Here is a 115,343-nt window from a genome sequence, read left to right as displayed (position 1 = left end):
TTACTCAAAATACAGCCGATGAAGGAATTCAGATCTATGGTGGAATGGGATTCTCAGAAGATACTCCGATGGAATCTGCATGGAGAGATGCAAGAATTGGAAGAATCTATGAAGGTACCAACGAAATCAACAGACTTTTGGCTGTAGGAATGCTTATTAAAAGAGCAATGAAGGGTGAATTGGACCTTTTATCTCCTGCAATGGCAATCAGCAAAGAATTGATGGGTATCCCTTCATTTGAAGTTCCTGATTATTCAGAATTCATGAGTGAGGAAAAAGCAATTATCGCCAATCTTAAGAAAGTATTCTTAATGGTTTCCGGAGCTGCTCTACAGAAATATATGATGGATATTGAGAAACAACAGCATTTATTATTGAATGCTTCTGAAATCCTTAACCAGATCTACATGGCAGAATCTGCAGTTTTAAGAGCTGAAAAACATTTCTCTGCTGATTCTGTGGAAGCTGCAATGGCTCAATTAAATCTTTACAAAGCTATTGACAAAATCATTTCTGCGGCAAAAGAAGGAATTGTTTCTTTCGCAGAAGGTGACGAACAGAGAATGATGCTTTCTGGATTAAGAAGATTCACAAAATATACTAATCAGCCGAATGTAGTGGCTTTAACTGAAAAAGTTGCGGCTCATTACATTGAAAAAGGAGCTTATTAGTCTTTAATAACATAAATTTGATTCAAAACGCCTCAAAATGAGGCGTTTTTTATATATTTAAATGATAAAAACTAAACATGAAATTAAAATTATATTTTATCATTACTATTTTACTACCCGTTATTGCATTGTCACAGCGCAGACAGAATGATACTTTAGCCTGCAATGGTATTCTTGAAGATCGTGTTTTAAATAAAATATTGACTGCCTATCATTCAAAACCAGAGAAACCTAAAAAAGTATTTGTGGATCGCAGAATAGTCATTTGTGGTACTGAAGCAATGCGGGAGATTGAAGAAAGGAGATGTAATGATGCCCACATGATTTTGAAAAAATATCCCTTTCTAATCGATGAAATAAAGAACTTGGCCCATGATTATCCTGGTTATTTAAAGATGGATTTATTTTGGATGGAAAAGGAAAAAAATGAAAGTGACGAAAGCCTGCAAATATATAGAGATACAGAGTTTGAAAAATGGAAGTCCAAAGGAAACCACTCTTATTACTCTATGGCTATTATTTCTGACAAAAAGAATGATCATCATGAAAATATATTACTTACGATTTTATTTCCCAAAAAGATCATTACAAAAAAGTATCAGCTATCATTAAAAGATGAATGGACATTTAAAAAACTTTAAGTATCAATAATTTTTGCTAATTTTATTATAAGTAAAAACGACAAAACGCAAAACATCATATGAAGACATTATTTCCCCTACTCCTAATATCTGCTGCTCTGACAGCACAAAAAAGAGATAAATTAATACCTTTTCCTAAAGCAGATACTGCAAAAATCCAGAATAAAGATTTGTTTAAAAATTTTGGAATGGCTTTTACTCAGCAGCAGAAAGGATTGTATAAAATACTGGTAAAAAAGCCTGGTGATACAATTGCATATCTTGCCTTAAAAGAACCTTCAAAGGACTATTCACAATACAAAATTTTAAACGCCATTACTCCAGACAAAATTCAGGCGAGTCAAAAAAAACTAATACCATCAAAATAATTACAACACCAAACTCAAAAACTATTATCATGGGAAAATTCATTATCTCGAAAAGAGTAAACGGAGACTTTCAGTTTAACCTTAAAGCCGGAAACGGACAGGTTATTTTAACCAGCCAGGGATACAGTACAAAACCATCCTGCGAAAACGGAATAGGGTCTGTAAAAAACAATGCACAGGAAGATTCAAAGTTTGAAAGAAATACCGCCAATGACGGCAGGTGCTATTTTAATCTTAAAGCTGGAAACGGACAGATCATAGGCACCAGCCAGATGTACGAATCTGATAACGGCATGGAAAACGGAATAGAATCTGTAAAAAACAATGCTCCACATGCTCACATAGAGGATGACGCCAATTTGTAAAATCATCTGAAAATAATTTTACTAAAAATGCTTTATTTTTTAAGGCATTTTTTATTTTTGTATTCTATTTTTCATTAGAAATGACAAAAGAAGAATTACTGAATAGAGCAATCAAAATTGCCGATAAGGCTCATAAAGGACAAACCGACAAATACCATGCTCCCTACATCGGCCACGTAATGCGGGTGATGAATTATGGTAAAACACTGGATGAAAAGATCGTAGGTGTTCTCCACGATGTTGTAGAGGACCATCCGCTGGAATTCAGCCTGGATTATTTAAGATCTGAAGGGTTTCCTGAATACATTATTTTCGCCATCAGCTGCCTTACAAAGTTTGATCCGGAAGAAGATTACGATGACTTCATTAAAAGAACGGAAAGATCTCTTCTCTCTGTTGCCGTAAAACTGAATGACCTGCGTGATAATATGGACCTTAGAAGAGTAAACAGAGAGCTTACTCCGAAGGATATCAAAAGATTTAACAAATACCTGAAAGCCTATCGTTATCTGATAGAGAAATATTAATAAAAAACACATGACTAATAACCTGCCCAAAATTTCATCAGCTTATCAATCTAAGCTGGTCTCTGCTATTGTATCTGTTTCAGTTTTTTTCCTGATCTATCTCGTACTCATACTTGCTTCTCTTCTAATGGTATTTTTATTGGGGTATGGCGCAGTAAAAATGTTAAGCGTTTCTATCAACTATTTTACATTGTTTGGGGCGGCAGGATTACTAAGTGTGGGAGTTTTTGTCTTTATCTTTCTCATTAAATTTATTTTCAGAAAAAACCACTACAGTACGCGTCATTTGCTGGAAGTTAACAGATCTCATCAGCCTGAACTGTTTGCTATTATTGATGAAATTGTAGCAGAAACAAATGTGAAAGCTCCCCAAAAAGTTTTCCTTTCTCCGGATGTAAATGCCAGTGTAAGCTATAATTCTATTTTCTGGAGTATGTTTCTGCCGGTAAAGAAAAATCTAACAATTGGCGTTGGCCTCATAAACTCTACAAGTGTAGGAGAATTAAGAACAATTCTGGCTCACGAATTTGGGCATTTCTCTCAAAAAAGCATGAAAGTCGGCGGTTATGTGAACCAGGCTGAAAAAATAATTTTTGAAACGGTTTACAATAATAAAGATTATGAAAACTTCATCTTGGAATTTTCAGGAGGGAATGCCATTTTTAAAATTTTTGGCCTCATTTCAGTCAGTTTCATCAATGCATTTCAGTCTGTTCTTAAAAGTATCTCCAGTTTTCTTTTCAAAAATCATGCTTCCCTGCAAAGAGAAATGGAATACCACGCAGATGCTATTTCCACTTATATTACTAACCCTGAAGAGCAGTCTTCCTCTTTATTAAGGCTGGAATTAAGCGATCTGGCTTTCAACCATTCTTTTAATTTCTATGTTGAAAGTCATCAAAAATACCTTCCAAAAGATCTGTATAAAAACCAGATTTCTTTAATGAAGATTTTATCTGAAAGGAATAATCATCCTTACATAAACGGGCTTCCCAAAATAGATGCTGAAGATCTTACCCGTTATAATAAATCCAGAATAGAAATTGAAGATCAGTGGACTTCGCATCCTGATATTTTAAAAAGAATCGAAAGGATTAAAACAAACGAAACCAGGAATACAGCTGCAGACCACAGATATGCAAAAGAGATCATCAGCGGATATGATAAAATCTGCGAAATCATGACCTCAAAATACCTTACGTTACGCACTGTAAAAAACGTAGGAGAAGTAATAGAGGATGAAACTTTCATCAGGCTTTATCTGGATAATACTATCTATCAGAACTTCAGTGCGAATTTCAATGGATATTATGAAAGACATCATCCAATTATAGAAAATATTGAATCTATAATTTCCGAAGCTGCCTTTCATCATGATACAGATCTTTTCAGTGACAAAAAAGTATCTTTAGTGTACGAAAAATCAGGAATAGAGAGTGATATTCAGACATTGCAATATCTCGTTTCGTATCCGAAAGAAATAAAAACATTCAGATTTAATGGCAGCTTATACAAAGCAAAAGATGCTGCAACCCTTATTCCAAAACTGGAAAACGAACTGAAAAGGGTAAAAGAAGAACTTCTGGAAAATGATAAAGCGATTTTTAAGCACTACTACAGTATTTCCAATGAAGATATTAAGAAAGAGCTCCTTAGCAAGTACAAGAAATTTGCGGTAATTGATAAGGAATTTGATGATTTTCAAAAAAATCTTAATGACTTCACAGTATACCTTCAGTTTATGGCAGTTACTTTACCTTTTGAAGAAATCCGTAAACACAGAGCCAAGCTGTTGAAAGCAGAAGAACCTTTTAAATTAAAGACTAAAGAACTGATCGAAAAATCAGCTTATAAAGAAGCTTTAAAGACTGAAGATAAAAACATTTTACAAGAATTTGTAAACTCTGAGTACATTTATTTCAACAAAGACAAATACCTTGAGCATGAAGTAAATGCCATCTCATTAGTGATTGAAAAATATCAGACATTACTGAATGATCATTATCTTAATTCTAAGCTTGAGCTGTTAACTTTTCAGTCAGGATTAAATAAGGATTAATCCGCACCCGGGAAGTCGTAAGTCTTCGTGTGATGGTCTGTTCCGTCGATATTGATGTTTAAAGCAAGGTAAACGAAATGTAAGTTTTTGTTTCCTTTCGCTTCAAATTCACGCTGCCACAGATATCCGCTCACGATTCCAAAATAATCATCGATCTGATAGCCGAAACCGCCATAGACTCTGTTTCTGGCAAAAGTAGGCTTCATCGGAGTTACAAAGAAAACTTCATCGTAGGCATTCGCAAAAACAGTTCCTTTCTTGATGGTTTTCGCATTTAAAGGAACACTTACATTCAGACGGTATCTGTAACGCATTCTTTGAGAGGTCAGATCTGTTTTGGGCTCGTAGAACCAGCTCTTTTCAGCTCGGAAACGGTTTTCAAATTTTACGATACCTTTTTTAATATCGATAACGTCCTGAAGCCATACCCTGAACTCCTCTCTGCTTAAGCTGTGCTCTTTATAGTTGACGTATCTTCCTAGTCCTACAAAAGGTTTGTGATTTTTGGTAAGATTATACCCTAAGCCCCCTTTTATCTCATAATAATCAGGGTAGGTATAATCTTCGTTACCACGCAGCTGTCCTTCGGCATACAGGAAAAATTTCGGATGAAACTTGTAGGTCAGAGTCACTGCATTGAAGCTGGAGATGTGCTCCTGTGCTTTAAAAAAAGAAATTCCAAGTAGTAAACCTAATCCTAAAAGACGTTTCATAAAAAATTTTTGCAAATGTATATTTTTTAACAATTTGTTAATATTAACTTTCATTAATATTAAATTAACACCTACTTAATATTAATTGTATAAGAAAACCCAATGTGGAACCACCTTTGCGGCATTGCTACCCCAAATGCTTCCGTATATTGTGTGTTGGTAATATTGTTAATCAACACATACACCGAATAGTCTTTTTTAGCAAAGCTCAGTTTCTCATCTAAGAGATTATAGGTTCCCAGATTTACTCTTTCATTATACCTATAAACAAGCTCATTGGTAAAGTATTTCAGGAATTTCACCTCTAATTTAGAAACAAGCTGGTGTCTCAGATTGTCCAGAATATATCTTGAAACCAGGCCATTCTTTTCTTCATATTTGCTGTCAATATAAGTATATCCAACCGTATATTTTAACCAGTCCATCGGTCTGTGACTCCACTCTGCTTCAATCCCTTTGGTTCTGATATCTCCTACATTTTCTGCAAACCAGATTTTATCATTGATATCTTTTTTCACCCAGTCAATAGAATTGCTGGAGTTTCTTAAAAACCCACTGATTTTAGCTAAAATCTTACTATTCTGATATTGATATCCAACCTCGGATGAAACGGCATTTTCAGGGCGTAAATCTGGATTTCCCTGCTCCGTTTTACTCATATAATAAAGATCCGTAAAAGTCGGGATGCGGTGTACTTTAGCGATATTTCCATATACTTTATGATTAGGATTGAAGTTATATCCTACATCAAGCCCAGGATAGAAGAAGTTTCCTTCTTTAGAATAATTAGCCCATGAAATTCCCGGAGTAATATTCAGTTTTTTATCCAGTAATGAAAAATGATGTTCAAAGAAAACCTGAGATACGAAACGGTTTCTGTTTCCCAAATTACTGCTGGCTAAAAACTCTTTTCTCAGCTCTACTCCTACTCCCGTTGTTCCTAATCCCCATTGGTAGCTGGAATTCACTTCACCTCCTACGTTATTCCCGATATGCATATTCCTGTAAATATCAGGATTCCATCTGTCAAAAAGATACATATCCTGTCCTCTTCTCCAATATACATTTGAATTAAGTTTCAGTTTTCCAAAAGTCTGCTGATGAGCCACACTGACGATAGAAGCCTGCGTTTCCTCATACTGTTTTGTAGCTGTACTGGAAGCATAAAATCCATTGGCCCCAAATTTTTTTTCTGAGAAACCCGCCTGTACTCTTACATCTCCGTTTTTAATATTCAGTTTCCCCTGATAGAAAACATTTCTGATCTCGTAATCAGTATTGAACATATACCCCTCTGAAGAAGCAGAATTCGCCTGAAGGGAATTGGTGAATTTTTCATTTCCTATCTGCGCGTTGAATCCAAGACCATAGGTGCTGTAATCCCCTCCGTCAGCACTTATTTTTACTCTTTTTCCGGGAGTTGTCTTGGTAATAATATTGATCACCCCGGCATAAGCATTCTGTCCAAAACGTCTGGCAGCCGGTCCTTTTATGATTTCTATTCTTTCTACGTCATCCAGATCTACCGGAATATTCATATTATTATGTCCGGTCTGGGAGTCGTTCATTCTGATACCATTCAGAAGCAGCAGAACCTGTTCAAAAGAGCTTCCACGGAAACTGATATCACTCTGCACCCCATTGGCACCTCTCCTTCTGATATCCATTCCCGGTACCTGCTGAAGAATTTCGTCTATACTTTTAGCCGGAGAATTCACAATATCTTCCCTCGTGATAACACTGATATTCTGATTGGCGCTTTTATAAGGTGTAGAAATGAATTTTCCCTGAAATTCGATGATTTCAATATCCGTTGTCTTTTCCTGTGCACTTACCCAAAGTAGAGATCCCAGAAAAAAAACACTTCCTATCTTTTTGATCATAATCGGTTCCGTAGTTTTCTTTAATAACAGGTTCCAAAAGTAAGGGAGTTCAGCAAGACAGACAAATGATACTTGTCATAAAAAAAGATGCAGCATAATGCTGCATCTGTGTGAGGGAGTAGTTCTATCTTTTTCTCATTAAATGTGTAACTAGATCTCTGAATAATTTTCTCATTTCTCTATTACATATTTATGAATACAATTTTAAATAATTTTAAAACATAAAACAATACTTAAATAAAAAAATATAACGTGTTTTACAAAACTCTATAAAACACTGTAAAATAAATAGTAAAACAAAAATAATTCCACAAAACACATGTCATTTCTCTATTTCCAACGCATACTATTTCCATTTTATCCGTCTAGTTTAAGCTTCATTATAATAATTTTTAACAATAAGATATAGATAAAATTTTCAGTAAAAATTCGTAATTTTGTGGGTCTTAATTTTACGATGGAAAGATTCTTTTTCAACTGTATTTCTCACATCATTCTTACAAAATGCTGTCATAGAAGACCGGATGAATTCAGGAATAGATATAAGAGTTCAATTGATGACCGCTCCGGAGTATTCTGAGGCAAAACACCATTATACTGGCAGTCCTTACTACTGCACAGTTACTTTATGAATAAACAAAATATGGCTAAAACAGCAGAAATAGACATAAAAAAACAGATCTTTGTTAAGAATGCACATCTTAACAATCTGAAACATATAGATGTCCTGATCCCGAAAAACAAACTGATTGTGATTACAGGAGTTTCAGGAAGCGGTAAATCGTCTTTGGCTTTTGATACGATCTATGCGGAAGGACAGAGAAGATATGTTGAAAGTTTGAGTTCTTATGCACGTCAGTTTTTGGGTAAATTAGAAAAACCAAAAGTAGATGACATTAAAGGGCTTGCCCCATCTATTGCCATCCAGCAGAAGGTAATCTCTTCCAATCCTCGTTCTACCGTAGGAACTTCTACGGAGATCTATGATTATATGAAGCTTTTATTTGCAAGGATCGGGAAAACTTTTTCTCCGGTTTCCGGTGAAGAAGTAAAAAAAGATTCGGTTTCTGATGTTATAGATTTCATTAAAGCCTCCCAAAAAGAGACTTCTTTCCTATTAACGGCACCTTTGGAATATGATGCTGACAATTTTAAAGAAACTTTGAATATTTTAAAACTGGCAGGTTTCACAAGACTTGAGATCAGTGGAAATGTAGCCGGAATCGAAGATCTGGAAAGCTTTGGATTTGCTCCGGAAAAAGGAATGCAGATCAATCTTGTGATTGACCGTTTTTCTTATGAAGAAGATGAAAGCTTTTTACAAAGACTCGCGGATTCTATTCAGATGGCATTCTATGAAGGACGCGGCTATTGCTCATTAAAAAATACCGATACTGAAAAAGTAAAAGAATTCTCCAATAAATTCGAACTGGATGGAATGGAATTCCTTGAGCCGAATGTTCACTTTTTCAGCTTTAATAACCCGTACGGAGCATGTCCTGCATGTGAAGGATATGGAAAAGTAATCGGAATTGACGAAGATCTTGTTGTTCCCAACAAAACTTTATCCATCTATGAAGATGCTGTCGTATGCTGGAGAGGTGAAACCATGAGTGAATGGAAAAAAGACTTCATCAAAAAAGCAGGCGACTTCCCTATTCATAAGCCTTATCACCAATTAACAAAAGAACAGAAAAACTTCCTTTGGAAAGGTGATGGAAAAAGTAATTTCCCATGCATCAACAATTTCTTCAAAATGCTTGAAGAAAACCTCTATAAAATCCAGTATAGAGTAATGCTTTCCCGCTACAGAGGAAAAACGCTTTGTCCTACCTGTGAAGGGTTAAGACTTCGTGAGGAAACAACCTGGGTAAAAGTAGACGGACACAATATCCAATCGATGATTGAACTTCCTTTGGATGAACTGGCTCCGGTAATTAATGGATTAAAGCTTTCAGAACACGATAAAGAGGTTGCAAAACGATTATTATATGAAATCACAACCCGCCTGGAATTTTTATTAAAAGTAGGGTTAGGATATTTAACATTAAACAGGACATCCAATACCCTTTCTGGAGGAGAAAGTCAGAGAATCAACCTGGCAACAAGCTTAGGAAGTTCTTTGGTAGGTTCTATTTACATCCTTGACGAGCCTTCTATCGGACTCCATTCAAAAGATACTGAAAACCTGATCGAAGTATTGAAAAATCTTCGTGATCTTGGTAATACCGTGATTGTTGTAGAACATGATGAAGATGTCATGAGAGCTGCTGACTATATCATTGATATTGGCCCTGAAGCCGGTTATCTTGGTGGAGAGCTGGTATTTGCAGGAGATTATAAAGATCTGAAAAAAGCCAACACCCTTACTTCAGAATATCTTACCGGAAGACTGGAAATAGAAGTTCCGAAGAAGCGAAGAAAAGCAAAAGAATGGATCTACATCAAAGGAGCCCGTCAGAACAACCTTAAAAATATAGACGTAGACGTTCCTTTGGAAAGTCTGGTCGTGATTTCGGGAGTTTCCGGAAGTGGAAAATCTACTTTGATGAAGGAAATTTTGACCAACGATATTCAGATCCAATTAGGAATGGGGGGTAAAAAAGGAGATTATGATTCTGTTGAATTCCCGAAAAAACTGATCAAAAACATTGAACTGATCGACCAGAATCCAATTGGAAAATCATCCCGTTCAAACCCTGTAACCTATCTGAAAGCTTACGACGATATTCGTGATCTTTTTGCCAAGCAGAAAGTAGCAAAAATGATGGGTTACAAGCCTAAACATTTCTCTTTCAACGTAGATGGCGGAAGATGTGACGAATGTAAAGGAGAAGGCGTGATCAATGTTTCTATGCAGTTCATGGCAGACATCGAGCTGGAGTGTGAAGTTTGTAAAGGCACCCGATTCAAGAATGAGATCCTGGAGGTAAGATTTGATGAGAAAAACATCTCTGACATCCTTCACATGACGGTAGATGAAGCATTGGAATTCTTTAAAGACAATAATGAAACGAAGATCGTAACAAAACTGAAGCCTCTACAGGAAGTAGGTCTGGGCTATCTGCAGCTGGGACAAAGCTCTTCTACTCTTTCCGGCGGTGAGGCACAGCGTGTAAAACTGGCTTCATTCCTTGTAAAAGGAGTTACCACGGATAAAACATTATTTATCTTTGATGAACCTTCCACAGGACTTCACTTCCATGATATTCAGAAATTATTGAAATCATTACAAGCCCTGATTGATCTTGGGCATTCGGTAATTGTTATTGAGCACCAGCCTGATATCATCAAATGTGCCGATTATATTATTGATATCGGTCCGGAAGCAGGAAAACACGGTGGAGAAATTGTATTTACAGGAACACCTGAAGATCTGGCAAAAAATAAAAAGTCTTATACCGCAAAATACATCAAGGAAAAGCTTGAACAATAAATTAAAAGCGACTGTTTTAGAAACGGTCGCTTTTTTTATAATCAGGATTTTTGAACTTATTTTACGATAGATTCTCTTATCTTTATATGATCATTTCAAAATTATTTTTATGCCTTGGAATCCTGAATTATACGATCAGTACAAAGATGTACGTTACAAACCTTTTTACGATTTAGCCGCATTAATTAAGCCTGAGAACAATATAAAAGCTATTGACCTCGGCTGTGGTACTGGTGAACAGACTTCTATTTTAACAGAAAAACTGACAGGTTCTACATTTTTAGGAATCGATTCATCAGCGGAGATGCTTGAAAAATCGAAGAAGTATGAAAACGAGAATCTACACTTTCAGCTTCAGACTATTGAAGAAACGGCACAGTCTGATCAAAAATGGGATCTTGTTTTCAGTAATGCAGCGCTTCAATGGGCGGATGATCACGAAACTTTATTCCCTAAAATCATTGGAATGCTATCTCCTGCAGGGCAGTTAGCGATCCAGATGCCCGTTCAGAAAGAAAATATCCTGAATCAGATTCTAACGGAAATGGCAGATGAAGAACCTTATGTGTCACAGTTAAATCATTTCAACCGTGATTCCCCGGTGCTTTCAATGGATGATTATGCACAGATACTGTTTGACAACGGAATTCAGGACATTGAAATATTCCAGAAGGTCTATCCTATCATTGCAGATGATCACGAGGCTTTATATGAATTTATTTCAGGAACGGCATTGTTGCCTTATTTAGAGCGTTTGGAAGGAGAACAAAAAGAAAGTTTTATTACCGAATTTAAATCCCGCATAGCCCAAAGGTTTACAAAATATCCGGCTATCTATGCATTTAAGCGAATACTCATGTATGGTCGCAAAAAATAAAGAATATTTTATATTATTAAAGAAGCTGCCACATCATGTGGCAGCTTCTTCATTAAATGACTGAAATATATCCCAATTTTCTAGTCTTTCAGATTGTATAAAAACGGACTTTTCTGAATGTATTCAGAATGATCAATTTGAGAAAGTAAAAACGCTGCGAGATCTGCAGCACTTATATTTTCACCTTTACAGTCAGTGAGACATGCTTCAGTGGCAAATCTTTCTTCTGTAAGGTGAATCAATGGTAATCTTACCAGAGTCCAGTCCAGATTGCTTTCAAGAAGAAGTTCGTATTCTTTTTGTTTATCTTCAGTCGTTTCAGGATAGTTTTCATACATCCAGTCTGTAGCCATTTTTACCCTTTCATTTTTTTGATCAGATGATGTATTTACACTCAAACCTGTAGTTACGATATAGCGTTTTATTCCAAAGCAATTCATAGCCTTAATGATATTTTCCGCAGCATCACTGAATATAGATTTCTCCCCTTTTGGCTGTCCTAATGTACTTATTACCAAATCACACCCTTCGATTAAAGAATAAATAGATACTTTATCTCTTGCATCACCCTTTATTATTTCAATTAAGGGATTTTGGATGGTGAAATTTTCAGGATTTCTTACTAACATTTTTAAGGAATATCCTTTCTTAAGAAGATTTTGTACCAGATACTGACCAGATTTTCCTGTTCCGCCGATGATGGCAATTTTATAGGTATTCATAATGATTTTTTAAATATTAAGCATCAATAATCAGCAGCTTTTCATTTGCTTATGACTATTAATAAGACAAATAACGGATTGTCTTTGCTTTAGTTTTAATATAATAAAAGTATTGGGCTCAGAAAATTGAACCTAAGATTTTCAGGTTTACAGTAATACCTGAATAATAGTAATATGTATTACGAGATTTTAATGATATAAAATTAATTATTTTTTTGATTCATAAACAAAAAGCCGAATTTTATTTCAAGCACAATAAATCACATTAATGAGTATTATATTTTTTCATACATTCGTAATTAACCAATTCAAAATCAATTGTTATGAAAAATTTAAAAAAATTAAAGAGAAATCATTTACTATTAATAAACGGAGGTGATTTTCCTTATGCAGACTGCGATGCTGAGGGAAGATGTCCAGCAGTTTCAGGATCATATTATTGCTCCGGAGGAATCTGCTACAGATCTACAGGTGGCGGAACTCCGGGAGGAAACTGCCATGAACCAATGCGTGACTGCATGGAATGGGAAACCGGATGCGGATGTGTATACTCATAAAAATAACTGATTGAATCAATTGAAGAGCGGTTTTCTATCGCTCTTTTTTTATTATTTTTATCAAAATTTTCAGTAAAAAATAGTTTCCTGTGACCTAATTATTCTTTCATGCAGTATAAAAAAAATCTTTTCATTTTTCCCATCTTTCTGTTTTTGATCAATTGTTCACTCCATAAAAATACGGACCACGTCACTGATTATGAAGTAAAACTGGATACTCTCACCCTATTTGATCAGAGCCGACACCGCAAGATTCCCGTTGCCTTTTACATCCCTAAGACCAATAAAAAGATTCCGAACCAACAGGTTGTTATCTTCAATCATGGATATGGTTTCAATAAAGGCGGAGATTATTTTGTATATTCTTATTTAACAGAAAAGCTGGCTTCTAAAGGATATTTTACAGTAAGCATTCAGCATGAGCTTACCACCGATAGTCTGTTACCGGTAGAAGGTAATTTACAGATGGTAAGAAGACCTTTCTGGCAGAATGGTTCAGATAATATTCTGTTTGTACTTCATGAACTTAAGAAGACAAACCCGGAACTCGATTATAAACATCTTACATTAATAGGTCATTCCAATGGTGGTGACATGGCAGCATTATTCGTTAATCAGCATCCTAACCTGGTATATAAACTGATCACAATGGATAACCGGAGAATGTTCCTGCCGAGAACTTCTGTTCCTAAAATTTATACATTACGCTCCAATGATTATCCGGCAGATGAAGGAGTATTGCCCGGTGAAGAGGAACAGAAAAAGTATCATATCACTGTGCAGCAGACCTCAATCAATCACGGTCATATGGACAATAAAGGAAATAATGAAGAGAAAAAAGTCTTACATGATTTTGTTTTAAAATATCTCTCTGAGCAATAGTTTTGCAGAAGCCCACAAGTTATCCACAAAAAATTGTGGATAACTTGTGAATTTTAACATTAAATTCATATTTCGTATTAAAATTATTACTACATTTACTATGTAATAAACATCGAAGTGGAAACTTTATTTGCTTTTCTTACTACTATTGAAATTGCAATTAAATTTGAAATAAAAATTTAAGCACAGCATTGTCGGCTGTGCTTTTTTATTGTTGTCTAATTAAAAAAATGAGATGTATTTATCTACTGAATCTGCCCCTAAAGGGCAGATTCTTTTATGTAAATACTCTTTTCAATCTGCAGTTAAACCCTATCCCTTCTATTGATATATTGATCATTACTATGTTTAAGAATAATTTGTAATTTTAATATTTAAAAAGGCCTCATAGTTCAATGGATAGAATAGAAGTTTCCTAAACTTTAGATCCAAGTTCGATTCTTGGTGAGGTCATTTTAGATTGATATTGTTTAGGTTCCCCCTCATCAATACCATGAATAATACTCATCTCAATGCTTTGGTGCCGAAAAACTATAAAAACTCAATACTTTTACCTGGAAATATCTGCAAAAACCAACCTCATAGATTATGCTGAATGACTACAAAAAATACGAATTGTTTGGAAAGACTTTAATACAAAAAATTGATCTGGCAACACCATTTAGGTTTGATTTCCCGGTTTCCGAGCAAGCCTGTTTTCTGTATGTTCTCAATGGAGAATTTCAATATAAAATAGATGATCAGGAGCTTGATATTTCTACCCATTATTCTCTGTTTCTCAACTGTATCAGCTCTGGAAAGCATATTCAAAATTCCAGGTCAGAGGATAATTGTCAGATCGTGATCGTTACCTTCTACCCGGATATACTGAAAAGAATCTACGATAGAGAAATACCATTATTACTTCAGAAGCCTGTCAATATAGTTTCGAATAAATCAAGTGAGAAAATAAATAACGATTTTCTTATTCAAAAATATGTAGAAGGATTGCTTTTTTATTTTGAAAATCCTTCACTCATTAATGAAGATATCTTAATTCTTAAATTAAAAGAAATCATGCTATTGCTGGCTCAATCACAGAATGCAAAGGCAATTCAGCAGATCTTGTCACAACTTTTCTCCCCAACGGCCTACTCTTTTAAGCAGATCATTGAAGCCAACTTATTTTCACAGCTAACCATTGAACAGCTTGCAGAACAAAGCAATCTAAGTATATCATCCTTTAAAAGGGAATTCACAAAGTTATATAATGACACGCCTGCCAATTATATCAGAAACAAAAAATTAGAGAAAGCTGCCGAGTTACTCTTAATATCAGATGAACGCATTACAGATATAGCATTGGATTGCGGATTCAATGATCTGGCAACTTTCACAAAAAATTTTAGCGATAAATACCATGTTTCTCCCTCTGGCTATCGCCAGAAACAGAAAGAAAAATAATCAACGAACACTTTTATTCATAGCACAAGCATTTCTTACTCAAATAAGGAATGCTTTTTTTTTGGACCAAATTGTCAAATACTTGAACTAAATCACAAAATTATTTCTGTGTTTCTATCGCAAATTTGTACCATCAGTTTCAGGGAATAACTTCTCTTCAGACTTTCATAAAGAAGGCAAAAAGAAATAGACCTGCTGCTGAAACTGAATGAGTACAAATAGTAAAATAATATAAATATGAGTCTGTCAAGTTTAGGAATTTTTCATACCATTATCGGTATACTTGCCATTATTGGCGCCATCACAGGATTTATTAGATATGGTAAAATCAATCTGGATCAGCGATCCGGGAAAGTCTACTTTTATGCAACTCTCATTACATCACTTTCAGCATTAGGCATCTCAAAACATGGGGGTTTCAATGCAGGACATGTGTTCTCGTTATTCATAATCGTTTTGATTTCTATCGCCCACTTCCTTTTTTCCTATAAAAAGAGCGCCAGTAAAGCAAGGTATTTTGAGAATTTTCTGTTGTCATTTAGCTTTTTTCTCTCCCTTGTTCCGACCATTAACGAAACTTTTACAAGGGTTCCAATAGGGCATCCATTAGCTAAAGACATCAAAGATCCGATAATCGGGCAGACCCTTTTGATCATCTTTGTGCTTTTTATAGCGGGATCTGTTTTTCAGTTTATTAAGCAGAAAAAAGCTAATGTTGAGATCTCTCAGCTTTAGTAAAAAATAATTTGATCTATTTAAAGTTTTCCATAAAAAAACCTCCTGAATCATCAGGAGGTTATACTGTAATTTGTTAGAAATATGAAATTTTCTATGGTTCAAATATAGCAAGCGTCTGAGCTGTGAAGTATGATCTGAATCATATCGCTATGAAAAACTGTAATTGAGCTTTTAAATTCAGCGCCTTTTCTCAGGTATAATCATCCACTCTCTCCGAAATCTGACCTTTTTTGAAACATAGCGGTCTCTTATATATCCTTAAAGCTTTATTATTTCTTACTGATTAATAAGACGTTCAGATCCTTTTACCTGGTGTAAAACTGAAAAATAGGTGTTACTTTTTATTCACTATTCAATTTTTATCAAATTAAATTGTACTTTTGTTTTCTATTATGCAAAAATTTCTCAGAGTCTTTTTTGTTTTCTCCTTACTTCTGATATTCGTTTCTAACGTCAGCGGTGTAAATACATGCCTAGATCATGCTCACCACTCCAAAAGTAAAGTGACCTATAAAAAAGGTTCCAAAGAAGAGAAAATTCCTACTTTTTCCCAGGATGACGAATGTCAGTGTGCCCTTCATATGCACATGAACAATATCCTTCTTCCTGAACCTTTGGACATGGATTTTGCAATCAATACTACAAATGACAACGAAATGCCACAGCCAAAAGCTATTTCATACCGTTGTCTTCTCGACTTTTTCAGCTCCAGAGCTCCACCCGCTGCATTTTTCACGGTAGCTTAATCTACGCTGCCTTTATTTCTCCATACAGATTCTATAATCTGTACTGTTATTCCGTGGATACTTAGCTCTTCACACCGCTGAAACTATCCTTTTATTAATGGGGCCTATTGTATTGCCCATTCAACTCTATTCATGATTACCAATAATTTTTATTATTCGGGAATAATTCAATGTATTCCTTCTAATTCTGTGAAGCTTTTCAGTCTAAGTTTCATTACAGCATCTTCATTTTTTTATGCTCAATCCCGCCCTGCAGATTCTTTATCTACAGTGGTACAAACCGTTGAAATTATCGGAAGGAAGTCTAAAGGTTATACCTCCGATTATTCTTTTGCAGCTACTAAGATTGCGATGAAAAATAAGGACCTTCCCTTAACGCTTAATACGGTTACCAAAGAACTGATCACCGACCGCCAGGCCTTTCAGCTTGGTGATGTCATGAAAAATGTAAACGGAGTTTCTCCTTCCAGCTATTACAATCAATACAATATCCGGGGAATCAGCCAGAATGAAGAAGGGCAGATTATCAATGGGATGCGGACAAGACAGTATTATTTCTTGCAGCCTATGACCTCCAATATAGAGCGTGTAGAAGTTTTCAAAGGTCCGGCAAGTATTACCATGTCCAGTGTTGATCCTGGAGGTACAATTAATATGGTGACCAAAAAGCCATTATCAACTCCCAGTCATGAGATCAGTTTATCCGGGGGCAGCTTTGATACATACCGTATCACAACAGATCTTACAGGTCCTTTAAATAAGAGTAAAACCCTACTGTACCGTTTTAACGGAGCGTATCAGAATGCTCATTCTTTCAGGGATCATGTCAAAAACAGCGGTATTTTAATCTCTCCTTCCCTCACCTTTGTTCCCAACGAGAAAACATCTGTGAATGTAGAAATGATTTTCAATGATCTTTATGGAACCCTGGACCGGGGACAGCCTATTTTCGGGGCTGTTGCAGGGAAAACTGATCTGAACAGTACTCCCAGAACATTAAATCTTGGCTCTCCCAATGATTTTTTTAAAACCAGGGAACTTATTTTAATGGGAAGTTTGGCGCATCATTTTAACAAAAATATCAGCTTCAATGCATCTTATATGAAGCAATACTGGAGAGAAAATCTTCAGGAACACAGAACAACCAATTCTTTTGTTCCCGATATAGATAATAAACCCTTTTCCAGTCTTGCAATGATGCAGTTTGTTCAAAGAAAACAAAATTGGGCAACCGATAATGTGAATGCTTATTTTAATTTCAATTTTAAAACCGGCTCTGTTCAGCATCAGGCTTTAATAGGCTATGACAGTCAGAGATGGGAAAAACGTCAAGGAGGTCAGCAGAATGCAGCAAGAGGTTTTCTTTTAAAGAACGGCTCTGTAGCTTCTTCGTACAATCCTGCAAAGGCTTCCGACTATCAAACTACCAATTATAATGGAACCATAATTCCTAAACCCAACGTCACTCCATTTGATTTGAATCCGGGAGCAGAAAATTATCAGGGTGCTGATTTTAATACGCTTAATGTCATCACTCCTTTGCCTTCTGCTCTTACAACAACTCATGCTGCTTATATTCAACATCTTTTTACCTGGAAAAAGTTTAAAATACTATCAGGCATACGTCAGGAATGGTTTCAGGACACCACCAATTTTAATGAGTCTAATGAATCTTCTTTCCAAAACAACAAACTTCTGTACAGGTTCGGTATTACGTACAGCTTGACGGATAATATCAATGTATACGGAACTTATCTTACCGGTTATCAGCCGCAATCCAATACGGTAACTTTAATGCCCAATACATCCAGTCTTACAGGTTCTGCAGCAAGATTTAAGCCTCTGACTTCTGACCTTAAAGAATTGGGAATCAAAGCTCAGCTTTTCGGCAGGATATCATTGAATCTCGCCGTTTATGAGATTAACCAGAGGAATATTTTAATCAATGCCAATAATCCTTCGGAACCTGATGAGCTTATACAGCGGGGTGCCGACCGAAGCCGTGGATTCGAGGCCGATTTTTCCGGACACATTCTTCCACAATGGCATATTTACGGAGGTTACAGTTATATTGATGCTAAAGTATTGGATGACTCCAACCCTGATCTTGTGGGAAAAAGGAAAGAAAATACGTCTAAAAACGCTGTCAATATCTGGACACGTTACAATTTTTCAACCATTGATTTGATAAAAGACTTTGGAATAGGTGCAGGAATGCTCTACCAAAGTTCAAAAGTTCCGTGGTTTACGAGAAGTTTTGAGCTTCCGGCATATACTACAATAGATGCTGCATTGTATTACACTCCTGCAAAATCTGTTCAGCTGGCTTTTAACCTTAATAATATCACCAATAAAGCCTACTGGATCGGAGCTCAGAATTACCTAAGGCTGTTTCCGGGAACACCAAGAAATTATTTACTAACTGCTACTTATAAATTTTAAATTATGGCTATTTCAAACTTACAACTGATTGTGAGAAAGACCTGGCAGGATTTGTTTAAAGGAAAACAGAACCTGCTCATCACTGTCGCTGTACTCCTCTTCTGTATGCTGAGCATCGGCATAGGATTCTCAAAATATGAGGATTCTTTTTCAAAAATAAAAGAATATCGGAAAGAAGTCCGGGAAAACTGGGAACACAGACCGGATAAACATCCGCACCGTATGGCTCATTATGGTTATCTCGTTTTCAGAATTGGCCATCCTTTGAATATTTTTGATAACGGGCTGGATGATTATCTTGGAAATGTCATATTCCTGGAAGCACATAAACAGAATACAGCCAATCTTTCGGAAGCAGGAAGCTCTGGTACTTTGGTCAGATTCGGGGCTTTCAGCAGTGCGTTTATTTTACAGAGTATCGTCCCTCTGATTATTCTTTTTTTAGGATTTGGATTAATTGTACAGGAGCGTGAGAATGCCACATTAAAAATTATCAGCGTGCAGGGCGCTTCAGGCCGGGATATTATCTGGGGGAAAGTTCTGGGACTCTGGTTGTTTTCATTATGTTTCCTGATTCCTGTAATTCCTGTCGTTTTCGTGGCAGCGTTGATGTCAGAAACAACAGATACTGCTGATATTTTGATACGATTGTTGTTCTTATTACCAGCTTATATGATCTATTACTTCTTTATCAGCACTTTGACAGTGGTGATTTCTGCGAACAGCAGAAGTACATCTTCAGCGTTGATCAGTCTTATCGGATTCTGGCTTCTTTTCATTATTGTTCTCCCTAAAGGTGTTCAGTTTGCTGCCCAGAATTTATATCCTGCTCCTTCGCGTATTGCTTTTGAAACCAACCTGGAAAAGGATATTCTAAAATCGGGAGACAGCCACAATCCTGATGATCCTCATTTCAAAAAGATCAAAGATTCTTTACTGGCTCATTATAAAGTAAGTACAACCAATGAACTTCCTTTCAACTATGGCGGGTTTGTAATGAAAGAAGGGGAAAAAATAAGTTCTCAAATTTATATCAGACATCAAAAAGAACTGCAGTCTGTTTACAATAAACAACAAAATCTAACTGATATTTCCGGATTGATCAATCCTGCCATTGCTATTAAAAACTTTTCAATGATTGCAACAGGCACCGATTTTTTCTCCTACATCCAATTTCAGAAACAGGCTGAAAAGTACCGTTACCAGATGGCTCAGCATTTAAATGATCTTCAGATTGAGCATATCAGCAATATAAAACCTGAAAAAGGCGGACCTCCTGCCATTATTGATAAAGACAACTGGAAGAAATTCCCGGATTTCAACTACCAATACACCTCTGTTTTCTACAGTCTGAAAGAACAGTTGATACCCGCTGTAGCTTTAGTCTTCTGGCTGGCTATAAGCATTATTGCGATCGAATTAAGTGGAAGAAAATTAAAATTAATCTAAATGAACCGTTATTTATATACCCAATTTTACCGCAACAAAGCATATATCATTGCCTTGTTATTTTTGTTCATGGCCGGGCTTATGGCCATTTATACAGGGAAAAAATTTCTGGACCGAAACGAAGATATTATCTCCAAAAGCGGGGCATATCAGAAAGAAAGTATTGAAAGGAATACAAAGTTTCATAAAGATGATCTTGGTTTAGTTCTTTATTATATCAAATTCAATCTGGTGAATGAAACTCCCAAACTGGCTGCTTTAAATATCGGTATGCGTGATTTGAACCCATCGATCCAGGGAGTAACCATCCGGAATCTGGAAGAACAGCGTTACAATTCTGATTTTTATAATCCTGCCAATGCAGCTGTCGGAAACTTTGATTTCAGTTTTGTTCTTGTTTTCCTTTTTCCATTGGTCATTGTGGCATTCTGCTATAATCTGATTTCTGAGGAAGAAGAAAGAGGAACATGGAAGCTCCTCTCGGTTCAAAGCGGTAATCTAAAAAAGCTGCTGGATCATAAGATGCTTATTCGGTTCTTTGCTATAACGGCTGTGTATCTGGCGTTAATGATTATTGCTTCGGTTTGGATACAAATTCCTTTAGATCTGTATTATATGGTTTTTGGCATCAGCGGATGGCTTTATATATTGTTCTGGTTTGCTTTGTGCAGATGGATTATTTCTTTCCGGAAATCTTCGGCTCAGAATGCATTGATCCTTCTTATTGTATGGGTGAGCATCAATTTTATTATTCCGATGAGCAGTAATATCCTGATTCAAAAGATCTACCCTGTTCACGAATCCCTTAAAGCGGTCATGGAACAAAGAGAAGGTTATCACAACAAATGGGATGAGGCTAAACTTCCTACGATGGAAAAGTTTTACAAAGTATATCCTCAATACAGAATTTTCACGGTGGAAGAAAATGATACATTCACCTGGACATGGTATTATGCCATGCAGCATATGGGAGATCTTGAATCTTCGAAATCATCTGAGCAGTATACTGAAAAAATGCAGAAAAGAAACCAGGCAGCCCTCTATTTGGGTTACCTCCTTCCCAATCTCCATACCCAGCTCGTAGAAAGTCATCTGGCAAAAACTGACATGAAAAATCATTTGCAGTATGCTTCTTCACTCAGAAAGTTTCATGAAGAAAAACGATTATTCTTCTACCCTCTTATTTTCTCGGGAAAGAATGCCGAATCTATAGACTGGCCACAGCAAACCATACAGGTTTTCAGTTCTTCTGAACATGTAAAGCTCCTTCAGATATTTCTGCCCTACCTCATCTTTATTGCTTTATTCCTTATCCTTTCACAAAACAAATACAGAAAACTATGCTAAAAACAATCAACTTACATAAAAAATACAACGATTTTACCGCCCTTCACGCTCTTAACCTGGAAGTAAAGAAAGGAGAAATATTTGCTCTTCTCGGACAAAATGGTGCGGGTAAAAGTACAACGATCAATATTCTTCTGGGACTTATTAAAGCGACTTCCGGAGATGCTTTCATCAATGATATTTCTGTACAGAATGAACCTCAAAAAATTAAAAAGCATTTGGCTTATATTCCTGAAACGGTTCTTCTATACCCTCATCTTACAGGAATTGAAAATCTCGATTTTTTCTCAAAAATTGCAGGATTTAATTATCAGAAAGAAGAATTATCCGCATTACTTCAGCGTACCGGCTTGCAGGAAACCGCTCATCAAAAAGCATTAGGGGGATATTCCAAAGGAATGCGCCAAAAAGTAGGAATTGCCATTGCCCTCGCCAAAGATGCCAAAGTACTTCTTCTTGATGAACCTACCAGCGGACTGGATCCTATTGCTACAGCAGAATTTACAGAAATTGTGCGTCAGCTGGGCAAAGAAGGGAGAACTGTTTTAATGGCTACCCACGATATTTTCAATGCGGTAAGTGTTGCCACCAATATCGGGATCATGAAGCAGGGAGAGCTTGTACAGAACTTACCTTCCAAAGCCTTTACAGCACAGGAATTACAGGAGTTGTACCTGAAAACAATATGATGTTTCGTTTACTTTAATAAGTAACTTTTCATATATTATCAATTTGGTTGATGCCCGGTGACTTTTATGGTCATTGGGCATTTTTTGATCCCCTATTATTTATGCCAATCCTTTTTTATATTCTGCTAAAGCTCTTTCCCGGGCGTAGGCATGTTCTACGATCGGAGCCGGATATGCTGAAGTATTCCATTCTGGAAGCCATTTTTTAATATAAAGAAACTCTTTATCAAACTTTTCGACCTGAGCAGTAGGATTGAAAACCCTGAAATAAGGAGCTGCATCACAACCGCTGCCTGCCGCCCACTGCCAGTTTCCATTGTTGGCAGACAAATCATAGTCATTCAGTTTTGAGGCAAAATAGGCTTCTCCCCATCGCCAGTCGATCAGTAAATGCTTACATAAGAAGCTCGCCACAATCATTCTCACACGATTGTGCATATACCCTGTCTGATTAAGTTCCCTCATTCCGGCATCTACAATGGGATATCCTGTAGTTCCTTCACACCAGTGTTTGAATTCATCTTCATTATTCCTCCAATTGATATTGTCATACTGTCTTTTGAAAGATTGATGAACGACCTGAGGAAAATGATATAAAATCTGCATAAAAAATTCGCGCCAGATCAATTCCGAAAGCCATGTCGCATTATGCTTCAATGCAAAAGCCACACATTGTCTGATGCTGATCGTTCCAAAGCGTAAAGCAATTCCCAGTTGTGTGGTATGCTGTAAGGCCGGATAATCACGGCATTGATCATAATCATCTATAATTGAAGCTTCCAGAACAGGTTCTATAAAATTAAATTCTGTTTTTGTGAACCCGATTTCCTTTAATGTGAGGATATCAGCATGTTTTTGCGGAAAGAAATTGTTAAGATTCAATTCTACAGACTTATACTGTTCAGAAGTTAATGCTTCCCGCCATTTTTTTGCAAAAGGGGTGTAAACGGTATAGAGAGAACCATCTTTTTTAACGATCTGATCTTTATCAAAAATGACCTGGTCTTTATACGCTTTAAAAGGAATATTCTTTTCTGTGAAAAAGTAATAGACCTCCTTATCTCTTTCAATAGCCTGGGGTTCATAATCCCGGTTACAGAAAACACCTTGAATATCATATTCTTCTGATAATTTTCTGAATATGTCTATGGGTTTACCATAATAAGTATTGACTGCTGAATGGTATTTTTTTAATTCAGTATTGATACCTGTCAAAGCCTGATGAATATAGTCTACTCTTCGGTCTTCCTTATCTTCCAGCTTTCCGAGAATATCGCTATCAAATATAAAAACGGGCAATACCTGAGCTTTAGATTGAAGGGCGTGATGCAGACCGACATTGTCTTCCAGCCTCAAATCACGTCTGAACCAGAAAAGGGTGATTGTTTTTTTCATAGAGTTTGTTTCAATTCCATTGGTCATTCCTGTTTTAGAAATGCTTTCATAACTAAGGATAAATATACAGATTTTACCCTATAAATAATTTTAGCAATTTGTATTTTTTGGCTTTATCATTACAATTTGTATGATAATATGAATTAAAATTTTCCGACATTTACCCGGAATTTAAATCAATAGAAACTCACAGCAATGGAAGAATTTGAAGTACCGGTAACTTATAAGGGTAAAGAACTGCTTTTCAACGGAAAGCTTGCTACATTCTCTCATGGATATAAGCTTTATGTAGATGTGGATGGCACTGAAGTGGTTATTGAGCGTGATGACCATGGTGACCTAAGAGCGCTGTTACCAGATTTGGCTTCGGAAAAAACTATAGATAAAGGGCTTATTGAAGCGATTATTGAGGTTTTTAAAGAACTTCAGGTTTTATAATTCGTGCATTGAATAGGCTTGAATAAAAAAGACTCACAAAACTTCTTTTCATTCAATCATAGTTTTAATTTCCTGTATTCACCCGGAGTTACTCCCCTATGCTTTTTAAAAAGTTTCGACAGATGACTTTCATCGCTGAATTGGAGCTCATAGGCAATTTCACTCAATCGAATACTGCTGTATTTCAAATACGTTTCTACAAGCTTTAGTCTATAATCCAACAAATAATCCTGATAGGAAATTCCGGTCTGCTGTTTAAAATACTCTCCGAAATAATTCCCTGAAATCCCAAAATGATCAGCAATAACCTGAATTCCGGTTTTTTCACGGTCTTTTATATGCTGTTGAATATAAGCAATGATCTTCATGATGGAAAAAGCTTTCCGGTTTTCCTGAAGATCAGATGTTTCACTTTGAATGATATTTCGGGCAATAAGATTAAGCAGAATTGACATACAGTTGCGGATAATAAGATAATCTTCAGCCTTGTTTTTGAATTCATTGGCGATCTGCAGGATAAGGGTTTCTGCAAACTGTTCATCATTTTTATTCCGGAAAACACAGCCTGCCCGGGCATGGTAATTATTACTGATGTATTGCAATTTATATAGATTCTCACAGCTTTCAATACGATCTGCCTCCAGACGGATTTTATCAATAAACTCAATCGGACATTGGATACTGATAAGCTGAGCCGCTTCACTTTTAAATTGATAAACCTCCTGCTGCGGAATAATGAACAGTTTACCCTGCGTAAAATTGATATTGCGGTCATCATACCTCAGCGTACCATTTCCTTTGACAATATAAACGAATAAAAGAAACGTCTTTGTTTTAAATGTGATTTCTTCCTCTTTCAGTTTTATTTCCTTTACATCGATTTCTTCAAGATGTATTCCTTTCATTACACACTGGTTTTTCCTCCAAAAGTACAATTTTAACAGAATACTAACGGGGTATTTTTGTATAAAAAAATTATGAACGCATATCCAAAACGATGGCAGGCTCTCAATTTTCTTATTGCAGGGGCATTTCTTTCTCCTCTGGATTATTTTATTGTCAATATGGCTTTACCTTCTATCAAAAAAGCATTCAGAGCCAGTGATCATCAGCTGCAGATGGTAATTGCCATTTATGGATTTACTTATGCTGCACTTGTGGTGTGTGGCGGAAGGCTTGGGGATATTTACGGGCGTAAAAAGGTATTCATATCAGGATTATATATTTTTCTGTTTTCATCTCTTGCCTGTGCTTTTTCTCCTGATGTTATATGGCTGATTATTTTCAGGCTTTTTCAGGGGGTTGGCGCATCACTGCTTGCTCCGCAGGTATTGGCTTCTATAAAGGACCTTTTCAGCAGTCAGGAGCAACCTAAGGCTGTAAGTCTTTTCAGTTCCGTATTTGGTCTTGCTTCTGTGATTGGACAATTGCTTGGCGGGCTTCTTCTAAGTATGCATTGGGGCCCTTTTTCATGGGAGATGGTATTCCTAGTGAATGTACCGATTACAATTATCTGCCTATTGGGCATCCATTTTACCATGGACGATAGTCATAAGAAAGAACAGGTAAGTATAGATTTTATAGGTGCTTTGCTATTAATCACCGCTTTGTTGATGCTTATTTGTCCTCTTATTTTCGGACAGAAATTTGAATGGGCCTGGTGGATTTTCGGGATTTTTTTTGCTGGAATCTTACTGTTAATCATATTCTTACAATACGAGAAGAAACAACTGCAAAAAAATCGTCCCGTCCTTATAGATCCGGCACTGTTACAGCAGAAACCTTTTGCATTAAGCCTTCTGATTATTTTCTTTTACAATTTCACAGCGGGTTTATTCATTTGCTATCCTTACTATCTGCAGCAGTTTCTCCATCAAAACTCAATGGAGACAGGCCTCGCCATAGTCCCTTACGGACTTGCCTTTTTTCTGGCCCCTCTTATTACCTCGAGGATAAAGCTCACAGCTCCCAAAATGATCTACATAGGATTGGGATTGTTGATGGCAGGCTTTGTGATGAGTGCAGTAGCTTTTTATTTTCAGCAAAAACCATCTTTTATCACCCATACTACCCTGTTTATTGCCGGATTCGGGCATGGTACCATTATGCCTGTGATGATGCGCACCGCAATTTCTTTGGTTTCCAGAGATAAAGCAGGGCAAGCTTCAGGGTTGGTAAGTATAGGCATTCAGATTGGAAGTGTCACAGGAGGAGCTGTTATTGGGACTTTATTCTTTAATCTGATTCAAGTTTTGGGATTCACAGAAGCATTTGTTGCCGCTGTAGGGATGATTGGTGCTTTTCAACTCATCGGAATATGGGCAGGGAGCAGATTAAGAAAAATCATGAATTAAAAAATAGTTGACAATCAAAAAATAATATACATTTAAATATGAGCAATACAGAAAAAATCATTCAGGAAATAGAAGGTTTTCATGAGAATATTGAAAAATGGTTCCAGGGAAAAACAGAAAATCAGGAAGATCTTTATCAAGAATTATTGTCCGGATTTTCACCGGAATTCAAAATGATCAATGGAAATGGAGATACTGTGACCTTATCTATGCTTTCAGAGTGGCTTCCGGGTGTATTTGGGAAATTTCCGGAACGCAGTATTCAGGTCGAGAATATAGCAGTGAATCATACTGATCATCATGGACTTGCTGCTTATATTGAAACTCAGATTACAGGAGAAACGACAACCCGAAGAAAATCATCTGTTGTCTTTCTGCTGAATGAAGAAAAGGCCCTCTGGCTTCATCTTATAGAGAACTGGATATAACCTGGATTTCTCTTAAAAGCAAACAGCCCGTTTTATTTTCGGGCTGTTACAAAAAACTGTTTTTCAACAGCTTAAAATGATAGTATACTAATTATTTTCAGGAAGAAATATCAGCTTATTCCGACCATGGGGAGTGTAAAATACAGTCGCAGAAATTTTTTCTTTTAAAATTCGGGATCATGAAAGCGCAGACATCGGCTTTTATATTTCCAAAAGTAGTGTCTGTTTTATGCTCAAAACCACCGAAAAATGTAGGAATAATGTTCTTTTTAAAATCATTTCTCGGAAAAGCTTTTATGATCTCCTCCCGATGTTCTGTACTCAGGTTTTCATATCCTTCTCCCATCACGTCCAGTCCTACTCCTGAATACATTAAGGCTACTTCATTCTCTTTATGTTCTGCAATTCCAATGGTGGTGTGAAGTGCAATGGTATCCCATACCAATTGTAATTTATCCTGAGCAATACCATGACCTTTTAAAAAGTCCCTTGCTGCATTGGCTCCATCTACTTCAAATCTCAGTTCCGGACTGCTGTAATGGGAAACCAGCCCCAGATCATGGAATACGGATGCAACGTATAACAATTCGGAGTCGTGAGCCTTATTTTCACGTTTGGCGTTCAGTGAGGAAAAGAGGAAAACACGAAGGGAGTGGTTATAAATAAATTCTGTTCCGTGTTCCAATAGAAGTTCTGTTGCTTCTGTTGCAATTTTACTGTCCGGAATGATAATCCCGGCTACTTCTTTCATACGATTTACTGACATAGCTTTATCTAATTTTATCCAAAGGTATTCTGATTACAGACCTCTGGGAATATCAATAAATACCGATGACATGTCAAAATTTCGCAGCGTTTAAACTCCGATATGAATAAAATGACTGCGATAGCTTACAGGCGATATTTCTGTATTTTTCTTAAAGAAGTGGCTGAATTGCTCTGATGTACCGAAATTAAGCTGATAGGCAATCTCTTTTACAGAATGGGAACTGAATTGGAGTAATCTTTTGGCTTCTGCAATGATTTGTCCATTGATGATTTCCTTTGCGCTTTTATTACTGCACCGCTTACACAGTTCGCTCAGTCTTCTGGGGGTAATATTCAACTTTAATGAATAGTCATTTACTGCATGCAGGCTATGATACTGACTGCTTAACAGTTCCATGAATTTGCGGTAAATGATGTAATCCTGACTGTCGAAAGTTTCCTCTTTCACAATTTTCACATTCGCCAGTTTAATCATAATGATTTTTAAATAGGCAGCCAGCACATCCATCTGATTGGTATAAGAGGGAGTTTTGTATTCCGTCAGTAAATTTTTAAGCAACAGTAAAAATTCATCTATTTCAGCCTGCTCCGGTTCTAGCTTCTGATTGGCCGATGCATTATTAAACAATACAGCTTTACAATTACTTGCACTGGAAGGCACTCTTTCCCAGAAACAATCTCCAAAGGAAATATGATAACCACGGATAGCCGGATCATTTTCAAACTTGCAGATCTGGCCTTTAGACAACAGAAAAATTTCCTGACCTGCTATATCAAAAGAGTGATGATCAACGGTCAGTACACCTCTACCACTCTCTATTATTACAATATGATGATAATTGAGTCTTACAAAATGTCCAGAATAAGGAACATCATCATCCAGCCGTTTTACGGAAAAAGAATTGTCGATAGCAGATTCGGTTAAAATTCTTGAGGCCGGTTTCATAGAAACGAATTTTGAATAAAGATAACAAGATTTTAAAGACGGTATTTTGAAATGCAATATTAATCTTCCATCATACACTGAAACATGTCAAAAACTGCCTAACAGATATCAAAATTACCCTAAAAAAGAGATTAGCTTTTCTTACTGAATACTTTCATCTGCCCGGCCATAATTGCCAGTAAAATTCCAAAGCAGGCAAAAAGACCGTATGAATACCGGAGGTCAAAACTTTCAGCAATGTACCCGATAAGAGGCGGCCCCATTAGAAATCCTAAAAATGAAATACTGGACACAAACAATAACGCTATACTTGGAGCCACTGTACTTACTTTCCCTACGGTACTGTAAACAGACGGCACACTCAAAGAACTTCCAAGACCAATAATCATAAAAGCGATAATACAAATCCATAGCTCCGGGAAGAAAACACTTAGAAAAAGACCTCCACTCATCAGTAAACCACAACATTGCAGAACAATCTTTTTTCCATATTTTTCAATGATTTTATTCCCAACAAAACGACCTAAAGTCATCATTAAAATAAAGCTTGTATACCCCAGTATTACAAGATTTTCAGGTGCTTTAACTATCGTTTGAAAATACACCCCGCTCCAGTCGAACATAGCCCCTTCAATAGCCATGCTCAGAAATCCTATGATGCCCAATCCAAACAATGTAGGATTTACAGATTTAAAAATTGACCGGGTCTGTGGCTCTGCTTTGTGGATAATATTGGTCAGGTTTCTTTTACTGTAGAACCAAAGTATTCCTACCAGAATAAAAATAGCAACAAAATGGTAAAAAGTACCTACATGAAGGTTAATCATCAATAAACCAATAACAGCTCCTGTAAGCCCCGCAAAGCACCAGGCTCCATGATATGATGAAAGAAGAGTTCTTTTCGTAATAGATTCTATTTCAATAGCCTGTGTGTTGATCGCTATATTGCAAAGATTTCCGGAAACACCAAAAAAGAACAGAACAATAGCTAAAGTCCAGTAAGAAGGTGCTAAACCAATTAATAAAAGAAAAAAAGGATACAATAGAAAGCACCTTTTAATCACCCAGCTGCTTCCATAAATACTGATCAGTTTTCCCGCTAAAACCATCGTCGAAAGCTGCCCTATCGGCATCAGAAGCAACAGTGTTCCTAACTCTGCTTCATTAATCGAAAGTGCATTTTTGATGATAGGAATCCGGCTGGCCCAGGAAGAAAAAACAAGCCCATGGGCAAAGAAAAGTAAAAAACAGGCTGTCGGCATTTTGGCATTAAAAGATTCTCTCTCGTTCATTATAACAGGGTGATAAAATTCCTTTTGCAAAGTTAGGCACGCCCACCCATTAAAATCTAGTCCGTTTTTGTCATTTTTATGTTCCATTTTAACCAATAGATCAGAAAACAGACGTTACCATATCAGAAAATCGCCGATTATTATTTTCTGTCAACAAAAAAATACCCGGTATTTGAACCGGGTGTATGATATCTAATTGAATGATTGTCTGTAACTCAGAGGTGTTTTGTCTGTTTTCTTTTTAAACAGTTTATTGAAAGACTGCGGATGTTCAAACCCTAACGCATAAGCAACTTCGGATACCGAGAATCCTGTTGTGGTAAGATATTCTTTAGCTTTCTCAATCAGTTTTTCATGAATATGCTGTTGAGCATTCAGTCCCGTCAGATTACGGAGCATATCGCTCAGATAATGGGGAGAAAGATTGAGCGTGGAAGCCAGAAATTCTACTGTAGGAAGGCCTTTATTTAACGTTTCCTGTTTATTGAAATAATCTTCCAGCACCGTATCCATTTTGGTCAATAAATCATTATTCACTGCTTTTCTTGTAATAAACTGTCTCTTGTAAAAGCGATTGCTATAGTTGAGAAGAACATCAATGTAGGAAACAATGACATCCTGGCTCACTTCATCAATAGCGGTATTCAGTTCATTTTCAATATTGTTCAGCAGTCCTGTTACGGTAGCTTTTTCCTGATCAGACAAATGCAAAGCCTCATTGGTATCATAAGAAAAGAAACCGAAGTTCTTGATATTCTTTGCCAATGGATAGCTTCTGATAAAATCCGGATGTACCAGTAAAGTATATCCGCAGTATTCTGCGTTCTCATCGGTGGAAAGAACCTGCCCAGGCGATGTGAACATCATTCCTCCTTCATTGAAATCATAATACCCTTGTCCATAACCCATTTTCCCAACGGTAGAATACTTATAAGAGATTTTATAAAAATTCATAATAAAACTTCTCCTCAGCATATCCTTATTGATGCTCATCTTTGTATTATCCACAAGGCTTACCAATGGATGAAGCGGTTTGGGAAGCTGCAGCATGTCATGAAGTTCCGATATGGATGAAATCTTCAAAGGAATGTTATCTTTCTTTTCCATGATATAAAATTATAAATTATTTGATGGAAAAGACAGTATAAATGTCATTTACTTTATACTGCCTTCCAAAAACCTGACTAAATAAACTGTTTCCCAAACTGCTCTCTGAATGCCTCATCACCTAATTCAAGGCGCTGTGCATAGATCGCTTTAGCATCTTCTCCGGCTACATATCTCAGCTGTTTTTTGCCGTCTGTAGCAGCCTCAAATACGACTTCTGCAATCTCTTCAGGTGTAGAAGCAGCTTCCATCATTCCCTCCATTTTAGAAAACAGAGAATTGGTCATGTCTTCATAAGCAGGACTGGATGCTGAATCCAGAGAACGACTTACAAAATCCGTCTTGATTCCTCCGGGAGAAACGGTTTTAATATCAATTCCCAACGTATTAAGTTCAAAAGCTAAACTTTCGCTCCATCCTTCAAGCGCCCATTTGGTAGCATGATAAGTAGAACCTAATGGGAAGGCAACCAGTCCTCCAATAGACGTTGTAGAAATAAACATTCCTTTTTTCTGTTCTCTGAAGTAAGGAATAAACGCCTGTGTAACGCGTATAACCCCTAATAAATTCGTGTCCAGCTGTTTTACGATCTGATCGTCAGAAAGCGCTTCCAAAGGTCCTATTAAGCCATATCCTGCGTTATTGTACACCACATCAATGGCTCCAATTTCCAGCGCCTGCTTTACGGTAGACTGTATCTGTTCCGGATTGGTAACATCCAGCGGAAGAACAGTTACATTTTCCAAAGCAGCAAGGTCAGCTGCCGCTTCAGGGTTTCTCATGGTAGCGATTACTTTCCATCCTTTGTTTTGAAATAATTGGGCAGTTGCTTTTCCTAATCCTGTAGAAGCACCTGTTATAAAAATTGTTTTCATTTTTCTTGGTTTAAAATTACAGGACAAAGTTCAGCATTGAAAGAATCATAAGAGTTGCCAAAATGCAGTAAGCTGTAGCCAAAACGGATTCCAAAATAGATTTGTTTTTTGTAAGTTTGCTTTATCAATTCTTATGGCAGAATATATTCTTGAAAACATCAATATCAGTACACTTTCTGTATATGATCTCTTGAAACATACTTCAGACAGCACATTTATCGGAATCAGGGATTTTCGTGAGATCTACCCTGTTGCTCTTGAAAATAATACAGGAATATTTACCAAACAATCTTCACTGCAGGATTTTCCCATTGTCACGATCAGCAGAATCGGCAGTTCACTACTCTGCTCCTGTACCTGTGACAACCCGAAAAACCAGCTTTGTTCCCATCAGGCAGAAATTATCCACTGTATTATCGAGGATAAAAATTACCGCCTTTTTTTTGATGAGACCCTCCGCAAAAAGACACTTGTTCCTAAGGCCAAAGGATATGGTCTGGAAAATGAACCAGATCTCGACCTCTATTTTCAGCTGGAATATATGAATGGCAGCATTGAAATACTTCCAAAGATCAAGGAAATGCTGCCTGTAGATGATATGTTGCTTACAAGAGATCTTCTTCCACAGCATCCGTCTAAACTGGATGAACTGGCAGTATTGGAAACAGGCAAAAAACAGATATTGGTTATCGGCAAACACCGGTATTATAACCACCTGACTTTTTCTCTGATGGAAGCCGAAACAACGCAAACCGGGAAAATAAAAAATCCTGTGACTTCTGTAGATGCCATGCAACTGATATGGAAAGCAGAAAAGCCTGCGGACATCAAATTTTACACCGCGATTACCTCTTTTCAGAATAATTATAATGAGGATTACAATCCTGCAGAACTGGAAGCTTTAAAGCTCATTGTGCAAAATCCTCTGGAACTGGAAGTCTTTTATCACGACCGCGAAATTGCAGAAACCGTTTCCGCAAAGTCACTTTCTTATGTTGAATTAAATACTTTAGATGCCGAAGTGCAATTATCTGTATTTAAGAAAGATCCGTTCTATGAAATAACGGGTGAGTTACAGTTTAATGACATTTCTGTTCCTTTTAAAAATATTGTTCTTAGAAATGAGTATTTTGTTTATAACCGAAACACTTTCAGCTTTGTAGATCATCCTGACATGCTCAGAATCATTAGGTTTTTTAAGGCTAATAATGAGATTTTACTCGTTCATTCTTCAAAATACGAAGCATTTATGCAGAACATTCTCTCTGCTATTGAAGAACGTATTCATATTAATTACAGCTACATACAGCCTGCAACAAAAGTACAGCTTGAAGACAAAAATTATAAGACTGAAAAAGTCGTTTATCTTCGTCAGCAGGAAAATTATATAGGAATTACGCCCGTTATGAAATACGGAGACGTTGAAGTTCCTGTCTATTCCCGAAAGCAGCTTTTTGATACGGATCAGAATGGAAACCCATTTAAAATAGAAAGAAATGAATCTGCAGAAGCCCGTTTTACGTCCCTCATCATGCAGCAGCATTCTGATTTTGAAGAGCAGATGGACGGATACCAGTATTTTTATCTTCACAGAGATAAGTTCCTGGATAACAATTGGTTTCTTGAAGCATTTGAGATCTGGAGAAACGAAGGGATCACCATCCTGGGTTTTAATGAATTAAAAAACAATAAATTAAGTTCTCACCGGGCCAAGATCAACATTCAGATTACCAGCGGACTGGATTGGTTTAATGCTAAGCTAAAGGTGGCATTTGGACCCAAAGAAGCCTCTTTAAAACAGCTTCACCGGGCCATTCGCAATAAAAGTAAATTTGTTCAGCTGGATGACGGCAGCCTGGGGATTCTCCCTGAAGAATGGATGGAAAAGATAGCGGGTTACTTCCAGTCAGGTGAAATTGACGAAGAGCTTCTGAAAATTCCTAAAATCAATTTTACTGAGGTTTCTTCGCTATTTGAAAAAGAAGTCCTGAGTAAAGAAGTTCAGGATGAAATAACGTCTTATTCGACTCAATTTTCGACAGGAAAAGCGATTCCCAAGGTCAATATTCCTGCGGAGCTGAAAGCTGAGCTGCGGGATTATCAGCATGACGGACTGAACTGGCTCAATTTTCTTGATGGTTTCAACTTCGGAGGATGTCTGGCAGATGATATGGGGCTTGGAAAAACAATTCAGATCATTGCTTTCATTCTGTCACAAAGGGAGAAACGGGGACATACCACCAATCTTATTGTGGTTCCCACTTCCCTGCTTTTCAACTGGCAGGATGAGATCAGAAGATTTGCACCTTCTATAAAAGTTGGGCTGCATTATGGTGCAGACCGCCCAAAGACAACGGCTCATATGCCTGATTACGAAGTAGTCCTTACGACGTATGGAATGATCCTTTCTGACATTCGATTTCTGAAAAATTTTAATTTCAATTATATTTTTCTGGATGAATCACAGACCATTAAAAACCCAAATTCCGAGAGATACAAAGCAGCACGCCTCCTTCAATCGAGAAACAGAATTGTTCTGACAGGAACTCCTGTTGAGAACAGCACTTTTGACCTTTACAGCCAGCTTTCATTTGCCTGCCCGGGACTATTGGGAAGCAAACAGTATTTTAAAGATATTTATGCCATTCCTATTGATAAGTTCGAGTACAGTAAAAGTGCAATGGAGCTTCAGCAAAAGATAAAGCCCTTCATCCTCAGAAGAACGAAGAAACAGGTGGCCAAAGAGCTTCCGGAAAAAACAGAAACGGTCATCTATTGTGAGATGAATGCGGAACAGCGCAGAATATACGATGCTTATGAAAAGGAACTTCGTGAATTTATCGCTGCCAATGATGACGATGATCTGAATAAAAACAGCATGCACGTCCTTACGGGGCTTACAAGGCTCAGACAGATCTGTAATTCTCCTGTTCTGATGAAAGAGGGATATTCCGGTGAAAATGCCGTTAAAATCGAAATTCTGATGGAACAGATCCTTGGGAAATCGAAAGACCATAAAATTCTTGTTTTCTCACAGTTTGTGGGAATGCTGGATCTTATAAAGACAGAACTGGAACATCATAATATTCAGTTTGAATATCTGACGGGACAGACTAAAGACAGAGGAGAAAAGGTGGCGAATTTTCAGAAAAATGAAAATATCCGGGTATTCCTGATTAGTTTAAAAGCTGGCGGTGTAGGTCTCAACCTAACCCAGGCCGATTATATTTATCTTGTGGATCCATGGTGGAATCCTGCTGCTGAAAATCAAGCCATTGACCGCAGTTACCGTATCGGACAAACCAAAAATGTAATTGCTGTCCGAATGATATGTTCTAATACTGTGGAGGAAAAAATCCTTACACTTCAAAAAAAGAAAAAACAGCTGGCCGAAAATCTGCTTACAACCGATGGGAAAAAATTCCAGGGATTATCCAGGCAGGATCTTATGAATTTGCTGGGATCCGGTGCCTAAAAACATCCCCGCTGCAATCCATGTATTTTCCTCACGGCATTAAACCTTTTTAGTTAAAACCTTTTAAATAAAGAGTTTCCTGTGATTTCTAAAAATAAAAAAACCGACAGGTAAAGGACCTGTCGATAAAAACAAAAATTGATATGGATATGATTTAGATATGATGTGTCTATTTTTTAATAATCTTTTCTGTAATGAGTTTTTGATCTTTTGTAAGAATTTTTATCAGATATGTTCCGGATATTAAGCTCTCCATATGTACGGTCATCGAATTACCTTCCAGCATTTTTTGTCCTGACATATTATAAATTTCATATTTCTCCAATCCTTCCTTCATCTTGATGGTTACGGTATTTGTTGTAGGATTTGGATATATTTTAACGGTAGCTGATGCCTCTTTAGAAACTTCAATTGTTGAAAGGCTTTCCGGTTGAATCTTAAGTGTATAATCCTCTACCTGCCCGATAAACCACCCTGAAAGACATGGAAGATTCTCCAAAGTTCCCATCCAGGAACTGGATTCATAAGCTTTTACCAGCCTGAAACGAGTGTCTCCCAACTGTGCACCTGCCGGAATGGTAATGTTAGCTGTCGTAACTCCCGATTCCGTACTAGAAACCGGATTGGAATTGTCCAGATATCCCAGGTCAATTTTTTCATCAGCATCAAACTGATTATTATGGTTAAAATCAATATAGGCGTACGCTGATACGGTATTCTGTCCATGGGTACCTCCTGTAACCGTTATAGGATAGCTATTTCCACGGTTGACCGTAAAGACAGTCGCTGTAAAATTTTCAAGAACATCCGAGTTTCCATCAATAGCACTGCTTCTAACAGTTCCGGCAAATTCTACCTTGCTTATTTCACTTACTGTAAGGCTGGTCACATTCTCTGCTCCACAGTAAGGGGCTGGGAAACTTACCGTATTCCCTATAATATTCACGGTATAATCTTCTGTTTGTCCTGCTCTTAAACTGGAATCACAAGCTGAGCTGATTGAGTTAGCCGCTGCAGGATTGGAGTAAGCCTGAACATTTGTATTTTTAAGAACCCTCATCCTTGTGCTTCCACTGGCAGCATTGGCTGGAACGGTTATCGTATTGCTGATTGTAAAAGCATTGGCTGGATTAGCGGCTGCCAGTCTTCCGATATAGAAGCTTTCCCCGGCATCATCAAAATTACCGTTCTTATTAAAATCTATAAAAACAACTACATCGCTCGGAAATGTACTGGAAGGACCTTTTATCGATATCGGATAAGAGTTCCCGGACTGCAGATCGGTAGATATTGACGTGAAATTTTCATAAATCTGTGCATTCCCTGACTGAACCGGTGACGAATTATTAATCGTTCCTAAAGTAACATTACTGATCATATTGCTGTCTGCTCCATACTGAAACGCGGGCATACAATACTGTAATTGGGCGTTCATCAGTGAGCAAAGTACAATACCAGAAAGAGTAGTTATTTTTTTCATTTTTCTTGTTTAAATTTCTTGATACAAATTTATATTTATTTAGAATTAATAAAAATAACAACGTAATGATATTTATCAGTTTATCAAAAATAGGCGTTTTATACCTTATTATTACGCATGGAATAATTCAAATTACTCATGGATAATCAATTTGTTATATAAAAAAATACCTTCCCCGAAATTGTACTCGCAGGAAAGGTATTTTATATTTTAAAATAAGAAATAAAGGGAATTTTACATCTTTTATCCTATATTTTCAATAAGAATTGCTGAGGCTCCCCCGCCCCCGTTGCAGATGGCAGCAATACCGTATCTCCCTTTTTCCTGATGCAAGACGTTGACCAGTGTTGTGATAATCCTTGCTCCTGAAGCACCAATGGGGTGTCCTAATGCAACAGCTCCGCCATACACATTTACCTTGTTTAAATCATATTCAAGAATTTTCTGATTGGACAGAATGACTGAAGAATAGGCTTCATTGATTTCGAAAAAATCGATATCAGATAAGCTAAGACCAGTTTGTTTCAGAAGCTTTTGAATGGCTACAGAAGGTGAAGTCGTAAACCATTCCGGGGACTGGGCTGCATCTGCATAAGCGATTATCCTTGCCAATGGCTTAAGATGATGATGTTCTATAGCCTCTGAAGATCCTAATACTATTGCAGAAGCTCCGTCATTCAAATTACTGGAATTAGCGGCTGTCAATGTTCCATCTGCTTCAAATGCGGGTTTCAGAAGAGAAATTTTCTCAGGGATAAGTTTATCAATATCTTCATCTTTATCCACGATCGTAGTTCCCTTTTTTGTTTCAAAGGATACATGGATCAGCTCATTGCTGAATCTCCCGTTTTTTGCGGCTTCCTGAGCTCTCTGATAGGAAAGCAATGCATAGTCATCAAGTTCCTGTCTGGTGAGCCCATACTTTTTCACTCCCAGTTCGGCAGCACTTCCCATATGGAAGTCATTATATACATCCCAAAGGCCATCTTTAATGAGGCCATCCGTAAGACTGGTATCTCCCAGCTTTGTTCCCTGACGGAGTTTCGTATAGTGCGGAACATTGCTCATACTTTCCATTCCGCCCGTCATAACGATATTCTCCAGCCCCAGCTGAATCTGCTGAGCGCCAATGATTGCAGCTTTCATTCCGGAAGCACAGACTTTATTAATCGTTGTTGCATCTTTATCCACAGGGATTCCTGCAAAAACAGCTGCCTGCCTTGCCGGTGACTGGCCCAATCCAGCACTTAAAACATTTCCCATATACACACTGTCTACATACTCAGGAGCAAGCCCAATACTTTCATATGTGTTCTGTATTGCTATAGCACCCAATTGAGTTGCTGTAAATCCGGAAAGGCTGCCCATAAACCCACCAACAGGGGTTCTTTTGGCTGCCACTATAAATACTTCTTTCATAAGATATTATTTTACAATATACCGATTGGTATTATTTTTATTAAAAAAATTCCCTCTTTTATTGATCAGGAGGGATATACAAAGATAGCGAAATATACCGATTGGTATATTAATGATATTAAAAAAGTCTTACTTTCTACAGTAAGACTTTAATTTTTTAAGTTCTGCTCAGTTGATCCAGTTTTTTCAACAGCGTGGGTATTCTATAATCTCCATGCATCTGTTCTACTTTTAGCTTAACTTCATCTACATCAAACCCTCTGGCCGTTACAAAAAGCGGTGTTTTACTTTCCCCACGGAAAACACTTCTCCGCTGTGAATCGGGAGTTGTAAAATCGTTCTTTGCAATCCCAATAATAGGACACTTTTCTTCCAGTGCTTCATAAAGATGTCCACCTAAGCCAATTTTGCCATTGTTGTCAAGCGTAACATATCCGTCAACAATGATAATGTCTTCCGGCTTTAATGCTATTTTATTTAACAGGCTCAAAATGCACGGCAGTTCTCTTTTGTAAAAAGCTCCACTTTCATATTCTGAAGTCACAGGAGTTTCTTCTATAAACGTCTCTACTTCTTTTTCAGAAGTCCAGTTTTCAAATGCAATACACACTGTATTAGCATAATCCTCGTAATAATAGGTATCAAATGCGTAAATCATAATTTCTTTTCCTTAAAAACTCACCAAAATGCCATAAAATCCCGGACGGATCGTGTACAAAACACTCTTTTCCCCAATCCATCGTTCTCACAGGAGTAAGTCTTACATTTTCATATGTATCTGTAAGCCCTAAAGACAAAAGCTCCTTCCAGAATTCCTCTGTATTGGCAACTTCCATAAAAATCATGGTATTGTCAACCCATTCTTTTGCATAATAATCCTGAAGATAAAATCCTATTTCCTGCCGTATAAAAAGGGACAGCTTAGGCTCAAGCACAACTTCTTCAAACCCAAGATCTTTATAAAAGTTTCTGCTGATTTTAAAATTTCGTGCACCAATAAACGGTCTGATTGATTTTAGCGGCGATTTCATGAGGTCTTTATTTTTCCAATTTTCATAAGTCATTTCAAACTTAACCTCTCCATTTCCATGGGTTCCTGCTTCCTTCCAACCGGATTTCCTGTAGAAATTTTCTGCCCTTGTTCCCGGCGAAGTACCAAGCCAGACATAGTCTTTATTCTGTTCAAAATACCAGTCGAGCATCACATCATGAAGTTTTCTTCCAATTCGCTGATTTTCAAAATCAGGATGTACAAACAATGCCCATATATTATTGTCTTTAAGGTCTGCTATAGAAAAACCTACAACCCGACCTTCCACTTCACTTACCCATCCTTTTCCTCTTTGAAACAAAAATTCTTCACAATCTTTATCAGTAACCAATCCCGGATCTGAGAGGGTGTTTTCCTTCACAGCATTTCTTACAATCTGTATTTGTGGAATGTCTTCTGGTTTTGCTTCTCTGATAATTATATTCATGGTAATTGTTTTGTTGATAAGCTTAAGGGCCTGAAATATTTTTCTTACCCCTTGTCAAGGTTTAAAACCTTGACAAGGGGTAAGAAACAATCCAAAATAAAACTTGTTATTATTTCTTATCAACAACAATTCTCTCTTCTCTGTTGGCAATATCCCAGGCGGTTGTGAAAATAAGCTGGGTTCTTTTCTGCAATAGCTGATAATCTATCTTTTCAGGATCATCACCTGGTTTATGATAGTCTTCATGAATACCGTCAAAGAAGAATGCTACAGGAATATTATGTTTGGCAAAATTATAGTGATCTGAACGGTAATACAGCTGCTCAGGGTCATTCAAATCATCATATTTGTAATTAAGTTCCAGGTTATTGGTTCTCTTATTTGCTGCTTCATTGATCACTTTAAGCTGAGAACTTAACATTTCCGAACCAATCACATAGACGTATTGTTTTCCTCTGTTAGCAGGATCATCCCGTCCTATCATGTCAATATTAAGGTCAACAACAGTATTGGCTAATGGAAAAACAGGATTTTCTGAGTAATATTCTGAACCAAACAGACCGTGTTCTTCTCCTGTAACATGCAAGAACAGAATGGATCTTTTAGGTCCTTTCCCTGCTTTTTTAGCTTCCTGGAATGCTTTGGCAATTTCCATGACAGCAACAGTTCCGCTTCCGTCATCATCGGCTCCGTTGTATACCACACCATTTTTTGTTCCCACATGATCATAATGTGCTGAAATGACTACAATTTCTTCTGGCTTTTCACTTCCTTCGATAAAAGCCAGAATATTTTCAGAATCAGGAAGGTTTCCACCGCCTCTTTTCTTCATAAATTCTGACGGAACTTTCTGATAATAGGAACCTAATGCTTTAGGCCCTGAAATTCCGAGGCTTTTATAGTAATTGATCATATACTCACCCGCTTTTTTCTGTCCTTTGCTTCCCGTATCTCTTCCTTCCATATCATCTGCAGCAATCACGTAGAGATTCTTTTTTAAAGCTTCAGCGCTTATCACTTTGTATGCATTGTTAAATGCATTACTATGTTTTGTGGAAACAGGATGTGAAGCATTCCCATCAGATATGTTTGCCGTTCCACAACTGGTTACTACAGCCATGGCAAATAGCGGAATAAGTATTTTTTTCATAAAGAATAAATTTCTTAAAAATAACAAATTTTATTGAATCCGAATGGAAGAAATAAACAGGATAAGAGAATACAAATTACTACACAAATTTAACAATACGTCAATTTTAAATTCAATACGGTATTGAATTTTTATTATATTTGATTAAAATACAAAATAGGTGGATAAAATTTACGGATTTACTCATTATTCCTTTTTTACAGAAATGTCCGAACTGGCTGCCAGACACGGAAGCTTTGATCTTTCTCTGGGACTTCCCGACTTTGATATTGACGAACGTCTGAAAATCTTTTTAAAAGAAGCCTCTGAAAAAGACACTTATCATTACGAACCTCTTGCCGGTAATCCCCTTCTGATTGAAAGCATCATCCGCTTCAATGCAAAACGGAATCATCAAATCACTATTACTTCTGGTGAAGTTACCATTGTTCCCTGTGCAACCTTTGCTTTATATACTTCCCTCAAATCTATTATTAATCAACATGATGAAGTCATCATTATTCAACCGTCCTACTACACGTATGGACCTGCTGTTGTCATGAATGGCGGAATCCCTGTCTATTACGATCTTGAAGGTGATTTTACGATCGACTGGGACTTATTTAAAAACTGTATTTCGGAGAAAACCAAAGCTATTATTGTCAATTCTCCCCAGAACCCAACGGGAAAAGTATGGAAAAAAGAAGACTGGAGCCAGTTGTACGAACTGATTAAAGAGCGTGAAATCTATTTGATTTCCGAAGAAATATATGACACCTATTGCTATGATGAAACGGAACATTACAGTTCCTTTATTCATCCAGGGCTCAGAGAAAAGACATTCTGTATTTTTTCTTTTGGTAAAATGTTTCATACTTCCGGATGGAAGGTCAGCTATATGCTTGCTTCTGAAGCATTAACTGAAAAATTTCAATGCCATCAGCAATATATTTCTTACAGTGCCAATGCTCCTGCGCAATATGCTATCGCAAAGTATCTGGATGTATTTGACCCGGCTATCAATAAAGAAATAATGCAGAATAAAAGAGATATTTTTAATCAGCTGATCCGGGAAACTCCCCTGCAGGTAGAGCAACAGGCGGAAGGAAGTGTTTTTCAGATTGTCAATTTCCGCAATGTTTCTAAAACAATGACCGATGTAGAATTTTCAAAATGGCTTACGATTGAGAAAAAAGTTTCCTGCCTTCCTCTTTCTGCTTTTTATAATTCAAGAGATAATTCTGATTATATCAGGTTTAGCTTTGCAAAAAAAGATGAACTGATTATTCAGGCAATGGAACATTTGAAAAGGAATCTTTGATTTTTTCCACATTAGTTTTCCCGCGGATTGCACAGATTTTCACAGATAACTGCAGGTATTTTATTTGCCTGAGTTTTATTTTTAAGAATACCCCATAAAAAAAGCACCGCCAGAGCGATGCTTTTCTATTATTTTAACATTGATTCTAAAGAGCCAGAACTCTTACGTCAATTCTTCTGTTTTTTGCTTTACACTCGTCCGTATCATTCGCTTCGCATACCGGATGTTGGGATCCATATCCTTCAGCTTCTATTCTGTCTGCTGAAATTCCTAATTCAAGAAGTTTCAATTTTGCAGTTTGCGCTCTTAAATTGGATAACTTGATATTACTATCCTCATTACCACTATTGTCTGTATATCCGCCTAATTTAATTTTTAAATCCGGATAGGCATTTAAAATTTCAGCCAACGTATTCACCTGAAGTACGGATTCTGCTTTCAGATCACTTGAACCTGTTTCAAAATAAAGGTTTTCAATTGTGTACCATTTATTCGGGTCTAATGCAGATTTGTCTTTTTGCTTCACCACATTATAAAGCTGATAAAGCTGACTTCCATCTCCAATGGCAATCGTTTTTCCTCCATCCAGCTTTATTTTCTGAATATTCCCTGTTTCATATACAAAGTCTCCGCTTTCATTAAGGTGTCCTTTAATTTCTCCCGGAACAGCAGTAATGATTTTCGTATCTCCATTAACACCCGTTGCAGCATTGGAAATCCCTGTAAGGCTTTCAATTTTTGCTTTTCTGTTCGCTTCAATTTTATCTTTATGTAAAACGGCTAAAGTCGGCGCAATAACCAATGAAACGATTGACATTAATTTGATCAAAATATTCATAGATGGCCCAGATGTATCTTTAAAAGGATCTCCAACCGTATCTCCTGTTACAGATGCTTTATGAGGCTCTGAACCTTTGTAATACGTCTGTCCATTGATATCCACTCCTTTTTCAAATGATTTTTTAGCATTATCCCACGCTCCTCCTGCATTATTCTGGAACATTCCCATCAAAACTCCACATACGGTAGCTCCTGCAAGGAAACCTCCCAATACTTCAGGTCCGAAAATAAATCCCATCAATAATGGAGAAACAATGGCTATAGCACCAGGAAGCATCATTTTTCTGATAGAAGCATCGGTAGAGATCGCAACACATTTTTCATATTCTGGCTGTGCTTTCCCTTCCAGTATTCCCGGAATTTCACGGAATTGTCTTCTTACTTCCTCCACCATTGCCATCGCTGCCTGTCCAACTGCTGTAATGGCTAACGATGAAAAGATAAACGGAATCATCCCACCGACAAATAATCCGGCAAGAACATCTGCTCTGTAAATATCAATTCCATCAATGCCTGCAATCCCTACAAAAGCCGCAAATAATGCTAATGCCGTCAAAGCTGCTGAAGCAATTGCAAATCCTTTTCCTGTAGCTGCAGTTGTATTTCCTACAGCATCCAGAATATCTGTTTTTTCACGTACTTCTTTTGGAAGTTCACTCATTTCAGCAATTCCTCCGGCATTATCTGCAATCGGTCCGAAAGCATCAATAGCGAGCTGCATGGCAGTAGTTGCCATCATTCCGGCAGCTGCAATGGCGACTCCGTACAGTCCGGCACATAAATAAGATCCGTAAATACCACCTGCCAATACAAGAATTGGAAGAAGTGTGGATTCCATACCAACAGCCAAGCCGCCGATAATATTTGTTGCATGGCCTGTAGAAGACTGCCTCACAATGCTGGAAACGGGTCTCTTGCCCATAGCTGTATAGTATTCTGTGATGATACTCATCAGGGTTCCTACTACCAATCCTACCATTATGGCTCCAAATACTCCCATTTTAGTAAATTCGTGGCCTCTAAGAACCATTTTTTCAGGAAGGATATAAGTCACCAGAAAATAAGAGGCAATGGCAGTAATTACAATGCTTCCCCAGTTTCCAAGGTTTAATGCATTTTGTACACTGGAAGTAGATGAACCTTCATTATCATTAATTTTAACAAATAAAGTTCCGATCATCGAAAATATAATTCCTGTTCCTGCTATCAGCATCGGTAAAAGGATTGGGGCAAAGCCTCCGAAAGCATCCTCTGAAATAGTTTCCCGGCCTAAGACCATGGTGGCTAAAACTGTTGCAACATAAGATCCAAAAAGGTCAGCTCCCATTCCTGCCACATCTCCTACATTATCACCTACATTATCTGCAATTGTTGCCGGATTTCGGGGATCGTCTTCCGGGATTCCGGCTTCCACTTTTCCTACAAGGTCGGCACCTACATCTGCCGCTTTTGTATATATACCACCACCCACTCTTGCAAAAAGTGCTATAGACTCAGCTCCCAGAGAAAATCCGGTAAGAATTTCGATGGTTTTTTCCATTTCCAAAGAATCTACTGTGGCCTCGGGAGCAAAGATCTGCTTAATGATGATGAATAGGGTTCCTAAGCCTAAAACAGCCAGCCCGGCAACCCCCATTCCCATTACAGAACCTCCTGTAAAAGATACTTTAAGAGCTTTTGAAAGTGAGGTCCTTGCTGCTTCTGCAGTCCTCACATTGGCTTTGGTAGCGATTTTCATTCCGATAAAACCTGCTAATGCGGAGAATATAGCTCCTACAGCAAAGGCAATTCCGATACTCCAGTGTGAGTTGGCATTGCTCGACCCCATCACCGCCAGTAATATGGCGACCACTACAACAAAGTACGTTAAGATTTTGTATTCAGCTTTTAGAAAAGCCATTGCACCGTCTGCAATATGGCCGCTGATTATTTTCATTTTTTCATTTCCGGCATTCTGTTTACTTACCCAGTTGCTCTGAAGAAATGTATAAAGCAAAGCTACGACACCAAAAATTGGCACTAACATAAATAGATCCATAGTTTAATATTTTTTTGGTAATAGAAAATTAAATATAATAAATAATTACCATCAAAGCATTAAAAACTTTAACAGTATGATGTTTATCATCAAAAAAAATGTAAATATGACAACGAAATAATGATGCTCAGAAGCTGTAAAAAAACGAGACTGAATAAAGGTTTAAGAGAAGTTCATGGAATAGAAAATCTTTGAATAAATTAAACCGTTAAGATTTAATAAGCGAATAAGAAAGTTAAGAAGAGCTTCCCATTGAAACGGTTCTTTTAGCCAACAAAAAAGGATAAACAAAAATTTGTTTATCCTTTTTTTATTTAAAATCCGAGTATTTTATCCTCCGAATTTTTCTGCATAATCTTTTTGAGAAGCGATGATCACTTTTCTAGCGTGCTCAGCTCCATATACCTCATGAATTCTGCATTTTGCAGGCTCATCCGGTAAGTTCTTATATGTTAAGAAATAGTGCATCAATCTTTTAACTTCTGCCTCCGGAAGCTCAGAAATATCTCTGAAATGTCCGAAAGCGTGGTCACCGATCATTACTGCGACGATTTTATCATCAGCCTCACCTCCATCGATCATTTTGAATCCACCGATTGGAATAGCTTCCATTAATAATCCTCCGGAATGAATATTGTGAGAGCTTAATACACAAATATCAAGTGGATCGTGATCTCCTTCCGTCACATCATCAGCTCCAGCTTCTACAGCCAGTTTCATAACTTCAGTGTGGCAATATGTTCTTGGAACAAACCCATATAAAGCGGGAATAATATTAGAAAATTTCTGAGGTCTGTCTACCTTTAAAAATCCTGTTTCTTTATCTACTTCATATTTAATTGTATCTGAAGGAACGATTTCCACGAATACGTTTACAACATTTGGCGCATCTTCTCCTGCAGAAACCCCATGCCATGGATGTGCTTTAAAATTTGGAATCATTATTTATCTGTTATTTTTTAAGTTATTATTAAAATTTCTTTTCTTAAATCTTCTATTGTTTCAACAATATAGTCATTGCTTTCCATATAGTTCATGATGAAAATCGTTTTGAACTCATCCAGCTGAACCTCTCCTTTCAATCCGTCATAGGTTTTGTGAAGAAGCTCTATAATTGCATTTTTAGAGTCTACGATATTCTTCCATGAATTTTTGGTGATGTATAACTGTTGTGAGGAGTTATATTCAAATTCTTCATTAATGGTCTTTTCTGTAAGGAAAATAAACTCATGAACGGCCAACTCACTGTCAAATCTCTGGATAAGGTTTGACGGTTTCATTCTGTCCAGAAACAGGGTCATCCTTTCGTAGGAATGGGCCTTATTCTCTGAATTTGATTTCACGGTGAGTAATTTGATTTCCTGGTTTTTAAGGGTGATGTACGAGTGTACAAATTGTCTGAGCAAAACCAGAAAAGGAATTGCAATAATCAATGCAAATGCATACGGTAAATATCCTGAAAGACTCGTCATAATTTTAGACTGCAAAATTACTAATTATTTTCCGTCTTCTAAAGAGTTTTTAAAGATATCCACTTTAGAATTCTGGATATAGATCAATGCGAGGATAATGATGAGATAAAAGCCCAGCATCATCCTGTTGGCCAAAGACGGAAAAACCAAAAATCTCAGCATCACCGTTCCATATATAATTGCAAAAAACAATAGCTGAGCCTGTGTTTTTTTATTTCGAATGGAAAAATTATTAGCCAGAATGACCGCTATAAAAATCAACAGGATCGGAAAGTATGAAGCGTTGAATTCCAGCATCATTTTGCTTTTAATAAAATGAATATAATCTGAAAACAAAAACGGATCAGGATGCGAAACAGGATAAATCTGAACTTGAGTAAACTGATTCATAAATAGCGTAGACCAGGAAACCTGATTGAAAACCTGTATTAAAAAGAAAGAAAGGAACAGATACCCATATGATATAAACAATGGAACTGTTTTAACCTGAAGTTTGTTTCTGTAAAGGTAAATAAAGCCATACAGACATGAATAAAAGATAAAATATTCCGGTCTTGTCAGAATACATAACATGGCAAATATACCTGCAAGAAAGAAATTCCTTCTCACTAAAAATACATAGAAGCTTAAAAGAAGCAACAGACATGATAAAGAATCTGCCGAAACATGCCTTGCTGACTCCGGAAGAGGCTTGAACAGGGAAATTAAAATCGTGATGATGAAAGCAAAAGTATAATTTTTCAGAATTTTTATCAAAAAGCTGAAAATCAGAATAAGAATCAGTGCGTAAGAAATACTTGAGATTAAAGAGTTTGAGGCAGAAGCACTGAAACCAAGTTTGAAGAATGACCAGTTGACAAAGTTATAGAAAGGTTTTACCACAAAAAGCTGCAGTTCTTCTTCATAGGCTTTAGGGTTTTCTGATAATATTTTGTAATATGTGCTTTCCCCTTTTGCTACCTCTTCCACCATAGGATCTACAGGTCCTAATCCCGCAAAATCGGGGTTCTTTTCCCTCAGTTCATCATATACTTTCTGATGAATCTCTTCAATTTTCATATCGGGGTATTCTGTTTTATAAATCAGCCCCATATAAGCTTCCATATCCGTATTGTAATACTGGTGGGTATACAGATAGTATGACATGAAGCAGACATAGATTGAAAATATAAAAACAAGAATATTTCCCTTTTTTTTCATACAGTGATATTATAAGAATACAAATGTAAAGAAACTATCTTTTAAACCCGTATTCTTATAAAAAGCTTTTATGATAAGGGGTTACCCTAAAGTTCAAACAGAGCCGGTCTTTGGGTTACTTCATGATAGCATACGCTGTTTTCATCAAAGAAATGATACACAAGACTTTTTCTCGTTCTGTTTTTATCAGTGTGAGGTTCCCCACCGTGAAGGATATTGGCATGCCAGATTAATAGATCTCCTTTTTTCGCTTTAAAAACTTCTTTTTTTAATCCCAGTTCTTTTACTTTATCTTCAAGGAAAGTTTCATAAGCTCTGTAGCTTTTCTTCCCGATTTTTAAAGCAGTTCCTTCGTTATCATAATCTGAATTCAGGAAGTAAGGCAGTTTATGGCTTTTGGGAATATAATGCAGGGCACCGTTCGTTTCATCCACATCTTCCAGTGCAATCCAAACTCCCAACAATCCACCCAAAGGATAAGTGGTCATGTGAATACTGTCTGAATGGGTTTTCTGCTGGCTTCCATTGATGAAGTTGATACTTTGAAAAAGTTTAGATTTCCCGTTCAGCAAAACAGATAAAAAGTCTAACAATTCCTTGTCACTTCCAATATTTCTAATAATTTCCGAATGATGAATGGCAAACATCAGTTTTCCTCCGTAAATAAACTTCAGTGTTCCATCTTCCATCAGCTTATCAATTTCCATATTGATTTGATCTGCCGTTTCAGGAGTAATAAAATTCCTCAGAATCAAATATCCGTTATCATCATATTGAAGGGTACTTTCTTTATTTTCTTCTGATAGCTTTTTAAAAAAGGGAGTTTCCGTAAGTTTTGTATAGTCTACCGTTCTTGTACTGGCAGGAAGATGAGCAAAATCTTTACTCGAAATACTTGAAAAATAGTTCTTATCGATTCCGTATTTTTTATACAGCGGAATATTATGCTTTAACTTATTCTTTTTAAAAAAGTTATAGAGCATATATGATAATTTGTACTGACGAATCTGTTGTAACATAACGGTTTTTACTAGTATTTTATAAAGTTACAGAATATTACTTAATTAGAACCAATCTAAACAATGCTTTTCATCATAAAAAAGACTTTCCTTTCATGATAAGGTCACCCAATTTTTTAAAAAGATTTTTCTTTGAATTTTCAATAATGCCGTAAGGTCTTAATTCCGGACGGAATCCTCTGAAAAACTCTTCAATATTCGGTAATTCTCCTCCTTCAAAATCAAAGATATGATTTTCGATATTTTCTTTAATCAGATGGTCAATCAATACCGAGGCTCCTGATAATTTCACATAATCTTTATCATTAAAATTACCCAAAAGTGCTACCATATTGCAGTCTGTGTAGGTGGCAATTACGTTTACAATCCTACTTTGATAGTAAAAAGCGGTGAACTTCAGATAATCTAACTTGTGAAAACTTTCGAAAATCCTCATAAATTCAGACAGGTCATTCTCTTTGCTGAGTCCTATCGTGTTGGCTTCGATAAAAGCCTTTGCGTTGTCATAAGAAATGGTTTGGATTTCTGATTCTTTTAAAACTTCTTCATCCAGCCGAAGCTTTCTTTTTCTTTTAGGAGAATATCTGGCACGTACAGTTTCATAAGAATCAGGATACAATAAAAAATTCTTTTTGATTCTGATTTTAGTACGAAGCTTATTGACATCATTAAAAGGATACGCTCTGATCATGTAGTTCTTTTCCAGAAATGCTAAAAAAGCTTCATTAAGATCTACATCATCTTTGTCTGAAAAAACACCGAGCTGCTGACAAAGTTTTGGGTTGTGTACAATTTTCACTCCATACTTTCTTACAAAAGGTACAGGCATTACTGCTTTGTAATCTTTATAAACCAGGATTTCCCATGGCATCGTCGAAGTAGTATCTAAAAAGTCTTTTGTAGCAGAATATTTTCTTTGTTCGGAGTTTTCTAAACATTGAGCATATTTTACAAAATCAATTTCATGGTATTTCAATCTTCTAATCATAATAATCCTGCGTCAGAGAAACTAAAATAGGAATCCTGCGTGACAATAATATGGTCTAAAAGCTGGATACTCAATGTCTGTCCTGCTTCTTTTATTTTTTGTGTAATACTGATATCTTCCCTGCTTGGTTTCAAGCTTCCGGAAGGATGATTGTGTGCAATGATAATCCCTGTTGAAAAGTGATCCAGCGCTGCTTTGTAAAGAATTCTCACATCTACAATAGATTGGCTGATGCCTCCCTGGGTGAGTTGAGAAACATGTATCACTTTATTGTTGTTATTTAGAAAAATAGCCCAGAATTCTTCCGTTCTCAAATCAGAAAGCTGATTTCTAAGAATAATATAAGCATCACTGCTATTCCCAATGATCGTCTTTTCCGGAATTTCCTGTACAGCTTTTCTTCTTCCTATCTCTAGAGCCGAAATGATCGAAATGGCTTTTGTCTCTCCAATTCCTTTGAATTTTATCAGATCTTTAACAGAAAGCAGACTCAGCTGATGCCAGTTGTTGTTCACAGACATTAAAATTTTCCGTGCCAGCTCTACCGCATTCTCTTCTCTATTTCCACTTCCCATAATAATAGCCAGCAACTCAGAATCAGAAAGTGAGCTTTTGCCTTTTTGCAAAAACTTTTCTCTGGGTCTGTCATCTTCAGCAAGAAGTTTTATAGCCATGGAAATATATTATAGATTAATAGAAAGCATATAAAATCACAGGTTTCGTAGACTGATCAATATATTTTGCGGTTTCTTTAAAGGCATTTACAGAAAGCATCGGACATCCTAAGCTTAAACATGCCGGAGTCTGAGATTCAGTATCGGGAATGCATCCATAAGAATGAAGTACAATCGCTCTCTGCATGGCATTGCTATTGGTAGAATCCAGCCCTTTTAAGCGATAGGCTTTTCCAAACTTTCCTACATAACTTTCTCCTATGGCATATTTTCCGAGAGATGACTGGTAAGAGCCTTCTGTATTACTGAATTTTAAAGCATCTGAACGTGGAATAACAGAACCTGAACCGTGGGAAACAACAGCCTGCTGGACAATTGTATTTTTTTTCAGGTTATAAATGAAATACCTGTACTTTCCGGAAGGCATTTTAAAATTAATAAAAACAGCTAGTTCCTGATTATACTCTTTTCCTTTAATATAATTTTTAACCTCTGAAATTCTTTCCTGAGGCACGTTCATTGGACTCAATTGTTGAGATTCAACTTTTGAACAGGAAATAAAAATTAAAAAAAGAAAAATAAAGTGTTTCATTATTGGGGGTCTGTATACTCCTATTCTATGATCATCCCGTCTTTCATAACGAGTTTACGGTCTGTTATTTCTGCAAGATTCGGGTTGTGGGTAACAATCACAAAGGTTTGGTTGTATTTGTCTCTCAGATCGAAAAACAATCTGTGAAGATCATCCGCATTCTTAGAGTCCAGGTTTCCTGTAGGCTCATCTGCAAAAATAATTTTTGGTGAATTGATTAAAGCCCTAGCCACTGCAACCCTCTGCGCTTCTCCACCTGAAAGCTGATTGGGTTTATGCTGCAGTCTTTGTTCTATTTTTAAATCTTCAAATAAAGCATACGCCTTTTCAAGTGCTTCTTTTTCATTGGCTCCAGCAATTCTTGTCGGAAGCAGTACATTTTCCAGTGCGGTAAACTCCGGAAGAAGCTGATGAAACTGAAATACAAAGCCAATATTCTGATTTCTAAATTTCGATAACTGCTTGTCATTCATGTTAATAAATGACTCTCCTGCTATTTCAATTTCAGTATCATATTTATTTGATTGGCTTGGATGATCCAAAGTTCCTAAAATTTGAAGCAATGTAGATTTACCTGCTCCAGATTCTCCTACAATAGAAACCACCTCACCCATTTTGATATGAATATCAACTCCTTTCAGTACTTCTAAATTCCCATAAGATTTATGGATATTTCTTGCTTTAATCATGATTCAAAAATAGTAATTTGATTTTGAAATTCCATCAAAAAATGCGGTGATAATTTTCAATTCTCAAATTGATATCACAATAAAACCTTCCTTACAATTTGGAAAGTAAATCAAATTTAATGGATTTTGTAAATTTTGTTCTTAATGATTATAAGAATTAGACATCAGTAGTATAATCTACAACCTTATAGCTCTTATTCTTATTTTTCGAACCAACAAGATTTATGAAATATTTTAGATATTGTTCCGGGTATTGGTATTTCAAATTCCCAATAAACAAAAAAACCTCCCGATTTGGGAGGTTCTATTATTTTCATTTCAGAAAATTACAGTAACAATGTTAATGGACTTTCTAAATAAGTTCTTAATGTCTGTAAGAATTGAGCACCTGTAGCGCCATCTACCACTCTGTGGTCACATGCCAATGAAAGTTTCATGGTGTTTCCAACTACGATCTGACCATCTTTAACGATTGGTTTTTCGATAATTGCTCCTACTGAAAGGATTGCAGAGTTTGGCTGGTTGATGATACTTGTAAATGTCTCGATTCCGAACATTCCTAAGTTAGAAATAGAGAATGTAGATCCTTCCATTTCATTAGCCTTAAGACCTTTACTTTTTGCTCTTGAAGCCATATCTTTTACGGATGCAGAAATCTGAGTGTACGTCATCTGATCTGTATTTTTCAATACAGGAACTACCAATCCGTCAGGAATAGCTACTGCTACACCAATGTTGATATTTCCTCTGTGGATGATCTTATCACCAGCCCAGCTTGAATTTACCTGAGGGTGTTTTCTTAAAGCAATTGCAGTCGCTTTAATGATCATATCATTGAAAGAGATCTTAGTATCAGGTAAAGAATTGATTTCTTTTCTTGCCTCAATTGCTTTATCCATGTTAATCTCAACCATCAGATAGTAGTGAGGTGCAGAGAATTTACTTTCAGCAAGACGTTTTGCGATAATATTTCTCACCTGAGAGTTTTGAGTCTCTGTATCTTCACCTTGTACGAAGTTTACTGCAACAGGAGCAGCGCTTGCTGCAGGAGCTGAAGCAGCTGGTTTCGCAGCTGGCTGATAGTTTTCAATATCTTTTTTAACGATTCTTCCGTTTTCACCAGAACCCTGAACACTGTTGATGTCAACTCCTTTATCCTGAGCCATTTTCTTAGCCAGTGGAGAGATTGCCACTCTGTCAGAAGATGAAGCGTCAGCAGCCGGAGCAGCTTTTTCTTCTGTTTTCGCTTCTGCTTTTTGTTCAGCTGGTTTTTCAGTTGACTGAGCAGCAGCTTTTGGAGCACCTACAGCAGAAATATCAGTTCCTGCAGGGCCAATAATGGCTAATATAGAATCAACAGGAGCAGCTCCTCCTTCTTCTACACCTTGCTTCAATAATACTCCATTGAATTCAGATTCGAAATCCTGTACTGCTTTATCTGTTTCGATCTCAGCAAGAAGGTCACCTTCTTTTACTGTATCGCCTACATTTTTATGCCATTTAGCTACCTTACCTTCTGTCATTGTATCAGAAAGTCTAGGCATTGTAATAACTTCTACTCCAGCCGGAACTTCTGCCGCAGCAGATTCAGTTACAGGAGCCTCAGCTTTAGGTTGTTCTTCGGATTTTTTTTCTTCAGAACCTGCACTTGGAGCAGCAGCTCCGCCTGTCAATCCTGAAATATCTTCTCCTTCATTACCGATAATTGCTAAAACAGAGTCTACAGCAGCAGCACCTCCTTCTTCTACACCTACGTATAAAAGGGTACCTTCTATCTCAGATTCGAAATCCTGAACTGCTTTGTCAGTTTCAATTTCAGCTAAAATATCTCCTTCTTTTACTTTATCTCCAACTTTTTTATGCCATTTTGCCACTTTACCTTCCGTCATAGTGTCGGATAGGCGGGGCATCGTAATTACTTCTGCCATAATTTTCTAATATGATAATTTGTTAATGTGATGACGTGAGAATTAAAAAATTTAATTCATTTTCAAATTCTCAAATTATCTAATTATTAATTTTCTAATTTGTCTAGGAATGGATAGTTTTCCTGAGCGTATACATATTCATAGATCTTATCAACCTCTGGATAAGGAGAGTTTTCCATAAATTCGATACATTCGTCAACGAAGTCTCTTGATTTATTATCCGTAGCTTCCAATTCTTCTTCTGTAGCCCATCCGTTTTCTAAAATTCTGTGCTTTACAAGCTCGATTGGGTCATCATTTTTATGAATAGCTACCTCTTCTTTAGATCTGTATGGCTCAGCATCAGACATAGAGTGTCCTCTGTAACGGTAAGTTCTTGCTTCAATGAAAGTAGGACCGTCTCCTCTTCTTGCTCTTTCAATAGCTTCATAAGCAGCTTCTGCTACTTTTTCAGGATCCATTGCATCTACAGCAAGGCAAGGCATTTCGTATCCTAATCCTAATTTATAGATATCTTCGTGGTTGGCAGTTCTTTTTACAGAAGTTCCCATTGCATATTGGTTGTTTTCTACAACAAATACTACAGGCAGCTTCCAGTTCATAGCCATGTTGAATGTCTCATGTAAAGAACCTTGTCTTGCAGCACCATCTCCAAAGAAACAGATGTTCACTGCTTTTCTGTCAAAATATTTATCTGCGAAAGCAATACCTGCTCCTAAAGGAATTTGTCCTCCAACGATACCGTGTCCTCCATAAAAACGGTGTTCTTTACTGAAAATGTGCATAGATCCACCCATACCTCCGGATGTTCCTGTAGCTTTACCGCAAAGTTCAGCCATGATTCTTTTAGGATCCACTCCCATCGCCATTGGATGAATGTGGCATCTGTAAGCAGTAATCATACTATCCTTTGTTAGATCCATTGCATGTGTGAATCCAGCAGGGATAGCTTCCTGACCATTATACAAATGTAAAAAACCTCTGATCTTTTGTTTTAGGTAAAGAGAACGGCATTTGTCTTCAAACCTTCTCCACATTGTCATATCTTCATACCACTTCAGGTATACCTCTTTAGAAAATTCTTTCATGTGTTAGCTCTTGCTTTTTTATGATGAAATAGTTGAGCAAAATTATGAAAAAAACTTCGTTTTTATTCTATAGATAGATAACTTTTCGTTTTTTCTGTAAAATCTATTTGCGCACTGAATGGATTATTCTTAATTTTCGAGCCTTGGATCTACTCATGAAGCACCGTCCTATCTGTTATTTCTCTACTCCCATATATAAGGAACCAGCCTATCTATGTGCCTTTTTTGAAATAGTAAAAGGGGCAGAAATATCAGAAATTCATGGCTCTTTACCCCTCCACTTCTTTCTCCTTTAATTATTGTTAACATAACTTTTGGTCATTTCGACAGCTTCTTTTCAGAGGAAACTCTATACACCCCGAGTTTCTGTCTTTAGTATTATTAATGAATTTAATATAAAAATTAAAAAAGACCCTCCTTAAGATCAATACACTTATAAACAATCACTTAAACAACTCTCACATTCTTCCTATTGATGGATATTCATTTGATTTTTGAGCTTATAGTAGTATATTTGGTTTTTAAACTAAAATATGGAAGAAAAGCAGTCTTCATTACTACACAAGATTTCAAAAGTCATCTCTGATTTTTTCAATCCTTTGGTCTCTCTGATCATTTTTTTTGTATACATGAGCATCAGAGAATACACCCTTAAAGATTCTTTACTTTATTTCCTTCCAGTATTATCAATGATCATTATTCCCGTTGTCATATGGCTTGTGTGGAATGTGAAGACGGGAAGATATACCAATATGGATGTATCCAACCGGGTTCAAAGGAAAACTCTTTATATATTTATTGCAGTCTGTGTAATTGCGTATCTTATTTTCAATTACATCAGAAACGGATCTATTGATCTTATCATGCTGTTTATTTTAATCCTTCTTTTTGCTCTTCAGATCAGCAATCTTTATATCAAAAGCTCGATGCATACTGCATTCAACATATTTGTAGCTGCCTTATTTTTCTCATTGGGCTGGAAAATGGGACTTGCGTGGCTGGGAATCGCTATTTTGGTTGGTGTTACCCGGGTTATTTTAAAAAGACACACCGTAAAAGAAGTATTTATGGGCGCTGGAATAGCTTTTATGGTATCTTTTATCTATCTTTATTGCAATATTCAATTTCAACATTAGAATACTCTATGAAAATAAATCATCTTACCGCCGCAGAGGAAAACTTTATGAAGCTGTTTTGGAAAATGGAATCTTTCTATCTGAAGGATGTTATGGAGCAGCATCCGGAACCGAAACCACACCAGAACACGGTTTCCACTTATTTGAAAATATTAGTTGAAAAAGGCTATCTATCAACAGTAAAAGAAGGAAGGATCTTCAAATATACCGTTCTTGTTCCTTTGACAGAGTATAAGAAATTTCTATTGAAAGAACTTTCACGCAACTTTTTTAATGATTCAGGAAAAGAAATTCTGGAACTTCTATTAAGTGAAAAATTGATCTCTCAGGAAGACATGAAGGGACATTTTGATCTTAAAATTGAAATAAAACCAGCCAAAATTGAAGAACCTAAATTTGAAATTGCTGAAGAAATTTTAAGTCCAAAAAAAGAGAAAAAGACCAAAGTAAAAGAGAAAGATAAGGACAAAAAGAAAAAAAAGAAAAAGGATTAACCTAAATTCCAAAAACACCAAATCATGAAAACAAAATTCCAGGCAACGGTAAGCCGGGCCAATGAAGTCATTTTCCGATATCCAATAATTCTGGTAATGGCTTTATTAGCTTCTATTGGTGCTATTTGTATTGCGGAAAGTACCTTTGATGAAACTACCGTTTACACCAGATTTACTATTTGTGCCTGTCTCGGAATTTCCCTGATGTTTGCATTGAAAATGTTATCTCAGAGAATTGGGAAAGAATTACTGTTACATGCATCAGGTATTGCTTTTCTTATAGGATTCTATTGTATTCTCCCTGATAAAAAGAATAATTTTACAGAAGTTTACGTTTATATCATTGCCATCACATCTCTTCTCTTCCACTTATTGGTTTCTTTCGTTCCGTTTCTGGAGAAAGATAGGGAACTTAGATTTTGGCAGTACAATAAAAATCTCTTTGTTAATTTCTTTCTTACGGTTGTATTTACAGGCGTTTTGACCGGCGGAGTTGAGCTGGCGATCGTAGCTGTTGATAATCTTTTTGATTTTCATTTTCACCACAGGGCCTATACGGATACATTCTTTGTTCTGGCTATTTTTGGAAGCAGTTTTATCTTTCTCTTATTTAATGATAAAGGGTTAAATAATCTCGAAAAAGATGGAACTTATCCTGTTGTTTTAAAGTTTTTCACTCAGTTTATTCTTATTCCGTTACTGCTTATATATGCAGCTATTCTTTACTTCTATTCTGCTAAAATATTAATCAACTGGCAACTTCCAAGAGGCTGGGTTTCTTACCTTATTCTAGCCTACAGTACCGTTGGCATCCTGGCACTGCTGCTTGTACATCCACTAAAAGAGGAGAATGCGAAATCCTGGGTTAGAATATTTTCAAAGGCATTTTACTATACCATTGCTCCTTTGATCATCCTTCTTTTCACTGCTATTTTTACAAGAATTTTAGAATACGGGTATACAGAACCAAGGTATTTTGTACTGATGCTTGCTCTATGGCTGTTGAGTATTGTTATTTACTTTATTTTTAATAGAAAAGCTACTATAAAATTCATTCCGGTCAGTTTATTTCTGTTTGGAGCTTTTGCTTTAATTTTTCCTTATTTCAATGCCTTCAGTGTAGCTCAAAGAAGTCAGAAAACAGAACTGATGAATATTTTAAATAAAAATCAGTTAATCAGTGGCAACAAAATTAATTTCAATAAGAAAATAACCGATACAGTACGGACTGAAATTGCTGATAAATTTGAATTTCTAGCCGAAAGAAAGCAAGGGAAATTTTTATCAAATCTTCTGGATCAAAAAGCTCAGACTGAATTATCAGATAATATTGAAAAGGGGGCATTTTATGGTATAAAATATGATATCCAGAACAAATTTTCAGATGTAAATATCACTTCAAAAAACAAACCGTACGAAGTGAATAGAATTGTTCTCGTTTCTGAAAAACAGGTCATGGAAATTGCAAACTATCAGTATTTATTATCCTTCCCACGCTACGGCAGAGATCCGCAAAAGCTGAACGAAGATCAGTTTGGAATCATCGATCAACTAACAGAGAAATCATCATTAAAACTAACGTTAAATGCCAAGGAAGAAATCGATTTTGGACCCCAAATCATCAAATTATTTGAAGTCAATAAAAATAAAACCGGAACTGTAAAAGTCCCTGATATCGCCATGGAGTCTGATCTGGGAAAATACCATATTAAGCTTATTTTTAATGAAATCACACGGGAGAAATATTCCGATGATAATCTTGCCAGCATTTATTACGACAATGCTTATCTTCTTATAAGATTAAAATAATATATCATAAAAAAGACTGCCACACGGACAGTCTTTTTTTATTCTTTTTTTAGAAATATCAGTTTCTCTTATCTCTGAGTTCCTGAACTCCAGACTGGAGAATAGTTTCCATAGATTACTAAATTTCCATCATCCTGTACAGTAAGTTTAGCACCTCCTCTTCTGGAAGTATTAGAACTCCATACAGATTTGTTGTAAGAATCATAAATTACAAGATTTCCATCACTCTGGAATTCTGCTCTGCTTCCTTTGTTATCTGTACCTGTTCCCCAGATCGGATCACCATTATTGTTTGACAAAACAAGATTCCCATCATTTTGGAAAATCAGATAATAGTTACGGTTAGAAGAGAAAAGTTTTTCACCTTTTCTGAATCTGTGTCCGGCATCTACAGAACCGTTACCACGTCCATAGTCATTATTGTTTCCACTTCCGTTTTTTGAAGCCCACAAAGCATTAGACCCATTGTAAACGACAAGATTACCGTCATCTTGAATCGTCAATTTATCAGCTCTTCTTCCGTTGGTACTGGTACTGAAAGCAACTCCGTTTCCTGGTGTATACACTACAAGATTCCCATCTTCCTGAAAAATTGCTTTCACTCCTCTGTTGGCCGTTTTTGAATCCCAGATTGAAGCACCCGCTCTATTGTATAAAACCAGGTTACCATCATTTTGGAAAATCAGATAATATCGGTTGTTATTCGCCCAATATTTTCTGTTTTGTTCTATTGTCTGCCCAGTGTAAATGTTTTGTGCATTGATTAATAATCCACCAAACACCATCATTAATGCTAATAAATGTTTTTTCATTATAATTATTTTTCGATTGATTGATAATTTTCTAAAATTATGCCAAAACACCTCAATATTTCAATCCTAACTCTAATTATATGATTGACTGGAAATTAAATTCCACAAAAAAAGCGGCTTAAAAGCCGCTTCATATTTTTACCAACGATTTCCGCCTCCGCTACGGTTGTTGTTACCACCGCCATAGCCTCCGCCTCTATTGTTGTTACCTCCACCGTAACCTCCGCCTCTGTTGTTGTCGAAGCTTCTTCTTGGTTTTTCTTCTCTTGGCTTAGCTTCAGATACGTTTAGAGCTTTTCCGTTGAATTCTTTCTGGTTAAGAGCTTCAATAGCCTGCTGTCCTTCTTCATCACCCATCTCTACAAAACCGAAACCTCTGGAACGACCAGTTTCTCTGTCTGTAACGATTTTAGCTGATGATACATCACCAAATTCTGCGAATAGATCGTGCAACTCATACTCTTTAGTTGCGTAATTGATGTTTGAAACAAAAATGTTCATTTTAAAATAAATTAAAAAATTAATAAAAATTTGGTATATAAAAGAAAAGCAACATAAATTAATGAACAAATATTGATTCCAAATATAAACGTATGCAAGATACAATTAAAATAATCAAATCCAAGCTTTTTTTACATATTTCTCACATTATGTTGAATCGAAGCGGTAAAAAGCCACCAAAAACAACAATAACAAACTGATTATCAATTAAATAAACTCAAAAATAGGTTTAGTTAAAATTATTTAATATTTCAAATAGAATCATAAGAAATATAAACAGCATACTACCAATTACATCAATACTTTTATTGAATCGGTCGAAAACTGCCCGGTTTATCAAGCACCAGCACCTCTCTCAAAAAAACAAGACGATTATCGATCTTCACTGTGAGAAACTCATAAAATCCGTATCAATATTCATCAGGCGATATCATTTTTGAATGTTATGTTATTAAATATGATATTTCAGATTATGAAAAACACAAAGAAAGTGAAAAATTCTTTTCCAACAATCAGACACACCTCCCAATCCCAAAATAAGGATTTGAAATTTATCATAATAAGAAGAGGAAAATAGCTCTGTTTACAATAGAAAGCAATGAATGTCAAACATTACTAAATGATACTTTTACTGCAAAAATAAAAGCCATGTGTTCCAAAAGAAAATGATTGAGAAAATGAATCATCCTTTTCAGATCAATAAATGCTATTCTTTTGAAAAGATCAGCTTTTAACACTAAATTTGTACTGCAAATTAAAAAGACATGAACTACCATACCAGAAAATGGGTAAAACCCGAAGATCTAAACCCAAACCATTCACTTTTCGGAGGAAGACTCCTCCAATGGATCGATGAAGAAGCAGCCCTTTATGCTATTATCCAGTTGGAAAACACAAAAGTGGTAACGAAATTTATCTCTGAAATTAACTTTGTCAGCTCTGCCAAACAGGGAGACATTATAGAAATAGGAATTGAAGCTACCCATTTCGGATCTTCCTCTATTGCTTTAAGGTGTGATGTACGAAACAAAATGACCCATCAAACCATTATTACCGTAGATAAAATTGTAATGGTAAACCTTGATGCAGAAGGCAACCCTGCTCCTCATGGCAAAACCCAGATCGAATTTGTAAAAGACAGGTTAAACGGAAACCTATGAAAATTTTCATAAAAAATATGGTCTGCAACAGATGCATTGCGGCAGTGGAAAACATTTTCCGTAATGCAGATGTAAAGATAAACGCTGCCGTATTAGGTGAAATAGAAACCGATTCTGAAATCTCCCCTGATACAATGCAGATCATAGAAAAACAACTGTTGGATACAGGTTTTGAAAGAATCATGGATTCTGCTCATCAACTTGTTGAAAAAATTAAAAATCTAATCATTGTAAAGGTTAGCGAGCTTGATATTTCTGAAGATTTTCTGCTTTCAGAATTTTTAAGTTCAAAACTTCATAAGGATTACAGCGCTCTTTCAAAAACGTTTTCACAAAATGAAAATATTACGTTAGAACAGTTCTTCATCCTTCAGAAAATTGAAAAGGTAAAAGAACTTCTTCTATATAATGAATTCAATCTTACCGAAATTGCAGGAAAGCTTGGCTACAAAAGTGTTCAGCATCTCTCTTCCCAATTCCGGAATGTAACAGGCTTTACTCCTACTGAGTTCAAAAAACTGAAAGAACACAACCGCAAAGCACTTGACAATCTCTAATATGCTTGAGAGTTTGAGTACGGGGAATTTTCCATGTAATTAAAGCATAAACATTTTACTCCCCCACCCTAATACACTCAAACTCTCCCACCCTCCAACCTCTCCCTCTCCTAATTTTATAACTATTATCCTTAAATTTATAACAGCCTTAGAATTCCATTTTGGAAATTTGTACTATAAATTTAAGAATCATGGACCAACAGTATAAAATACTCGGAATGACCTGTTCCGGCTGCCAGAAAAAGATATCCAATCAACTGAACAGTATTGATGGTATTAAAGCCGATGTAAATCTGGAAAACAATACCGCAACAATCACTTCTGATCATGAAGTGAAACTTTCAGTTTTAAATGATGCTTTGGCAGAAATAGGAAAATACAGACTTGAAGATCCCAATAATCCTGAGAAAGCTTTTGTAAAACCTCAGGACCGGGTATCTCCGTCTTCAGTATACTATTGTCCAATGGAATGCGAAGGAGATAAAGTCTATTTCAAACAGGGTGAAAGATGTCCTGTCTGCAAAATGTACCTCGTACCTATTGAAGAAAAACTGGCCAAAGATCCTAATCATAAACCAACCTATTCAGCCACCAATCTTCCTGAAAACTTTAAAGACAGTATCGGAAAACAGTATTGCCCAATGTTTTGCGAGGGTGATACAGTATATGATGAAAAAGGAGAATGCCCGGTTTGCCATATGGACCTGGAGCCAATCACTGAAGAGCTTGCCCAAAAAGCAGTCTCACATCAACATCACTCTCATTCCCATTCTCATCATGAGCATCACGGCCATCATCATGAAGCTCCAAAAGTGACCGATGAAATGGCCGGCAAGTACTATTGCCCTATGTATTGTGAAGGGGATAAAACCTATGATTCTAATGTAGGATGCCCCGTGTGCGGAATGGACCTTGTAAAATATCCGGAAAAGAAAGTGGCAAAATACACCTGTCCGATGCACCCGGAAATCATCCGTGACGAACCGGGAGACTGCCCGATCTGTGGAATGGATCTCGTAAGAATGCCTGACAGCAGTAATGATGATGAAGACGAAACCTATACTATATTAAAGAGAAAGTTCATTGCTTCATTAGCATTTACCATTCCTGTTTTTATCCTTTCAATGGGAGGAATGTTTATCAATTTCCCTTTCTCACATCAGGTCCAGGGGTTTATTGAGCTTGCTCTGACTCTTCCGGTGATGTTTTATTCCGGCTGGTTCTTATTAAAAAGAGGATGGGTTTCTTTTAAAACATGGAATCTCAATATGTTCAGCCTTATCGCTTTGGGCGTAGCGGCAGCATTTATTTTCAGTATTGCAGCTTTAATTTTCCCTGATATTATTCCGCATGAGATCCGTGGCCATAATCATGAAATTCCGTTGTATTTTGAGGCCGTCTGTGTGATTTTAACCCTTGTTATTCTAGGCCAGCTAATGGAAGCTGCAGCCCATAAAAAAACAGGAAATGCCATCAAAGAATTAATGAACCTTTCACCCGATGAAGCCAATCTTATGGTAAACGGTGAAGAAAAAAGAGTTCTGCTTTCTCAGGTAAAAATAGGAGACTTATTAAAGGTAAAACCCGGTGAAAAAATTCCGGTAGACGGAAAAATTACAGAAGGAAATTCTATAGTAGATGAAAGTATGATCACCGGAGAGCCTATCCCTATTGAAAAAAGTGTAGATGACAAGGTCTCTTCGGGAACGATAAACGGTAATCAGGTATTCATCATGAAAGCGGAAAAAGTAGGTGACGAAACATTGCTTTCACAGATCATTAAAATGGTGAATGAAGCCAGTCGAAGCAAAGCGCCTATCCAGAAGCTGACAGATAAAGTTTCAAAAGTATTTGTTCCTGTGGTCATCCTTATTGCTGTGCTTACTTTTATTCTATGGCAGTTCTTCGGACCGGAAGGAAAAAGAAGCTTATTTGCTTTCGTGAACGCTGTTGCGGTCTTAATCGTCGCATGTCCTTGTGCCCTTGGACTGGCAACTCCAATGTCATTAATGGTAGGAATCGGGAAAGGTGCTAAAAACGGAATCCTGATCAAAAATGCTGAAGCTCTTGAGCAAATGCATAAAGTCAACGTATTAATCACTGATAAAACAGGAACTTTAACAGAAGGAAAACCTTCCGTAGAATATATTGAAACGGTAGATCATGAAGATAAGAATCAGATTTTAAAACTGGCTTTTTCTTTGAATCAAAATTCCGAACATCCACTTTCCAATGCCGTTATAAAGAGAGCAAAAGAAGAAAATATAAACGCTGAAAAAGTAGATCAGTTTGAAAATATTTCCGGAAAAGGAATAAAAGGAAACATTAATGGTAAAACCACCTATTTAGGAAATGAAAACCTGTTGACGACCCATCAGATCCAGATTCCGGAGACTTTAAAACAAAAAGCAATAGAAGTACAGTCAAAAGCCCATACGATTTCTTATATCGCTAAGGATCAGCAGGTGCTTGGCTTCATAAGCTTTACAGATAAAATCAAAGAAAGCTCTAAAAAAGCAGTGAAACAGCTGATGAGCGAAGGTATCGATGTAATCATGATGACTGGTGATAACGAGCATACCGCCAAAGCCGTAGCTGATGAATTAGGAATCAAACATTTCAAAGCCAATTGTCTTCCTGAGGATAAACTGAATGAAGTAAAAAAACTACAGCAGCAAGGAAAAATCGTTGCCATGACCGGAGACGGGATCAACGACTCTCCTGCCCTAGCCCAATCCAATGTCGGAATTGCAATGGGAACAGGAACGGACGTAGCGATTGAAAGTGCCGAAATCACTTTATTACAAGGTGATATTCTAGGAGTAGCAAAAGCAAAGCTTCTCAGTGAAAAACTTCTCAAAAATATTAAAGAGAACTTATTCTTCGCATTTATCTATAATGTGTTGGGAGTTCCTGTAGCGGCAGGATTATTGTATCCATTCTTTGGAATTCTCTTATCACCAATGATAGCTGCTGCGGCGATGAGCGTCAGCTCTTTATCTGTGATTCTGAATTCTTTGAGATTAAACTCAGTGGATTTGAATATAAAATAACAGCATGAAAAAAGGAAGTCTTTACATAGGATGTTCAGGATTTTATAATAACGACTGGAAAGGGTCTTTATACCCTGAAAATATACCTAGTAAAGACTTTCTTTCTTTATATTCAAAAACTTTCAACGCGGTAGAGATCAATTCTACCTTCTACAGGAAACCTACAGCAAAAACACTTCTGAAATGGTATGATGAAACCCCTGATGAATTCAGGTTCTTTATTAAAATTCCAAAATCCATCACTCACGAAAACCGACTTGAAAATTCTAAAGAAGAAATCGCAGTATTCTGCCATCATATTCAAAGCAATCTGAAAGAGAAGCTATCCGGATTTCTATACCAATTTCCCCCTTCCTTTAAAAACACCCCAGAAAATACAGAACGTATTATTAATAGTATGGATCATGCTTTTCTGAATGTGATTGAATTCCGTCACCGCTCATGGTGGCAAAAAGAAGTTTTTGATCTTTTAAAAGCCCATCATATTGTTTTTTCCGGCGTCAGTTTTCCGGGTGATCTTCCTGAAGATATCATCATCAATCATCCCCAAACACTCTATTACAGACTTCACGGAAAACCCATCCTTTACAAATCAGAATACAGCGAAAACTTTATGAATGAGCTCGCTGAAAAAATTAAGAATCATAAGCAGACCCTTTTTATATTTTTCAATAATACATGGGGAACCGCTGCCATTCGAAATGCCTTGTATTTAAAAAGTATTTTAGAATAGAACCGGTTATCTTCTTTTCCAGTTTTCTAATATTTGTTAAAATAAAAATAATTCCCCATCCTATGAAAATATTTTTAATTCAACATAAATAGAGAAAGACTATTGGTTTGATATTTATAAATGTTAAAATTTAAAGAAAAGAAAAACATATGTTCCCAATTAGGATTTAAAAGGAAAATCGCCTTATAATAAAGTTCTTAAAATAAGCTTAAAAAGAAAAATAAGTGTACAGCATGGCATATAATTTGTTAACTTTCAACTGTTATTTTTAACGATTTTTAACAATTTAAAATTCCATTATCTTTATGAAAAAAATTTTTGCAGGAAAGTCAAAAAATGCGACTTTTCTCGGGGTGTTTGCATTGGTGAGTGCAACTTCAGTTTTATTGAACAGCTGTAATTTCAAGAATGAGGTGAATGACCCCGTCGTCAATTCACAAGAACATCCTGCCGCAGAAATAGTTCCTAAAATGGATGATGAAAATGTAGACCCGGATAAAAGAGTGATCTACCTTACCTTCGATGATGGTCCCAATCAGGGAACCGAAAATCTTTTAAAAATCCTTGACAAAAGAAATGTTTGTGCAACTGCCTTTCTGGTGGGGAAACATGCCTATGGAAGCAAGAAACAGAAAGATGACTTACTGCTTCTGAAGCAAAACCCACTGATAGAGCTGGCGAATCACAGTTTTACTCATGCCCACAACAAGTACACCGATTTTTATAAAAATGCTGACGCTGTAGTTCATGATTTTGATATCGCCAAAGATAGCCTGAAGCTTTCAGATAAAATAGCAAGAACTCCGGGAAGAAATATCTGGAGACTCAATAATATCAACGTAACCGATATCAAAAGCTCCACTGCCTCAGCAGACGGTCTTAAAAAAGCAGGTTATAAAGTGATCGGCTGGGATCTTGAATGGAGACCTTCCCAAAAAATGACTTTAAAGGGAAGTCATGAAGCAATGATCAAGAAAGTGGACAGTATTTTCTTTAACGACCTTGAAAAAACGTCAAGACATCTTGTTTTCCTTACCCACGACCAATATCTCAGAGATGCAGATTCTATCAATGAGCTGGATATGTTTATTGAAAAATTACAGAAAAGCAACAGGTTTGTTTTCAGAAAAATTTCTCAGTATCCTAAGATCAATGAAGTTTTGAATTAACAAAGAGATTAGATTCAACAGATTACAGATTAAAATATCTGGCCGGAACATCCAGACTCCACGACATTAAACTTTAAACCCCTGAGCTTTGAACCTTCGGGGAATTTTCGGAAATTTGCACCTATGAGTATTAAAGAAAATTACATCGCTATAAAAGATCAACTGCCATCCGGCGTTCAGCTGGTTGCCGTTTCGAAAACACATCCGGCTTCTGCCGTTCAGGAAGTGTATGATCTGGGACAAAAGGTTTTTGGAGAAAATAAGGTGCAGGAACTGATGGAGAAGTCCCCTCTTCTTCCTGATGACATCCAATGGCACCTGATCGGTCATTTGCAGACCAATAAAGTCAAGTACATTGCTTCTTTTATAGATACCATACAAAGTGTGGATTCTGAAAAATTATTGGCAGAAATCAACAAGGAATCTGGAAAACACAACAGAGTTATTAAAGTTCTTTTACAGGTGAAAATTGCGGCTGAGGAAAGTAAATTCGGCCTTGAAATTTCAGAAGCTAAAGATCTGTTTCAACAATATATTGAAGGTAAATTTCCCCATATTGAAATTACCGGCTTAATGGGAATGGCAACATTCACGGATGATGAACAGCAGGTAAGAAATGAGTTTTTAATACTGAAGGGTCTTTTTGATGAATTAAATCAACTAAAAACATTAAATATCTTATCAATGGGAATGAGTGATGATTTCCCGGTAGCCATTGAGTGCGGGGCTAATTCTGTGAGGGTTGGATCTGCCATTTTTGGCAGACGAGACTACTCAAAATAGAATATTTAGGTATGGTTTTTGCTAATAATTGAAACAAAAAATTTAAATTTGCAACTATGCAAAAAATCCTTATAGTAGAAGACGAAAAAGCAATCTCAGGAGTACTTCATAGTATTCTTTCGGATGAACTAACCGATTATGAATTTGTTATCGCAGAAGACGGCCTTGAAGGTTACAAACAGCTAGAAAAAGAAGATTTCGCATTGGTGATTTCTGATATCAAAATGCCTAAACTTTCAGGAACTGAACTTTTGAAGCAAAGTCTCGCATTAAAACCAGAAACTACTTTTATCATGATCTCAGGCCACGCAGATATTGATTCTGCTGTTTCCTGTTTGAAAGAGGGCGCATACGATTTTATCTCCAAGCCAATTGATATCAACAGATTGATCACGAGTGTGAAAAATGCATTGGTTAAGGAAACTTTGAAGAAAGAAAACAAAAATCTTCAGACCGAAAATAAAACCTTAAAGAAGAAAGTCAACAAAAAATACCAGATGATCGGTAACTCTCCTGCTCTTCAAAAGATCCAGGATATGATCGAAAAGGTAGCGGTATCTGACGCCAGAGTTCTGATCACAGGACCCAATGGTGCCGGAAAAGAATTGGTTGCTCATGCTATCCACAATCAAAGTGAGCGTGCAAGAGGCCCGATGATAGAGGTAAACTGTGCTGCAATTCCGTCTGAGCTTATTGAATCTGAACTTTTCGGCCACGTAAAAGGATCTTTTACAGGTGCTATTAAAGATAAACAAGGAAAATTTGAGCAGGCTAATGGCGGTACCATCTTCCTTGACGAGATTGGAGATATGAGCCTTATTGCTCAGGCAAAGGTATTGAGAGCTCTTCAGGAAAGCAAAGTTTCTCCTGTGGGAAGTGATAAAGAAATCAAAGTTGATGTAAGAGTAATTGCAGCAACGAACAAGAATATGCAGAAGGAAATTGAAGAAGGAAAATTCAGAGAAGACCTTTACCACAGACTTTCTGTTATTGAAATCTATGTTCCACCATTGGATGAAAGAAAAGAAGATATCAAATTATTGGTTGACCATTTTTCAGGTATGATTGCTGATGAGCATGGTACTGCTATGAAAAAGTTTGATGATAAAGCTATTGATGCTTTAAAAGTGCTTTCATGGACTGGAAATATCAGAGAATTAAGAAATGTCGTTGAGAGGTTAATTATTCTTGGTGGAAACACTGTTTCTGAAAGTGACGTTGCAAGTTTTGTAAGGAAATAATAGCTTCTATTATTTACAATATTATAAAAATTTGCAGTGTCTCACTGCAAATTTTTTTTTGCCCCTATTTAATTTATAAACTATATGAATCTTAAAATATTATGAACTTTTTAAACAAAAACTATACGAAAGAATGCCTGACTTTGGCTCTGCCTGTAATGCTTACTCAGGTGGGGCAAGTTTCGGTAAACTTATTTGATAATATTATTGTCGGACAACTGTTGGGTGCTGATGCACTGGCATCCGTTTCATTGGGGAATGCTGTATTTTTCTCCATATTTGTATTAGCCCTGGGCTTTTCATTCGCGATTCCTCCATTGGTTTCAGAAGCACACTCAAAAGAAGATCACGCAACCATCAATTCTGTATTTAGCCACGGATTTATCATCAATATGTCTGTTGGGGTTATCCTGATGGTCATTTTACTGATGGGGATGCCACTCCTCAATCACTCCGGACAGCCTGCCAAGATCATTCCAGACACGGTAAGCTTCCTGAGTATAATGGTGGTCAGCATGATCCCAATTATGGCATTTCAGACCCTTCGTGAAGTTTCTGAAGGGCTATCTTATACTATTGGCGTTACCAAGGCAACTATTATTGCCAATATCATCAATATTGCCTTAAACTATGTTTTCATCAAAGGACTTTGGGGAATTCCGGCAATGGGGGTACAGGGATCCGCACTCGCAACCTTGATTTCCAGAATTTTCATGGTGGTTTTCCTTTATTTTGTTTTGGTAAAAGAAGAAAGAACAAGACGTTATATCAAAGATTTCTCTTTAAAAATTCAGGATTTTTCAAAACAGATGTTTGATAAAATGGTAAGACTTGGATTACCTACAGCTTTACAGATGTTTTTTGAAGTAACCGCGTTTGCAGGGGCAGCATTTATCTGTGGATTGATTTCTGCTCATGATATTGCGTCTCACCAGATCGCATTAAGTATGGCATCATTTACCTTCAACTTATGTGTAGGGTTCAGTGTTGCCTCAACCGTAATGATCGGTAGAAAACTGGGTGAGCAGAACTTTGTTGAACTGAGAAAAGTAGGAATCAACAACCTGAAAATTGCTTTTATCTTCATGTGTATCTGTGGATTGGTATTTATTTTGGGCAGAAATATACTCCCTACCTTCTTTACGAAAAAAGAAGAAGTGGAAGTGATTACCCTGGCTTCAAAACTGATGATTATCGCCGCTTTATTCCAGCTTTCTGACGGAGTACAGGTAACAGCCTTAGGAATGCTGAGAGGATTGCAGGATGTGAAAATCCCATCAATCTATACTTTCATTGCTTATTGGGTGATCACCATTCCTTTAGGATATTTCTTATGTGTAACCCTTAAAATGGGAGCATTTGGAATGTGGATCGCACTCGGACTAGGATTGACGGTATCAGCTGTTTTCCTGGTAAAACGATTCTTGAATATGTCTGCTAAAAGAATTAAGCAGAACTCATAAAATAAAAATATAAGTAAATATTGACGCAGAGTTTTTTAGCTCTGCGTTTTTTATTGAATTTTATTACTTTTAATTTAGTAACTATGAAAATAAAAAATAACTGATGGAATTAAGTACAGAACAACTTCGGAGCCATTCAATCAGTTTTGATATGGCTGTATCAAGGCTGCAGATTATTATCAAAGGGCTGAACGATGCCTTGGCATATCTGAGATGTGAAGAACAAGGTATTGATTGGTGGGGAACTATCAATGAAAAATATGAATATGAATCAATATACAATCTAGCCATTTTAGCTTTTGAACACTATTTAGAAACAATTTTAACGGATTTTAAAATTTTTGATGAAGAAGACAACTCTCAACTCTACTACTCAGAACCCAATATTTCACTAATTTTCATCCTGGCAAAGTATATAAAAAACGAACTGGAGTTCCCACAAAAAGCTTTAAACCATTACAATTTAAATATTCATGATTATCCTGTATACAATGGTATTATTGCATTAAATCCCCAAAAAGATCTTGAGGACATTATTAAACAAATGCAAAATTGGAGGAATAAAATTATTAATATATATTATCAGAAATCAGAACAAAATAGCTCTACAGAGTAAAAATTAAAGATGTTTCAAAGTTGAACCAGCCTCTTTTATATCCTCTCGCAGATCTTAAGGATGTCACCGATTTTCCTAAAATTTGCCCAATTAATCTATCCTCTTTCCTAAAATCTTCAGGCTTCTTTCCACACCATCCAGAACAGCTACGTTAGGAAGACTTCCCCAATCTTCAAAACCAAAGTTTCTGAAAAGTTTCAAGCTCGGCTCATTATGAAGAAAAATAAGTGCTACAAGGTTTTTCACTCCAAATTCCCCTGCATTATCAATACAATACTGAAGAATGGTTTTACCGTATCCTTTTCCTCTACAATTTTCATCCAGATAAATACTTACCTCTACCGTACCATTATATGCTGCTCTTTCATGGAATGAACTGAAGCTTACCCATCCAATGATTTGATCCTGGTCATCTTCAACCACCCAAAGTGGTCTTGTCTGAGGATTGTGCTCATCAAACCATTTTAATTTGCTTTCTACAGAGACTTCTTCCATATCTGCAGTCACCATTCTTGAGGCAATTGTTGAATTATAGATGGCTACGATTTTGTTTAAATCAGCCAATTCAGCATTTCTGAATTTTAATTTTTCCATGAATATTGGATTCAACTTATTTTAATGCAAAAATACTAAATTTTAAAAACACCCCTTTAAAATTTTACTATTTCATTCTAATTTTAATATTAAAAACAAATATACCCCTAAGATCAATCACACTTTAACTAAAAACAGGGTTAAAATAAAATTTTATTTGTTGAAAATCGCGAAGGCGCAATGATTTAACCTTTTTGGTATTTTTTAAGACGCAAAGATTTTATCTTCGATAAAATTGAATATTGTTAATTTTTACTGCTCGCTGATTATACAAATCAAGCAAATTATGATAAAAAGATCCGCAAAATCTCCTGAATCTGCGAGGAAAAATTAATCTCCTTTTATTTGCTGAAAATCTTCGATTTTATTGCGCCTTAAAAACAGTATAAAAAAACTCTTTGCGTCTTTGCTTTTTATGAAACACTTTATTTCAAATCCTTTAAGATTCTATTCAAGCTTCTTACTGTAATTCCCAGATAAGCAGCCATATCCTCTTTAGAAATCTGAATTCCTTGTTTGGACTGCATATTCAGTAATTGTGTTAAAGTATGTTCTACCGTATATAGCTGTTGATAGGATGCCCTGCTGGAAGTATTGATAATCCGTTCTGCGAATGAATCCAGTAATAAATGATTCAGGGCAAGATCATTTTTAATCAAAGATTTAAAATAAGAAATATTCGTTTCATATACGGTTACTTCAGATACTGCTTTCACCCCGCATAAACAGCTGATATTTTTAATCAACTCTACTTCTCCAAGGATTTCACCGTTTCCCAGAAATTCGACAATATATTCCTTTCCGTTTTCTTCGGTAAAATAACATTTGGCTATTCCTTCTTTGATCAACATAACCTTTGACAGCGGCTGATCCTGTATCAATATATTTTCATCCTGGGAAAAAGACTTTACGATGATCTCTTCTCCAACTTTCTTCTTATGATAAAGTTCTTCAAAATAGCTTGAAAATGCCTGATTTGTTCGTAACATATGGATTCGGGACAAATGTCCTTTGCTTATTTATTTTTTATCCTGAATTTTGAAGATAGAAAATTACAAAACAAAAATGAATAATCATATTACAACGATTGCCTTTGATGCAGATGATACTCTTTGGATCAATGAGCCTTATTTTCAGGAAGCAGAAAAAGAATTCTGTATATTGCTTGAAGACTATCTGCCACAGCATTCTGTATCACAGGAATTGTTTAAAACAGAAATGCAGAATCTTCATTTATACGGTTACGGAGTAAAAGGATTCATGCTTTGTATGGTTGAAACCATCGGCAGGGTTTCCAACAATACAGCTTCCCTAGAACTGGTAAACAAAGCGATCCAACTTGGTCAGGACCTTCTTCAAAAACCCATCGAATTGTTGGATGGGGTTACAGAAACTCTTGAAAGCTTAAAGGGAAAATACAGACTGGTTGTGGCCACAAAAGGAGATCTTCTGGATCAGGAACGTAAACTGAAAAATTCGGGGTTACAGGACTATTTCCACCATATTGAGATCATGAGTGATAAGAAAGAAAATGACTACAAAAAACTTCTGAAACATCTGGACTGCCAGCCTGATAACTTTTTGATGCTTGGAAATTCTATAAAGTCAGATATTTTACCGGTATTGGAAATCGGTGGATCTGCAGCTCATATTCCTTATCATGTCACATGGAGCCATGAACAGCATGATGTTACTCTGGAACATCCGAATTTTATGGAGCTTAAAAATATTGATGAGATCCTGAAGTTTCTTTAATATTTAAACCATTAAGAAGTATGAAGAGGGTAAGATCATTAAGATGAGCTTCGCTTTAGGTTTTAAGACTTAATTTCTTTAACTTCCTTATTCTATTTTTTCAATCAAAAAAAAGAGACTGTTTGTGATAAACAGTCTCTTTTCTATTTTATTTCTTCAGGCACTTTTCAAGGAACTGATCCTGTTCCCATAAAAGGTGTAAGATATTTTCTTTAGCCTGGTATCCGTGGGCTTCTTTTGGAAGAAGAACCATTTTTACCGGAGCTCCCAGATTTTTCAAAGCCTGGAAGTATCTTTCTGTCTGTAAAGTGAAAGTTCCGGGGTTGTTATCTGCATCCCCGTGAATCAGAAGAAGCGGAGTCTTCATTTTATCTGCATTCATGAAAGGAGACATCTTGTTATAGATCTCCGGAATATCCCAGTAGTTTCTCTGCTCGCTCTGGAACCCGAATGGAGTTAAAGTTCTGTTATAAGCCCCACTTCTGGCAATACCGCATGCAAAAAGATCAGAGTGCGTCAGAAGGTTTGCCGTCATAAAAGCTCCATAAGAGTGTCCTCCTACAGCAACTTTCTTTCTGTCGATATATCCCAGATGATCTACTGCATCAATTGCAGCTGCAGCATTCGCTACCAGTTGAGGAATGAAAGTATCATTAGGTTCTGTTTTTCCTTCTCCAATAATTGGGAAAGCGGCATCATCAAGAACTGCATATCCTTTTGTTGTCCAGTATACAAAAGATCCGTAGTATGGGAATGTAAAATCGTTCGGGTTTTGGGTGTTCTGTCCTGCTGTATTTTTATCTTTATATTCTGTAGGATAAGCCCAGATCAACAACGGAAGCTTCTCTTTTTTCGATTTTCTGTCGTAATTGGCAGGAAGATAAAGGGTTCCGGTTAAGGTAACTCCATCATTTCTCTTATACGTAATCACTTCTTTGTAAACGTCTTTGATGCTTTCAAAAGGATTGGCAAAGTTGGTTACAGCTTCTGCTTTATTGGATTTAATATTCTTTTTGAAGTAATTAGGATAAAGGCTCGGTGACTGTTGAGTCGTAAGAATCTCTCCCTTTGAAGCATTTAGGATATCAATGATTTCTTCCTTCCCGTTTTTTATATTAGAAGTGTAAAGTCTTTTCTTTTTCAGTGATTTCACATCCATTTCATCAATAAAAGGATGCTGTCCGTCTTTGGTAAATCCATTTCCAATCAGATAGGCTTTTCCACCTTTCATATCGATGACATATTTTCCGTACTGGTTTTTTGTTGTGTTAAAATTTCCCGGATCACTGTAAACATCCTGATAATTTCTGTCATCGAAAACTTTAGATTCTCCATTATTGGTATCTATCAGGTAAGATTTTGTATTTCTTGTGTCATACCATCCTTCAGAAACAATGGCATAATGATCATTCGTCCAAACGACATCATCATATCTCTGCTTTGTTTTGAAGAAAGATTTCGGAGCTCCTGTAAATGGAGCTTCCCAGGTAAATACCTCGTCTCTGTACTCTGCTGTTTTAGACTGATCTCCTCCATCCAAAGCTTCAGCAAAGGTAAGAGTAGCAGGAGCATCACTTCTCCATGCCATATCTCTTTTTCCGGTTCTTACCGATGAGAATCCTTTCGGCATGATTTCATTCAGAGGAACTTCATTCACTGTTTTTACAGCATTTCCTTTCGTATCATATACCACTGTTGTTGAAGGAAATCTGTTTAGAGGAACGATATATGAAAACGGCTTTTTGATCACTGTAGCCATCAGATAATTTCCGTCAGGAGAGAAACTTAAGCCGGCATACATATCCTGGTCTTTCAATTTCTTAAGATTTCCTGAAAAATCTACATTATAGATTTCCGAAGCGGTAAGCGTCTCAAAGTTTTTTTCGTCCTGAGGATTTTTCAAAAGATCCTGATACGTTCTGTTCTGGGAAACTTTACCGTCTGCTGTTGAAACAATCGGACCTGTCGGAAGATCTTTGCTTGCATCTATAAGAGCGGGTCTGTTTTGTGGAATTGCCCTGATCAGGAAGCTTTGAGAGTCATTATACCATACATAAGGCATTCCTAAATTGGCATTCAGATTATCAGCCGTAATTTTTTTAGCAGAAGCGGTTTCCATATCCACTACCCAGAGTTCTACTCCTTTAGCAGTTGTATTGGTAAAAGCCAGTTTCTTTTCATCCGGTGAAAACGAAACATAAGTAATTTTTGGATTGGAAGGCAGATTTTTTACCTGAATTTCATTTTTATCATTGATCTTTCTGATCTTCAGATTATTTGAATAGGTGGTACTGCTTGAAATATTGGTAACCGGATTAATCCTTAGCCCGCCAAGTTTCATTTCCTGCTGGCTAAGATCTTCCAGAGTTTTATATGTTGGACGATACGTAAACACCACCCAGTCTTTTTTACTGTTCATCAAAACACTTGGCGGTCTTTGATAATCTGCCAGTTTTAAAATTTCTGCAGAGGGTTTCTGGTAAGTGATATTCTCCTGTGCATCATAAAAATTGAGAAATGCCAGAAGGCAAATAGTCAGTTTTATCTTCATATAAATTCATTTTCTACGAATGTAGTGAATTTTGCAATATTTATAAAATTAAATAAATAAGACTCTTTTTAGTGTCATATTTATTTTTTTATTACATTTACTTTACAAATCAAAAACAATATGAAAAATTTAAGAAAATTATCAAAGAGCAATCTGAAAACGATCATTGGAGGAAGTGCTCCATTATGTGATGCAGGCTATATGGCTTGCAGAGTAAAAGACGAAAACGGAAAGCTGATTTGGGAGTGCTTACCTAACTGCAATTATTAAGAACAAACAAGGCACTTCATTTCCTGAAGTGCCTTTCTTTTATTTTGTATTGCTCTTATGGTAAAATTACCAGTCCGAAGCTCTTTTTCTTCTTTCTATCATATGGTCTACTGAAACTTTTCCGGCACCGATTACCATCAAGAGAAGATAAACGGAAAGATAGACAAGGGCCATTTCTCTTTTTTCAAAAGGATCTGCACCATGTACTGCAAAAGCTGCAATAATCATTGTAAAGACCAGAAATCCTAAAGAGATTCTTGTAAAAAGTCCTAATATAAGTAGTATTGAACAAACAAATTCAGCAAAAACCGTAAGAATAAGAGATATCTGAGGCCCTAATCCCATAAAATCGAAAAACTCAATTTTACCGCCCGCCAATAACATCTGAAGTTTTGGGAAGCCATGAGAAAGCATTGCAAAGCCAACAAAGACTCTTACCGCTAATAAAACAATATCTTTAGGTATTGAGCTCCAATTTGAATTATTATAGTTCATGTACTAAAAAATTTATACTAAGATAATAAAAATCTTTTAATACAACGGGATTCCGGCTGTTTTAGTTTATCTGTAACCGAAATTTTTAAGATCTCTGTCGTTCTTTCTCCAGTCTTTTTTCACTTTTACAAATAGATTTAAGTGAATTTTTTTGGTGAAAAACTTTTCCAGGTCCAATCTTGCTTCTGTTCCTACTTTTTTGATAGCTTCTCCTTTGTGCCCGATAATAATTCCCTTCTGAGTATCTCTTTCTACATAAATAATAGAGTCGATAAAAATAATTCCTTCTTTCTCTTTGAACTGTTCTGTAACTACTTCTACAGAGTATGGAATTTCTTTATCATAATTCAAAAGGATTTTCTCACGGATTGCCTCATTTACAAAGAATCTTTCAGGTTTATCCGTGTACTGATCTTTATCGTAATAAGGAGGGTTCTCAGGAAGTAAAGATTTTATTTTAGGTAAAATAATCTCTGTATTAAAGGCATTCAATGCCGAAATAGGCAGAATTTCAGCCTTCGGAATTCTGTTGTGCCATTCTTCTACTAGTTTTTCAAGGCCTGCCTGATCAGTCTGGTCTACTTTATTTAATAAAAGAAGTACTGGTACAGGGATTTTATTTAATTTATCAATTAAAAATTCTGATGGTTCCGCTTTATCGGTAACATCTACAATAAACAGGAAAACATCAGCATCCTGTAAAGAGTCCTTTACAAAATCCATCATTTTTTCCTGCAGTCCGTATTTTGGGTCCAATACTCCGGGAGTATCAGAAAATACAATCTGAAGGTCATCTTCATTATAAATACCAAAAATTCTGTGACGGGTTGTCTGCGCTTTCTGCGTTACAATCGCCAACTTCTCTCCCATTAATTGGTTTAGCAAGGTCGATTTTCCCGCATTGGGCTTTCCAACTATATTTACAAATCCAGCTTTGTGCATAAAAATAATATTACAAAGTGCAAAGTTAGTAAAACAAAATTGGTCTTTACCTTTAATCTCAATATTTAAAAGAAAAAAGAGAGTTATATGGTTTTAAATGGCTGTAATAAAAGAAATTTTAAAGTCACCAAGGAATGGATATTTTATCCAAAGTCTCAAAAAAATATCAGATTATTTTGTATTGCATTACCTAAAACTGATACTTTTGAATATTAGAATTCATCTTTATGAATATAGACCAGATTCTGGACAAGATTTACCTTCTTCCTGAAGCATCAAAAAACAGTTTAAAAGAACGTATCACAGAGGTTTCTCATCCTAAGGGTTTTTGCCTGATGGAAGCTGATAAAGTGGTTCCGTACCTCTATTTTATAAGAAAAGGAATTGCACGTGCTTACTCTTCAACTGCTGAGAATGATATTACGTTCTGGTTCGGAAGTGAGGGGCAGTGCATTCTTTCTATGAAAAGCTATGTAGAGGATAAACCCGGCTATGAAAGCATCGAATTGCTGGAAGACTGCGATCTGTACAGAATGGAAACAGAAAGTCTCAGAAAACTGTTTAATGAGGATATTCATATTGCCAACTGGGGAAGAAAGCTAGCGGAAGCAGAAATGATAAAATCTGAAGAACTGATTATTTCAAGACAGTTTAAAACTTCTTTGGAACGCTATAAAGACATTATCACCTATCAGCCTGAATTACTTAAAAGAGTTCAGCTTGGTTATATTGCTTCTTATCTTGGGATTACTCAGGTAAGTTTGAGCAGAATCCGGGCGGAGATAAAGTAAGTTTTACAATTGAAAAATTGAAGGATTGAAAAATTCTTATGTTTTGGCTAAAGCCAGAGGAATGGTTTTTTTTATTATTGAGAACGGACTAAAGTCCGCCCCTATTGATATGACTGCAGTTTTTCATCCTACTTCCTACTTCCTACTTCCTACTGCCAACTTCATTTCTGTAATCAGCTCCCAAGCTTCATTTTTTAACAATTGTAAAATTTTTTCTCCTGACAAATCCTGAACTTTGCCGTAGAAAAATTTTAAAAATGAATTGGATCATATTAGTTATCGCGGGATTATTTGAAGTTGCCTTTGCATCATGTCTGGGAAAGGCAAAAGAAACATCAGGAACTGAAATGTACCTGTGGTATACCGGTTTCCTGATAACAATGACTATCAGTATGCTTTTACTTATCAAAGCGACTCAAACACTGCCTATCGGTACGGCTTATGCGGTATGGACGGGAATTGGGGCTGTAGGAACGGCTTTAATGGGAATTATCTTCTTTAAGGATCCCGTTAGTTTTTGGAGAGTATTTTTTATTCTAACCCTTATTGCTTCTGTAGTAGGCTTGAAAGCTGTGTCTTCATCACATTAGAAAAGTGCATAAACCTCTATCTATATTTAAAAATGGAAACCGTCTTCGTTATGAAGGCGGTTTTTTATTTTATATGGTTGAATATATGTTTTTTCTTTTGTATAAACATCTCTTATAAGCATTCAAACTTCTACTGGTAATTCTTCATATAAAAACCCGTTTCATTAGTTGAAACGGGTTTTATTTTATTTTTTGTATACTAAAGGTAAGATCTCATTATGCCTTAACCCGTATTTTTTTATTTCATCTTCCGGAAACTTCTGTGAGTAGAAATTCGGTTCTGTTTCAAAGCCTGCCTTTCTTAAACGGTCAAAGTAATCCATTCCATACCAACGGACATGATCATATTGTCCAAAGTGTTTCTGGCGTTCTTTAGGATCTTTGATGGTAAAATCTTCGTAGGTCTTCTCCAAAGAATTTTTCATCGGAACCTGAAGAATTCCCCACCCTCCGGGCTTCATTACTCTGTACAGCTCGCTCATTGCCTTTGCATCATCTTCGATATGTTCCAGAACGTGGTTACAGAAAATAATATCGAATGTTTCATTCTCAAAAGGTAAATCCAGAATATCAGCCTTCACATCAACAATCGGAGAATATAAGTCTGCCGAAATATAGTTCAGATTGCTCATTCTCTTGAATTTCCTTAAAAATTCCTGTTCAGGAGCAATATGCAGAACTTTATAATTTTTAATAAAAAAATCAGTTTCGTTCTGAAGATACAGCCACATCTGGCGGTGTCTCTCCAGACTTAACGTTCCGGGAGAAAGAGCATTTTCTCTCTGTTTTCCGTATCCATACGGAAGGAATTTCCTGTAAGATCTTCCGTCAATAGGGTCAAAGAACTGATCTCCTTTGAAAAACTGATAGATAAGCGGTCTTGCCCAAATGCTCATCTTAATAAGCATCGGACGTGGTATTTTATTCAGTAAAAGCTTAGTTAACTTTTTCATTAAAAATCCAGTTGGAACTGCTTTTCTTCATCGCTTACAATCCCTAAAGCTTCATACACATATTCAAATGTTGAAAGCAATACCGGCTTACCATTGATCACCGCTACATCATGTTCAAAGTGAGCAGATGGCATATTATCTAAAGTCGTTACCGTCCAGCCATCACTATGGAATTTCACTTTCTCTGTTCCAAGATTGATCATGGGCTCAATAGCAATTGCTAAACCGTCTTTAATTATTTTTCCGCTTCCTTGTCTTCCATAGTTAGGAACCTGTGGATCTTCATGCATTTTTCTTCCCAAACCGTGTCCTACAAGCTCTCTTACCACTCCATATCCTTCTTTCTCACAATGAGCCTGAATTGCATGGGAGATATCTCCTATTCTTTTTCCTCTGACACATTGCTCAATACCTTTGTAAAGAGATTCTTTGGTAACCTGAAGCATCTTTTTTACCTCCGGCTTCACTTCTCCAATTTCAAAAGTATACGCATGATCTCCTACGAAACCGTTAAGAATAGCCCCACAGTCTACAGAAAGAACATCTCCTTCTTTTATTTCTTCCTTGTTTGGAAACCCATGAACTACCTGCTCATTTGGAGAGATACACAAAGAGTTTGGAAATCCTCCATATCCTAAAAATGCAGGTTCAGCGCCATGATCTTTAATAAAATCATGAGCTAATTTATCCAAATATAAGGTCGTAATCCCTGGTTTAATTTCTTTTGCCAACATTCCCAATGTTTTAGAAACCAAACGGGCGCTCTCCTTCATCAGACGTAATTCGTCTATCGTTTTTAATTGAATCATTGTATATAGATGTTAGATATTAGATGTTAGAAGCCAGATTACAGCGTTACGCTTATTTTTGCTTCCAATCATCTTATGAACTTTCTATCATAAATTATAAAAAATCAGAAGCATTTGATATTAAAAAACTAACATCTCAAATCTAGCTTCTATCTTCTATATCTTACCAGAAAAGTCCTTTTTTCTTTTCTTTTTTAAGTTTTGAATAGGCAAGAACTTCTTTTCCTTCTACACGGAATTCTATTCTTTCCTGAATAATATTGTAGATCTCACCCCAGCCTGGGAATCCGCCTAAATTTCTGTCGTCAATGAACCAATCTGCATCTAATTTTCTGGATTGAGTCTCAGAGTCAAAAACTTCTCCTTCAAAGCTTGAATTCACTGCATAAAATTCTATTCCGTTTTTTTTGCAAAATTCTACGGCTTCATCTAATGCTTTTCCGTGTCTGTAAGTCCAAAGAATAAGTCTAAAACCTTCGGCCTGGAGTCTTCTTAATGTTTCGAAAGCAAAAGTTTTCGCTTTTCCAATTGCCGGGTAAGCGTCATCTACAATCGTTCCGTCAAAGTCAACAGCAATCTTTTTATTATTTAACATTTTGTTTTTTTTAGCTTTTGCAAAGATAAGAAATAAAAAGAGTGCCCAAAAGAAAGGCACTCAATACTTTTATAATTTAAATAATATGTAAATCAATTATTTTTTTACCCAGCTGAACTGAAACTGAAGATCTGGAGTAGAAACCCTGTCTGTGATCTTCTGCAGTCTTGCAGGAAGTTTCATCAGATATTCCTGAGCTTTTTCTGCTTTTTCTGTAAGTCCTTTCACGTGCTCAATTTTCCATTCATCTAAAAGGTCTTTCATAATATTGATATAATCATGACCGGTGTATACCATACATCTTTGTGCTGCATCTGAGAAATGTCCCCAAAGTTCTCCTGCCTTCTGCCCTGACTGTCTCATCAGGTGAGCCGGCATTACAATCTTCTTACGCATCATATCTTCGAAGGCAAGAATCATTTCTGAAGGGTCTATTTCAAGAATTTTAGCAACGAAATGTTTGTATGCTTTAGCGTGTCTTGCTTCATCTGCAGCAATTACCCCACACATTTTTGCCAGTTTTCCGTTTCCGGATTGTTTTGCAAGCGTCCCTACTCTTCTGTGAGAAATATTGGTTGCTGTTTCCTGGAAACTTGTGTAAACGAAATTTCTATACGGATCCATACTTGTTCCCAAGTCGAAACCGTCATTGATCAGGTATTGAGTCGTAATTTCTACTTCTCTCATGTTTACTCTTCCACACAGATAAAGATATTTATTTAATAAATCTCCGTGTCTGTTTTCTTCTGCAGTCCATGCTCTTACCCAATTGGCCCAACCTAATTTTCCTTCCTGATTGATTCCGTCAACTCCCATCAACCAAGACTCATAAGAAGGAAGTGCTTCTTCTGTGATACAGTCTCCAATCAGTGTTACGAAAAGATCATAAGGCATTTCACGGGCAAAAGTCTGAATTTCTTCTAAATCGTGTTTGAATTCATCGCTTGAAGGATCTGGTAAATAATCGGAAGGCTGCCAGATTTTTTCAATTGGCGTTAAAAATTTATCAAGAAAAGAACCTACTTCCTTTTCCAATATTCCCATTACTTCTTTCCTTACAAGCTTTTGATACATTTTACTATTCAGTTTTAATTTACAAAGATATGATTTATTTATTATTTAGCGCATAATAAAGTATGCAAGTCATACTTTATCTGACATAAGTCATAAAAAAAATGCCGCTACAAAAGTATAACGGCATTCTTTTAACAATATTATTGAATTTTAGTTAACTAAAACTTCTCCTGTCATTGTATCTGGTATTTTAACCCCCATTACATTAAGGATTGTAGGGGCTACATCTCCTAATTTACCGGACTTTAGGTTCCAAGTATGTTCTTTATCCATCACAATAAAAGGAACCAGATTTGTAGAGTGCTGGGTATTAGGAGTTCCGTCTGCATTGATCATTACATCAGAATTTCCGTGGTCTGCAAGAATGAAAACAGCATATCCGTTTTCATATGCAGCGGTTGCCACTTTTTCAATGCACTGGTCTACTACTTCAGCAGCTTTTACAGCTGCTTCAAAAACACCTGTATGCCCTACCATATCCGTATTGGCAAAATTTAAGCAAACAAAATCAGCAGTTCCCTGCTCCAATTCCGGTACGATGGCATTGGTAATATCATAAGCAGACATTTCCGGCTTTAAATCATATGTAGGAACATCTTTTGGACTTGGGCACAGCAGTCTTCTTTCTCCTTCAAATTCTTCTTCTCTTCCTCCTGAGAAAAAGAAAGTAACGTGAGGATATTTTTCAGTTTCTGCAATTCTAATCTGGGTTTTTCCATTTTTTTCAAGAATTTCACCCATTGTTTCCGTCAATACATTTTCGTCAAAAACGACCTGTACATTCTGAAATGTCTTATCATAGTTTGTCAGTGTGACATAATAAAGATTCAGCTTTTTCATAGAGTACTCCGGAAAATCCTTCTGAGAAAGTACTTCTGTAATCTCTCTACCTCTGTCTGTACGGAAGTTGAAGCAGATCACCACGTCATTATCAATGATTTTTGCTACCGGAACTATATTTCCTGTCGCTGTTGTATTCATTAAAATAATAGGTTTCAGGAACTCATCGGTTACATTATTATCATAAGAAGCCTTAATCGCTGCCAAAGCATCCGTTGATGGCTCTCCTATTCCTTCTACAAGGGCATCATAAGCCAGTTTTACACGTTCCCATCTCTTGTCTCTATCCATCGCATAGTACCTTCCTACCACTGTTGCCAGCTTTCCTGTAGTCGCTTCCATATGCTTCTGAAGCTCATCAATAAATCCAAATCCTGAATGCGGATCACAGTCTCTTCCGTCGGTAAATGCATGAACAAAAACGTTCTCATTCAAACCAAAGTCTTTTGCTGCAGTCAGTAATCCTTTTAAGTGATTGATATGTGAGTGTACTCCTCCATTGGAAACCAATCCGATAAAGTGTATTTTTTTATTTTCTCTTTTGGCATATTCAAAAGCATCCTGAATCACTTTTTCCTGGCCCAGTGTTCCGTTTTCAACAGCCATGTTTAATTTAACAAGGTTCTGGTAAACGACTCTCCCGGCTCCCAGGTTCATGTGTCCTACTTCAGAATTTCCCATCTGTCCCGCTGGTAACCCCACAGCCAGACCACTTGCTTCAAGTGTAGTATGTGGAAATTTTTTGTAACAGCTGTCTATGAATGGTGTATTTGCTTTGTCTATTGCAGAAACGTTAGGGTTTGTTCCCAATCCCCATCCGTCAAGAATTGCCAGTATTGCTTTTTTTGACATTTTGTAAAACTTTTGTTATACAAATTTACCTAATTTCCTATGAATAGAAGAATTTGAAGTCTTGAATTTTATTGATGACTGATCTTATTATCATAAAAGATGCGAAAGTTTTTTAACACTTAAGATATTTTAATTGATATGATGGCTGCATAGAAGTTCACTTAAGTTTTGAAAAATCTGAGATTTTTCATGATATCACAATGGGGGTTGTCATCTGTAGTCTGCTCAGGGTTTTTACATTCCCGGAACCCTGTCAAGGTTTAAAACCTTGACAGGGTTGAAAAATTGAAATTTCGTTGGTTATTTCAGTCAATTAATCGGTAAATCTTTTTAATTTTGCGGTATGGATTTACGAGATCAATTGAAGAATCTTTTTCCTGATCATGATGAGCAGGATTTTGAGATGCCTGAAGAGCAATTCAAGCAGAAAGAGCCTTTGGTATGCAAGTTTGAGAAAAAAGGGAGAAATGGTAAGCCTGTGACCGTTGTTGAAGGTTGGGAAGGCAGTGAGGAAGAATTGAAAAAAATCTCAAAGAAAATAAAAACCACCCTGGGTATAGGCGGTTCTGAGAAGGATGGGACGATTATCATTCAGGGGGATAACCGTGATAAAATAATGAATATCCTTAAAGAAATGGGATATAAAACCAAACGTGTTGGCGGATAGATCTAGAAATAGATCTGGGTCTCCGGAAGTAAGGTTTTTAAATTTTCAATTGTAGATTTTTCTATAGGATTTCCTGTAAGAATCAAAGTTTTCAGGTTTTTCAGCTGTTTGATTTCTACAGGAATATCTTTCAGATTATTATTGGCCAGATTCATGCTGACAATATTCTTCAACCCTTTTACTTTGGGTGAAATTTCCGTGATATTATTTCCGCTTACATTCAGAAATTCAAGATACTGAGATTTGAACAGATTTTCCGGAAGCCTGGTGATCGAGTTCTGCTGCAGCTCAAGATATTTTAGATTTTTAGGAAAAGATAAATTCCCTAAATCATTGATCTGATTATCAGAAAGATTTAAAAACTTCAGATTTTTAATTCTGTCAAGCCTATCTGCTATAAAGCTGATCTGGTTTCCCTGAAGATTAATCTCTTCCAGCGTCGGAATTTCCATTAAGGCTTCGGGAAAGGTATTCAGGTTGTTGGCATCGAAATGCACTACCTTTAAGTTCTGAAGCTTTGCAAGATTGGGATTAATGCTTGTCAGACTGTTCAGATTCATTGAAAAAGTAGTCAGTTTCTTAAGGTTACTTACCTCATCCGGAATATATTTAATGCTGTTTTCATTCACATTTAAAATTTCCAGTTCTTTTAATGCAAAGAGTTCCTGATCCATCTTTTCAAGCTTATTGGCCATGATATTCAAGAAGAATAATGAATCAAGCTTTACGATCCGGGGAGGAAGATTAAAAAGACCTTTCTCTCTGAAACTCATACTGTAGACCGTTTTTTTACTGTTTAAGGCGTCTTCAATATTGGTAAAAGTGGGATACTTCACCGGATCAATCTGTGCTTTGATCTGAGAAAGTGAAAGTATGGAAATAAGTAAGAAAAGCTTTTTCATAAAGATAAAACGTCTGCCAGCAACCAAGGCTGCCGACAGACAAGAATTATAAATAATTTATTTCTTTAAAAGTTTAACTGTTTTCTGGAATCCTCCTTCAGCTTCAATATTTAAAACTAAAACACGAGATCCTTCCAACTGTTGAGTGAAATCAAGGTCTAATACTTTGTTGATTCCATTGAATTTTTTAGTATAAACGATTTTCCCGTCCATGCTGTAAGCTGTCACAGAAATATCTTTCAATCCTTTTGGTGAATTGATTTTCACGATTCCGGAAGTTGGGTTAGGAGCTACTGTCACTGTATTTTCTGCAGTATGGTTTTCAATAGTTCCTAAAGAACCTTCAATTCCTAAGTTATTTTTAAGTGCAATTACGATTGTTGCTGATTTTCCTTTATAATCAATGGTATTCCCTGTTGCATCAATATCTGTAGAGATGGTTGAATCCGGATGCTGAATAGAGAAGAAACCAAATTTGTGATCAGGGGTAAATGTCAATCCTGTAGGTTCTGAACCTGATGGCATAGAAGCAAACAATCTTACTTTAGGGTTAGCCTGTGTATGATCAGGAGCAATTACCCAGATATAGTTTTTACCTCCATCCTGAAGTACCCAAAGGTTTCCAAGTTCATCGAAAGTAAGGTTGTCATTTCCGTCTCCCCAAGCTTCAGATTTCGTTCCCTGAGCGGTATTGAAAGAATATACAGAAGAACCTCCTCCTACAAATGTTTCTACCTGAGAAGCTGTAGTTCCGTTATCCTGAAGACGGTATACTCTGTCTAGTCCTTTTGCTGTAAAATAGATTTTACCATCCAACGGGCTGATGTCAACATCTTCTACTCCGTTGAATTTTGTTCCTCCTACTGATAATGCATTATTATTGGTATTGTTCTGATCAGCTTTTTCTTTATTCGGAACCTGAACCCAAGTTGCTGTAGTTCCTACCGGATCTCCTGCAGCAGACAATCCCTGATCTAATTTTAGAACATAAAGATTTCCTGAAGAAAGATCATTGGGAGTATCCATTACATATTTGTACACCATATGAGTACCTCCATCTTCCCCATAATAAGCTACAGTTCCTGCATTATTGATCACCACATTTTCATGGTTCATGATCCCCATCTGCCAAAGCTTGCCTTTTGTCCCGTTAGGGTTTTTAGAGATAACCTGAGCAGTAGCCGGGTCTATTTCTACCAACCATCCATAATCTTTGTATCCGTCAGCATTCACATCATTGGAAGTAACAGATTCTTCTGCTGTCACTATTGTTCCCCAAGGGGTAACTCCTCCTGAACAGTTTCTGATGGTTTGTACCAGACTTGGATCTGAGAAGCTTACCGCTCTTGATTTTGTCAGCTGCCAAAGCTTTGAAGTAGCATTATAGTTGATCTCTGCCATGGTAACTCCTCCAGGATTTGTTTCATGGTTTACAGAAAGATATCCGTTGGTACTACTTCCTGCTTTTGCAACATACCCTGTAAAGTCATTCTGACCTCCTACGAATCCTCCTCCTTCAGTATAGCTATCCCCTTCTTTTAGAATAAGCTGGTATTTATGTTCAGCAGGGATAATCAGTTTGTTGGTCTGTGCTGTAGGTACAATTGAAGTAAAACAGCTGATATGGGTTCCGTTACAAGCTACAGGAATAGTTGTATTGGTTGTTGTTTTCAGATAAGCATCAATTCTTAAATCTGAACTGGTTACACTTCTGTTATGTAATTCAACAGAGATTCTGTTGACACCGTTTACAAATTTTGATTTTGGGATAGAAAAAAGATTATAAACACTCTCTGCTGCCCCGTCAATGGTAGTTGTTGAGAAAGTATTGAATGTAACAGTACCTGCAGGCATGTTATCTCTAACGACTTCTTCACCATTAAGGTATACTATGATACCATCATCTCTCATTACCCCAAGCTCCATATTATCGGAAAGCGTTGAAAAATCTACGGTAAAGTCTTTAGCAAAATAAGCTGTGGTAAGTCCGGAATTGATCGTTGTAGTTACAGGATCTCCATATCCTAGCGGGCCGTCTCCTACCGACCATGCTGAAATGTCATAGGTTTTAGCATTCCATCCGGCTGGCTGAGCCTGATTGTTATCTTTGTAGTTCCAGGATGCATTCTTATTGAATATAAAGGTCTGTGCCTGGATACCAGAACTGGCAAGTACAGCCAAAGCTCCTATTGCTAGTAGTTTTCTTTTCATTTCTTATTAGATTTATTAGACGTTGCAAAACTATTTTTTTAAAGCTTTCCTTCTGTTAATAGGACTTTAAATATAAATCAGTCAATATTAAATTATCAAAAACCTAATGTTAAGGGGATTAATTTTTTGTTAAATAATGCGGGGTTGCAGGGATTGAGAGTCCGAGCGTTTGAGAGTTTGAGGGTTTGGGATGCAGGAGATAATTATGTGATTGGGAGATTCAGATTGAAATGTGACATATAATTAAATGAAGATAAAACATAAGCCGTTTGCTTAAAATTTATCATTCCTATATTTTTTATAATAAGCATCAAAAGTACATCAAAACTTTATCTACCCTGTGAATTTCCATGCCCCTACTTCACATCCTGAATCCCGAAATCCCACAACTCACATCTCTACCCTCCAATTCGCAGCTCTAACCCTCCAACTCTAAAACTCTCAAACCCTCCAACATACCTACCTATTTCGCTTTACTCACATCGGTAAGAGCATTCAGAAAGGCTATAATTTGTTTTATTTCTGTTTCTGTGAGGTTTAGTTTATCCGGGGCCAGCGTTTGGTTTTTCATTTTCAATCCTAATCCTTCTCCACCTCCTTCATTATAGAAATCCAGAACTTCTTCCAGTGTATTGAAAGCTCCATTATGAAAATAAGGTTTGGTAAGGGCAATATTTCTCACCGTTACCGTTTTGAAAGAATAGTCGTAAATCCATGATTTTTCCTTTTTCACAGGGCTGTTTGCTCTTCCTAAATCCTGATCAAGTTCCACCGGAAGCTGTTTGATTGGTCTGGTGGTTATTCCCAGTACTTCAGATTCATTTTCATTAAAAAATGGGGGTACCAATCCTGAAAAGTGAGGCGCAAAGTGGCAGGTTGCACAATTGGCTTTTCCCATAAACAGATTGAATCCTTTTTTCACATCATCAGACACCTCTTTTTCATTCCTCATAAAACGGTCAAAATCGCTGTCAAACGAATACAATGAAGCGACATATGAACTCAATGCCTTTGAAAAATTTTCCTTGCTAATCTTTCCGTCTTTGAAAGCGGTACGGAATGCTTTTTTATATTCAGGTTTTGTTTTTAGCTTCTGAATAATGCTTTCGTAGCTTGTGTTGAATTCCTGATCATTATAAATAACATGCTCTGCCTGCTGCTCAAGATAAAAAGCACGAAGGTCATAGAAAAACCTCTTGGCAAAAACAGCATTATATAAAGAAGGTGAATTTCTCAAAACTGTTTTTCCTTCTACATTGCTTTGTGATTTTGCTTTAAGATCTGTAAAGGCGTTTTCCTGAAGATGGCAAGTCGCACAGCTCATCTTTCCGTTACCGCTCAGATTCTGGTCATAGAAAATAGATTTCCCAAGGTTTCGGAGGTCAGGATTATCTTCTGAAGATTTCAATAGGGTATAAAAATAAGGATCTAAAAAGTCACTGCTGAAAAAGTTTTTATTTCCAACATTCCAACCGGAAAATTCTTTCAAATCATCAGGTCTTCCATCCCACTTTCCTAATTCTTCATACAATGGCTGTATGTATTTTTTATAGAATTCAATTCTGTCAAAAGTTTCAAAATCGGTATTTTTTGAAAGATAGCTGATCGCTGCTGTTAAAGTCTGATTGGCTTTTTTAGTATTATAATTTTTAAAATAAGGATCATCATTAATGTATTTCTGCATCCCTGAAAGCGCATGGCTTGTCTCCTCAGAAATGTTCAAAGATCCGGGGGTATCAAAACCTGACACTCCAAGTGAGTATATTCTGATCAGTTCTATTCTTAAGGGTAATGTTTTGTTGTTTCCTTTACTCAAACCATTTTTTAAAGCACTTAAATAAAACCCGGAATAGCTTTTGTATAAAAAGGCTGTAATGGTTTTAATCTTTTCTTTCTCATTTTCTGCTTCATCTGAAAATATAAGTTCATCCAGCACCTGCAATCCTTCGGGAGGAAGTGTATATGCCGATGTTCCCGCAGCTTCAATATGAAACAAAGGGGCCGCATTAAGGTGGGTTTTGGAAAATTCAGGATAATGGTAGGCAATATAAAATTCTATTTCCTTAAATGAATTTCTTGTACTGCTCAGGGATTTCTGTAATTCTTCAAGGGAAATACGATCTTCGGAGAACTTATCAACATCTGATTTCAGCTGTTCCAGCTTGATTTTAAAGTCGGTTAATCCTTTATTGACAAATGTATTTTCACTTTCTACTCCTTTATAAACAGGATTAAAAGACATTACTGCAAATCCTATCAGAAGGACAATTACAAGCAGTGGGTAAGATCTCATTAATTTTTAGCGGCAAAAGTATTAATCTGATGTTATCTCAGTTTTAATAGCAGATTAAATAATGTTTATATTTCTGATACAATATTTTTTACTAATTTTAAACCCCGAAATCAAATTCATTATTCTAAAGGAAACGGTTTTTCAAAATACCGGTAAAAATAATGGCGGGAGATTATTGGGAGAGGATTTTTTACATTAAATTCAACACATCAAAAAAACTAAGATAGTATTATGAAAACAAAACTATGGTTTGCTGTTATAGCAAGTTTCCTTTCTATGACTGCATTTTCACAGAAGAAAAAACAACCGGAAAAACAATCCGGAAAGCAGCAGGAAATGGCTGTATATGCAGAGAAAAGAGGTTCTGATTATTATTTGGTCCGCCTTGAGAAGGATAAAGAGATTCCTAATGTTTATGTATATTCCAATGGGGTAACCAAACCTTATAAAACTTATACTGACCTTAACAATATCCTTATGGATTTTCCTGGAATGATGACATCCAACAACTCCACAAAAGAAGAATTGGTTTCTATTCTTAAAAAAGATGATCATTTCTACGAAATCACTTCACAACGAAAAGATCCTAAAAATATTGAAAAAACGGTCGTTACTGTATACGAGGTAATGAACGGTCAGAAAAGGATTGTAGAAGAATATAATGACATCTACGAGGTTATGGCATCTCCTTACAAAGACGCTATTATGATTAATTAAAAAAACAAAAAATATACATATTATGCTAAACAAACTTGCTGCCTCAGAACTTGTTCTGAATGAAGACGGAAGTGTATACCACCTGAATCTTCTCCCTGAAGATATTGCTGACAAAATCATCCTTGTAGGTGACCCGGACAGAGTGGCAAAAGTTTCAAAATACTTTGATACCGTAGAGATCAAAAAAAATAAAAGAGAATTCTATACGCATACAGGAACGCTTCGTGGAGAAAGAATTACCGTAATGTCAACCGGTATCGGAACTGAAAACATCGATATCGTTATGAACGAACTTGATGCTTTGGTGAATATCGATCTTAAAAACAAAGAGTTTAAAACCGAGCACAAAGCTCTTGAACTTTTCCGTATGGGAACTTGTGGAAGTGTAAACCCGGATGTACAGGTTGATAATATGCTGGTTACTCAGAATGTAGTAGGATTGGACGGATTGATGCATTTCTATCAGGATTATAACTTCGAAAATGAGTTTTCTAAAAGCTTCCTGGAGAAATTTCCTTATGAAAAAATAAAGCCGATGCTTTACTTCTCAGACTGGGCAGAAGAAATGGGCGACTACTACAAAGATGCCAAATACCACGGAAATACAGCAACATTCCCGGGATTCTATGCTCCACAGGGAAGACAGCTTCGTCTAAAAGCAGTGGATGACAAGTTTTTAGAAACATTGAATGATCTTGGAGTTACCAACTTTGAGATGGAAACCTCTGCGATCTACGCTCTTTCAAAATTATTAGGGCACAAAGCTATCACGGTAAACAACGTTATTGCCAATAGAAGACGCGGTGAGTTCTCAGCAGACCACCATGCTTCTGAGAAAAACCTTATTGACTGGGTATTGGAAAGAATTATTAAGTAATTAAATCTATTTACATATTAAAACTCCGGAAGCTATTTCCGGAGTTTTTTTATAGGTTTTGGCGAAAGCCAATGGTTTATTATTGTATTGACAAACGGGCCTAAGCCCATTCCTATTGAATTTTATTCTGTTGAAAATATTGATTCTTTTATGAATAACAAAAATTCCCATCCATTTTGTCATTCCTTAGGAAACCAGTTTTTGGGAAAAAATTTTCTTTCCTTTTGCTTCAAACTTTTCTTCATCAGGTATATTTTCTGTGCATTAATGCCACGGAAGATTAAAGCCACTTTATAGAGCCACACTCTATTTTTGTTTTGGATTCTATTTCAGGCTATGATTATTTTATTATTTTAGCTCAATCAAAAACTAACCATTGAACATGAAAAACACTAAGCAGCCGGAAACGAATAAGCTTTCAGAACTCTCCATTGAGGAACTTACAAAAGAAGAAAAAAAACGTTCCGCAGCCCATATTTCTTTTTGTATTATTCTGGGAATACTGTTAGCAGCCTGTATCTATGTCACCATAAAGAAAGGTTTTAATGGAATCAGCCCGCTTCCCTTAGCTTTTTTCCCTTTATATCTTATTATAAGAAAAAGCTGGCAAGATGCCCGGAAGGAGCTTCAGCCCCGTAAGCTTAATTAAAATTGATAACAATAAAAAAGACTTCCAGTCGGAAGCCCTTAACACCATATCAATTATAATAAAAAAACCTATTATTTAAAACTCATTGATCATCACATAAAAATGTCCGTAATATAAACCACTGGCATTTCCTGAGATATTAGTAAGATTAATGGTAATACTGGAAGTGGAAGTCATCCTTGGATTCGAGATAGAAAATGAAGCGTTTCCTGGAAAGTCTCCCGCTGGAGAAACCACGACAACAGCTCTTGTAGAACCAGGCTGATATCCTGCCGGAACCGGAATATCAATTGTTGTAGATTTTCCGGGAGGCAAATTATTAATAGATATTCCCGGCCATGCTTCAAAACTGATCTGGTTTTTCTGCACACTTCCTTTTTCCCCAAATTTGAACTGTCCGTTTACGTCCAGTTTCGCAGAAGTATTCGGAGCGCCAGTGCCAATCCCTACATTTGCATTATTGTCTCCCAGAACAATGGCATTGGCCTGTGAAGTAGTTGCCCCATATCCTACTGCTGTTGAATATTGTCCCAATGCATTAGCGCCAGAGCCTAAAGCCGTTGAGTTTTGACTATTTGTTACTGCATTATATCCTAAAGCAGTTTCGCTATTTGTATTCGTTTTCGCGTTATATCCTAATGCGATAGACTGAAATCCATCCGCAGAAGAGTTATTTCCAACGGCAACAGATTCGTTACTGCTGGTTTGGGCATGAAATCCAATTGCGGTAGATCTGAAACCTCCTGCAGTCGATTTATTTCCCACTGCCAAAGCTTCATTCCCGGAAACTGTTGTTGCACTCCCAATAGATATTCCCATAAATGCAGCGCTAGCACTCCCAATGGCAATACCATTCTGCCCTGCAGTGGATCCTATTCCAAGGCTTACAGAATTATCAACGCCTAATCTTCCGGCCGTTAATGCATTCACTTTGAAGATAAGATCGTCATATGTTTTTGTTCCTAATGCGAGTGTGGTATTTGCTCCCCCATAATTTCCAACATTTGTGCCTGTAAGATTCCAGTTGGTTCCATCCTCTATTTTGGTGGGAGTACCTCCGTTTGCCAAAATTTTATTCCATTTTGATTCAAACCAATAATAAAATCCAATTTCCAACAGTGTAGAAGTTCCGTTATTCCATACAATCAGCCCGTCTGCTGGTGAAGGCACGGTAACGTTGTCTGTTGTGCTTGCCAAAGCAATACTTGGAAGGAGTACCCCTTTATTGCTGGCATTAATATGCAGCATCGCTGAGGGTGCCGGACTAGGAGTCCCTATCCCAACCTGAGCATATATAAAATAATTAAAGAATAATAAAAGAAGAGTGTATCGTAGTTTATAGTTTTTTTGCATTATCTGCTTTTTTTTGAGGATGCAAATATACAAATTTTTAATAATATATCAATTTTATTGATAAAATCATAATTAAAAACACATTATAGTGATTAAAATAAACCTTAATCACTCTATAATGAAAAATGTTTAAATATCAAGCAGTTATCAAATGATGTATTCATAAGCCTTTACAGATATCTCTAATTTTCCGATTAGTTTTTTGAATTGCATTATTATTAATAAACTTCACTAAAAAATGAATAAAGTATAAGTATTATTTTCTCGTAAAACAGCTTTTTATATGGTCATTCATCATTCCGGTCGCTTGCATATGAGCATAAATTATCGTTGAACCGACAAATTTGAACCCTCTTTTTTTGAGATCTTTGGAAATAAGGTCGGAGATTTCTGTAGTGGCAGGAATATCGGATAGAGTTTCGGGTCTTTTATCAATTGGTTTTCCGCCTACGAAGTCCCAAATATAGCTGGAAAAGCTTCCGAATTCTTTCTGAACTTCCAAAAATTTCTGTGCATTGGTAACTGTAGCCATAATTTTAAGCCTGTTTCTGATGATTCCGGAATCATTCATCAGATCTTCGATCTTTTTATCAGAATAGACTGCTATTTTTTTATAATCAAAATGGTCAAAAGCTTTCCTGAAATTTTCTCTTTTAGCCAAAATAGTATACCAGCTCAGTCCTGCCTGAAAACTTTCAAGAATCAGAAATTCAAATATTGTTTCATCATCATAGATGGGTCTTCCCCACTCTTCATCATGATATTTTCTATAGAGATCATCTTTTTCACACCATCCACAACGTATTTTTTCCATAATAATCTATTTTGTTATCTAAAGGTAACCTTGATTTGGAAAACTATAACATAAGATTATGAAAAATTTAACAGAGACATCTGATTTTAGGAATGGTTCTTGTTTAATTACTGATACCAAACTAAAATTTATAGTATTATGAACAATTCAGAGTATAATAAAGCGGAAGATGCAGTAAACAATGTAGAAAATTCTATACAGAATGCAGCAGACAAAACGAAATGGAAAATCAATGAATTGGCAGACAAGGCCAAAGACTTTATCAATGAAAAGAGAAGTAATGATCAGGAGGCCAATCAGGAAGACTGGCTAGACAAGGTAAAAGCTAATGTATCCGATGCATGGGAAGATATTAAGGATAAAGCAGATGAGGCATGGGAAAAAACCAAAGATGCGGCAGAGGATGTAAAGGCAGAATGGAATAAGAAAACAAATTAGTATTTCAGTCATATAAATATTTTCAATAAAATGGAGTCTTAAATTGATAAGGCTCCATTTTTATTATGTCATAACCACAATTATTGCTACATTTGTATTATAATAAACATTAAAAAATTATGTCATACGGTTTACTTAAAGGCAAAAAGGGAATTATTTTTGGAGCCCTTAATGAACAATCTATCGCATGGAAAGTTGCTGAGAGATGCCATGAGGAGGGTGCTGAATTTATATTATCTAATGCTCCTATTGCTTTGAGAATGGGAGAGCTCAATGATTTAGCAGAAAAAACAGGTTCTGAAGTAATAGGTGCTGATGCTACTTCTGTAGAAGATCTTGAAAAACTTTTTGATGCCGCTGTTGCCAAATTTGGAAAAATCGACTTTATCCTTCATTCTATTGGTATGTCTATCAATGTAAGAAAAGGAAAACATTATACAGAAATGAACTACGATTGGTTGGAAAAAGGTTGGGATATTTCGGCTGTTTCTTTCCATAAAGTAATGCGTGTAGCATGGGAAAAAGACTGTATGAACGAATGGGGAAGTATTTTGGCACTTAGTTATATTGCTGCTCAAAGAACATTCCCGGATTACAATGATATGTCTGATAACAAAGCGTATCTGGAAAGTATTGCAAGAACTTTCGGAAACTATTGGGGTGAAAGAAAAGTACGTGTAAATACTGTTTCTCAGTCTCCTACAATGACTACAGCAGGTAGCGGTGTGAAAGGTTTCGGAGGATTCCTTGGATATGCAGAAGATATGTCTCCACTAGGAAACGCTACGGCTCTTGAATGTGCAGACTACTGTGTAACGCTATTCTCTGATCTTACTAAAAAAGTAACAATGCAGAATCTTTTCCATGATGGTGGGTTCAGCAGTTCAGGGGTTACTCAGAAAGTAATCAGCAAATATGATGTAGAATAATAATCAGAAAGATTATTTTTTCAATACAATAAAGGAGTAATCCTATTCAATACAAGCAATGCATTCACGATGCATTGCTTTTTTTATGATAACCATTACAATAAAAAAATATATTTCAGCAATTTAACTGGATTCAATCATTTACTCCAAAACGTCCATAATATTCATTCAAAATATTTATTAAATATTCAAAATATCCATAAATTAGTATTACCAAACCACTTATTTTATGGAAAAAAAAATTAAATCTTGTACTGCAATATTACTTATTGCTGCATCCTCGTTTTTCAATGCTTCCAATGCTCAGACCTGCCCAAGCTGGGGTCCTTATCTTGAAGGCTTTGATATGGCTAATTCCGGTGAACTCTGGTATTCTGAAGTAATGGCAGACAACACTTGCAAAAAGGTTAATACCTATTACTCTACTCTGAATTTTTCTTTGGGTCCGCGAGGCGGATATGCAGGAATTCAGTACAAACAGAACGAAATCTACAATAACATTTTTTCAATGTGGGATTTGCAGGATACCAACGTACCGCAATGCACTACAGAATATACTGCTCCCAATACTTTTGTAGATGGTTTCGGAGGAGAAGGAACAGGTCTTCACACAGACAATCCAATGCCATGGACTCCCGGAATCTGGTATGCCACTGTCGTGAGAAGATGGTCTACCGGTGACGGAAAAACCAGAATCGGATTTTTTATGTTTGATTATGGTACAGGAAAATGGAAACATTATGTCACCATTGTCACTCCTGAAAACGATGCGAAATTCACAGGAACCAAACTGGGAGGCTTTGTAGAAAACTGGAACTCAGCTGCCAGCAAAGCCACCCGATGCGGATATTTCAGAAACTTCTGGAGCATGAACGCGCAAGGGAATTGGTCCAAACCTTCACGATATACAGCTTCCGCCGGAACAGGATCGTGGGGAGCAGAAGCAGCTTTCAATAATACAGCGATCAAGGTAACTTCATGTGGTACAGCTCCGGCACCTGCTGGTGGTTCGGTAACATTCAACGGAATCACTCAGGATGGCACAAAACCTGCAACAGCGACCCCAGTTACCGTGACTACCGTTACTCCATCTTATAATACTTCTAATAATACAGTGAATGTAAATTGGGTTAACTCAGACACCACAAGCCCGCAGTTTTCCTATAAGGTTTCATTATATACAGAAGCCAGCTGGGCAAATTCTTATACTCCTATAGCTGTGGTTACGGGTATTCGCCCAGATCAGAGAAGTGCCCAGGTACCGCTTCCTGCGAATTCCCAACCGGGGAAATATTATGTGAGTGTTGTCTTGGAAGATATTTTTAAACAAACTTCCAATTTCGGATATAATAATCTAACAATCAATACTATTATAACCGCACCTACTATTGATCCTAATGCCTACTACCGAATAAAATGTGTAGGAAGCAGTCAATACATAAGCCCTGCTAATTACAGTGCTGCAGCCAATACCAAAATGGTTCAATATCCTTTTAACAGCAACCTGGCTCAACAATGGAAACTGGAAAAAACGGGAAATAATTATATCATTATCAATCGTGCTTCAGGCCTGGCGATTGATGTTCCCGCATCCAATATAACCAATGGTACTACGCTGGTACAATATCAGAAACATGGTGGTAATAATCAACAATGGGTATTAAGACCTTACCTATCAAACACCCTTGTCATAGGAACCGCATTATCTAATATGAAAGCCATGGATAATCCTGCCAACTCACAAACTTCAGGTACCAATATTAATATCTGGGATCAGGACATGAACGGTCCGGCAGGGGTAAATCATCAGTGGGTTCTTGAGCAGGTAACAGCTGCAACATCCACTATTTCTGCGAAACAGGAGATTGCTTCTACCGCTTATCCTAATCCAGTAAAACAAGGTGAAAACCTAACCATCAGTCTTCCTGAAAATGGAAGTACTTATGAGCTGACTCTAGTGAATGCAGAAGGATTAACGATAAAATCCCAACAGGTGAAAGCAGGTAAAACAATCATCTCCACTTCAGGCATGAGAACCGGAATTTATTTCTATAATGCTCAAAACAGCAATGGAACTATTTCCGGTAAGTTTTCTGTACAATAACTTATACAGATATATGATAAGCGAATCGGCGGCCTCTTCGAGGCCGCCGATTCTGTCAAAAATAATATTAATATGATATTATAAAATTACGGTCTGTATAGAGTGTGCCGGAGCATTCAACCTGGCAGCCTTTCCTTCAATCCATAGATTGGTATCGATATCATTGTCTGAATCATTCATAATAACAGTTACCAACTGTCCGTTTTCGTTCATAAACGCAGAAGATGTCAATGCAGCTCTGTTGGAAGAACTTCCTATTCTCTGAGCATTCGGCTTGATATATTTTGAAACATGTCCTATATAATAGTATTCATACGTGTAGAATACCTCTCCTGTTTTGGTATCCGCAATAATGGGAGCAAAGCAGAAATTACCTTTATGATTAGGGCCTCCGGTTTCATCCAAAAGAATATTCCAGTCGGTCCATAAAGCATTTCCTTTATTGAAATCATTCAGCATATTTTTGCTGTACAGCTCTCCCAGGCTTACATCATAGATTTTATCCATACTGAACTGTTCTTTACATCCTTCGGTGAAGGCCAGGAATTTATCTGGAAAAGCTCTGTGGGTTTCTGCTAAATTGTCAAAAAGCTGCGTTTTATTATTCCATGTTTCATACCAGTGATACCCAATTCCATGAGCGTATTTTGATGTTTCAGGATCACTTAATGTAGTGGTTGCTCTCTGATAGATCAGGTCTCTGTTGTGATCCCAGATCATGACTTTTTTATCTTTATATCCGTTTTTCCAAAGGGTTGGCCCTAGGTTCTTTTTCAGAAATTCACCTTCTTCTTCAGCGGTGTAGATACATGATTCCCAGCTTTGGGTAGCCATTGGTTCGTTCTGAACGGTCAGTCCCCAGATATTAATTCCTCTTTTTTCGTATTCTTTAATGAATTTGATATAATAATCTGCCCAGGTCTGATAATATTCGTTTTCTAATCTTCCTCCTTTGTATAAACTTTTGTTTGATTTCATCCAGGCCGGTGGGCTCCAGGGAGAGAAATAGAATGTGAAATTATTTCCAATGGCTTTCTGAGCTTCTTTGATCATCGGAATCTTATACTTCTCATCATGGGCAACGTTGAAACTCTTCAGCGAAGTATCATTATCCTCTACATAGGTATAAGAATCACTGGAGAAGTCACAGGAATTCATATTGGTGCGGACAACGGTATATCCCAATCCATTTTTCCCAAAATAAGCATCCAGAATTTCTTTCTGCTTATTCTTCGGCATTTTATAAAAAGTTTCTGCTGATGCATCTGTAATAGCGCCACCAATTCCTATCAGTTTCTGATATTTAAAATTGGGAGCTACAAAAATACAGGCGTCCGTTTCTTTGGGCTGTCCAAACTGCTCAAACTTAACGGCACCTTTATCCACCATCTTCTCATTTACTTTGGAGTTGGTAAGGATTACTTTAGCTGTTTTCCCTTCATTCTTTTTCCAATAATTCTGAGCATTGACATTGATGACAACGCCTACTACAAAACAACTTACAATTAGTTTTCTCATGATTTTTTTCTGTTTCCGGACCCATCTGGTCCTCATTTTCATTATTTATTTTGATAGACTCTTACGTAGTCTATGTAATACTTCTGTGGGAAAATAGTATCATCGATCCCTTCTTTTCCGCCCCACATTCCGCCTATGGCGAGATTTAAAATGATAAAATAAGGCTGGTCAAAAGGCCATGCTTCATAGTTCTTTTCCTTATTCTCGTAGGTGAAAAATTTCTGATCGTCAATATAAACGTCTATTTTTTCCGGTGTCCAGTCTGCTTTATAAACATGAAATTGTTCGCTTGCATCCTTTATAATCAGCGTATCCGTTTTCTGCGTTCCCTGAATATGATTGTATTTTTTAGTGTGAACAGAAGCATGTATATACCCCTGATTGAAACCCACATGTTCCATAATATCCAGCTCACCGTCATCCGGCCATTTCTTCATATTTTCGCTCATCATCCAGATTGCAGGCCATGTTCCACGACCTTTGGGAAGCTTTGCTCTCACTTCTATTGTACCATATTGAAAAGAGAATTTTCCTTTGGTTAAAAGTCTTGCAGAAGTATATTTATTGTTTTCCCAATTTTCTTTTCTAGCTTCAATGACCAAATTTCATTTTTCCATCCTCGCATTCTCAAGCCTCTTTTTTGTATAAAACTGAGCTTCTTCATTACCATAGCCTCCTCCACCTACATCGTAATTCCATTTTAATGAATCGGGAAGCCCTTTACCGTTGAACTCATCATTCCATATCAGGGTTCTGCCAGAATCTGGTTTGTTTGAGGCACAGTTGAGAACAGAAATGAAGAAAGTTCCTGCTGCACATATTTTGATAATACTTTTAGCTTTGAAATTCATGTGTATTAAGTTTTGGCTAAACCCTTTCCTATTGAATGGAGCTTATTTCACCCAATTAATTCTTTTGGTCTGTACATGCTGAGAATCGGTTCCGATCATAATATCGAATTCTCCGCTTTCCCAGTCAAAATTCAAATCATCATCAAAAAATTTCAGATCTTCCGGTGTCAGTTTAAACTCTACTTTTTTACTTTCTCCTTTTTTGATGAATATTTTCTGGAAACCTTTCAATTCCTTTACAGGTCGTACCACTTTTCCAAAAAGATCCCTGATATAAAGCTGTACCACTTCTTCACCATCATATTTCCCTGTGTTGGAAACAGTAACGCTGATATTCAAAGTCTGGTTTCCTGTAAGGCTTGCCGAATTTAAAACCATATCAGAATATTTAAAATCGGTGTAGCTTAAGCCATATCCAAACGGATATTTTGGATCATTATCAAGATCTATATAGGCTGAAACATAGTTTCTGTCTGTATTATTTTTTGCCGGTCTTCCTGTATTATAATGATTGTAGTACACAGGAATCTGCCCTTCTGTTCTCGGAAAACTCATCGGAAGTTTCCCTCCGGGATTCACCGTGCCGAATACAACATCTGCAATAGAGTTTCCGGCTTCTGTTCCCAGCCACCATGTATACGCAATTGCAGGAATATTGTCTGCTGCCCAATTGAAGATCAAAGGTCTTCCTGCATTGATCATAAGAATGATTGGCTTACCAGTCTTGGCAATTTCTTTCAATAATTCTTCCTGTACACCAGTAAAGCCGATATTGCTTCTGCTTTTCGCTTCACCACTCATCGCATGGCCTTCTCCTAATGTCATAATGACAACATCTGCTTTTTTTGCCGTTTCTATCGCTTCTGCAAATTGAGTTTTGTCCTGATCATCAACATTACAGCCTTTTGCATATAATAAAGTGGAATTTTTATCCAGTTGATTTTTAATTCCGTCAAACTGCGAAACAATTCTTTGGTTATCATCCTTGAAAGCGATAGACCAGAAACCGTGATTTGCCACTGTTTCTTTCCCAAAAGGACCAATCAACGCAACAGTTTTTGTAGTTTTTGAAAGTGGAAGAATATTTCCCTGGTTTTTAAGAAGGACGATACTTTTTGATCCAAATTCTCTTCCGAATTTTCTATTCTCCTGATTATCGGTCTGTTCTTTCTGCCTTTTTTCACTGCTGAATCTGTAAGGATCGTCGAAAAGTCCCATTTCGAATTTTTTGGTTAAAATTCTTGCTGTTGCATCATCTACCAGTTTTGGATCTACTTTTCCTTCTTTCACTAGTTTTGGAAGTTCCGCCATGTAAACACGGCTTTCCATATCCATATCACTTCCGCCCTGGATTGCCTTCTCAGCGGCTTCACCGGCATCTTTAGCATAGCCATGAGGAATCATTTCTCCGATACTCCCCCAGTCTGAAACCACAAAACCTTTATAATTCCATTTTCCTTTTAAAAGATTTCTCTGAATGTATTGATTAGCGGTCGCCGGAATTCCGTTGATATCATTAAAGGAATTCATAAAAGTGGCTACTCCTGCTTCTGCAGCAGCTTTGAATGGTGGAAGATACGTTTCATTCAGTTGTCTGAGACTCATATCCACAGAATTGTAATCTCTCCCACCAACAGCTGCACCATATGCAGCAAAGTGTTTTGCACATGCCATCACAGCATCAAGACTTCCTAACCCTCTGCCCTGGAACCCTTTGATCCTCGCCAATCCTATTTTTGTTCCCAGATAGGTATCTTCTCCGGAACCTTCCATTACTCTTCCCCATCTCGGATCTCTGGCAATATCTACCATGGGAGCGAAAGTCCAGTGAATACCATAAGCCGAAGCTTCCGTTGCAGCAATTCTTTCAGATTTTTCGATCATTCCCAGATCCCAGCTTGCTGCCTGTCCCAGATTCACAGGAAATGTAGTACGGTATCCATGGATAACATCCTGTCCGAACAGTAAAGGAATTTTCATCCTTGATTGCATGGCCAGTTTCTGAAATGCTTTGGTTTCCTCAGAGCCCGCTACATTCAGCATAGAGCCTACTTTTCCTTTTTTAATTTCTTCCAAAACGGCTGCTGAATTAGACTGCTGGGGCCCAGTAGCATATTCAAACCCGCTGTACTGGACCATTTGCCCAACTTTTTCCTCCAAAGTCATTTTAGAAAGCAGCTCTGCCACCTTCTGATCAATGGTCTTCTGTCCGTAAACATTCATTCCTAATGTGGAAAGTGCCAGTAAAAAATATGCTTTTTTCATTGTATCGAATTAAAAAATATAGGTTGCCGCAGAACGTCCCGAAATTGCTACAGCAGCAGTTTTCCCGGCAAATTTAATATTAAAATTTTCATCTTCCTGATTATCGTTCTGCACAATTAAAACTATTTTCCCAGATTGAGTCATAAAAGCTGCTGTTGAAAGCTTATCCGTCTGCGTAGAAGCAATACGCTGAGAACCCGCAGGAACAAATTTTGAAGCGTGGGCAATAATATAATAGGCAACATTTCTGGTAAAGTTTTCACTGTCAGAAACCGTAATAGCTCCTTTACATTCTGTACATCCACCGTCTGTATGCGGGGCAAATTTCGGATCGTTTGCAAGGTTCCATTCCAAAGCAATTTTGCTCCAGTTTCTCATAGAACCGATGATTACATTTTTGGTATGCCAGTTTAGGTCTTCAGTAAACGTTCCTTTTGAGCCTGTCCACTGTTCGGTAAAGTATAAGTTTTTATCAGGAAAAGCATCATGCACAGTGCTTAATGCTGAGATATCTCCTTCATACAAATGAAAAGCGGATCCGTCTATATACTGATTAGCTTGGGAATCTTTTAAAATATCAATAGCATATTCAGGTTTGTTGCAATTGTGATCATAAACAACAATTTTGGTCGAGATTCCGTTAGCTTTAAAAACCGGACCTAAATGGTTCTTTATAAAATCCCCCTGCTGTTCGGACGGCATATAAAGACTTGGGTTATTTCCCGGATGCAAAGGTTCATTCTGCGGAGTTACGGCATCAATCGTAATGCCTTCTTTTTTCATCCCCTGGATGTATTTTACAAAATACTGAGCATATGTTCCATAGAATTCAGATTTCAGGCTTCCTCCTTTTGATTTTCCATTGTCTTTCATCCAGACAGGAGAAGACCATGGGGCTGCAATGATTTTTATTTTCGGATTGATTGCCAAAATTTCTTTCAACATCGCAATAAGTACTTTATCTTTTGCCAGACTGAATTTTGAAAGAGAAGCATCGGTTTGCCCTGCAGGCAGATCATCGTATGAAAATACTTCCCCATCAAGATCGGATGCTCCTATGCTTAACCTTAAGTAGCTAATGGAGATTGAATTTTTATCGTTTCCAAAAAGTTCGTTAAGCAATGCTTTTCTTTTGGAAGGGGACAATCGGTTGATTACCTCAACACTTCCTCCTGTCAATGTATATCCAAAACCATCAACATATTGAAACTTTTGAGAATCATCAATTTCAATATTCTGAAAGCTGTTGGAGTTATTTACAAATTTAACCGGAGTCTGCAGCTGTAATTTTACGGTTTCATCACCTTTTGTAAGCCAATACTGCACTTCGTTTCCTTTATTGTTAGCAAGTGATGTACACGATAAAGGAAAAAGGGCCACACCACTAAGTAGTGCGGCACCTCTAAAGAAACTATATAAGTTGTGAAACTTCATGTTTTAGTATCCAGGATTTTGTTTTAAAGCAGTATTTGCCAACTCATTAAAAGGGATAGGCAGAATTTCACTTTTTCCTGCTTTAAATCCTCTTGTTCCCAGTTTTGACGGTGCATCTCCCCAGCGAACCAGATCAAACCATCTGTGGCCCTCTCCTGCAAGCTCTCTTCTTCTTTCGTCTTTAATAGCCTGCAAAGAAACTGGAACTGATGCCAAACCGACTCTTGTTCTCACCGCATCTAATAATGCCTGAGCTCTTCCTCCTGAACCTCCTAAAGCTTCAGCTTCCATCAGGTAAGTATCTGCTAATCTTATCGCAATATAATTCTGACGGAAATTCAGTTCTGTAGGTCCTGGCAAAGTAGATTTATCTGCATTTCTCGGTAAATATTTATTCAGGAAATATCCTGTGTCTCTATATCCGGGTGAGTAGGTAATTTTCCCTTCGTCTTTGAATTTTTTTCCATTGAAAATAGTAGCATTCAAACGGGGGTCTCCCTGCATGAAATTAAACAGGTCGTCTGTAACAGGATTGAATCCCCAGCTTGCATAAAGATCCGGAGCGTCATTATTCGGAACATTAGCTACACGTCCGTAAGACTTGATACCTAGCATTACATTGATAGAGTTCCCTTCATCCTTTCCGGAACCCCAGAACGGCCAATCTGCATTACTTACGTTGGTGTGCATTACTTCAAGAACAGATTCTGTAGTAAACTTATTATCTACCTTCCACAAATCTGCATAATTCGCAACAAGTTTATATCCATATTGGCTGGTTCCCCCAGGAGTACCATTTACCTCCGCAAACTGAGCCGCTGCTTCAGTATTCTTTTTATCATATAAATAAATTTTACCCAAAATAGCACGGGCCGTACCTTGTGTGATTCTCCCTTTTTCACTTGCTCCGGATGGAACCATCATAAGGTCCGGTATTGCAGAAACAATATCAGATTCTATTTGAGCATATACTTTTGCAGGATCTTCCTGTGGAATATTATAATAATCATCTGTGGCCAAAACTGGTTTCAGAATAAGGGGAATATTTTTGAACATTCTTAAGAGTTCAAAATAGTATAATGATCTTAGTACTTTAGCTTCTGCAACAAATCTCTTTTTTGTCTGCTCATTCATGCTGGCCCCCGGAATTCTATCTAACAAAAGATTAGCCTTTGCAATCCCTTGGTAATAGTCTTTCCAATAGCTGGCAGGCATGATAATTGGATTGATTGAATAGTTGGAAAACCCTTGAATTCCTGCTCCATCTGAAGAATTTCCTCCTCCTGAGTAGAAATCATCAGAGGCTCCATTGAAGAATGTCACCATGTTTTCAAATCCACCAGAGTATTTTCTCAGCATATCATAGGTAGCTACCAAACCGGTGAATGACTGTTCTTCATTTTTAAAATAGTTGTTTGAATCAAAAGTACCTGTATTTTTTACATCTTCTAAATTTCCTCTGTCACAAGATACTGCTCCAAAACTAATACCTGTTAGAAATAAAACAGATAGACTTCTATAGATAAATCTTTTATTTTTCATTTTTTAATTATTAAAATTGAACATTAGCTCCGAAAAGGAAAGTTCTTGCCTGTGGATAGAAAGCCCTGTCTATCCCAAATGTATCTGCTCCTGCAATTTCAGGATCATAACCTGTATATTTGGTAAAAGTGGCAAGATTTTCTCCTGTCACATAGAATCTGATTTTTGAAGCTCCGATAGATTGTGCCGCATCTTTAGATAAAGTATAGCCTATCTGAACCAATTTAAGACGTAAGTAATCTCCTTTCTGAAGATAATAATCAGACATTCTGGTATAGTTTTGATTATCATCATTTCTTGTAACTCTCGCTATTGTATTGGAGGTTCCTTCACCCGTCCAACGGTCCAAAATGGCTGTTTGATAATTGGCTTCCTGAATATCAAGTCTTCTCAGACCCTGGAAAATTTTATTACCAGCCTGCCCCTGAGCGAAAATCATCAGGTCGAAATTCTTATAATTCATATTGATCGTAAGTCCAAACGTATATTTTGGTACCGAATTACCCAGATTGATATAATCTTTCTCATCAATCACTCCATCTCCGTTTGCATCCAGTCTTTTGAAATCCCCAGGTTTTGCATTAGGCTGAATTAATCCTCCATTCGTATTTTTATAGGCATCAATTTCCGCCTGATTTTGGAAAACGCCCAGATTTTTATACCCATAGAAAGAACCGTAGGACTCACCAACCTGTAATCTGGAAACAGCGCCCAGCGTTTGGAAAGAAGCAAAGTTGACATAAGTTCTGTTATCTTCAAGTCTTGTAATTTCATTTTTCAAATAAGCAAGATTACCGTTGACAGAAAAACCAAAGTCTGACCATTTCTTTTTGTAACCTAAGCTTACTTCAACTCCGTCGTTGTTCATATCCCCAATATTTCTATATGGATTATTAATTAATCCTAAATAGCCAGGAAGCTCAACTCTTCTTAAAATATCGGTACTTTTCTTTCTGTAAACATCAACACTTAGATCAAAATTTTTGAAAATCTTAAGATCTGTTGCAATATTGAACTGTGATGTTCTTTCCCATTTCAAGTTGGGATTTTCCAGGGTACTTGGTGCATATCCGACACGGATAATATTATCTCCGAAAGTATAATTACTTCCCGCTATTAAGAAATTGGCAAACTGGAAGTCATCAATCGCATCATTACCCAATACCCCATATCCTCCTCTCAGCTTAAAATTGGTGATCACTTTATTTTCAGGCCAAAAGCTTTCGTTAGACACATTCCAGCCTAAAGACATTGCCGGGAAGTTTCCCCAGTGATTATTGCTTCCGAATTTTGAAGATCCATCTCTACGGATTGTTCCTGTAAAAAGGTATCTGTTATCATAATCATAAACCACTCTGGCAAAATAAGAAGCTTTGTGTGTCTGTTTTCCATCCCAGGCATTCCCTGTTTTATTTTCCGGAGAGATATCAAAATTGAAAGATGCATCTTCCCAATTATTTACCGGAAGATTGGTAAATCTTGTATTTTGTCCTGAAGAGATATTATATTCATAGTAACCTTGTCCGAGTAATACATTTAAACTATGCAATCCAAACTTATTTTGATAGGTCAGTGTATTTTCAGTACTCCACTCAAACTTTTTATCAGTTTGTCTGAATAGGCTGTTGAAGTCATTTTTATTAGCTGTACTCAGGTAATTAGTTGGTGTAAAGACCTGCTCTCCCCAATAAGAAAGCTTCCCGTTCATGCTTGATTTAAAGGTGATATGTTTATTAAGCTTTAGTTCAGCAAATACATTGGCTATAATATCATCAGACCATTTGTATCTTCCTAACTGAGTTTGTCTGAAAGCCAGCGGATTGGTCATCTCTTTACTTACATACTGTGAGATTCCATATGCATTTCCATTAGGATCTCTTACATAATTTGGATTATTAACATAGTCACTAAAGTTAGGCTCATTATTAATCCCATTTTTTACAATGACAGGAGTCAATGGATCCAAGTTAATTGCTGAACTTAAAGGTCCTCCAAATTCACCATTATCAGTAACTCCCTGAGATCTTGTATGAGTATACGCAAAAGTTTGGCCTATTGTCAAAAAGTCGAATACTTTGTGAGTTGAATTTAATCTGGCATTCACTCTTTTATAGTTTGAGATATCTCTCAATACAATACCTTGCTGATCATAATACCCAAAAGATGAATAAAAAGTAGATTTATCATTTCCTCCACTAATACTAAATTCATGAGACTGACGCTGTGCACTGTTAAAGATCTGTTTTTGCCAATCTGTTCCCACTCCGTATGATGAAGGATCTCCCAACACAGGCTTCAGCCCATCATTGATGTAAGACTCGTTCATGATGGTTGCATATTGTGATCCATTTAACAGATCGAGCTTTTTAGAAGCATTTCCAACGCCAAAGAAGCCATTATAGGAAAGATTCATTTTCCCTTTTGCACCTTTCTTTGTTGTGATCAAAATAACTCCTTTTGCAGCGGATACTCCATAAATGGCCGCAGAAGCTCCATCTTTAAGAATTTCCATTCCTTCAATATCAGACTGATTCAACCAGCCAATATTATCCACCACAATTCCGTCTACTACCCACAAAGGATCATTACTTCCTGCTCCGAAACTGGTAATACCACGAACGCGGACAGTAGCAGCGGTTCCCGGCTGTCCTGAATTTGATATGACAGAAACACCGGCTGCCCTTCCTTGAAGTACCTGTTCGGGCCTTCCTGCTGTTGGAGCATTATCAATATCAGAAGCTTTAATACTTGATATTGCTCCAGTCACATTACTTTTTTTCTGACTGCCGTAACCAATCATTACGACCTCGTCTATTTTATTTTCTTTTGGGACAGTGTCCTTTACGGTAGTCTGCGCATTGAAGTTTGCCGTAAAATACAGCACAGCAATGACTCCAAGACTTCTTGATATTCTTACATTCATATACAGTTATTGTTTAATTCTCAAATTGAGACAATAAAAATATATTTTTTTTCAATTAATTAACATTCTATTCACAAATATTTTAATTTTTCTTTTATTTTTCAGGGTTAGAAGCCCTATCTTCGCATCAATATTTCATAAAATTTCAAAAAAAAACAATAAAGAAGTCTCCCAAAATGGTCATCAAGCTTTCTAAAATTTCTCTTCCTCTAAAACTTTCCTTTCTTATTTTTTCAATGGTTCTGAACTGTATGGGACTTATCATTTTGCAGTTGTCGGAAGAAAAAGTAACCTATGGAGAACTGGGACTTTTAGAATCTTTTAAAGACCTGCCCATTGCTTTTATTTCTCTTTTTGCAGTAAGCTTTATTAACAAAACAGGAACGAAGAAAGCATTGATTTCGGCTTTGGTGATTGTAGGTTTTTGCTCTTGCCTTCTTCCGTTTATAGAGGTTTTCTGGTTTTTTAAGCTGTGGTTTGCCATCATCGGAGCGTGTTTTGCTATTGGCAAGATCTGTGTATTCGGGATTATCAGAAACAATATTTCGGATGAAAAGTCACTGGCAAAAACGATGAATAATGTGGAAGCTTCTTTTATGATCGGAATTTTTGTCGTCAATACCTTTTTTGGATGGGTTATATCCAGTTCTTATTCTGAATATTGGAAATTTTGTTTTTTAATCATCGCTTTCTTATCAGCAATCACTATTTTTTTGCTTTCAAAGATTGACATATCAGAATCCAGACCTCTGGAAAATAAGAATATCTTCTCTGAACTATCAGGATTTATGACCCCTACCGTAATTTTATTTCTGGGAGTTGTTTTTTCTATTGTTTTTGTAGAGCAGGGATTCAATTCATGGCTTCCTTCTTTTTATAAAAACCACCTGAAAGTCAATTCATTCTTTGCCCTTCAGGCCACTTCTTTCCTTGCGGTATTTTCATATGCAGGAAGAACGATAACAGCGAATATCATCCGAAGATTTTCATTGCCTAGTTACTATATTTCCTGTATGGCTTTCATTATTGCATTGCTGTTAATTATTCTAGGAATACAATATTTTGAATCTGTAAATTCAAGATTGATTCTTTTCTTATTTCCGGTAATAGGTTTCTTTTTATCTCCCCTTTATCCTGTCATCAACTCGAAGATGATCGCACAGGTTGATAAAGAAAAGGTTAATCTTTTTACTTCACTTATTGTTATTTTCTCTTCTCTGGGCAGCTCTGTCAGCTCTATTATTATGGCAATACTATTTGAAAAAAAATTATTAAATTTCTATCCTTTGTATATTTTATCTTCTGTAATTCTTCTTTTTGGGATTAGTTTTGTATTTTTTAATGTTTCAAAAAGAAAATAGTTTTATTTTTACTGCCATGAAAATCAAAGACACAAAAAGTAAAGAAACACTTCGGGAGCTTATCGATACAAAAGATTTTGTAGCCCATATATCTGTTGACTGCACTATATTCGGCTTTCATAATAACATTTTGAAAGTTCTTCTTTTAAAGTACCATGATCTTGATTTATGGTCACTTCCGGGTGGTTTTGTTTTCAATGATGAAGATTTGAGGGAGGCTGCTGAAAGGGTTTTGTATGAGAGAACACATCTTAAAGGTTTATTTTTGAAGCAGTTTCATACTTTTGGAAGAATAGACCGTACAGAAAATAATGTCCACCAGATTCTTCTTAAAAATAAAGGAATAGAAGTTCCTGGAGACCATTGGATTTTTCAACGATTTGTTACCGTAGGATATTGCAGTCTTATCGACTTTTCATTGACGAATACTTTTCCTGATGCTTTCAATGAAAGCTGTGAATGGTTTGAGGTCAACAACCTACCCAAGATGGCTTTTGACCATGACCGAATCATAGAAACCGGGTTAGAATATCTTAGAATGAATATTAATACGGAAGTGGCAGCCAGTAATCTGCTTCCTGAGAAATTTACGATGAAAGATCTTCAGTCCCTTTATGAAACTATTTTGGGGCAAAAATTCAGAAGAAATAATTTCCAGCGTAAAATTTTAAGCTTAAATATCCTTGACAGGATGGAAAAATTGTATGACGGCTCAGCCAATAAAGCGCCTTATCTGTATAAATTTAAAACTGAAGTTCATAATTCTACCAATCAGTATCCTATCTCCAATGATGAGGAGGTTTAAAATGTAGAATTTATCCTGTAAACAAATAAAAAGGGCATTATCTGTCTGAAAACCAACTTCAAGATAAGTTTTCAAAAAAATTTCTCAGACACCACGAAAAATGCTATTTTTAACCAAATCAAAAAATCATGTCATATTATCCTCTTACAAGCATCCCTGATTATTATGGAATTGATGCTTTACTTACTGAAGAACACAAACTAATCCGCCAATCTGTAAGAGACTGGGTAGAGAGTTTTGTAATGCCGCAGATTGATCAGGCCGCTCAAAATCATACGGATATTCCTAATCTTATGAGAGAATTGGGGAAAATCGGGGCGTTGGGACCTTATATCCCGGTTGAGTATGGCGGTTCAGGATTAGACCAGATTTCTTATGGTCTGATTATGCAGGAATTGGAAAGAGGAGATTCCGCAGTACGTTCTGCAGCTTCGGTTCAGAGCTCTTTGGTGATGTTTCCTATCAATGAATTCGGTTCTGAGGAACAGAAAATGAAATATCTTCCTAAGCTTGCTGCGGGAGAAATGATCGGATCTTTTGGATTGACAGAACCTAACCACGGTTCAGACCCAAGTTCTATGGAAACTTATTTTAAAGATATGGGAGATCATTATCTTTTGAATGGGGCTAAAATGTGGATTACCAACTCTCCTCTATGCGATATCGCTGTGGTATGGGCAAAAAATGAGGAAGGGAAAGTACAGGGATTGATCGTGGAAAGAGGAATGGAAGGATTCACGACTCCTGAAACTCATAATAAATGGAGCTTAAGAGCTTCTAAAACCGGAGAACTGGTATTTAATAACGTAAAAGTTCCGAAAGAGAACCTTCTTCCTGGAGTAACAGGACTAAAAGGACCTCTATCTTGTCTGAACTCTGCAAGATATGGAATTTCATGGGGAGTAATCGGTGCTGCTATTGACTGCCACTGTACTGCTGTTCAGTATTCTAAGGAAAGAAATCAGTTTGGAAAACCAATCGCTTCTTACCAGCTTCAGCAGAAAAAACTGGCTGAATTCTTAACAGAGATTACAAAAGCTCAGTTATTATGTCTTCAGTTAGGAAATCTTAAAAATGCTCACAAAGCAACTCCCGCTCAGATCTCTATGGCTAAACGTAACAACGTAAATATGGCGATTGAAATTGCAAGAGAATCAAGACAGATCCTTGGTGGTATGGGAATCATGGGTGAATTCCCAATGATGAGACACGCTGCTAACCTGGAATCAGTGATCACTTATGAAGGAACACATGACGTTCACTTACTGATCACCGGATTGGATATTACAGGAATCAACGCTTTCTAAAGAAAGACAAAAAATATAAATAAAAGAGTCTGGCCTTCGGCCAGACTCTTTTATTTTACTCACTTTACAGAGAATTGATATTCAATGAATAATTATTGATGCTATAATATTTTTGTCTATTTGTTAAAGTTATTACCTTAATGAACACAAAAAATCATCAATATGAAAAAAATTACGACTTTTTTAATGGGGCTTACCGCTCCATTCTACTTTGCACAGCAAGCAGGAGATCTGGTAAGCGCTGAACAGAAACTGGATTTAACACCACAGGGAGTCATCAATTTTATCGCCAATAATCTGGGTGAGCAGGATGCTCCGGAATTTGCCAATTACCTCAACGGTTTTAATGTTGGTTTAAAAGGTTACAAGATTACTTATTACACCAAAAATGAAAACAATGTTCTTGTAAAAGCCACCGGACTGCTGATGTATCCTAATGTAGGATTTAAATTATCAACAGTTGTATCAGATCATGGAACAACAGACAGCAGAAACAATGTTCCGTCTAATTTCAAGGGAACTTTAACTGCAGGATTTGTTGTTGAACTGTCTTATGTACTTAATGGCTATGTTTTAATGGCACCTGACTATGTAGGAATGGGATCTGGAGACGGGGTTCATCCTTATGTAGACTATGCCACTGAAGCAGGAGCTACTATTGATTTTATTACTGCTGCCAATAAAGTGCTTGGACAATTGGGTGTGAAACGCTATGATGAATACTTCCTAGCCGGATATTCCCAGGGAGCGCATGCTGCCATGTCTACTTTAAAAAGATTAAGCATTTCCAATCCCAATAATATCAAATTCAAATATGCGTATATGGGCGACGGTCCGTATGATTTCTCCGGAGTAACCTTAAATAAAGGAGTTCTGGAAAAAGATTTTTATCCGTTTACCTCATTCCTTGCCAATGTTCTTCATACCTGCAATAACACAGGATATAAAACCTATAATAATAACATTTCGGAAGTTATTTCTGCAGAATATCTTGATAAATATAATTATCATGTTGTTCAGGATAATGGGGGTCTTTTATGGGGCCCTGTGATATGGCGAAAATTATTTACACCCAACTTTGTAAACGATGTCACCACCAATCCTAATAATAAACTCAGACAATGTATGAAACCAAAGGATGTCTACGATTGGTACAATAAAACACCTATGACATTGGGGCATTCTACTGTAGACCTGGCTATTCCGCCTGAAAACACTTCAAAAACCATCGATGTTCAGCGTGGATATTATGCATGGTGGGATCTGAATAAATATAAGCTGGATTCTTTTTACTGGGGACCTATCGGACATGTAGGAGGAATTCTGCCTTTCACCTTGGCTTCCAATGTCAAATTCAATACTTTGAGAAGTGGCGGACTTCTTAATGAATGGGCAATTGCGGGATCCATTTTCGGCAAGCAGTCAGCAGAGAAAACTAATGAAAAAACCACTCTGCTACCTTCTCAGATAAAACCTGATCTCGGTGCTATGGAGCTGGTTGAGATTACAGATTTCAATAAAGAAAAAATACAGAGCAGAACGGCAACTGACCGCAACTTATCTACTTTAAAAGATGGAGTTTATCTGTTGAAAGTATCAGAAAATAATGAAAATAAAATAATTCCATACATCAAAAACACTCCTAAGGAGGTTTCTGAAAACGAAATCGTACAATCTGCAACGCCATCCGTTCTACAATTAAAAGTTGATCAGGATGAACTTTCTGCTGTCTATGTTTTTGATGAAAGTAAAACGCTGGTCAAAAGCATTTCTCAGAAACAATACCGTGAAGCTGGAGGAATCAATTTGCAGGATCTGGAGAATAAAAACTACACTTTTGAAGTAGTCACTCCGTATTATAATCTTCAGTTCAATAAAGCAATTGGCGGAACACCATCTTCCGAAAGCAATACGGATATCTTTACCCAAAAACAGCAAATTATTGCCAAAGCCGGCAATGATATTAAAAATATCAGCATTTACAGTATTTCCGGTTCTCTGGTTGTTCAGCAGGAAGTTAACAAGCCCCTATTTGAATCCAGAAATTTAGAACCGGGGGTATATCTGGTACAAGTCACCCTTTCTAATGGAAAAGTCATTCATAAAAAAGTAAAACTATAACTTCAATCCTCTTCATAATATCATTTCAAGTTAATTTTGGCACTTCAGCAATGAAGTGCTTTTTTGTATACATTCTTATTGTTCCAATCTATCTTCCTGAATTAAGCGATAAAATAACTCCACAAAAAATAATTGGAAATAAAACTCAATGAAAGACAAGCAGAATTACGTAATTCATTATTATTAATCATTTTACATCCTAAAATTTTAATTTTCAATAAATATTATTTTAAAATCGCATAAATGATTCTTGTCATTTATTTTAAATTATTCTAAATAAAATTAGTAAACTTATACTGAGCCTGCTACTTTTGCCGAAAGAATAATGCCAGATGGTACATAATGACTCCCAATCCCCTTTGAGGCTCCGATTTTTCAGTTTTCTTATTTTTCTCACAACAATTACAGCAGTTAAGGCACAGAACCTACCGTTTACAATCACCTTTGAAATAAAGAACAAGGATCAAGCCTCAGTAAAAGGCTCTGAAATAAAGATTTTTTCTGAAGAAAATACCTATACAGCGTCTACCAATGACAATGGAATGGCAGTAGCGCACCTTATTCCGGGAAAATATACAATAGAAGCCTGGAAAAACGGAATTCTAGGGTATGTCGGCAAAATATCCGTAACAAAGTCTGAAATTTTCGTTTTTCCATTTTCAGAGAAACTCAATACTATTGAAGAAGTCGTTATCACCGCCAAGGAAGGAAAAGGGCTTACCTCCTCCTCTATGATCAGCCAGCGGGCGATGCAGCATTTACAGCCATCAAGCTTTTCCGATCTTTTGGAACTTCTTCCCGGAGGAAGATCCGGAGACCCGGTTCTGAATCAGGTTAACAAAATCAGTCTTCGTGAGACCGGCAGACCCGGCAGCGATTATAATACGTCTTCCATGGGGACTACTTTCCTGGTGGATGGAGCTCCTCTGAACTCTAATTCTAATCTGCAGTATACCTATGATTTTTTAGATAAAACGAATAACGGTCTCAAGCGAAGACTTAATATAACCAGTGGTGTAGATATGCGAAGTATTTCTACAGACCAGATTGAAAGTGTGGAGATTCTTCGCGGAATTCCTTCTGCAGTCTATGGAAATCTGACTTCCGGAATTGTAAAAATCACCAATAAATCCGGCTATACAAAATGGAAAGCAAGATTTAAAGCAGATGGCTACAGTAAGCTTTTTGCGGTGAGCAAAGGTTTTGAAAATAAGGAAAAAGATCTGAAAATAAACACAGGTATAGATTACCTGAATGCAAAATCCGACCCAAGAGACCGTCTGGAAAGTTATAAAAGAATTACCGCTCATCTTGCCATAATAAAAGAAAAAAAATATGATCGTGGAACGGCCAGATGGCAAAGCAACCTTAGCTATACCGGTTCATTGGACGGTTCAAAATCTGATCCCGACATCGATTTGTCTGAACTCAATTCTTATGAAGTGAACAATCATCTTTTGAGCCTTTCCAATCTGTTTACTTATACTAAAAATGAGCCTTCATTCTATCGATCAACCGAAATCCAGGCAACCGTTAACCAAAGATTTGATAAAATAAAGCAGACTAAATTTATCCAGCTGGAAAATGCAACGGCCTTTCCTTTATCAGCAACTGAAGGAGAATACGATGGCTACTA

At 36.7% G+C, this 115,343-nt stretch carries 100 protein-coding genes, 1 tRNA gene and 1 pseudogene (2 of these 102 running past the window's edge); 52 read left to right on the top strand and 50 right to left on the bottom strand.

Features of this window, described 5'->3' with window-relative positions:
• The 6 genes from DBR39_RS05185 to DBR39_RS05160 form a co-directional block, all read left to right on the top strand.
• A protein-coding gene (locus tag DBR39_RS05185) for an acyl-CoA dehydrogenase family protein (RefSeq protein ID WP_124531151.1) crosses the window boundary here: on the top strand, window positions 1–671 show its final stretch. 1,105 nt of this gene lie to the left of the window's left edge; the window shows 671 of its 1,776 coding nt (coding positions 1,106–1,776); its start codon lies off the left edge, out of view; it ends in the stop codon at window positions 669–671.
• A gap of 77 nt (window positions 672–748) precedes the next feature.
• The gene (locus DBR39_RS05180) at window positions 749–1,312 is read left to right on the top strand and encodes a hypothetical protein (RefSeq protein WP_124531150.1); all 564 of its coding nucleotides are present in this window, start codon (window positions 749–751) and stop codon (window positions 1,310–1,312) included.
• A gap of 59 nt (window positions 1,313–1,371) precedes the next feature.
• Window positions 1,372–1,680 carry a hypothetical protein gene (locus tag DBR39_RS05175; RefSeq protein WP_124531149.1) on the top strand — a complete coding sequence of 103 codons (309 nt, stop codon included), beginning with the start codon at window positions 1,372–1,374 and terminating at the stop codon, window positions 1,678–1,680.
• Window positions 1,681–1,709: 29 nt separating this feature from the next.
• On the top strand, window positions 1,710–2,045 hold the full coding sequence (locus DBR39_RS05170; protein ID WP_124531148.1) for a YegP family protein: 336 nt from the start codon (window positions 1,710–1,712) through the stop codon (window positions 2,043–2,045).
• 80 nt (window positions 2,046–2,125) lie between these two features.
• On the top strand, window positions 2,126–2,572 hold the full coding sequence (locus DBR39_RS05165; protein ID WP_124531147.1) for a phosphohydrolase: 447 nt from the start codon (window positions 2,126–2,128) through the stop codon (window positions 2,570–2,572).
• A gap of 10 nt (window positions 2,573–2,582) precedes the next feature.
• On the top strand, window positions 2,583–4,631 hold the full coding sequence (locus DBR39_RS05160) for a M48 family metallopeptidase (RefSeq protein ID WP_124531146.1): 2,049 nt from the start codon (window positions 2,583–2,585) through the stop codon (window positions 4,629–4,631).
• Here the strand turns inward: DBR39_RS05160 and DBR39_RS05155 are convergent.
• On the bottom strand, window positions 4,628–5,344 hold the full coding sequence (locus tag DBR39_RS05155; protein WP_124531145.1) for a DUF2490 domain-containing protein: 717 nt from the start codon (window positions 5,342–5,344) through the stop codon (window positions 4,628–4,630). The genes DBR39_RS05160 and DBR39_RS05155 overlap by 4 nt on opposite strands.
• A 71-nt stretch (window positions 5,345–5,415) precedes the next feature.
• Window positions 5,416–7,227 (bottom strand): TonB-dependent receptor plug domain-containing protein, encoded by a 1,812-nt coding sequence (locus DBR39_RS05150; RefSeq protein ID WP_124531144.1) that lies wholly within the window; start codon window positions 7,225–7,227, stop codon window positions 5,416–5,418.
• Window positions 7,228–7,870: 643 nt separating this feature from the next.
• On the opposite strand from DBR39_RS05150, the gene uvrA reads away from it, so the two are divergent.
• Both uvrA and DBR39_RS05140 read left to right on the top strand, forming a co-directional pair.
• On the top strand, window positions 7,871–10,663 hold the full coding sequence (uvrA, locus tag DBR39_RS05145; RefSeq protein ID WP_124532040.1) for an excinuclease ABC subunit UvrA: 2,793 nt from the start codon (window positions 7,871–7,873) through the stop codon (window positions 10,661–10,663).
• Between the two features lie 109 nt (window positions 10,664–10,772).
• Window positions 10,773–11,540, top strand: coding sequence for a methyltransferase domain-containing protein (locus tag DBR39_RS05140; protein WP_124531143.1), 768 nt, complete (start codon window positions 10,773–10,775; stop codon window positions 11,538–11,540).
• Window positions 11,541–11,620: 80 nt separating this feature from the next.
• Here DBR39_RS05140 and DBR39_RS05135 read toward each other — a convergent pair whose 3' ends face one another.
• Window positions 11,621–12,262, bottom strand: a complete 642-nt coding sequence (locus DBR39_RS05135; protein WP_124531142.1) for an NAD(P)-dependent oxidoreductase — start codon at window positions 12,260–12,262, stop codon at window positions 11,621–11,623.
• Between the two features lie 323 nt (window positions 12,263–12,585).
• Between DBR39_RS05135 and DBR39_RS05130 the strand changes: the two genes are divergently transcribed.
• The 10 genes from DBR39_RS05130 (at window position 12,586) to DBR39_RS05085 (ending at window position 22,555) form a co-directional block, all read left to right on the top strand.
• Window positions 12,586–12,819: a hypothetical protein gene (locus DBR39_RS05130; RefSeq protein ID WP_124531141.1), complete on the top strand. Its 234-nt coding sequence runs from the start codon at window positions 12,586–12,588 to the stop codon at window positions 12,817–12,819.
• A 108-nt stretch (window positions 12,820–12,927) separates the two neighbouring features.
• Window positions 12,928–13,701, top strand: coding sequence for an alpha/beta hydrolase (locus DBR39_RS05125; protein ID WP_124531140.1), 774 nt, complete (start codon window positions 12,928–12,930; stop codon window positions 13,699–13,701).
• A 381-nt stretch (window positions 13,702–14,082) separates the two neighbouring features.
• Window positions 14,083–14,154: transfer RNA gene (locus DBR39_RS05120), tRNA-Arg, on the top strand.
• 135 nt (window positions 14,155–14,289) lie between these two features.
• Complete coding sequence (locus DBR39_RS05115) at window positions 14,290–15,144, top strand: helix-turn-helix domain-containing protein (protein ID WP_124531139.1); 855 nt, start codon at window positions 14,290–14,292, stop codon at window positions 15,142–15,144.
• 237 nt (window positions 15,145–15,381) lie between these two features.
• Window positions 15,382–15,879 (top strand): hypothetical protein, encoded by a 498-nt coding sequence (locus DBR39_RS05110; protein WP_124531138.1) that lies wholly within the window; start codon window positions 15,382–15,384, stop codon window positions 15,877–15,879.
• A 395-nt stretch (window positions 15,880–16,274) separates the two neighbouring features.
• On the top strand, window positions 16,275–16,628 hold the full coding sequence (locus tag DBR39_RS05105) for a hypothetical protein (RefSeq protein WP_124531137.1): 354 nt from the start codon (window positions 16,275–16,277) through the stop codon (window positions 16,626–16,628).
• A 132-nt stretch (window positions 16,629–16,760) separates the two neighbouring features.
• Window positions 16,761–19,070: a TonB-dependent siderophore receptor gene (locus tag DBR39_RS05100; protein WP_124531136.1), complete on the top strand. Its 2,310-nt coding sequence runs from the start codon at window positions 16,761–16,763 to the stop codon at window positions 19,068–19,070.
• A 3-nt stretch (window positions 19,071–19,073) separates the two neighbouring features.
• A complete protein-coding gene (locus DBR39_RS05095; protein ID WP_124531135.1) occupies window positions 19,074–20,519 on the top strand; it encodes an ABC transporter permease in 1,446 nt (481 codons plus the stop codon).
• Complete coding sequence (locus DBR39_RS05090) at window positions 20,520–21,866, top strand: DUF3526 domain-containing protein (protein ID WP_124531134.1); 1,347 nt, start codon at window positions 20,520–20,522, stop codon at window positions 21,864–21,866. It abuts the gene before it with no gap.
• Window positions 21,860–22,555 (top strand): ABC transporter ATP-binding protein, encoded by a 696-nt coding sequence (locus DBR39_RS05085; protein ID WP_124531133.1) that lies wholly within the window; start codon window positions 21,860–21,862, stop codon window positions 22,553–22,555. The genes DBR39_RS05090 and DBR39_RS05085 overlap by 7 nt, the downstream gene beginning before the upstream one ends.
• Window positions 22,556–22,654: 99 nt before the next feature.
• Here the strand turns inward: DBR39_RS05085 and DBR39_RS05080 are convergent, their stop codons facing one another.
• Window positions 22,655–23,950, bottom strand: coding sequence for a cryptochrome/photolyase family protein (locus DBR39_RS05080; RefSeq protein WP_124531132.1), 1,296 nt, complete (start codon window positions 23,948–23,950; stop codon window positions 22,655–22,657).
• A gap of 195 nt (window positions 23,951–24,145) precedes the next feature.
• On the opposite strand from DBR39_RS05080, the gene DBR39_RS05075 reads away from it, so the two are divergent.
• Window positions 24,146–24,388, top strand: a complete 243-nt coding sequence (locus DBR39_RS05075) for a hypothetical protein (protein ID WP_124531131.1) — start codon at window positions 24,146–24,148, stop codon at window positions 24,386–24,388.
• A 56-nt stretch (window positions 24,389–24,444) separates the two neighbouring features.
• On the opposite strand, the gene DBR39_RS05070 is transcribed toward DBR39_RS05075, so the two are convergent.
• Complete coding sequence (locus DBR39_RS05070; protein WP_124531130.1) at window positions 24,445–25,293, bottom strand: AraC family transcriptional regulator; 849 nt, start codon at window positions 25,291–25,293, stop codon at window positions 24,445–24,447.
• Window positions 25,294–25,365: 72 nt separating this feature from the next.
• On the opposite strand from DBR39_RS05070, the gene DBR39_RS05065 reads away from it, so the two are divergent.
• Both DBR39_RS05065 and DBR39_RS05060 read left to right on the top strand, forming a co-directional pair.
• Window positions 25,366–26,742 carry an MFS transporter gene (locus DBR39_RS05065; RefSeq protein WP_124531129.1) on the top strand — a complete coding sequence of 459 codons (1,377 nt, stop codon included), beginning with the start codon at window positions 25,366–25,368 and terminating at the stop codon, window positions 26,740–26,742.
• Window positions 26,743–26,780: 38 nt separating this feature from the next.
• Complete coding sequence (locus tag DBR39_RS05060) at window positions 26,781–27,170, top strand: hypothetical protein (RefSeq protein ID WP_124531128.1); 390 nt, start codon at window positions 26,781–26,783, stop codon at window positions 27,168–27,170.
• A 115-nt stretch (window positions 27,171–27,285) separates the two neighbouring features.
• Here the strand turns inward: DBR39_RS05060 and DBR39_RS05055 are convergent, their stop codons facing one another.
• The 5 genes from DBR39_RS05055 to DBR39_RS05035 all read right to left on the bottom strand — a co-directional run bounded on the left by DBR39_RS05055 (window position 27,286) and on the right by DBR39_RS05035 (window position 32,158).
• Window positions 27,286–27,936 carry an HD domain-containing protein gene (locus DBR39_RS05055; protein ID WP_124531127.1) on the bottom strand — a complete coding sequence of 217 codons (651 nt, stop codon included), beginning with the start codon at window positions 27,934–27,936 and terminating at the stop codon, window positions 27,286–27,288.
• Between the two features lie 90 nt (window positions 27,937–28,026).
• On the bottom strand, window positions 28,027–28,884 hold the full coding sequence (locus DBR39_RS05050; protein ID WP_124531126.1) for an AraC family transcriptional regulator: 858 nt from the start codon (window positions 28,882–28,884) through the stop codon (window positions 28,027–28,029).
• 131 nt (window positions 28,885–29,015) lie between these two features.
• Window positions 29,016–30,176 carry an MFS transporter gene (locus DBR39_RS05045; protein WP_124531125.1) on the bottom strand — a complete coding sequence of 387 codons (1,161 nt, stop codon included), beginning with the start codon at window positions 30,174–30,176 and terminating at the stop codon, window positions 29,016–29,018.
• Window positions 30,177–30,368: 192 nt separating this feature from the next.
• On the bottom strand, window positions 30,369–31,283 hold the full coding sequence (locus DBR39_RS05040; protein ID WP_124531124.1) for a helix-turn-helix domain-containing protein: 915 nt from the start codon (window positions 31,281–31,283) through the stop codon (window positions 30,369–30,371).
• A 77-nt stretch (window positions 31,284–31,360) separates the two neighbouring features.
• Window positions 31,361–32,158, bottom strand: a complete 798-nt coding sequence (locus DBR39_RS05035) for an SDR family oxidoreductase (protein WP_124531123.1) — start codon at window positions 32,156–32,158, stop codon at window positions 31,361–31,363.
• A 133-nt stretch (window positions 32,159–32,291) separates the two neighbouring features.
• Here DBR39_RS05035 and DBR39_RS05030 point away from each other — a divergent pair, with 133 nt between their 5' ends.
• Window positions 32,292–35,633 (top strand): DEAD/DEAH box helicase, encoded by a 3,342-nt coding sequence (locus tag DBR39_RS05030; protein WP_124531122.1) that lies wholly within the window; start codon window positions 32,292–32,294, stop codon window positions 35,631–35,633.
• Window positions 35,634–35,802: 169 nt separating this feature from the next.
• Here the strand turns inward: DBR39_RS05030 and DBR39_RS05025 are convergent, their stop codons facing one another.
• The 5 genes from DBR39_RS05025 to DBR39_RS05000 all read right to left on the bottom strand — a co-directional run bounded on the left by DBR39_RS05025 (window position 35,803) and on the right by DBR39_RS05000 (window position 41,160).
• Entirely contained in the window at window positions 35,803–37,113 is a 1,311-nt protein-coding gene (locus tag DBR39_RS05025; protein WP_124531121.1) for a T9SS type A sorting domain-containing protein, read from the bottom strand.
• 243 nt (window positions 37,114–37,356) lie between these two features.
• Window positions 37,357–38,532 (bottom strand): acetyl-CoA C-acyltransferase, encoded by a 1,176-nt coding sequence (locus DBR39_RS05020; RefSeq protein ID WP_124531120.1) that lies wholly within the window; start codon window positions 38,530–38,532, stop codon window positions 37,357–37,359.
• Window positions 38,533–38,689: 157 nt separating this feature from the next.
• Window positions 38,690–39,190 carry an endonuclease V gene (locus tag DBR39_RS05015; protein ID WP_124531119.1) on the bottom strand — a complete coding sequence of 167 codons (501 nt, stop codon included), beginning with the start codon at window positions 39,188–39,190 and terminating at the stop codon, window positions 38,690–38,692.
• Window positions 39,174–40,010 carry a GNAT family N-acetyltransferase gene (locus tag DBR39_RS24545; RefSeq protein WP_317127279.1) on the bottom strand — a complete coding sequence of 279 codons (837 nt, stop codon included), beginning with the start codon at window positions 40,008–40,010 and terminating at the stop codon, window positions 39,174–39,176. The genes DBR39_RS05015 and DBR39_RS24545 overlap by 17 nt, the downstream gene beginning before the upstream one ends.
• Window positions 40,011–40,119: 109 nt before the next feature.
• Window positions 40,120–41,160 carry a M28 family metallopeptidase gene (locus DBR39_RS05000; RefSeq protein WP_124531118.1) on the bottom strand — a complete coding sequence of 347 codons (1,041 nt, stop codon included), beginning with the start codon at window positions 41,158–41,160 and terminating at the stop codon, window positions 40,120–40,122.
• Window positions 41,161–41,320: 160 nt separating this feature from the next.
• Here DBR39_RS05000 and DBR39_RS04995 point away from each other — a divergent pair, with 160 nt between their 5' ends.
• Entirely contained in the window at window positions 41,321–42,460 is a 1,140-nt protein-coding gene (locus DBR39_RS04995; protein WP_124531117.1) for an aminotransferase class I/II-fold pyridoxal phosphate-dependent enzyme, read from the top strand.
• Window positions 42,461–42,605: 145 nt separating this feature from the next.
• Here the strand turns inward: DBR39_RS04995 and DBR39_RS04990 are convergent, their stop codons facing one another.
• The 11 genes from DBR39_RS04990 to pdhA form a co-directional block, all read right to left on the bottom strand.
• Complete coding sequence (locus DBR39_RS04990; protein ID WP_124531116.1) at window positions 42,606–45,338, bottom strand: sodium-translocating pyrophosphatase; 2,733 nt, start codon at window positions 45,336–45,338, stop codon at window positions 42,606–42,608.
• Window positions 45,339–45,668: 330 nt separating this feature from the next.
• Window positions 45,669–46,280 (bottom strand): inorganic pyrophosphatase, encoded by a 612-nt coding sequence (locus tag DBR39_RS04985; protein WP_124531115.1) that lies wholly within the window; start codon window positions 46,278–46,280, stop codon window positions 45,669–45,671.
• A 17-nt stretch (window positions 46,281–46,297) separates the two neighbouring features.
• Window positions 46,298–46,810, bottom strand: a complete 513-nt coding sequence (locus DBR39_RS04980; protein ID WP_124531114.1) for a hypothetical protein — start codon at window positions 46,808–46,810, stop codon at window positions 46,298–46,300.
• Between the two features lie 24 nt (window positions 46,811–46,834).
• Entirely contained in the window at window positions 46,835–48,010 is a 1,176-nt protein-coding gene (locus DBR39_RS04975) for a hypothetical protein (RefSeq protein ID WP_124531113.1), read from the bottom strand.
• 86 nt (window positions 48,011–48,096) lie between these two features.
• Window positions 48,097–49,029 carry a phytanoyl-CoA dioxygenase family protein gene (locus DBR39_RS04970; RefSeq protein WP_124531112.1) on the bottom strand — a complete coding sequence of 311 codons (933 nt, stop codon included), beginning with the start codon at window positions 49,027–49,029 and terminating at the stop codon, window positions 48,097–48,099.
• 73 nt (window positions 49,030–49,102) lie between these two features.
• Entirely contained in the window at window positions 49,103–50,017 is a 915-nt protein-coding gene (locus DBR39_RS04965) for a hypothetical protein (protein WP_124531111.1), read from the bottom strand.
• Window positions 50,014–50,691 (bottom strand): RadC family protein, encoded by a 678-nt coding sequence (gene radC, locus DBR39_RS04960; protein WP_124531110.1) that lies wholly within the window; start codon window positions 50,689–50,691, stop codon window positions 50,014–50,016. The genes DBR39_RS04965 and radC overlap by 4 nt, the downstream gene beginning before the upstream one ends.
• A 16-nt stretch (window positions 50,692–50,707) precedes the next feature.
• Window positions 50,708–51,211: a murein L,D-transpeptidase catalytic domain-containing protein gene (locus DBR39_RS04955; protein ID WP_228447792.1), complete on the bottom strand. Its 504-nt coding sequence runs from the start codon at window positions 51,209–51,211 to the stop codon at window positions 50,708–50,710.
• Window positions 51,212–51,303: 92 nt separating this feature from the next.
• A complete protein-coding gene (locus DBR39_RS04950) occupies window positions 51,304–51,972 on the bottom strand; it encodes an ABC transporter ATP-binding protein (RefSeq protein WP_103232842.1) in 669 nt (222 codons plus the stop codon).
• 326 nt (window positions 51,973–52,298) lie between these two features.
• Window positions 52,299–53,900, bottom strand: coding sequence for a pyruvate dehydrogenase complex dihydrolipoamide acetyltransferase (locus tag DBR39_RS04945; protein ID WP_124531108.1), 1,602 nt, complete (start codon window positions 53,898–53,900; stop codon window positions 52,299–52,301).
• Window positions 53,901–53,986: 86 nt separating this feature from the next.
• Window positions 53,987–54,988: a pyruvate dehydrogenase (acetyl-transferring) E1 component subunit alpha gene (gene pdhA / locus DBR39_RS04940; protein ID WP_124531107.1), complete on the bottom strand. Its 1,002-nt coding sequence runs from the start codon at window positions 54,986–54,988 to the stop codon at window positions 53,987–53,989.
• Between the two features lie 533 nt (window positions 54,989–55,521).
• Here pdhA and DBR39_RS04935 point away from each other — a divergent pair.
• The 3 genes from DBR39_RS04935 to DBR39_RS04925 are packed head-to-tail and all read left to right on the top strand — an operon-like array spanning window position 55,522 to window position 58,427.
• A complete protein-coding gene (locus DBR39_RS04935; protein WP_124531106.1) occupies window positions 55,522–56,124 on the top strand; it encodes a phosphatase PAP2 family protein in 603 nt (200 codons plus the stop codon).
• An 8-nt stretch (window positions 56,125–56,132) separates the two neighbouring features.
• Window positions 56,133–56,618 carry a BlaI/MecI/CopY family transcriptional regulator gene (locus DBR39_RS04930; RefSeq protein ID WP_124531105.1) on the top strand — a complete coding sequence of 162 codons (486 nt, stop codon included), beginning with the start codon at window positions 56,133–56,135 and terminating at the stop codon, window positions 56,616–56,618.
• 24 nt (window positions 56,619–56,642) lie between these two features.
• Window positions 56,643–58,427, top strand: coding sequence for a DUF4153 domain-containing protein (locus DBR39_RS04925; protein WP_124531104.1), 1,785 nt, complete (start codon window positions 56,643–56,645; stop codon window positions 58,425–58,427).
• A gap of 68 nt (window positions 58,428–58,495) precedes the next feature.
• Here the strand turns inward: DBR39_RS04925 and DBR39_RS04920 are convergent, their stop codons facing one another.
• Together DBR39_RS04920 and DBR39_RS04915 are read right to left on the bottom strand one after the other, a co-directional pair.
• Complete coding sequence (locus DBR39_RS04920) at window positions 58,496–59,239, bottom strand: curculin domain-containing protein (RefSeq protein WP_124531103.1); 744 nt, start codon at window positions 59,237–59,239, stop codon at window positions 58,496–58,498.
• A gap of 138 nt (window positions 59,240–59,377) precedes the next feature.
• Window positions 59,378–59,740 carry an RNA recognition motif domain-containing protein gene (locus tag DBR39_RS04915; protein WP_109738282.1) on the bottom strand — a complete coding sequence of 121 codons (363 nt, stop codon included), beginning with the start codon at window positions 59,738–59,740 and terminating at the stop codon, window positions 59,378–59,380.
• Between the two features lie 429 nt (window positions 59,741–60,169).
• On the opposite strand from DBR39_RS04915, the pseudogene DBR39_RS24585 reads away from it, so the two are divergent.
• The 10 genes and pseudogenes from DBR39_RS24585 (at window position 60,170) to DBR39_RS04870 (ending at window position 70,515) form a co-directional block, all read left to right on the top strand.
• Window positions 60,170–60,409: pseudogene (locus DBR39_RS24585) on the top strand (DUF6157 family protein).
• Window positions 60,410–60,504: 95 nt separating this feature from the next.
• On the top strand, window positions 60,505–60,900 hold the full coding sequence (locus tag DBR39_RS04910; RefSeq protein WP_103235690.1) for an acyl-CoA thioesterase: 396 nt from the start codon (window positions 60,505–60,507) through the stop codon (window positions 60,898–60,900).
• Entirely contained in the window at window positions 60,897–61,457 is a 561-nt protein-coding gene (locus tag DBR39_RS04905; protein ID WP_124531102.1) for a helix-turn-helix domain-containing protein, read from the top strand. Before DBR39_RS04910 ends, DBR39_RS04905 begins: the two co-directional genes overlap by 4 nt.
• A gap of 191 nt (window positions 61,458–61,648) precedes the next feature.
• Window positions 61,649–64,510 (top strand): heavy metal translocating P-type ATPase, encoded by a 2,862-nt coding sequence (locus tag DBR39_RS04900; RefSeq protein ID WP_124531101.1) that lies wholly within the window; start codon window positions 61,649–61,651, stop codon window positions 64,508–64,510.
• Window positions 64,511–64,514: 4 nt separating this feature from the next.
• Window positions 64,515–65,243: a DUF72 domain-containing protein gene (locus DBR39_RS04895; protein ID WP_124531100.1), complete on the top strand. Its 729-nt coding sequence runs from the start codon at window positions 64,515–64,517 to the stop codon at window positions 65,241–65,243.
• 305 nt (window positions 65,244–65,548) lie between these two features.
• On the top strand, window positions 65,549–66,412 hold the full coding sequence (locus DBR39_RS04890; protein ID WP_124531099.1) for a polysaccharide deacetylase family protein: 864 nt from the start codon (window positions 65,549–65,551) through the stop codon (window positions 66,410–66,412).
• Window positions 66,413–66,535: 123 nt separating this feature from the next.
• Complete coding sequence (locus tag DBR39_RS04885) at window positions 66,536–67,195, top strand: YggS family pyridoxal phosphate-dependent enzyme (protein ID WP_124531098.1); 660 nt, start codon at window positions 66,536–66,538, stop codon at window positions 67,193–67,195.
• Window positions 67,196–67,251: 56 nt separating this feature from the next.
• On the top strand, window positions 67,252–68,436 hold the full coding sequence (locus tag DBR39_RS04880; RefSeq protein ID WP_124531097.1) for a sigma-54-dependent transcriptional regulator: 1,185 nt from the start codon (window positions 67,252–67,254) through the stop codon (window positions 68,434–68,436).
• Between the two features lie 101 nt (window positions 68,437–68,537).
• Entirely contained in the window at window positions 68,538–69,899 is a 1,362-nt protein-coding gene (locus DBR39_RS04875) for an MATE family efflux transporter (RefSeq protein WP_124531096.1), read from the top strand.
• 103 nt (window positions 69,900–70,002) lie between these two features.
• The gene (locus tag DBR39_RS04870; protein ID WP_124531095.1) at window positions 70,003–70,515 is read left to right on the top strand and encodes a hypothetical protein; all 513 of its coding nucleotides are present in this window, start codon (window positions 70,003–70,005) and stop codon (window positions 70,513–70,515) included.
• Between the two features lie 90 nt (window positions 70,516–70,605).
• On the opposite strand, the gene DBR39_RS04865 is transcribed toward DBR39_RS04870, so the two are convergent.
• The gene (locus tag DBR39_RS04865) at window positions 70,606–71,109 is read right to left on the bottom strand and encodes a GNAT family N-acetyltransferase (protein WP_124531094.1); all 504 of its coding nucleotides are present in this window, start codon (window positions 71,107–71,109) and stop codon (window positions 70,606–70,608) included.
• A 425-nt stretch (window positions 71,110–71,534) separates the two neighbouring features.
• Window positions 71,535–72,098, bottom strand: coding sequence for a Crp/Fnr family transcriptional regulator (locus tag DBR39_RS04860; protein WP_124531093.1), 564 nt, complete (start codon window positions 72,096–72,098; stop codon window positions 71,535–71,537).
• A gap of 76 nt (window positions 72,099–72,174) precedes the next feature.
• Here DBR39_RS04860 and DBR39_RS04855 point away from each other — a divergent pair, with 76 nt between their 5' ends.
• The gene (locus DBR39_RS04855; protein ID WP_124531092.1) at window positions 72,175–72,864 is read left to right on the top strand and encodes an HAD family hydrolase; all 690 of its coding nucleotides are present in this window, start codon (window positions 72,175–72,177) and stop codon (window positions 72,862–72,864) included.
• Between the two features lie 148 nt (window positions 72,865–73,012).
• Here DBR39_RS04855 and DBR39_RS04850 read toward each other — a convergent pair whose 3' ends face one another.
• Window positions 73,013–75,415, bottom strand: a complete 2,403-nt coding sequence (locus DBR39_RS04850; RefSeq protein ID WP_124531091.1) for a prolyl oligopeptidase family serine peptidase — start codon at window positions 75,413–75,415, stop codon at window positions 73,013–73,015.
• A 120-nt stretch (window positions 75,416–75,535) separates the two neighbouring features.
• Between DBR39_RS04850 and DBR39_RS24180 the strand changes: the two genes are divergently transcribed.
• Window positions 75,536–75,685: a bacteriocin-like protein gene (locus DBR39_RS24180; RefSeq protein WP_185147134.1), complete on the top strand. Its 150-nt coding sequence runs from the start codon at window positions 75,536–75,538 to the stop codon at window positions 75,683–75,685.
• Window positions 75,686–75,751: 66 nt separating this feature from the next.
• Here DBR39_RS24180 and DBR39_RS04845 read toward each other — a convergent pair whose 3' ends face one another.
• Together DBR39_RS04845 and era are read right to left on the bottom strand one after the other, a co-directional pair.
• Window positions 75,752–76,180 carry a DoxX family protein gene (locus DBR39_RS04845; protein ID WP_124531090.1) on the bottom strand — a complete coding sequence of 143 codons (429 nt, stop codon included), beginning with the start codon at window positions 76,178–76,180 and terminating at the stop codon, window positions 75,752–75,754.
• A gap of 66 nt (window positions 76,181–76,246) precedes the next feature.
• Entirely contained in the window at window positions 76,247–77,122 is an 876-nt protein-coding gene (gene era / locus DBR39_RS04840; protein ID WP_103233612.1) for a GTPase Era, read from the bottom strand.
• 227 nt (window positions 77,123–77,349) lie between these two features.
• Here era and DBR39_RS04835 point away from each other — a divergent pair, with 227 nt between their 5' ends.
• A complete protein-coding gene (locus tag DBR39_RS04835) occupies window positions 77,350–77,913 on the top strand; it encodes a Crp/Fnr family transcriptional regulator (RefSeq protein WP_124531089.1) in 564 nt (187 codons plus the stop codon).
• Between the two features lie 257 nt (window positions 77,914–78,170).
• Window positions 78,171–78,503 (top strand): DMT family transporter, encoded by a 333-nt coding sequence (locus DBR39_RS04830; RefSeq protein WP_124531088.1) that lies wholly within the window; start codon window positions 78,171–78,173, stop codon window positions 78,501–78,503.
• A gap of 185 nt (window positions 78,504–78,688) precedes the next feature.
• Here DBR39_RS04830 and DBR39_RS04825 read toward each other — a convergent pair whose 3' ends face one another.
• The 5 genes from DBR39_RS04825 to gpmI form a co-directional block, all read right to left on the bottom strand.
• Window positions 78,689–79,456, bottom strand: a complete 768-nt coding sequence (locus tag DBR39_RS04825; protein ID WP_103234042.1) for a class I SAM-dependent methyltransferase — start codon at window positions 79,454–79,456, stop codon at window positions 78,689–78,691.
• Entirely contained in the window at window positions 79,456–80,265 is an 810-nt protein-coding gene (map, locus tag DBR39_RS04820; RefSeq protein ID WP_103234041.1) for a type I methionyl aminopeptidase, read from the bottom strand. Before map ends, DBR39_RS04825 begins: the two co-directional genes overlap by 1 nt.
• Window positions 80,266–80,428: 163 nt before the next feature.
• A complete protein-coding gene (locus tag DBR39_RS04815) occupies window positions 80,429–80,860 on the bottom strand; it encodes a BT0820 family HAD-type phosphatase (protein ID WP_124531087.1) in 432 nt (143 codons plus the stop codon).
• Between the two features lie 96 nt (window positions 80,861–80,956).
• Window positions 80,957–81,934, bottom strand: a complete 978-nt coding sequence (locus DBR39_RS04810; RefSeq protein ID WP_103234039.1) for an acyl-ACP desaturase — start codon at window positions 81,932–81,934, stop codon at window positions 80,957–80,959.
• 150 nt (window positions 81,935–82,084) lie between these two features.
• Window positions 82,085–83,626: a 2,3-bisphosphoglycerate-independent phosphoglycerate mutase gene (gene gpmI, locus DBR39_RS04805; protein WP_124531086.1), complete on the bottom strand. Its 1,542-nt coding sequence runs from the start codon at window positions 83,624–83,626 to the stop codon at window positions 82,085–82,087.
• Between the two features lie 343 nt (window positions 83,627–83,969).
• Between gpmI and DBR39_RS04800 the strand changes: the two genes are divergently transcribed.
• A complete protein-coding gene (locus tag DBR39_RS04800) occupies window positions 83,970–84,293 on the top strand; it encodes a translation initiation factor (protein WP_109738269.1) in 324 nt (107 codons plus the stop codon).
• A gap of 2 nt (window positions 84,294–84,295) precedes the next feature.
• Here the strand turns inward: DBR39_RS04800 and DBR39_RS04795 are convergent, their stop codons facing one another.
• From DBR39_RS04795 to DBR39_RS04785, 3 genes are all read right to left on the bottom strand, one after another.
• Window positions 84,296–85,195, bottom strand: coding sequence for a leucine-rich repeat domain-containing protein (locus DBR39_RS04795; protein WP_124531085.1), 900 nt, complete (start codon window positions 85,193–85,195; stop codon window positions 84,296–84,298).
• Window positions 85,196–85,252: 57 nt separating this feature from the next.
• Complete coding sequence (locus DBR39_RS04790) at window positions 85,253–87,406, bottom strand: alkaline phosphatase PhoX (protein WP_124531084.1); 2,154 nt, start codon at window positions 87,404–87,406, stop codon at window positions 85,253–85,255.
• A gap of 463 nt (window positions 87,407–87,869) precedes the next feature.
• Window positions 87,870–89,699 carry a cytochrome-c peroxidase gene (locus DBR39_RS04785; RefSeq protein ID WP_124531083.1) on the bottom strand — a complete coding sequence of 610 codons (1,830 nt, stop codon included), beginning with the start codon at window positions 89,697–89,699 and terminating at the stop codon, window positions 87,870–87,872.
• Window positions 89,700–89,930: 231 nt separating this feature from the next.
• On the opposite strand from DBR39_RS04785, the gene DBR39_RS04780 reads away from it, so the two are divergent.
• The 3 genes from DBR39_RS04780 (at window position 89,931) to DBR39_RS04770 (ending at window position 91,942) form a co-directional block, all read left to right on the top strand.
• A complete protein-coding gene (locus DBR39_RS04780; protein ID WP_124531082.1) occupies window positions 89,931–90,416 on the top strand; it encodes a hypothetical protein in 486 nt (161 codons plus the stop codon).
• A gap of 22 nt (window positions 90,417–90,438) precedes the next feature.
• Complete coding sequence (locus tag DBR39_RS04775) at window positions 90,439–91,293, top strand: nucleoside phosphorylase (protein WP_124531081.1); 855 nt, start codon at window positions 90,439–90,441, stop codon at window positions 91,291–91,293.
• A 382-nt stretch (window positions 91,294–91,675) separates the two neighbouring features.
• A complete protein-coding gene (locus DBR39_RS04770) occupies window positions 91,676–91,942 on the top strand; it encodes a hypothetical protein (protein ID WP_124531080.1) in 267 nt (88 codons plus the stop codon).
• A gap of 75 nt (window positions 91,943–92,017) precedes the next feature.
• Here the strand turns inward: DBR39_RS04770 and DBR39_RS04765 are convergent, their stop codons facing one another.
• Window positions 92,018–93,295 carry a hypothetical protein gene (locus DBR39_RS04765; RefSeq protein ID WP_124531079.1) on the bottom strand — a complete coding sequence of 426 codons (1,278 nt, stop codon included), beginning with the start codon at window positions 93,293–93,295 and terminating at the stop codon, window positions 92,018–92,020.
• A gap of 256 nt (window positions 93,296–93,551) precedes the next feature.
• Window positions 93,552–94,109, bottom strand: coding sequence for a DNA-3-methyladenine glycosylase I (locus DBR39_RS04760; protein WP_124531078.1), 558 nt, complete (start codon window positions 94,107–94,109; stop codon window positions 93,552–93,554).
• Window positions 94,110–94,247: 138 nt separating this feature from the next.
• Here DBR39_RS04760 and DBR39_RS04755 point away from each other — a divergent pair, with 138 nt between their 5' ends.
• The 3 genes from DBR39_RS04755 (at window position 94,248) to DBR39_RS04745 (ending at window position 97,580) form a co-directional block, all read left to right on the top strand.
• Window positions 94,248–94,547: a hypothetical protein gene (locus DBR39_RS04755; protein ID WP_103233894.1), complete on the top strand. Its 300-nt coding sequence runs from the start codon at window positions 94,248–94,250 to the stop codon at window positions 94,545–94,547.
• A gap of 119 nt (window positions 94,548–94,666) precedes the next feature.
• The gene (locus tag DBR39_RS04750; RefSeq protein ID WP_124531077.1) at window positions 94,667–95,476 is read left to right on the top strand and encodes an enoyl-ACP reductase; all 810 of its coding nucleotides are present in this window, start codon (window positions 94,667–94,669) and stop codon (window positions 95,474–95,476) included.
• 229 nt (window positions 95,477–95,705) lie between these two features.
• The gene (locus DBR39_RS04745) at window positions 95,706–97,580 is read left to right on the top strand and encodes a DUF3472 domain-containing protein (protein WP_124531076.1); all 1,875 of its coding nucleotides are present in this window, start codon (window positions 95,706–95,708) and stop codon (window positions 97,578–97,580) included.
• Between the two features lie 78 nt (window positions 97,581–97,658).
• Here the strand turns inward: DBR39_RS04745 and DBR39_RS04740 are convergent, their stop codons facing one another.
• From DBR39_RS04740 to DBR39_RS04715, 7 genes are read right to left on the bottom strand one after another with little or no spacing between them, the layout of a single operon-like run.
• Window positions 97,659–99,098 (bottom strand): glycoside hydrolase family 30 protein, encoded by a 1,440-nt coding sequence (locus DBR39_RS04740; RefSeq protein ID WP_124531075.1) that lies wholly within the window; start codon window positions 99,096–99,098, stop codon window positions 97,659–97,661.
• Between the two features lie 41 nt (window positions 99,099–99,139).
• A complete protein-coding gene (locus DBR39_RS04735) occupies window positions 99,140–99,700 on the bottom strand; it encodes a family 16 glycosylhydrolase (RefSeq protein WP_228447768.1) in 561 nt (186 codons plus the stop codon).
• 3 nt (window positions 99,701–99,703) lie between these two features.
• Window positions 99,704–99,949, bottom strand: a complete 246-nt coding sequence (locus DBR39_RS24450; protein WP_228447767.1) for a hypothetical protein — start codon at window positions 99,947–99,949, stop codon at window positions 99,704–99,706.
• A gap of 42 nt (window positions 99,950–99,991) precedes the next feature.
• Window positions 99,992–102,214, bottom strand: a complete 2,223-nt coding sequence (locus tag DBR39_RS04730; RefSeq protein WP_124531074.1) for a glycoside hydrolase family 3 N-terminal domain-containing protein — start codon at window positions 102,212–102,214, stop codon at window positions 99,992–99,994.
• 9 nt (window positions 102,215–102,223) lie between these two features.
• Window positions 102,224–103,648, bottom strand: coding sequence for a glycoside hydrolase family 30 protein (locus DBR39_RS04725; protein WP_124531073.1), 1,425 nt, complete (start codon window positions 103,646–103,648; stop codon window positions 102,224–102,226).
• Between the two features lie 3 nt (window positions 103,649–103,651).
• Entirely contained in the window at window positions 103,652–105,190 is a 1,539-nt protein-coding gene (locus DBR39_RS04720; RefSeq protein ID WP_124531072.1) for a RagB/SusD family nutrient uptake outer membrane protein, read from the bottom strand.
• A gap of 10 nt (window positions 105,191–105,200) precedes the next feature.
• Window positions 105,201–108,113, bottom strand: coding sequence for a SusC/RagA family TonB-linked outer membrane protein (locus DBR39_RS04715; protein ID WP_124531071.1), 2,913 nt, complete (start codon window positions 108,111–108,113; stop codon window positions 105,201–105,203).
• 176 nt (window positions 108,114–108,289) lie between these two features.
• Here DBR39_RS04715 and DBR39_RS04710 point away from each other — a divergent pair, with 176 nt between their 5' ends.
• The 5 genes from DBR39_RS04710 to DBR39_RS04690 form a co-directional block, all read left to right on the top strand.
• Entirely contained in the window at window positions 108,290–109,474 is a 1,185-nt protein-coding gene (locus tag DBR39_RS04710; RefSeq protein ID WP_124531070.1) for an MFS transporter, read from the top strand.
• A gap of 16 nt (window positions 109,475–109,490) precedes the next feature.
• Window positions 109,491–110,279 carry an NUDIX hydrolase gene (locus DBR39_RS04705; protein ID WP_124531069.1) on the top strand — a complete coding sequence of 263 codons (789 nt, stop codon included), beginning with the start codon at window positions 109,491–109,493 and terminating at the stop codon, window positions 110,277–110,279.
• Between the two features lie 128 nt (window positions 110,280–110,407).
• Window positions 110,408–111,586, top strand: coding sequence for an acyl-CoA dehydrogenase family protein (locus DBR39_RS04700; RefSeq protein ID WP_124531068.1), 1,179 nt, complete (start codon window positions 110,408–110,410; stop codon window positions 111,584–111,586).
• Between the two features lie 162 nt (window positions 111,587–111,748).
• Window positions 111,749–113,707 (top strand): T9SS type A sorting domain-containing protein, encoded by a 1,959-nt coding sequence (locus DBR39_RS04695; RefSeq protein ID WP_124531067.1) that lies wholly within the window; start codon window positions 111,749–111,751, stop codon window positions 113,705–113,707.
• A gap of 332 nt (window positions 113,708–114,039) precedes the next feature.
• Window positions 114,040–115,343: the start of a TonB-dependent receptor gene (locus DBR39_RS04690; protein ID WP_124531066.1), read on the top strand. The gene runs 1,492 nt beyond the window's last position; the window shows 1,304 of its 2,796 coding nt (coding positions 1–1,304); it begins with the start codon at window positions 114,040–114,042; its stop codon lies beyond the right edge, outside the window.

The sequence above is a fragment of the Chryseobacterium sp. KBW03 genome (assembly GCF_003852415.1).
Taxonomy (GTDB): Bacteria; Bacteroidota; Bacteroidia; order Flavobacteriales; family Weeksellaceae; genus Chryseobacterium; species Chryseobacterium viscerum.
The sequence above is the reverse complement of the archived record's forward strand: the minus strand, read 5'-3'. Positions and strand labels throughout refer to the sequence as shown.

Bases quoted from the DNA above. Each gene is read 5' to 3' on its own strand.
- DBR39_RS04985 (WP_124531115.1), bottom strand. From the start codon at position 46,280: ATGATTCCAAATTTTAAAGCACATCCATGGCATGGGGTTTCTGCAGGA.
- DBR39_RS05175 (WP_124531149.1), top strand. From the start codon at position 1,372: ATGAAGACATTATTTCCCCTACTCCTAATATCTGCTGCTCTGACAGCA.
- DBR39_RS04845 (WP_124531090.1), bottom strand. From the start codon at position 76,180: ATGAACTATAATAATTCAAATTGGAGCTCAATACCTAAAGATATTGTT.
- uvrA (WP_124532040.1), top strand. From the start codon at position 7,871: ATGGCTAAAACAGCAGAAATAGACATAAAAAAACAGATCTTTGTTAAG.
- DBR39_RS04870 (WP_124531095.1), top strand. From the start codon at position 70,003: ATGGAATTAAGTACAGAACAACTTCGGAGCCATTCAATCAGTTTTGAT.
- DBR39_RS04710 (WP_124531070.1), top strand. From the start codon at position 108,290: ATGGTCATCAAGCTTTCTAAAATTTCTCTTCCTCTAAAACTTTCCTTT.
- DBR39_RS05065 (WP_124531129.1), top strand. From the start codon at position 25,366: ATGAACGCATATCCAAAACGATGGCAGGCTCTCAATTTTCTTATTGCA.
- DBR39_RS04785 (WP_124531083.1), bottom strand. From the start codon at position 89,699: ATGAGATCTTACCCACTGCTTGTAATTGTCCTTCTGATAGGATTTGCA.
- DBR39_RS05135 (WP_124531142.1), bottom strand. From the start codon at position 12,262: ATGAATACCTATAAAATTGCCATCATCGGCGGAACAGGAAAATCTGGT.
- DBR39_RS04935 (WP_124531106.1), top strand. From the start codon at position 55,522: ATGGAAGAAAAGCAGTCTTCATTACTACACAAGATTTCAAAAGTCATC.
- DBR39_RS04755 (WP_103233894.1), top strand. From the start codon at position 94,248: ATGAACAATTCAGAGTATAATAAAGCGGAAGATGCAGTAAACAATGTA.
- DBR39_RS04775 (WP_124531081.1), top strand. From the start codon at position 90,439: ATGCTAAACAAACTTGCTGCCTCAGAACTTGTTCTGAATGAAGACGGA.
- DBR39_RS05180 (WP_124531150.1), top strand. From the start codon at position 749: ATGAAATTAAAATTATATTTTATCATTACTATTTTACTACCCGTTATT.
- DBR39_RS05160 (WP_124531146.1), top strand. From the start codon at position 2,583: ATGACTAATAACCTGCCCAAAATTTCATCAGCTTATCAATCTAAGCTG.
- DBR39_RS05170 (WP_124531148.1), top strand. From the start codon at position 1,710: ATGGGAAAATTCATTATCTCGAAAAGAGTAAACGGAGACTTTCAGTTT.
- DBR39_RS04880 (WP_124531097.1), top strand. From the start codon at position 67,252: ATGCAAAAAATCCTTATAGTAGAAGACGAAAAAGCAATCTCAGGAGTA.
- DBR39_RS04750 (WP_124531077.1), top strand. From the start codon at position 94,667: ATGTCATACGGTTTACTTAAAGGCAAAAAGGGAATTATTTTTGGAGCC.
- pdhA (WP_124531107.1), bottom strand. From the start codon at position 54,988: ATGAAAGAATTTTCTAAAGAGGTATACCTGAAGTGGTATGAAGATATG.
- DBR39_RS05105 (WP_124531137.1), top strand. From the start codon at position 16,275: ATGCAAAAATTTCTCAGAGTCTTTTTTGTTTTCTCCTTACTTCTGATA.
- DBR39_RS05075 (WP_124531131.1), top strand. From the start codon at position 24,146: ATGGAAGAATTTGAAGTACCGGTAACTTATAAGGGTAAAGAACTGCTT.
- DBR39_RS04950 (WP_103232842.1), bottom strand. From the start codon at position 51,972: ATGATTAAAGCAAGAAATATCCATAAATCTTATGGGAATTTAGAAGTA.
- DBR39_RS04825 (WP_103234042.1), bottom strand. From the start codon at position 79,456: ATGAAAAAGTTAACTAAGCTTTTACTGAATAAAATACCACGTCCGATG.
- DBR39_RS04790 (WP_124531084.1), bottom strand. From the start codon at position 87,406: ATGAAAAGAAAACTACTAGCAATAGGAGCTTTGGCTGTACTTGCCAGT.
- DBR39_RS04885 (WP_124531098.1), top strand. From the start codon at position 66,536: ATGAGTATTAAAGAAAATTACATCGCTATAAAAGATCAACTGCCATCC.
- DBR39_RS04895 (WP_124531100.1), top strand. From the start codon at position 64,515: ATGAAAAAAGGAAGTCTTTACATAGGATGTTCAGGATTTTATAATAAC.
- DBR39_RS05150 (WP_124531144.1), bottom strand. From the start codon at position 7,227: ATGATCAAAAAGATAGGAAGTGTTTTTTTTCTGGGATCTCTACTTTGG.
- DBR39_RS05055 (WP_124531127.1), bottom strand. From the start codon at position 27,936: ATGTCAGTAAATCGTATGAAAGAAGTAGCCGGGATTATCATTCCGGAC.
- DBR39_RS05060 (WP_124531128.1), top strand. From the start codon at position 26,781: ATGAGCAATACAGAAAAAATCATTCAGGAAATAGAAGGTTTTCATGAG.
- DBR39_RS04830 (WP_124531088.1), top strand. From the start codon at position 78,171: ATGAATTGGATCATATTAGTTATCGCGGGATTATTTGAAGTTGCCTTT.
- DBR39_RS04815 (WP_124531087.1), bottom strand. From the start codon at position 80,860: ATGTTAAATAATAAAAAGATTGCTGTTGACTTTGACGGAACGATTGTA.
- DBR39_RS04915 (WP_109738282.1), bottom strand. From the start codon at position 59,740: ATGAACATTTTTGTTTCAAACATCAATTACGCAACTAAAGAGTATGAG.
- DBR39_RS04890 (WP_124531099.1), top strand. From the start codon at position 65,549: ATGAAAAAAATTTTTGCAGGAAAGTCAAAAAATGCGACTTTTCTCGGG.
- DBR39_RS04745 (WP_124531076.1), top strand. From the start codon at position 95,706: ATGGAAAAAAAAATTAAATCTTGTACTGCAATATTACTTATTGCTGCA.
- DBR39_RS05090 (WP_124531134.1), top strand. From the start codon at position 20,520: ATGAACCGTTATTTATATACCCAATTTTACCGCAACAAAGCATATATC.
- DBR39_RS05045 (WP_124531125.1), bottom strand. From the start codon at position 30,176: ATGAACGAGAGAGAATCTTTTAATGCCAAAATGCCGACAGCCTGTTTT.
- DBR39_RS05085 (WP_124531133.1), top strand. From the start codon at position 21,860: ATGCTAAAAACAATCAACTTACATAAAAAATACAACGATTTTACCGCC.
- DBR39_RS04965 (WP_124531111.1), bottom strand. From the start codon at position 50,017: ATGATTAGAAGATTGAAATACCATGAAATTGATTTTGTAAAATATGCT.
- DBR39_RS05140 (WP_124531143.1), top strand. From the start codon at position 10,773: ATGCCTTGGAATCCTGAATTATACGATCAGTACAAAGATGTACGTTAC.
- DBR39_RS04905 (WP_124531102.1), top strand. From the start codon at position 60,897: ATGAAAATTTTCATAAAAAATATGGTCTGCAACAGATGCATTGCGGCA.
- DBR39_RS05025 (WP_124531121.1), bottom strand. From the start codon at position 37,113: ATGAAAAAAATAACTACTCTTTCTGGTATTGTACTTTGCTCACTGATG.
- DBR39_RS05130 (WP_124531141.1), top strand. From the start codon at position 12,586: ATGAAAAATTTAAAAAAATTAAAGAGAAATCATTTACTATTAATAAAC.
- DBR39_RS04930 (WP_124531105.1), top strand. From the start codon at position 56,133: ATGAAAATAAATCATCTTACCGCCGCAGAGGAAAACTTTATGAAGCTG.
- DBR39_RS04860 (WP_124531093.1), bottom strand. From the start codon at position 72,098: ATGTTACGAACAAATCAGGCATTTTCAAGCTATTTTGAAGAACTTTAT.
- DBR39_RS05015 (WP_124531119.1), bottom strand. From the start codon at position 39,190: ATGATTTACGCATTTGATACCTATTATTACGAGGATTATGCTAATACA.
- gpmI (WP_124531086.1), bottom strand. From the start codon at position 83,626: ATGTCAAAAAAAGCAATACTGGCAATTCTTGACGGATGGGGATTGGGA.
- DBR39_RS04900 (WP_124531101.1), top strand. From the start codon at position 61,649: ATGGACCAACAGTATAAAATACTCGGAATGACCTGTTCCGGCTGCCAG.
- map (WP_103234041.1), bottom strand. From the start codon at position 80,265: ATGATTCAATTAAAAACGATAGACGAATTACGTCTGATGAAGGAGAGC.
- DBR39_RS05035 (WP_124531123.1), bottom strand. From the start codon at position 32,158: ATGAAAACAATTTTTATAACAGGTGCTTCTACAGGATTAGGAAAAGCA.
- DBR39_RS24180 (WP_185147134.1), top strand. From the start codon at position 75,536: ATGAAAAATTTAAGAAAATTATCAAAGAGCAATCTGAAAACGATCATT.
- DBR39_RS04865 (WP_124531094.1), bottom strand. From the start codon at position 71,109: ATGGAAAAATTAAAATTCAGAAATGCTGAATTGGCTGATTTAAACAAA.
- DBR39_RS04835 (WP_124531089.1), top strand. From the start codon at position 77,350: ATGAATATAGACCAGATTCTGGACAAGATTTACCTTCTTCCTGAAGCA.
- DBR39_RS04955 (WP_228447792.1), bottom strand. From the start codon at position 51,211: ATGAACGTGCCTCAGGAAAGAATTTCAGAGGTTAAAAATTATATTAAA.
- DBR39_RS05040 (WP_124531124.1), bottom strand. From the start codon at position 31,283: ATGGAAAAGAAAGATAACATTCCTTTGAAGATTTCATCCATATCGGAA.
- DBR39_RS04730 (WP_124531074.1), bottom strand. From the start codon at position 102,214: ATGAAAAAAGCATATTTTTTACTGGCACTTTCCACATTAGGAATGAAT.
- DBR39_RS04725 (WP_124531073.1), bottom strand. From the start codon at position 103,648: ATGAAGTTTCACAACTTATATAGTTTCTTTAGAGGTGCCGCACTACTT.
- DBR39_RS04720 (WP_124531072.1), bottom strand. From the start codon at position 105,190: ATGAAAAATAAAAGATTTATCTATAGAAGTCTATCTGTTTTATTTCTA.
- DBR39_RS04795 (WP_124531085.1), bottom strand. From the start codon at position 85,195: ATGAAAAAGCTTTTCTTACTTATTTCCATACTTTCACTTTCTCAGATC.
- DBR39_RS04980 (WP_124531114.1), bottom strand. From the start codon at position 46,810: ATGACGAGTCTTTCAGGATATTTACCGTATGCATTTGCATTGATTATT.
- DBR39_RS04920 (WP_124531103.1), bottom strand. From the start codon at position 59,239: ATGAAAAAACATTTATTAGCATTAATGATGGTGTTTGGTGGATTATTA.
- DBR39_RS05155 (WP_124531145.1), bottom strand. From the start codon at position 5,344: ATGAAACGTCTTTTAGGATTAGGTTTACTACTTGGAATTTCTTTTTTT.
- DBR39_RS04705 (WP_124531069.1), top strand. From the start codon at position 109,491: ATGAAAATCAAAGACACAAAAAGTAAAGAAACACTTCGGGAGCTTATC.
- DBR39_RS04715 (WP_124531071.1), bottom strand. From the start codon at position 108,113: ATGAATGTAAGAATATCAAGAAGTCTTGGAGTCATTGCTGTGCTGTAT.
- DBR39_RS04810 (WP_103234039.1), bottom strand. From the start codon at position 81,934: ATGTATCAAAAGCTTGTAAGGAAAGAAGTAATGGGAATATTGGAAAAG.
- DBR39_RS05125 (WP_124531140.1), top strand. From the start codon at position 12,928: ATGCAGTATAAAAAAAATCTTTTCATTTTTCCCATCTTTCTGTTTTTG.
- DBR39_RS04780 (WP_124531082.1), top strand. From the start codon at position 89,931: ATGAAAACAAAACTATGGTTTGCTGTTATAGCAAGTTTCCTTTCTATG.
- DBR39_RS04855 (WP_124531092.1), top strand. From the start codon at position 72,175: ATGAATAATCATATTACAACGATTGCCTTTGATGCAGATGATACTCTT.
- DBR39_RS04800 (WP_109738269.1), top strand. From the start codon at position 83,970: ATGGATTTACGAGATCAATTGAAGAATCTTTTTCCTGATCATGATGAG.
- DBR39_RS05110 (WP_124531138.1), top strand. From the start codon at position 15,382: ATGAGTCTGTCAAGTTTAGGAATTTTTCATACCATTATCGGTATACTT.
- DBR39_RS05080 (WP_124531132.1), bottom strand. From the start codon at position 23,950: ATGAAAAAAACAATCACCCTTTTCTGGTTCAGACGTGATTTGAGGCTG.
- DBR39_RS04975 (WP_124531113.1), bottom strand. From the start codon at position 48,010: ATGAAAAAAAAGGGAAATATTCTTGTTTTTATATTTTCAATCTATGTC.
- DBR39_RS05070 (WP_124531130.1), bottom strand. From the start codon at position 25,293: ATGAAAGGAATACATCTTGAAGAAATCGATGTAAAGGAAATAAAACTG.
- DBR39_RS04875 (WP_124531096.1), top strand. From the start codon at position 68,538: ATGAACTTTTTAAACAAAAACTATACGAAAGAATGCCTGACTTTGGCT.
- DBR39_RS04760 (WP_124531078.1), bottom strand. From the start codon at position 94,109: ATGGAAAAAATACGTTGTGGATGGTGTGAAAAAGATGATCTCTATAGA.
- DBR39_RS04970 (WP_124531112.1), bottom strand. From the start codon at position 49,029: ATGTTACAACAGATTCGTCAGTACAAATTATCATATATGCTCTATAAC.
- DBR39_RS05000 (WP_124531118.1), bottom strand. From the start codon at position 41,160: ATGAAAAAAATACTTATTCCGCTATTTGCCATGGCTGTAGTAACCAGT.
- DBR39_RS04765 (WP_124531079.1), bottom strand. From the start codon at position 93,295: ATGCAAAAAAACTATAAACTACGATACACTCTTCTTTTATTATTCTTT.
- DBR39_RS04700 (WP_124531068.1), top strand. From the start codon at position 110,408: ATGTCATATTATCCTCTTACAAGCATCCCTGATTATTATGGAATTGAT.
- DBR39_RS04945 (WP_124531108.1), bottom strand. From the start codon at position 53,900: ATGGCAGAAGTAATTACGATGCCCCGCCTATCCGACACTATGACGGAA.
- DBR39_RS04925 (WP_124531104.1), top strand. From the start codon at position 56,643: ATGAAAACAAAATTCCAGGCAACGGTAAGCCGGGCCAATGAAGTCATT.
- DBR39_RS05115 (WP_124531139.1), top strand. From the start codon at position 14,290: ATGCTGAATGACTACAAAAAATACGAATTGTTTGGAAAGACTTTAATA.
- DBR39_RS04990 (WP_124531116.1), bottom strand. From the start codon at position 45,338: ATGGATCTATTTATGTTAGTGCCAATTTTTGGTGTCGTAGCTTTGCTT.
- era (WP_103233612.1), bottom strand. From the start codon at position 77,122: ATGCACAAAGCTGGATTTGTAAATATAGTTGGAAAGCCCAATGCGGGA.
- DBR39_RS04740 (WP_124531075.1), bottom strand. From the start codon at position 99,098: ATGAGAAAACTAATTGTAAGTTGTTTTGTAGTAGGCGTTGTCATCAAT.
- DBR39_RS05030 (WP_124531122.1), top strand. From the start codon at position 32,292: ATGGCAGAATATATTCTTGAAAACATCAATATCAGTACACTTTCTGTA.
- DBR39_RS04910 (WP_103235690.1), top strand. From the start codon at position 60,505: ATGAACTACCATACCAGAAAATGGGTAAAACCCGAAGATCTAAACCCA.
- DBR39_RS05100 (WP_124531136.1), top strand. From the start codon at position 16,761: ATGATTACCAATAATTTTTATTATTCGGGAATAATTCAATGTATTCCT.
- DBR39_RS24545 (WP_317127279.1), bottom strand. From the start codon at position 40,010: ATGAATATAATTATCAGAGAAGCAAAACCAGAAGACATTCCACAAATA.
- DBR39_RS04770 (WP_124531080.1), top strand. From the start codon at position 91,676: ATGAAAAACACTAAGCAGCCGGAAACGAATAAGCTTTCAGAACTCTCC.
- DBR39_RS05095 (WP_124531135.1), top strand. From the start codon at position 19,074: ATGGCTATTTCAAACTTACAACTGATTGTGAGAAAGACCTGGCAGGAT.
- DBR39_RS04695 (WP_124531067.1), top strand. From the start codon at position 111,749: ATGAAAAAAATTACGACTTTTTTAATGGGGCTTACCGCTCCATTCTAC.
- DBR39_RS05165 (WP_124531147.1), top strand. From the start codon at position 2,126: ATGACAAAAGAAGAATTACTGAATAGAGCAATCAAAATTGCCGATAAG.
- radC (WP_124531110.1), bottom strand. From the start codon at position 50,691: ATGGCTATAAAACTTCTTGCTGAAGATGACAGACCCAGAGAAAAGTTT.
- DBR39_RS05050 (WP_124531126.1), bottom strand. From the start codon at position 28,884: ATGAAACCGGCCTCAAGAATTTTAACCGAATCTGCTATCGACAATTCT.
- DBR39_RS04850 (WP_124531091.1), bottom strand. From the start codon at position 75,415: ATGAAGATAAAACTGACTATTTGCCTTCTGGCATTTCTCAATTTTTAT.
- DBR39_RS24450 (WP_228447767.1), bottom strand. From the start codon at position 99,949: ATGAATTTCAAAGCTAAAAGTATTATCAAAATATGTGCAGCAGGAACT.
- DBR39_RS05020 (WP_124531120.1), bottom strand. From the start codon at position 38,532: ATGAAAGAAGTATTTATAGTGGCAGCCAAAAGAACCCCTGTTGGTGGG.